General features: G+C 63.1%; 108 protein-coding genes, 4 tRNA genes and 1 pseudogene (2 of these 113 only partly in view). 82 read left to right on the top strand and 31 right to left on the bottom strand.

Features of this window, described 5'->3' with window-relative positions:
- Positions 1-1,061: the 3' portion of a di-heme-cytochrome C peroxidase gene (locus HBO11_RS19010; RefSeq protein WP_169957202.1), read on the top strand. 748 nt of this gene lie to the left of the window's left edge; only the last 1,061 of its 1,809 coding nucleotides appear in the window; its start codon lies beyond the left edge, outside the window; it ends in the stop codon at positions 1,059-1,061.
- Between the two features lie 29 nt (positions 1,062-1,090).
- Positions 1,091-2,224 carry a catalase family protein gene (locus HBO11_RS19005; RefSeq protein ID WP_169957203.1) on the top strand — a complete coding sequence of 378 codons (1,134 nt, stop codon included), beginning with the start codon at positions 1,091-1,093 and terminating at the stop codon, positions 2,222-2,224.
- 64 nt (positions 2,225-2,288) lie between these two features.
- Here HBO11_RS19005 and HBO11_RS19000 read toward each other — a convergent pair whose 3' ends face one another.
- Genes HBO11_RS19000 through HBO11_RS18990 form a run of 3 tightly spaced genes read right to left on the bottom strand, consistent with a single transcriptional unit; the run spans position 2,289 to position 6,928 of the window.
- Positions 2,289-3,257: a LysR substrate-binding domain-containing protein gene (locus tag HBO11_RS19000; protein ID WP_169957204.1), complete on the bottom strand. Its 969-nt coding sequence runs from the start codon at positions 3,255-3,257 to the stop codon at positions 2,289-2,291.
- A gap of 50 nt (positions 3,258-3,307) precedes the next feature.
- Positions 3,308-5,317, bottom strand: coding sequence for a CocE/NonD family hydrolase (locus tag HBO11_RS18995; RefSeq protein WP_169957206.1), 2,010 nt, complete (start codon positions 5,315-5,317; stop codon positions 3,308-3,310).
- 27 nt (positions 5,318-5,344) lie between these two features.
- A complete protein-coding gene (locus HBO11_RS18990; RefSeq protein WP_169957207.1) occupies positions 5,345-6,928 on the bottom strand; it encodes a BCCT family transporter in 1,584 nt (527 codons plus the stop codon).
- A gap of 638 nt (positions 6,929-7,566) precedes the next feature.
- On the opposite strand from HBO11_RS18990, the gene kdpF reads away from it, so the two are divergent.
- From kdpF to HBO11_RS18960, 6 genes are all read left to right on the top strand, one after another.
- Positions 7,567-7,665 (top strand): K(+)-transporting ATPase subunit F, encoded by a 99-nt coding sequence (gene kdpF, locus HBO11_RS18985; RefSeq protein WP_074851717.1) that lies wholly within the window; start codon positions 7,567-7,569, stop codon positions 7,663-7,665.
- A 107-nt stretch (positions 7,666-7,772) separates the two neighbouring features.
- Positions 7,773-9,479, top strand: a complete 1,707-nt coding sequence (gene kdpA, locus HBO11_RS18980; protein ID WP_169957209.1) for a potassium-transporting ATPase subunit KdpA — start codon at positions 7,773-7,775, stop codon at positions 9,477-9,479.
- Positions 9,480-9,489: 10 nt separating this feature from the next.
- A complete protein-coding gene (kdpC, locus tag HBO11_RS18975; RefSeq protein WP_169957211.1) occupies positions 9,490-10,143 on the top strand; it encodes a K(+)-transporting ATPase subunit C in 654 nt (217 codons plus the stop codon).
- A 12-nt stretch (positions 10,144-10,155) separates the two neighbouring features.
- Entirely contained in the window at positions 10,156-12,225 is a 2,070-nt protein-coding gene (gene kdpB, locus HBO11_RS18970; protein ID WP_169957213.1) for a potassium-transporting ATPase subunit KdpB, read from the top strand.
- Positions 12,226-12,486: 261 nt separating this feature from the next.
- Complete coding sequence (locus HBO11_RS18965) at positions 12,487-15,138, top strand: sensor histidine kinase KdpD (protein WP_169957392.1); 2,652 nt, start codon at positions 12,487-12,489, stop codon at positions 15,136-15,138.
- Complete coding sequence (locus HBO11_RS18960) at positions 15,135-15,827, top strand: response regulator (RefSeq protein ID WP_169957394.1); 693 nt, start codon at positions 15,135-15,137, stop codon at positions 15,825-15,827. The genes HBO11_RS18965 and HBO11_RS18960 overlap by 4 nt, the downstream gene beginning before the upstream one ends.
- A gap of 87 nt (positions 15,828-15,914) precedes the next feature.
- On the opposite strand, the gene HBO11_RS18955 is transcribed toward HBO11_RS18960, so the two are convergent.
- A tRNA-Asp gene (locus HBO11_RS18955) sits at positions 15,915-15,991 on the bottom strand.
- An 18-nt stretch (positions 15,992-16,009) separates the two neighbouring features.
- Positions 16,010-16,085: transfer RNA gene (locus HBO11_RS18950), tRNA-Val, on the bottom strand.
- A gap of 200 nt (positions 16,086-16,285) precedes the next feature.
- Between HBO11_RS18950 and HBO11_RS18945 the strand changes: the two genes are divergently transcribed.
- The 3 genes from HBO11_RS18945 to HBO11_RS18935 all read left to right on the top strand — a co-directional run bounded on the left by HBO11_RS18945 (position 16,286) and on the right by HBO11_RS18935 (position 20,312).
- On the top strand, positions 16,286-16,804 hold the full coding sequence (locus HBO11_RS18945; protein WP_170042669.1) for a sigma-70 family RNA polymerase sigma factor: 519 nt from the start codon (positions 16,286-16,288) through the stop codon (positions 16,802-16,804).
- A 7-nt stretch (positions 16,805-16,811) separates the two neighbouring features.
- Complete coding sequence (locus HBO11_RS18940; RefSeq protein ID WP_169956843.1) at positions 16,812-17,795, top strand: FecR family protein; 984 nt, start codon at positions 16,812-16,814, stop codon at positions 17,793-17,795.
- Between the two features lie 78 nt (positions 17,796-17,873).
- The gene (locus tag HBO11_RS18935) at positions 17,874-20,312 is read left to right on the top strand and encodes a TonB-dependent siderophore receptor (RefSeq protein ID WP_169956842.1); all 2,439 of its coding nucleotides are present in this window, start codon (positions 17,874-17,876) and stop codon (positions 20,310-20,312) included.
- Positions 20,313-20,462: 150 nt separating this feature from the next.
- Here the strand turns inward: HBO11_RS18935 and HBO11_RS18930 are convergent.
- Together HBO11_RS18930 and HBO11_RS18925 are read right to left on the bottom strand one after the other, a co-directional pair.
- Positions 20,463-20,539 (bottom strand) — tRNA-Asp (locus tag HBO11_RS18930).
- Between the two features lie 19 nt (positions 20,540-20,558).
- Positions 20,559-20,634 (bottom strand) — tRNA-Val (locus HBO11_RS18925).
- Positions 20,635-20,793: 159 nt separating this feature from the next.
- Between HBO11_RS18925 and rdgC the strand changes: the two genes are divergently transcribed.
- The 3 genes from rdgC (at position 20,794) to sugE (ending at position 23,242) form a co-directional block, all read left to right on the top strand.
- Positions 20,794-21,714: a recombination-associated protein RdgC gene (rdgC, locus tag HBO11_RS18920; RefSeq protein WP_169956841.1), complete on the top strand. Its 921-nt coding sequence runs from the start codon at positions 20,794-20,796 to the stop codon at positions 21,712-21,714.
- A gap of 151 nt (positions 21,715-21,865) precedes the next feature.
- Positions 21,866-22,822, top strand: coding sequence for a bile acid:sodium symporter family protein (locus HBO11_RS18915; RefSeq protein ID WP_169956840.1), 957 nt, complete (start codon positions 21,866-21,868; stop codon positions 22,820-22,822).
- 105 nt (positions 22,823-22,927) lie between these two features.
- Positions 22,928-23,242, top strand: a complete 315-nt coding sequence (gene sugE, locus HBO11_RS18910) for a quaternary ammonium compound efflux SMR transporter SugE (protein ID WP_057438900.1) — start codon at positions 22,928-22,930, stop codon at positions 23,240-23,242.
- Between the two features lie 72 nt (positions 23,243-23,314).
- Here the strand turns inward: sugE and HBO11_RS18905 are convergent, their stop codons facing one another.
- The 3 genes from HBO11_RS18905 to HBO11_RS18895 form a co-directional block, all read right to left on the bottom strand.
- Positions 23,315-25,189, bottom strand: coding sequence for an MFS transporter (locus HBO11_RS18905; RefSeq protein WP_169956839.1), 1,875 nt, complete (start codon positions 25,187-25,189; stop codon positions 23,315-23,317).
- Positions 25,190-25,256: 67 nt separating this feature from the next.
- On the bottom strand, positions 25,257-26,411 hold the full coding sequence (locus HBO11_RS18900; RefSeq protein WP_169956838.1) for a TDT family transporter: 1,155 nt from the start codon (positions 26,409-26,411) through the stop codon (positions 25,257-25,259).
- Between the two features lie 92 nt (positions 26,412-26,503).
- Positions 26,504-27,688 carry an MFS transporter gene (locus HBO11_RS18895; protein ID WP_169956837.1) on the bottom strand — a complete coding sequence of 395 codons (1,185 nt, stop codon included), beginning with the start codon at positions 27,686-27,688 and terminating at the stop codon, positions 26,504-26,506.
- Between the two features lie 90 nt (positions 27,689-27,778).
- Between HBO11_RS18895 and HBO11_RS18890 the strand changes: the two genes are divergently transcribed.
- A complete protein-coding gene (locus HBO11_RS18890; RefSeq protein ID WP_169956836.1) occupies positions 27,779-28,324 on the top strand; it encodes a TetR/AcrR family transcriptional regulator in 546 nt (181 codons plus the stop codon).
- 147 nt (positions 28,325-28,471) lie between these two features.
- Here HBO11_RS18890 and HBO11_RS18885 read toward each other — a convergent pair whose 3' ends face one another.
- The 4 genes from HBO11_RS18885 to HBO11_RS18870 all read right to left on the bottom strand — a co-directional run bounded on the left by HBO11_RS18885 (position 28,472) and on the right by HBO11_RS18870 (position 31,635).
- Positions 28,472-29,251 carry an ABC transporter permease gene (locus HBO11_RS18885; RefSeq protein WP_169956835.1) on the bottom strand — a complete coding sequence of 260 codons (780 nt, stop codon included), beginning with the start codon at positions 29,249-29,251 and terminating at the stop codon, positions 28,472-28,474.
- Positions 29,248-30,180, bottom strand: a complete 933-nt coding sequence (locus tag HBO11_RS18880; protein WP_169956834.1) for an ABC transporter ATP-binding protein — start codon at positions 30,178-30,180, stop codon at positions 29,248-29,250. Before HBO11_RS18880 ends, HBO11_RS18885 begins: the two co-directional genes overlap by 4 nt.
- 134 nt (positions 30,181-30,314) lie before the next feature.
- The gene (locus HBO11_RS18875) at positions 30,315-30,932 is read right to left on the bottom strand and encodes a glutathione S-transferase (RefSeq protein ID WP_169956833.1); all 618 of its coding nucleotides are present in this window, start codon (positions 30,930-30,932) and stop codon (positions 30,315-30,317) included.
- Positions 30,933-30,975: 43 nt separating this feature from the next.
- The gene (locus tag HBO11_RS18870) at positions 30,976-31,635 is read right to left on the bottom strand and encodes a transglutaminase family protein (RefSeq protein WP_169956832.1); all 660 of its coding nucleotides are present in this window, start codon (positions 31,633-31,635) and stop codon (positions 30,976-30,978) included.
- A gap of 202 nt (positions 31,636-31,837) precedes the next feature.
- Here HBO11_RS18870 and HBO11_RS18865 point away from each other — a divergent pair, with 202 nt between their 5' ends.
- A complete protein-coding gene (locus HBO11_RS18865; RefSeq protein ID WP_169956831.1) occupies positions 31,838-34,285 on the top strand; it encodes an acyl-CoA dehydrogenase in 2,448 nt (815 codons plus the stop codon).
- Positions 34,286-34,361: 76 nt separating this feature from the next.
- Entirely contained in the window at positions 34,362-34,769 is a 408-nt protein-coding gene (locus HBO11_RS18860) for a PA2817 family protein (protein ID WP_099168779.1), read from the top strand.
- A gap of 158 nt (positions 34,770-34,927) precedes the next feature.
- Here the strand turns inward: HBO11_RS18860 and HBO11_RS18855 are convergent, their stop codons facing one another.
- Positions 34,928-35,860, bottom strand: a complete 933-nt coding sequence (locus HBO11_RS18855; RefSeq protein ID WP_169956830.1) for a LysR family transcriptional regulator — start codon at positions 35,858-35,860, stop codon at positions 34,928-34,930.
- A 90-nt stretch (positions 35,861-35,950) separates the two neighbouring features.
- Here HBO11_RS18855 and HBO11_RS18850 point away from each other — a divergent pair, with 90 nt between their 5' ends.
- Positions 35,951-36,577 (top strand): alanyl-tRNA editing protein, encoded by a 627-nt coding sequence (locus HBO11_RS18850; protein ID WP_169956829.1) that lies wholly within the window; start codon positions 35,951-35,953, stop codon positions 36,575-36,577.
- A gap of 155 nt (positions 36,578-36,732) precedes the next feature.
- Complete coding sequence (locus HBO11_RS18845; RefSeq protein ID WP_169956828.1) at positions 36,733-38,472, top strand: dipeptidase; 1,740 nt, start codon at positions 36,733-36,735, stop codon at positions 38,470-38,472.
- A gap of 306 nt (positions 38,473-38,778) precedes the next feature.
- Here HBO11_RS18845 and HBO11_RS18840 read toward each other — a convergent pair whose 3' ends face one another.
- Positions 38,779-39,099 carry a transposase gene (locus HBO11_RS18840; protein ID WP_071577144.1) on the bottom strand — a complete coding sequence of 107 codons (321 nt, stop codon included), beginning with the start codon at positions 39,097-39,099 and terminating at the stop codon, positions 38,779-38,781.
- Between the two features lie 300 nt (positions 39,100-39,399).
- Entirely contained in the window at positions 39,400-39,540 is a 141-nt protein-coding gene (locus HBO11_RS18835; RefSeq protein ID WP_017640395.1) for a hypothetical protein, read from the bottom strand.
- Positions 39,541-39,567: 27 nt separating this feature from the next.
- On the opposite strand from HBO11_RS18835, the gene HBO11_RS18830 reads away from it, so the two are divergent.
- The 32 genes and pseudogenes from HBO11_RS18830 (at position 39,568) to HBO11_RS18675 (ending at position 66,671) form a co-directional block, all read left to right on the top strand.
- A complete protein-coding gene (locus HBO11_RS18830) occupies positions 39,568-40,314 on the top strand; it encodes a hypothetical protein (protein WP_003821040.1) in 747 nt (248 codons plus the stop codon).
- Positions 40,315-40,432: 118 nt separating this feature from the next.
- Positions 40,433-40,645, top strand: coding sequence for an AlpA family transcriptional regulator (locus HBO11_RS18825; protein WP_003821041.1), 213 nt, complete (start codon positions 40,433-40,435; stop codon positions 40,643-40,645).
- Positions 40,646-40,687: 42 nt separating this feature from the next.
- The gene (locus HBO11_RS18820; protein ID WP_017640396.1) at positions 40,688-41,563 is read left to right on the top strand and encodes a ParA family protein; all 876 of its coding nucleotides are present in this window, start codon (positions 40,688-40,690) and stop codon (positions 41,561-41,563) included.
- The gene (locus HBO11_RS18815) at positions 41,547-41,795 is read left to right on the top strand and encodes a hypothetical protein (protein ID WP_003821044.1); all 249 of its coding nucleotides are present in this window, start codon (positions 41,547-41,549) and stop codon (positions 41,793-41,795) included. The genes HBO11_RS18820 and HBO11_RS18815 overlap by 17 nt, the downstream gene beginning before the upstream one ends.
- The gene (locus HBO11_RS18810) at positions 41,788-43,425 is read left to right on the top strand and encodes a ParB family protein (RefSeq protein ID WP_017640397.1); all 1,638 of its coding nucleotides are present in this window, start codon (positions 41,788-41,790) and stop codon (positions 43,423-43,425) included. Before HBO11_RS18815 ends, HBO11_RS18810 begins: the two co-directional genes overlap by 8 nt.
- Before the next feature lie 15 nt (positions 43,426-43,440).
- Positions 43,441-44,001 carry a DUF2857 domain-containing protein gene (locus HBO11_RS18805; RefSeq protein ID WP_003821054.1) on the top strand — a complete coding sequence of 187 codons (561 nt, stop codon included), beginning with the start codon at positions 43,441-43,443 and terminating at the stop codon, positions 43,999-44,001.
- A 2-nt stretch (positions 44,002-44,003) separates the two neighbouring features.
- Entirely contained in the window at positions 44,004-45,266 is a 1,263-nt protein-coding gene (locus HBO11_RS18800) for an STY4528 family pathogenicity island replication protein (protein WP_017640398.1), read from the top strand.
- A gap of 315 nt (positions 45,267-45,581) precedes the next feature.
- Positions 45,582-46,364 carry a PFL_4669 family integrating conjugative element protein gene (locus HBO11_RS18795; protein WP_017640399.1) on the top strand — a complete coding sequence of 261 codons (783 nt, stop codon included), beginning with the start codon at positions 45,582-45,584 and terminating at the stop codon, positions 46,362-46,364.
- Positions 46,361-46,888, top strand: a complete 528-nt coding sequence (locus HBO11_RS18790) for a DUF3158 family protein (RefSeq protein ID WP_026083766.1) — start codon at positions 46,361-46,363, stop codon at positions 46,886-46,888. Before HBO11_RS18795 ends, HBO11_RS18790 begins: the two co-directional genes overlap by 4 nt.
- 73 nt (positions 46,889-46,961) lie before the next feature.
- Complete coding sequence (locus HBO11_RS18785) at positions 46,962-47,414, top strand: single-stranded DNA-binding protein (protein WP_017640401.1); 453 nt, start codon at positions 46,962-46,964, stop codon at positions 47,412-47,414.
- Positions 47,415-47,687: 273 nt separating this feature from the next.
- Complete coding sequence (locus HBO11_RS18780; RefSeq protein ID WP_058130698.1) at positions 47,688-49,700, top strand: DNA topoisomerase III; 2,013 nt, start codon at positions 47,688-47,690, stop codon at positions 49,698-49,700.
- A gap of 537 nt (positions 49,701-50,237) precedes the next feature.
- A complete protein-coding gene (locus HBO11_RS18775) occupies positions 50,238-51,848 on the top strand; it encodes a DNA cytosine methyltransferase (RefSeq protein WP_017640403.1) in 1,611 nt (536 codons plus the stop codon).
- A 245-nt stretch (positions 51,849-52,093) separates the two neighbouring features.
- On the top strand, positions 52,094-52,651 hold the full coding sequence (locus HBO11_RS18770) for a hypothetical protein (RefSeq protein ID WP_017640404.1): 558 nt from the start codon (positions 52,094-52,096) through the stop codon (positions 52,649-52,651).
- A gap of 332 nt (positions 52,652-52,983) precedes the next feature.
- Entirely contained in the window at positions 52,984-53,196 is a 213-nt protein-coding gene (locus HBO11_RS18765; RefSeq protein WP_017640405.1) for a hypothetical protein, read from the top strand.
- Between the two features lie 21 nt (positions 53,197-53,217).
- On the top strand, positions 53,218-53,610 hold the full coding sequence (locus HBO11_RS18760; protein WP_003290188.1) for a hypothetical protein: 393 nt from the start codon (positions 53,218-53,220) through the stop codon (positions 53,608-53,610).
- Between the two features lie 172 nt (positions 53,611-53,782).
- Positions 53,783-54,469 (top strand): hypothetical protein, encoded by a 687-nt coding sequence (locus HBO11_RS18755; protein ID WP_017640406.1) that lies wholly within the window; start codon positions 53,783-53,785, stop codon positions 54,467-54,469.
- Positions 54,470-54,548: 79 nt separating this feature from the next.
- Positions 54,549-55,286 (top strand): hypothetical protein, encoded by a 738-nt coding sequence (locus HBO11_RS18750; protein ID WP_011489289.1) that lies wholly within the window; start codon positions 54,549-54,551, stop codon positions 55,284-55,286.
- 97 nt (positions 55,287-55,383) lie between these two features.
- Positions 55,384-55,662 carry a hypothetical protein gene (locus HBO11_RS18745; RefSeq protein ID WP_003290191.1) on the top strand — a complete coding sequence of 93 codons (279 nt, stop codon included), beginning with the start codon at positions 55,384-55,386 and terminating at the stop codon, positions 55,660-55,662.
- Positions 55,663-55,948: 286 nt separating this feature from the next.
- Positions 55,949-56,761, top strand: coding sequence for a hypothetical protein (locus tag HBO11_RS18740; protein ID WP_017640407.1), 813 nt, complete (start codon positions 55,949-55,951; stop codon positions 56,759-56,761).
- On the top strand, positions 56,758-56,961 hold the full coding sequence (locus HBO11_RS18735) for a hypothetical protein (RefSeq protein ID WP_017640408.1): 204 nt from the start codon (positions 56,758-56,760) through the stop codon (positions 56,959-56,961). Before HBO11_RS18740 ends, HBO11_RS18735 begins: the two co-directional genes overlap by 4 nt.
- A 78-nt stretch (positions 56,962-57,039) precedes the next feature.
- Positions 57,040-57,393 (top strand): DUF3085 domain-containing protein, encoded by a 354-nt coding sequence (locus HBO11_RS18730; RefSeq protein WP_017640409.1) that lies wholly within the window; start codon positions 57,040-57,042, stop codon positions 57,391-57,393.
- A gap of 364 nt (positions 57,394-57,757) precedes the next feature.
- Positions 57,758-58,675: a DUF3577 domain-containing protein gene (locus HBO11_RS18725; RefSeq protein WP_100552109.1), complete on the top strand. Its 918-nt coding sequence runs from the start codon at positions 57,758-57,760 to the stop codon at positions 58,673-58,675.
- Between the two features lie 57 nt (positions 58,676-58,732).
- Positions 58,733-59,422 (top strand): DUF3275 family protein, encoded by a 690-nt coding sequence (locus HBO11_RS18720; protein ID WP_017640411.1) that lies wholly within the window; start codon positions 58,733-58,735, stop codon positions 59,420-59,422.
- Between the two features lie 95 nt (positions 59,423-59,517).
- Positions 59,518-59,850 carry a hypothetical protein gene (locus HBO11_RS18715; RefSeq protein WP_026083767.1) on the top strand — a complete coding sequence of 111 codons (333 nt, stop codon included), beginning with the start codon at positions 59,518-59,520 and terminating at the stop codon, positions 59,848-59,850.
- A gap of 96 nt (positions 59,851-59,946) precedes the next feature.
- A complete protein-coding gene (locus HBO11_RS18710; RefSeq protein WP_017640413.1) occupies positions 59,947-60,354 on the top strand; it encodes a hypothetical protein in 408 nt (135 codons plus the stop codon).
- A 16-nt stretch (positions 60,355-60,370) separates the two neighbouring features.
- Positions 60,371-60,631, top strand: coding sequence for a hypothetical protein (locus tag HBO11_RS18705; protein WP_003290203.1), 261 nt, complete (start codon positions 60,371-60,373; stop codon positions 60,629-60,631).
- Between the two features lie 76 nt (positions 60,632-60,707).
- A pseudogene (locus HBO11_RS18700) lies at positions 60,708-61,357 on the top strand (hypothetical protein).
- Positions 61,358-61,397: 40 nt separating this feature from the next.
- Entirely contained in the window at positions 61,398-62,531 is a 1,134-nt protein-coding gene (locus tag HBO11_RS18695) for a DUF6094 domain-containing protein (RefSeq protein ID WP_256204535.1), read from the top strand.
- A gap of 104 nt (positions 62,532-62,635) precedes the next feature.
- Positions 62,636-62,956: a hypothetical protein gene (locus tag HBO11_RS18690; RefSeq protein WP_017640415.1), complete on the top strand. Its 321-nt coding sequence runs from the start codon at positions 62,636-62,638 to the stop codon at positions 62,954-62,956.
- A 107-nt stretch (positions 62,957-63,063) separates the two neighbouring features.
- Complete coding sequence (locus tag HBO11_RS18685) at positions 63,064-63,375, top strand: hypothetical protein (RefSeq protein WP_017640416.1); 312 nt, start codon at positions 63,064-63,066, stop codon at positions 63,373-63,375.
- Between the two features lie 98 nt (positions 63,376-63,473).
- Complete coding sequence (locus tag HBO11_RS18680; RefSeq protein ID WP_017640417.1) at positions 63,474-65,753, top strand: helicase-related protein; 2,280 nt, start codon at positions 63,474-63,476, stop codon at positions 65,751-65,753.
- A gap of 138 nt (positions 65,754-65,891) precedes the next feature.
- Entirely contained in the window at positions 65,892-66,671 is a 780-nt protein-coding gene (locus HBO11_RS18675; protein WP_017640418.1) for a competence protein CoiA family protein, read from the top strand.
- Between the two features lie 66 nt (positions 66,672-66,737).
- Here HBO11_RS18675 and HBO11_RS18670 read toward each other — a convergent pair whose 3' ends face one another.
- Positions 66,738-68,552 carry an ATP-dependent helicase gene (locus tag HBO11_RS18670; RefSeq protein WP_026083768.1) on the bottom strand — a complete coding sequence of 605 codons (1,815 nt, stop codon included), beginning with the start codon at positions 68,550-68,552 and terminating at the stop codon, positions 66,738-66,740.
- Complete coding sequence (locus tag HBO11_RS18665; RefSeq protein WP_234029208.1) at positions 68,539-70,302, bottom strand: AAA family ATPase; 1,764 nt, start codon at positions 70,300-70,302, stop codon at positions 68,539-68,541. The genes HBO11_RS18670 and HBO11_RS18665 overlap by 14 nt, the downstream gene beginning before the upstream one ends.
- Positions 70,303-70,545: 243 nt before the next feature.
- Between HBO11_RS18665 and HBO11_RS18660 the strand changes: the two genes are divergently transcribed.
- From HBO11_RS18660 to HBO11_RS18550, 23 genes are all read left to right on the top strand, one after another.
- Positions 70,546-71,145: a PilL N-terminal domain-containing protein gene (locus HBO11_RS18660; protein ID WP_017640422.1), complete on the top strand. Its 600-nt coding sequence runs from the start codon at positions 70,546-70,548 to the stop codon at positions 71,143-71,145.
- The gene (locus HBO11_RS18655; protein ID WP_170058939.1) at positions 71,142-71,783 is read left to right on the top strand and encodes a hypothetical protein; all 642 of its coding nucleotides are present in this window, start codon (positions 71,142-71,144) and stop codon (positions 71,781-71,783) included. The genes HBO11_RS18660 and HBO11_RS18655 overlap by 4 nt, the downstream gene beginning before the upstream one ends.
- Positions 71,784-71,797: 14 nt before the next feature.
- Positions 71,798-72,523, top strand: coding sequence for a TIGR03759 family integrating conjugative element protein (locus tag HBO11_RS18650; protein WP_017640424.1), 726 nt, complete (start codon positions 71,798-71,800; stop codon positions 72,521-72,523).
- Positions 72,505-73,095: a transglycosylase SLT domain-containing protein gene (locus HBO11_RS18645; protein WP_017640425.1), complete on the top strand. Its 591-nt coding sequence runs from the start codon at positions 72,505-72,507 to the stop codon at positions 73,093-73,095. Before HBO11_RS18650 ends, HBO11_RS18645 begins: the two co-directional genes overlap by 19 nt.
- A complete protein-coding gene (locus HBO11_RS18640; RefSeq protein WP_017640426.1) occupies positions 73,092-73,640 on the top strand; it encodes an integrating conjugative element protein in 549 nt (182 codons plus the stop codon). Before HBO11_RS18645 ends, HBO11_RS18640 begins: the two co-directional genes overlap by 4 nt.
- Before the next feature lie 4 nt (positions 73,641-73,644).
- Entirely contained in the window at positions 73,645-75,831 is a 2,187-nt protein-coding gene (traD, locus tag HBO11_RS18635; protein ID WP_170058938.1) for a type IV conjugative transfer system coupling protein TraD, read from the top strand.
- Positions 75,828-76,577 (top strand): TIGR03747 family integrating conjugative element membrane protein, encoded by a 750-nt coding sequence (locus HBO11_RS18630; RefSeq protein ID WP_017640428.1) that lies wholly within the window; start codon positions 75,828-75,830, stop codon positions 76,575-76,577. The genes traD and HBO11_RS18630 overlap by 4 nt, the downstream gene beginning before the upstream one ends.
- A 98-nt stretch (positions 76,578-76,675) precedes the next feature.
- Positions 76,676-77,056 carry an RAQPRD family integrative conjugative element protein gene (locus HBO11_RS18625; protein WP_017640429.1) on the top strand — a complete coding sequence of 127 codons (381 nt, stop codon included), beginning with the start codon at positions 76,676-76,678 and terminating at the stop codon, positions 77,054-77,056.
- Entirely contained in the window at positions 77,053-77,286 is a 234-nt protein-coding gene (locus HBO11_RS18620) for a TIGR03758 family integrating conjugative element protein (protein ID WP_003050225.1), read from the top strand. Before HBO11_RS18625 ends, HBO11_RS18620 begins: the two co-directional genes overlap by 4 nt.
- A 16-nt stretch (positions 77,287-77,302) precedes the next feature.
- On the top strand, positions 77,303-77,662 hold the full coding sequence (locus HBO11_RS18615) for a TIGR03745 family integrating conjugative element membrane protein (protein WP_017640430.1): 360 nt from the start codon (positions 77,303-77,305) through the stop codon (positions 77,660-77,662).
- Positions 77,663-77,674: 12 nt separating this feature from the next.
- The gene (locus tag HBO11_RS18610) at positions 77,675-78,085 is read left to right on the top strand and encodes a TIGR03750 family conjugal transfer protein (protein WP_004566561.1); all 411 of its coding nucleotides are present in this window, start codon (positions 77,675-77,677) and stop codon (positions 78,083-78,085) included.
- Entirely contained in the window at positions 78,082-78,774 is a 693-nt protein-coding gene (locus tag HBO11_RS18605; RefSeq protein WP_017640431.1) for a PFL_4703 family integrating conjugative element protein, read from the top strand. Before HBO11_RS18610 ends, HBO11_RS18605 begins: the two co-directional genes overlap by 4 nt.
- The gene (locus HBO11_RS18600; protein ID WP_017640432.1) at positions 78,771-79,700 is read left to right on the top strand and encodes a TIGR03749 family integrating conjugative element protein; all 930 of its coding nucleotides are present in this window, start codon (positions 78,771-78,773) and stop codon (positions 79,698-79,700) included. Before HBO11_RS18605 ends, HBO11_RS18600 begins: the two co-directional genes overlap by 4 nt.
- Positions 79,690-81,108, top strand: coding sequence for a TIGR03752 family integrating conjugative element protein (locus HBO11_RS18595; protein ID WP_047219621.1), 1,419 nt, complete (start codon positions 79,690-79,692; stop codon positions 81,106-81,108). The genes HBO11_RS18600 and HBO11_RS18595 overlap by 11 nt, the downstream gene beginning before the upstream one ends.
- Positions 81,089-81,529: a TIGR03751 family conjugal transfer lipoprotein gene (locus HBO11_RS18590; protein WP_017640434.1), complete on the top strand. Its 441-nt coding sequence runs from the start codon at positions 81,089-81,091 to the stop codon at positions 81,527-81,529. The genes HBO11_RS18595 and HBO11_RS18590 overlap by 20 nt, the downstream gene beginning before the upstream one ends.
- Entirely contained in the window at positions 81,529-84,408 is a 2,880-nt protein-coding gene (locus HBO11_RS18585) for a conjugative transfer ATPase (RefSeq protein ID WP_017640435.1), read from the top strand. Before HBO11_RS18590 ends, HBO11_RS18585 begins: the two co-directional genes overlap by 1 nt.
- A 13-nt stretch (positions 84,409-84,421) precedes the next feature.
- Positions 84,422-85,207: a thioredoxin domain-containing protein gene (locus tag HBO11_RS18580; protein WP_017640436.1), complete on the top strand. Its 786-nt coding sequence runs from the start codon at positions 84,422-84,424 to the stop codon at positions 85,205-85,207.
- Positions 85,208-85,388: 181 nt separating this feature from the next.
- Positions 85,389-85,883, top strand: coding sequence for a DNA repair protein RadC (gene radC, locus HBO11_RS18575; protein ID WP_017640437.1), 495 nt, complete (start codon positions 85,389-85,391; stop codon positions 85,881-85,883).
- 154 nt (positions 85,884-86,037) lie between these two features.
- The gene (locus HBO11_RS18570; protein WP_026083770.1) at positions 86,038-86,484 is read left to right on the top strand and encodes a TIGR03757 family integrating conjugative element protein; all 447 of its coding nucleotides are present in this window, start codon (positions 86,038-86,040) and stop codon (positions 86,482-86,484) included.
- On the top strand, positions 86,481-87,428 hold the full coding sequence (locus HBO11_RS18565; RefSeq protein ID WP_017640439.1) for a TIGR03756 family integrating conjugative element protein: 948 nt from the start codon (positions 86,481-86,483) through the stop codon (positions 87,426-87,428). Before HBO11_RS18570 ends, HBO11_RS18565 begins: the two co-directional genes overlap by 4 nt.
- A 9-nt stretch (positions 87,429-87,437) precedes the next feature.
- Positions 87,438-88,835: an integrating conjugative element protein gene (locus tag HBO11_RS18560; protein WP_039016603.1), complete on the top strand. Its 1,398-nt coding sequence runs from the start codon at positions 87,438-87,440 to the stop codon at positions 88,833-88,835.
- A complete protein-coding gene (locus HBO11_RS18555) occupies positions 88,832-89,203 on the top strand; it encodes a hypothetical protein (protein ID WP_047219619.1) in 372 nt (123 codons plus the stop codon). The genes HBO11_RS18560 and HBO11_RS18555 overlap by 4 nt, the downstream gene beginning before the upstream one ends.
- 15 nt (positions 89,204-89,218) lie before the next feature.
- Positions 89,219-90,739, top strand: coding sequence for a conjugal transfer protein TraG N-terminal domain-containing protein (locus HBO11_RS18550; RefSeq protein WP_047219618.1), 1,521 nt, complete (start codon positions 89,219-89,221; stop codon positions 90,737-90,739).
- A gap of 17 nt (positions 90,740-90,756) precedes the next feature.
- On the opposite strand, the gene HBO11_RS18545 is transcribed toward HBO11_RS18550, so the two are convergent.
- The 3 genes from HBO11_RS18545 to HBO11_RS18535 form a co-directional block, all read right to left on the bottom strand.
- Entirely contained in the window at positions 90,757-91,128 is a 372-nt protein-coding gene (locus tag HBO11_RS18545; RefSeq protein WP_058130706.1) for a DUF3742 family protein, read from the bottom strand.
- Positions 91,129-91,212: 84 nt separating this feature from the next.
- Positions 91,213-91,845 (bottom strand): RES family NAD+ phosphorylase, encoded by a 633-nt coding sequence (locus HBO11_RS18540; RefSeq protein WP_058130708.1) that lies wholly within the window; start codon positions 91,843-91,845, stop codon positions 91,213-91,215.
- Between the two features lie 12 nt (positions 91,846-91,857).
- The gene (locus HBO11_RS18535) at positions 91,858-92,484 is read right to left on the bottom strand and encodes a hypothetical protein (protein WP_047219624.1); all 627 of its coding nucleotides are present in this window, start codon (positions 92,482-92,484) and stop codon (positions 91,858-91,860) included.
- A gap of 315 nt (positions 92,485-92,799) precedes the next feature.
- On the opposite strand from HBO11_RS18535, the gene mobH reads away from it, so the two are divergent.
- Positions 92,800-94,671 carry a MobH family relaxase gene (gene mobH / locus HBO11_RS18530; RefSeq protein ID WP_058143964.1) on the top strand — a complete coding sequence of 624 codons (1,872 nt, stop codon included), beginning with the start codon at positions 92,800-92,802 and terminating at the stop codon, positions 94,669-94,671.
- 49 nt (positions 94,672-94,720) lie between these two features.
- Here mobH and kdsA read toward each other — a convergent pair whose 3' ends face one another.
- From kdsA to HBO11_RS18515, 3 genes are all read right to left on the bottom strand, one after another.
- Entirely contained in the window at positions 94,721-95,593 is an 873-nt protein-coding gene (gene kdsA, locus HBO11_RS18525) for a 3-deoxy-8-phosphooctulonate synthase (protein WP_058143963.1), read from the bottom strand.
- Between the two features lie 170 nt (positions 95,594-95,763).
- Positions 95,764-96,021, bottom strand: a complete 258-nt coding sequence (locus HBO11_RS18520; RefSeq protein ID WP_058143962.1) for a glutaredoxin family protein — start codon at positions 96,019-96,021, stop codon at positions 95,764-95,766.
- 10 nt (positions 96,022-96,031) lie between these two features.
- Positions 96,032-96,730 (bottom strand): DUF305 domain-containing protein, encoded by a 699-nt coding sequence (locus HBO11_RS18515; RefSeq protein ID WP_058143961.1) that lies wholly within the window; start codon positions 96,728-96,730, stop codon positions 96,032-96,034.
- 182 nt (positions 96,731-96,912) lie between these two features.
- On the opposite strand from HBO11_RS18515, the gene HBO11_RS18510 reads away from it, so the two are divergent.
- Positions 96,913-97,329: a hypothetical protein gene (locus HBO11_RS18510; RefSeq protein ID WP_058143960.1), complete on the top strand. Its 417-nt coding sequence runs from the start codon at positions 96,913-96,915 to the stop codon at positions 97,327-97,329.
- A gap of 12 nt (positions 97,330-97,341) precedes the next feature.
- Positions 97,342-99,600, top strand: a complete 2,259-nt coding sequence (locus HBO11_RS18505; protein ID WP_323540057.1) for a TonB-dependent siderophore receptor — start codon at positions 97,342-97,344, stop codon at positions 99,598-99,600.
- Positions 99,601-99,811: 211 nt separating this feature from the next.
- On the opposite strand, the gene HBO11_RS18500 is transcribed toward HBO11_RS18505, so the two are convergent.
- Entirely contained in the window at positions 99,812-100,510 is a 699-nt protein-coding gene (locus HBO11_RS18500; protein ID WP_058201314.1) for a FadR/GntR family transcriptional regulator, read from the bottom strand.
- Positions 100,511-101,054: 544 nt separating this feature from the next.
- On the opposite strand from HBO11_RS18500, the gene HBO11_RS18495 reads away from it, so the two are divergent.
- The 5 genes from HBO11_RS18495 to HBO11_RS18470 all read left to right on the top strand — a co-directional run bounded on the left by HBO11_RS18495 (position 101,055) and on the right by HBO11_RS18470 (position 107,209).
- A complete protein-coding gene (locus HBO11_RS18495) occupies positions 101,055-103,118 on the top strand; it encodes an FUSC family protein (protein ID WP_058201273.1) in 2,064 nt (687 codons plus the stop codon).
- 201 nt (positions 103,119-103,319) lie between these two features.
- Positions 103,320-104,231, top strand: a complete 912-nt coding sequence (locus HBO11_RS18485) for an HlyD family secretion protein (RefSeq protein ID WP_058143957.1) — start codon at positions 103,320-103,322, stop codon at positions 104,229-104,231.
- 7 nt (positions 104,232-104,238) lie between these two features.
- On the top strand, positions 104,239-105,702 hold the full coding sequence (locus tag HBO11_RS18480) for an efflux transporter outer membrane subunit (protein ID WP_063893102.1): 1,464 nt from the start codon (positions 104,239-104,241) through the stop codon (positions 105,700-105,702).
- A gap of 215 nt (positions 105,703-105,917) precedes the next feature.
- Entirely contained in the window at positions 105,918-106,460 is a 543-nt protein-coding gene (locus tag HBO11_RS18475; protein WP_058143955.1) for an ester cyclase, read from the top strand.
- A gap of 245 nt (positions 106,461-106,705) precedes the next feature.
- Complete coding sequence (locus HBO11_RS18470; protein WP_058201274.1) at positions 106,706-107,209, top strand: ClbS/DfsB family four-helix bundle protein; 504 nt, start codon at positions 106,706-106,708, stop codon at positions 107,207-107,209.
- Between the two features lie 45 nt (positions 107,210-107,254).
- Here HBO11_RS18470 and HBO11_RS18465 read toward each other — a convergent pair whose 3' ends face one another.
- From HBO11_RS18465 to HBO11_RS18445, 5 genes are all read right to left on the bottom strand, one after another.
- A complete protein-coding gene (locus HBO11_RS18465; protein WP_058201275.1) occupies positions 107,255-108,451 on the bottom strand; it encodes an MFS transporter in 1,197 nt (398 codons plus the stop codon).
- Between the two features lie 91 nt (positions 108,452-108,542).
- Positions 108,543-108,935, bottom strand: coding sequence for a MerR family transcriptional regulator (locus tag HBO11_RS18460; RefSeq protein WP_019396549.1), 393 nt, complete (start codon positions 108,933-108,935; stop codon positions 108,543-108,545).
- Positions 108,936-108,985: 50 nt separating this feature from the next.
- Positions 108,986-110,491 (bottom strand): efflux transporter outer membrane subunit, encoded by a 1,506-nt coding sequence (locus HBO11_RS18455; protein WP_024069210.1) that lies wholly within the window; start codon positions 110,489-110,491, stop codon positions 108,986-108,988.
- 20 nt (positions 110,492-110,511) lie between these two features.
- Positions 110,512-113,688 carry an efflux RND transporter permease subunit gene (locus tag HBO11_RS18450; RefSeq protein WP_024069209.1) on the bottom strand — a complete coding sequence of 1,059 codons (3,177 nt, stop codon included), beginning with the start codon at positions 113,686-113,688 and terminating at the stop codon, positions 110,512-110,514.
- A protein-coding gene (locus HBO11_RS18445) for an efflux RND transporter periplasmic adaptor subunit (RefSeq protein ID WP_275941751.1) crosses the window boundary here: on the bottom strand, positions 113,685-114,158 show its final stretch. Its footprint extends 711 nt past the window's final position; only the last 474 of its 1,185 coding nucleotides appear in the window; the start codon falls outside the window, past its right edge — the gene reads right to left on this strand; its stop codon occupies positions 113,685-113,687. Before HBO11_RS18445 ends, HBO11_RS18450 begins: the two co-directional genes overlap by 4 nt.

Below are 114,158 nucleotides of genomic sequence, written 5' to 3'. Positions count from 1 at the left end.
TTGGCGACGCCATTTCGCCGAACAACTACCGTATCGCCAACGCGCCAGTGGACTACCCGCAGCTGTGGGACATGTGGACCTTCGACTGGGTGCAATGGAACGGCTCGGCCCAGCAACCCATGGCGCGCAACATCGGCGAGGCGTTGGGTGTAGGCGCGACCCTGGCGTTCTTCGACAGCGCCGGCCAGCCCCTCAAGGGCGATGCGCGCTACCCGTCCAGCGTGCGCGTGCGTGACCTGAACCGGATCGAAGAAACCCTGCAACGGCTCAAGCCACCGGTTTGGCCTGAAGCGCTGTTCGGCGCCATCGACAAACCCCTGGCCGCCCGAGGACGTGCGCTGTTCGCGGAAAACTGCGCGGCCTGCCATGTGCCCAGCGTGAGCGAAGTCAACGGGCGCCCGGTGCAGCAGTTGAAGATGCTGCCAGTGGACTACATCGGCACCGACCCGGGCACCGCCAGCAACATTGCCGACCAGCGCTACGACCTCAGCGCCCTGCAATGGGACCCGGCCGAACTGGCGCAGTTGAATGTCGAACTGCACCCCACGCCGACCGAACCGCTGGATCTGCGCAGCCTGTCCGTGGCCAAGGGCCTGGCCTATGTCACAGCGTTTGTCGAAGAGCACGCCTACCGCGCCGCCGGCATCACAGCGGCCGAACGCCCGCGCCTGGACGGCTACGGCCTGCCCATCGGCGTGCGCGAACTGCGCGCCTACAAGGCCCGCCCACTGGCGGGTGTGTGGGCCACGCCGCCGTTCCTGCACAACGGTTCGGTGCCGACGATCTACCAGTTGCTTTCGCCCCAGTACGAGCGCAGCCGCACCTTCTATAAAGGCACCTTCGACTACAACCCGCGTCACCTGGGTTATCGCACCGAGGCGTTTAAAAATGCATTCCTGTTCGACACCAACATCACTGGCAACCACAACAGTGGCCACGAGTTTCGCGCCGGCAAGCGTGGCAATGGGGTGATCGGCCGCGGCCTTGAGCCTGAGGAGCGTTGGGCGCTGCTGGAATACCTGAAAGTACTGGGCGGCCCCCTGGAGCAACAACTGCCATGACTTCCCCATTTCGATACAAGGACCGTTCCATGCTCGCTCGACTGTGGCTGCGCCTCGGCGCGTTTCTCGGCAAGACGCTGTTATGGCTGGTAGGCCTGGGCCTGCTCGGCTGGTTGTTGTCGACCCTGTGGTTCGCCTGGCACCACAGCGGCCCGGTGTCGGCCGAGGAACAGATTCCGCCCGGCGAAGCGGCCATGACCCAAGGCATCATTCAGACGGCGGTGCGCATTGTCGACCAGCATCGCGAAGGCACCCGTTACCTGCGCGATGCCCATGCCAAGGCCCACGGCTGCGTAAAAGCCGAAGTCAGCGTGCTGCCAAACCTTGACCCGGCGCTGCGCCAGGGCGTGTTCGCCGAGCCGGGCAAGACCTGGCAGGCGATGATGCGCCTGTCCAACGGCAACGCTTATCCACAGTTCGACAGCATCCGCGACGCCCGCGGCATGGCGATCAAGCTGCTGGACGTGCCGGGCAAGCAACTGCTGGCCGACCAGCAGGCACGCGGCGAGCAGGACTTCGTGATGTTCAGCCACCCCAACTTCTTTGTCAGCGATGTGGCGGAATATGCGCAGAACGTCGGGGCCCAGGCCGATGGCAAGAAAGTCATGGCGTTTTTCCCCAGCCTCGACCCGCGCAGTTGGCAGGTGCGCCATCTGTTTATTGCCCTGGCGACATTGGCGCCGGCACCGGCCAGCCCGACCGAGACCACGTACTTTTCGGTATCGCCCTACAAGTTCGGCAGCGCCAACGCCAAGTTTCGCGTCGCCCCAGACCCGCAAAGCTGCCCGCAATACCATCTGCCCAAGCAGAACCAGGACTTGCCGAACTTCCTGCGCAGCGCCTTGAGCCAGCAGTTGTCCACCGACCGCATCGACGCTTGTTTTGTGTTGCAGATCCAGCGCCAGAACCCGCAGAAATACATGCCCATCGAAGACACCAGCATCGAATGGAAGGAAAGCGACGCGCCCTACGAGAGCGTGGCGAAAATTCGCATTCCGGCGCAGGACTTCGATACACAGGCCTTGAACCTGGCCTGTGACAACCAGTCGTTCAACCCATGGTTTGGCGTGGAGGAACACCGGCCGATTGGAGGGATCAACCGGCTGCGCAAGGCGGTGTATGAGGCGGTGAGTGATTATCGGCATAGCCGCAACGCACCCTGAATAATGCCTGTGGGAGCGGGCTTGCTCGCGCTGACGTCAGCAAGAACGCCTCACCGCGTCATCGTTAACGATCATCGCGGGCAAGCCCGCTCCCACAGAAAAGCCCCTGCGGCGTTGTATCGGACGCCGTCAGCAACCATTGCTGAAAACTGCGCGCAGCCGAGGGTGGGTTGCGATGCTGCGGTTGCATCAGTTGCAGGCGGCCACGACTGTGCATGTGATGGGGCAAGGCCAATTGCAGGCGGCCGGCAGCCAGCTCGCCTTCGAGCAGGCACTTCCAGCCCAGGGCTACGCCATGCCCCATCACTGCCGACTGCATCAGCAACTGATAGCTGTTGGTGCGCAAGGCGTGACGAGGCGTGTGGTACTGCGCACCGATGTCGGCGAACCAGTCGGTCCAGGTCAACCAGTCGTGATAGTGGTCTTCTACGATCAACAAGGTATGGCTGCGCAGCAGGTGCTCGGCGTCGCGGATCGCGCCATGGCGCTCGATGTAGCCGGGGCTGCATACGGCGATGACCTGCTCACTGGCAAACACCGGGGTCAGTTCCAGGCCAAGGGGCGCTGGCAGTTCGTCGAGGTGATAGAACAGGCCCAGGTCATATTCGCTGACATCCAGGTGGCTCGGGCTTTCACTGCACAGGATGCGGATATCCAGCTCCGGGTGCTCATCCTGGAAGGCCGGCAGCAGCGCGGCGAGCCAGATGGAACTGATGGTCGGCGTGCTGGCCAGGGTCAGCTGGCGATCGGCACCGCGTCGACGCAGCTCCGCCGATTCGCGATCAAGCTCGCGCAGCAGGCGCTGGATGGTGCGAAAGTAACGCACGCCGGCCGGGGTCAGACTCAGCCCCAACGCCAACCGATAAAACAGCGGTCGCGCCAGGTCTTCCTCCAGGCGCTTGATCTGCCGGCTCACTGCGCTTTGGGTCAGGTTCAGTTCGTGGGCCGCCTGGGTAAAGCTCAAATGCCGGGCGGCGGCCTCAAACGTCTGCAAACAATTGAGCGGTGGAAGGTCGACGTTTCGGCGCGACATGCAGGGATCCGTGGCTGATCAGATGAGCAAGCATCCTGCCACTTGCCCGCTCACAACGCGACCCGCGCGACCCGTCTGCTCCAGCTTCGCTGATGCACCTGCACCCCGTTTTCCCACGCCTGCTGCTGCGCCTCGATGTAGAACCACTGGGCGTCGGCGTGCACCTGCAAGTGGCTGTCGACCGCCACCGACCACTGCGCGCGCTCGACACGGTACTGCCAGTGGATATCGGCCTGGGCCGACAATGGGTCCCAGGGCATGGTGCGATATTGCTCGGTGCACCGCTGGTCCACCGCCAGGCCATGCTCGGTGAAGCGCACGGCGCCCAGGTCGTCCTCGATGTTTACGCACACTTCGCCACTGCCTACGTCCTCGATCAAGGTACGTTTCGGCGCAGCCGCCCGCAGCACCTCCAGCGCCGCCGGAGTAGCCGCTTGCGGGGCCTCGAACGGGCATGGCACGGCCGCACCGCTGAAAATCGGCAATTGCACACGTTGCACGGCGGGCAGCACGGTCAGGGTGGTCAGTTCGCGGCTGGGCCACAGCAGCGGGAAGCTCGCGGTGCTCAGGGCCAGGCGCAGGCGGTAGCCGGCCGGCACCCGCGTGCCGACATGATCCAGGCTCAGTTGCACATCCAGCGGCTCGCCTGGCACAGGTGGCGTCAGACGGGAGAAGTCTTCACGTAAGGCAAGGTTGAGCACGCCGTAGGTAATCTGCGTGACTTGCCCGTCGGGCGCCACCGCATTCAGGCGCGCCACCAGTTGCCCGCAAGAGGTATCGCTGGCCAGGCGCAGTTGCAAGCGCACATCCCCCAGCAGCGCCAGGGGTTCGGCCAGTGGCTGAGAGTCGAAGCACAAAGACTGCGCATCGTCGCGGCGCTGATCGGTCGGGCCGTCGGGGCCAAACCAGATGGCGCAGTACTCGCCCTGGTGCAGGCCGGTGGTCAGTGGCGAACAGATACTGCGCGGGCCGCCCAGCGCCTGCTGGCCGGGGCGCAGGCCATGGTCGGTCAGGCTGTAGTCGGTCCATTGCACCTGGGGATCGGGCCAGCCCGAGGTCTGCACCCAGATGCCTGGGCGTTCGGCATAACTGCCCTTGGGCGCCAACACATCCTGTAGGTAAAAGGTGCAGGCCGCGTCGTCCATCACCCGATTGTCGATACCTTTAAGCCAGTGGTCCCACCAGCGCTTGGCCTCCTGCAGGAAGCCAATGGCCGGGTTGGGCACGGCGAAATGCGGGTACTTGTGAATCCACGGGCCGATCACGGCTTTTTTCGGCCCCGGCAGATGCTGCATCAGGCGCGGCACCGCATTCTTGTAGGCATCGCCCCAACCGCCGACGGCGTACACCGCCGCCTTGATCGCCGAGTAGTCCTCGCAGACCGAGCCGTGACGCCAGTAGGCATCGCGGGTCTGGTGTTGCAGCCAGGTCTCGGCCAGCAGCGGCATGGCGTCGAGGCGTTGCTGCCACAGGGTTTTCCAGGCATCGCCAACCAGCAGCGGGTCGGGCACTGCCGCGCTGAAGTTGAGCATGGTCGCGGCCCAGCCGAAGTTCTCCAGCAGCAGGTTGCCGCCCTTGTAATGGATGTCATCGGCAAAGCGGTCATCGGTGGAGCACAGGGTGATGATCGCCTTCAATGCTCCGGGCTGGCGCGCAGCGACTTGCAGGCTGTTGAAGCCGCCCCAGGAGATGCCCATCATCCCCAAGTTGCCGTCGCACCAGGGCTGCTGGCACAGCCAGTCGATCACTTCGAGGGCGTCGTCCTGCTCCTGCAACAGGTACTCATCGGCCATCAAGCCTTGGGATTCGCCATTGCCGCGCATATCGACCCGCACGCAGGCATAGCCCTGCCCCGCCATCCATGCGTGGGTCAGGGCATCGCGCACCGCCGTGCCATCGCGCTTGCGATAGGGCAGGTATTCGAGGATCGCCGGGAAGGCCTGCGCGCCGGCGGCGTCAGGCAGCCAGATACGCGCTGCCAGTTGTGTGCCATCGCTCATGGGGATCAGGCAGTGCTCGATCTCGCGAACCTTGTAGGCAAATTCGGTGACGATTTCCATGGGTAACTCCAACAACAAAGAGGCAAGTCAGCGGGCAAAATCCGTCACCGGGCTGGCACCACGCAGGCCAGGTTCGACATGGACCGCGGGGATCTTGACGTCCAGCAGCGCGGGGTTTTTCAACCAGTAGAGCAACGACGTGCTGGCCAGCAGCACCAGAATCATTCCCGGCAGGCCGCCGAGGTTGGAGAGCATCTTCACCCCGTCGATGCCGACAAAGGCCACCATGACCCAGGACACCGTGCCGATGATCACGCCCCAGACAATCTTCAGCAGCGGGTTGCCATCCAGGTCCGAATCGGCGGTGACGCCCTTGCTGCACAGGTTGGCGATCACGTCGGTACTGGAGTCGGCGGCGGTGACGAACGAGATAAACGCGACAAACAGCAAAAACGCGATCATCAGGCCGCTGGCCGGCAACTGCTGGAACATCTGGTACAGCACATGCTCCACGCCTTGCTCGTTGAGCACGCGGTTCAAGCTGCCATCGCCGAGGGCATCGAAATACAGGCTGCTGCCGGAGAAGATGCAAATCCACAGCGCGGTGAACAGCGCCGGGTACAGCATGTTGATCTGGATAAATTCGCGCACCCGGTAGCCCCGGCCGATCTTGCCGAGGAACAGCGCACTCACCGGCGCCCAGGCGAACCATACCGACCAGTAGAACACCGTCCAGCTCTGCGGCCAGCTGTCGCCACTGGCGGCGCCGGTGGACAGGCTGCGGCTGAAGAAGGTGTCGAGGTAGACCCCCAGGGACTCGACGCCCAGGCTGAAGATGTACAGGGTTGGTCCGCACAACCATACAAACGCGCCCAGGGCCAACATGATCCAGGTGTTGAACGACGACAGCATGACGATGCCGCGCTGCAAGCCACTGGCGGCCGAGGCGACAAAGGTGAACACGATCACCGCGATGATCAGGGCCAGGCGCAAGGGCGTGGTCTCGCCGCCAATGTACTGGCTCAGGCCGCCGGACAGGGTCAGTGCGCCGGTGCCCAGGGACGACGCCATGCCCGCCACCAGGGCGAACATCGCCAGGGTGTCGATCAACCCGGCATACCGCTTGACCCGCTGGGCGCCGAGCAAGGGTTGCAACATGGCGCCAATCGAGAAGTTGCTGCGCAGGTTGTAGAACACCAGGGCAAAGACCAGGGAGGGCACCAGGTAAATCGCGTAGGGCGTGAGGGTCCAGTGCAGGAACATCGTCGACAGGGCAAAGCTCTTGGCCGCCGCGCTGCCCGCCTCGATCGGCAGGCTGGAGGGTGGCGAGTACAGGTGGTAGAGCGGCTCGGCCGTGGTCCAGAACAGCACGCCCACCGCCAGGGTGGTACACAGCGCGACCATGAACCAGCGCCATTTGCTCAACAGCGGCGTAGCACCCTCCCCGCCGATACGCACGTTGCCCAGGGGCGAAAAATACACAATGGCCGTGAGCACCACCATGGCGAAAGAGCCGGCACTGAACAGCCAGGAGAAGTTTTGCAGGATCACGGTGTTGAGCTGTTTGCTCACGGCAAGGAATGCGGTGAGGTCGACGTAGCTCGCGATTACCGCCGCCAACAGAATCAGAAAAGTTGGCCAGAAGACCAAAGGACGCAATGGGTATTTCATCTCGTGCGCTTCCCCAGACAGACTATTTTTATTGCCTTTGCAGGCCATTGTTAGAAGCGGGCACTGTGCCGCCTTGAAGTCTTCGCGTGGCTATAGATAAGCGTGGGTGCCGGCTGCGGTGCAATCGACCAATGGGTATGAGGGTATTCCGCCAGGTCATGGCCAATCCGGGGGACAGCCGGGATCGTCGAGACCACCACCGCGTAAAGAGTTCATATAGTTCGCCCATTCGCCATAACGTTTACGTCGCCGCTATTGAGTAACCAAGTGCAAACGCCCTACCGTCACTTCCTACCCAAACACCCGTAGGAAGTCATCGTGGAAAGTTCAACTTTAGGCATGCTCGTCCTGTCAATGATTGCGCTCTTCGGCACTGCCGCGTTTTGCTTCGAACACCTCGCTACCCGCAGCGAGAAGAAAAACAAAACCAAATAAGCGGGTCGTTAGCATCAGCAGAACCCCAGTGTTTAAAGGGATACCCGGGCGGCGGGCGATCCCTTTTTTTCGTGCGCCCGGCCGAACTTTTTCTATATACCGTCTTAATACCGCTAACGCTAATCAGTGCCCGAACTTGATACCCCAAAGATTAACCTCCCCGCGTCCGCAGTTGCGGCTTATTCAATCAGGGGAGTTACACCGTGCTCACACTCACGTTCATTTATATCGCCAGCGGCTTATGTGCCGTGGGGCTGTTCGCTTACTTGGGCTACGCCCTTATTCGCGCAGAAAAATTCTAGGGAGCTGGCCATGTACGACCTGATGTTTATCAGCCTTTCCCTGGTGTTTTTTGTTGCGACTGCCATGGCCATTGTCGCCATGGGCAAGATTTGAACGGAGCCACGACATGTTAAGCACGCTGCTGGAATTTACGCTGGTCCTGGGGGTAATGACGGGGCTCGCCGTACTGATGGGTAAATGGCTGACCCGGGTCTTCACCGGGACCCACCATGCCTTGCCGGAACGCTATACCTATCGCCTGCTGGGCATCGACCCACAAGAAACCATGGGCTGGGCCCGCTTCGGTACGGCGCTGTTGTTGTCGAACGCGGCAATGATGCTGCTGGGCTACCTGGTCCTGCGCCTGCAGGCGGTCATGCCGATCAACCCGCTGGGGCTCACCGCGCAATCGCCGGACCTGGCGTTCAACACCGCCGCGTCCTTTATTACCAATACCAACTGGCAGGCGTACTCGGGCGAGACCAGCCTGTCGAACTTCAGCCAGATGGCGGTCATCACCTTTCTGATGTGCGTCGGCGCCACCTCCGGCGTGGTCGCGGCGGCCGGTTTCATTCGCGGCTTGAGCCGTTCCAGTTCGGGCGATCTCGGTAACTTCTGGGTCGACTTCACCCGCACGCTGTACCGCGTGATGCTGCCGCTGTGCGTGGGCATGGCGCTGGTGTACGTCTGGCAGGGCATGCCGCAGACCTTCGCCTCCCAGGCCCTGGTCACCACCCTGGAAGGGGCGCAGCAACAGTTGATTGTCGGTGCGGTGGCCAGCTTTGAATCGATCAAGCACATCGGCACCAACGGCGGCGGGTTCTTCAGCATGAACGCCGCGCACCCGTTCGAAAACCCGACGCCGCTGACCAACATCCTGCATATCCTCAGCATGTTGCTGATCCCCTCGGCACTGACCTACACCTTCGGCAGCATGCTGATGCAACGTCGCCAGGGCTGGGTGTTTTTCGGCACCTTCCTGGTGATGTTCATCGGCTTCCTCGCCCTGGTCTACGGCGCCGAGCAAAGCGGCAACCCGCTGCTGACCCAGGCCGGCGCCAACCAGACCCTGTCGCAGGAGCACAGCGGCGGCAACATGGAAGGCAAGGAGCTGCGCTTCGGCATCGCCGACAGCAGCCTGTTCATTGCCACCACCACGGCGGCGACCACCGGTTCAGTCAACACCATGCACGACTCGCTGACCCCCATGGGCGGCTTCGTGCCCCTGGCGCAGATGATGCTCAACTGCGTGTTCGGCGGCGACGGCGTGGGCTTTATCAACCTGATCCAGTACGCCCTGCTGACGGTGTTCCTGGTGGGCATGATGATCGGCCGCAGCCCGGAGTTCCTCGGCAAGAAAATCGAGGCGCGGGAGATCAAGCTGGTGATGCTCTCGGTGCTCGCGCACCCCATCAGCATCCTGGGTTTTACCGCCCTCGCCGCCCTGTGGCCCGACACCATGGCCAGCCTCAACAACATCGGCCCCCATGGGTTCAGCGAGGTGTTGTACGCCTACACCTCAGGCACCGCCAACAACGGCTCGGCCTTTGCGGGCTTGAACGCCAACACGCCGTTTTTCAACACCACCATTGGCCTGGCGATGTTGATCGGGCGCTTCTTCACCATGCTGCCGATGCTGGCCGTGGCCGGCTCCCTGGCGATGAAAAAAACCGTGCCGGCCGGTGCCGGGACCATTCCCACCGCGACCCCGCTGTTCATGCTGCTGGTGGTGTTCGTGGTGCTGGTGGTCGGCGGCCTGACCTTTTTGCCGGCGCTCGCGCTCGGCCCGCTGGTGGAGCAACTGCAGTTGCTGTCCGGCCAGACGTACAACTGAGGACACGTAGATGACAACCCAATCGATATTCAAGGGGCTGTTGCGCCCGGTGCTGGTTTCGGCGGTGTTTTTCATGCTGTTGACGGGGCTCGCCTACCCGGCGTTCACCACCGTGGCCGCACAGCTGATGTTCCCGTTCCAGGCCCGCGGCTCGCTGATTGAACGCGATGGCCTGGTCATGGGCTCGACCCTGATCGGCCAGCACTTCACCCGGGCGCAATACTTCCATGGCCGCCCGAGCATGACCCTGGGCGCCGACCCGCAAGACCCAGGCAAAAGCGTCTCGCAGCCGTATAACGCCGGTTCCAGCGGCGCCAGCAACCTGGGCCCAACCAGCCAGAAACTGGTGGACCAGGTGGCCGCCCGCGTGCAGGCCTATCGCCTGGCCAACGGCCTGGCCGCCGACGCCCAGGTGCCGGTGGACGCGGTCACCGCTTCCGCCTCGGGCCTCGACCCGCATATATCGGTGGCCAATGCGCGCCTGCAACTGCCACGGGTCGCGCGCCTGCGGCAGATCCCCGAAGCCGAACTGCTGCAACTGGTCAGCCAGCACACCAGCGCACGCACCCTCGGCCTGCTCGGCGAGCCACGGGTCAATGTGCTGCAACTCAACCTTGCGCTGGATGCCCGCCAGCCATCGCCGCCTATTGCGACCAGTGAGTAAGAGATTGCCCTCATGAAAAATGCTCGTTTACCTCTGTTTGATCGCGCCATCGTGCTCACCGCGTGTGGGGATGCGCTGAAGAAACTGCTCCCCCAGGCGCAATGGAAAAACCCGGTGATGTTCGTGGTCTACCTGGGCAGCATCCTCACCACCCTGCTGTGGTTCCAGTCCCTGGGCGGCCAGGGTGAAGCGCCCAGCGGTTTTATCCTCAGCATCACCTTGTGGCTGTGGTTCACCGTACTGTTCGCCAACTTCGCCGAAGCCCTGGCCGAGGGCCGCAGCCGCGCCCAGGCCGCCAGCCTGCGCGGGATGAAACGCCAGACATTGGCCAAGTTGCTGCAACAGCCCAAGCACGGCGCCGCGTGGCTGCCGACCGAAGCGTCGCTGCTGCGCAAGGACCAGGTGGTGCTGATCGAAGCCGGCGACCTGGTGCCGCTCGATGGCATCGTGATCGAGGGCGTGGCGTCGGTGGATGAAAGCGCGATCACCGGCGAATCGGCGCCGGTAATTCGCGAGTCCGGTGGCGATTTTTCCTCGGTCACCGGCGGCACGCGCGTGCTGTCGGACTGGTTGGTGGTGCGCATCAGCGTCAACCCCGGCGAGTCGTTCCTGGACCGCATGATCTCGATGGTCGAATCGGCCAAGCGCCAGAAAACCCCGAACGAAGTGGCCCTGACCATCCTGCTGGTGGGCCTGACGCTGTTGTTCCTGCTGGTGATCGCCACGCTGAGCCCTTACTCGATCTTCGCCGTGGCCATGAGCGGCAGCGGCAGCGTGGTCAGTGCCACGGTACTGGTGGCGTTGCTGGTGTGCCTGATCCCCACCACCATCGGCGGCCTGCTCTCGGCCATCGGCGTGGCGGGCATGAGCCGGATGATGTCAGCCAATGTCATCGCCACCTCCGGGCGGGCGGTCGAGGCGGCGGGTGACGTCGACGTATTGCTGCTGGACAAGACCGGCACCATCACCCTGGGCAATCGCCAGGCCAGCAGCTTTTTGCCGGCGCCGGGCATCCAGGAAGCGGACTTGGCGGATGCCGCGCAATTGGCCTCCCTGGCCGACGAAACTCCGGAAGGCCGCAGTATCGTGGTGCTGGCCAAGCAGAAGTTCGACATCCGCGCGCGGGACATCAACCAACTGGGCGCCAGCTTTGTGCACTTCACCGCGCAAACCCGCATGAGCGGCGTAGACCTGCCCGCAGGCCGGGCGATTCGCAAGGGCGCAGCCGACGCGATCCGCAGCCATATCGAAGCCTTGGGCGGCAGTTTTCCGTCAGCCTTGCAGGCCAGGGTCGATGAAGTCTCGCGGCGCGGCAGCACCCCGCTGGTGGTCAGCGACGGCGCCACGGCGCTAGGTGTGGTGGAGCTCAAGGACGTGGTCAAGAGCGGCATCAAGGAGCGCTTTGCCGAACTGCGGCGCATGGGCATCAAGACCGTGATGATCACCGGCGACAACCGCCTGACCGCCGCCGCCATTGCGGTGGAGGCCGGGGTGGATGACTTCCTCGCCGAAGCCCGCCCGGAAGACAAGCTGCAATTGATCCGCGACTACCAGGCCAAGGGCAAGCTGGTGGCCATGACCGGCGACGGCACCAACGACGCGCCGGCGCTGGCCCAGGCCGACGTGGCGGTGGCGATGAACAGCGGCACCCAGGCAGCCAAGGAGGCCGGCAACATGGTCGACCTCGACAGCAACCCGACCAAGCTGATCGAAGTGGTCGAGGTGGGCAAACAGATGCTGATGACCCGCGGCGCCCTCACCACCTTCAGCGTGGCGAATGACGTGGCGAAGTACTTTGCAATCATCCCGGCGGCGTTTGTCGCGACCTATCCCCAGCTCGGCGCGTTGAACGTGATGCAACTGAGCAGCCCCAACTCGGCGATTCTCAGCGCGGTGATTTTTAACGCGCTGATCATCGTCGCGCTGATTCCCCTGGCCCTGCGCGGCGTGACTTACCGCGCAATCGGTGCGGCGGCGCTGCTCAACCGCAACCTGCTGGTCTATGGCCTGGGCGGGGTGTTGGTGCCGTTTGCCGGGATCAAGCTGATCGACATGCTCTTGACCGCAGTGGGCTTGGTGTAACGACTAACCCCCATGTGGGAGCGGGCTTGCCCTAATGCCAATCAGTTAAGCGAACGCAATGCTCAAAGCAGTGAAGATCAAATGTGGGAGCGGGCTTGTCGGATCGCCGCATCGCCGCGAAGACGTCGGCCCAGCAGACATTGATGTTGACTGACCCACTGCTTTCGCGAGCAAGCCCGCTCCCACAGGGGATCTGCGCTTAACTGACTGCCATTAAGGCAAGCCCGCTCCCACACTTGAACCGCATTGACCAGGAATGACATGCCCGCCTTAAACAACGCACGCCCCGACCCCGACGCCCTGCTCGCTCGGGTCCAACAAGAAGAACAGGCCGCCTTGCGCGGCAAATTGCGTATCTACTTTGGCTCCAACGCCGGGGTCGGCAAGACCTGCGCGATGCTCGAAGCGGCGCGCCGCGAAACTGGCCGTGGCCGTGACGTACTGGCCGGCGTGGTGGAAACCCACGGCCGCCAGGACACCGCCGAGCTGCTCCACGGCCTCGAACAACTGCCCCGTGCCCAGCACCTGCACCGTGAATTCGCCCTCAGCGAATTTGACCTCGACGCCGCCCTCTTGCGCCACCCTGGCGTGTTACTGGTGGACGAACTGGCCCACAGCAACGTGCCCGGCTCACGCCACCCCAAACGCTGGCAAGACGTGGAAGAACTGCTCAGCGCCGGCATCGACGTGTGGACCACCCTCAACGTGCAGCACCTGGAAAGCCTGAATGACCTGGTCAGCGGGATCATCGGCATACGTGTGCGTGAAACGGTGCCCGACCATGTGTTCGATAACGCCCACGAAGTGGTGGTGATCGACCTGCCGCCCGACGATCTGCTGCAACGCCTCAAGGACGGCAAGGTGTACCTGGGCCCGGCGGCGGCGCGCGCGTCTGAGCATTTTTTCCGCAAGGGCAACCTGTTGGCGCTGCGCGAGCTGGCCCTACGGCGCACGGCCGACCGGGTCGACACGCAGATGCGCGTGTACCGCCGCGAACAGTCGATCAAGACCCTGTGGCCGGCCCGCGAACGGCTGTTGGTCGGCATAGCCGGGGACGCCGGCGATGAGCGCCTGGTGCGTGAAGCGGCGCGCCTGGCGCAAAAACTGGAGGCCGACTGGATTGTCGTGCACGTGGCCTCGGCCCAGGGGCGCGGCGCCAGGCGCTACTCGAGCGCGATGAAAACCCTGGCCCTGGCCGAAGAGTTCGGCGCGGACACTGCCACGCTGCCGGGCATGGACGTCGCCGAAGCGCTGGTGGCCTGTGCCCGTGAGCACAACGCCAATCGCCTGGTACTCGGCCATCATCCGCGCCGCCGGTGGCAGTTCTGGCATCAGTCGGTCAGCGATCGGATCAGCCGCCACCACCCGCAAATCGACCAGATCGTGATGGCCCACGGCCTGCTGCCGGGCACGCCTGCCGTGCCCGAAAAAACAGCAACATTGCCCGGTACGCGATTGGCCTATCTCTGGGCCAGCCTGGCCTGTTTCGCCGCCAGCGCCGTGGCCGCACTGCTGTTGCAAGTGTTCGACCTGGCCAACGTGGTCATGCTGTTTTTGCTCACGGTGGTGCTGGTAGCGCTGCGCTTTGGACGCGGCCCCGGCGTGTGGGCAGCGATGCTCGCGGTGCTGTGTTTTGACTTCTTTTTCGTCCAGCCACGCTACTCATTCACGGTCAACGACACCCAGTACTTCTTCACCTTTGCCTTGATGCTCGGCATCGCCCTGATCACCGGCCAACTCACCGCGCGCCTGCGCCACGAAGCACGCACCGCCGCCGCACGGGAACGCCGCGCGACCTCCCTGGCGCGCCTGGCCCGCGACCTGTCGGCGGCGCTGACGGTGGAGCAAATCAGTGAAGTCGCGCTGCGCACCTTCAGTGGCGTCTTCGAAGCACGGGTCGGCCTGGCCCTGCCCGACGCCGCCGATGGCGTCCACAGCGTGAGCGCCGCTGGGCTGCCGATCGACGACAGCATCGCGCAATGGGCATACGACCACGGCCACCCCGCTGGCCACGGCACCGACACCTTGTCGGCGGCCAAGGGCTGTTACTGGCCACTCAAGGCGCCGATGCGCGTGCGCGGCGTGCTGGTGCTGGAACTGGCCCAACGCGATCGCTTGAACGACCCGCAAGAACGCCGCCTGCTGGAAGCCTGCATGAGCCAACTGGCGATTGCCCTGGAGCGCGTGCATTTCGTTGAAGTGGCACAAAGCACCCTGGTGCAGATGGAAGGCGAGAAAATGCGCAACACCCTGCTCGCGGCAATCTCCCATGACCTGCGCACGCCGCTGACCACCCTGATCGGCGCCGCCGAGACCGCCCTGCCCCACGCCCCGCCGGGGCCACTGAACGAGCTGCTGCATGGCATCCACGAACAGGCCATATCCATGCAGCGCCTGATCGAAAACCTGTTGGACATGGCGCGCCTGCAAGAGCGCGGTGTGCGCCTGAACCGCCAATGGCACTCCCTGGAAGAAATCGTCGGCAGCGCCCTGCGCCAATTGCGCGAACCACTGGCGCACCACCGCGTACACACCACGCTCGACGCACAGTTGCCGCTGGTGGAAGTCGATGGGCTGCTGATCGAGCGGGTGCTGGTCAACCTGCTGGACAACGCCGCCAAGTACACCCCGCCGGGTACCACCATCAGCGTGGCCGCCAGCCAGGCCGGCGAGCAGATTGTGCTTGAGGTCAGCGACACCGGCCCCGGTCGCGCACCGGCCAATCTGTTCGAGCCCTTCACGCGCGGCCAGCAGGAATCGTCGGTGGCCGGCATCGGCCTGGGCCTGGCGCTGGTCAAGCGCATCGTCGAGGCCCACGGCGGGCGCATCCAGGCCAACCCCGGCCGCACGGGCGGCATGCATTTCACCATCACGCTACCCGCAGGCACCCCGCCTGCCATGGAACCCTTATGAGCACTGCACGCATCCTGATTGTTGAAGACGAGGCCAATATCCGCCGCTTTGTGCGCATTGCCCTGCAAGACGAAGGCTTTCAGGTGTTCGAGGCCGACAGCGTCAAACGTGGGCTGATTCATGCTGCCAGCCGTCAGCCGGACCTGGTGATTGTCGACCTTGGCTTGCCGGACAGCGATGGCAAGCAACTGATCAGCGAACTGCGCGGCTGGCTGGCGGTGCCGATCCTGGTGCTGTCGGCGCGTGACCGTGAAGAAGAAAAAGTTGCCGCCCTGGACGCGGGCGCCGATGACTACCTGACCAAGCCGTTTGGCGTGCCCGAGTTGCTCGCGCGTATCCGCGCCCAACTGCGCCGGCACGGGCACACCGGCACGGTGGTGGCCACCAGCAAGGTGGCGTTTGGCGAGATTGCAGTGGACCTGGCGACCCACCAAGTGTGGCGCTCAGGCCAACCGGTGCACTTGACGCCCATCGAGTACCGCCTGCTCTGCGCCATGGTTCGCGGCCAGAACCGCGTACTGACGCACCGGCAACTGCTGCTGGAAGTGTGGGGCCTGGATTACGTCGACCGCGCTCACTATCTGCGGGTGCATATGGCGCATCTGCGGCAAAAGCTGGAGGTGGATCCGGCGCAGCCGCAGTACTTCATTACCGAACTGCAGGTGGGCTACCGGTTGGTGGGGTTGTAGAACCGCAAATCCCGGGCACAAAAAAGCCCGCTCAATGAGCGGGCTTTGCGGGGTGACCTGGCGTTCAGCATTCCAGGTAACCGAATATGGCGCAGCGGACGGGACTCGAACCCGCGACCCCCGGCGTGACAGGCCGGTATTCTAACCGACTGAACTACCGCTGCGCGTAGCATTGGACGTAATGGTGGGTGATGACGGGATCGAACCGCCGACCCTCTGCTTGTAAGGCAGATGCTCTCCCAGCTGAGCTAATCACCCTTTACGTTCGGTGCGGGGCGCATCATATACGAAAAATCCGCAATGTGTTGATTTAAATGCAATTTATTTGAAATATCTTTTCGCCGGCAGCCAACAGCCCGCAAACCTGCGCTTTTAGCGGGTAAACGCGAGTCTATTGCGTTTACCCTGCCCCGGGGCCACAATTAGAAACCATTCTCAATAACACCTGAGCCACGCCTATGTCTGTGGGTGAACCGCCATTCCAACGGGAAATAACCCAGCTCTACAGCGAGCATCATGGCTGGCTGCTCACCTGGCTGCGGCGCAAGCTGGGCTGCCGGCAGAATGCCGCCGACCTGGCACAGGACACGTTCGCACGTATCCTCAATACCCGTGAATCGGTGGCGACGATCCGCGAACCCCGGGCCTACTTGAGCACTACCGCGCGGCGGCTGATTATCGACCAGGCCCGGCGCAAACAGATTGAGCAGGCCTATCTGCAAGAGTTGGCCCTGACGGTGGACGCGCTCGAAGGTTTCCAGTCACCGGAGCAGATCCACACCACCCTGGAAGCCCTGGAACAGATCGCGTTTATCCTTGAAGGCATGCATGAGTATTCGCGCCAGGCGTTTGTGCTGTATTACCTCGAAGAACTGACTCAGCAGCAGATCGCCCGGCAACTCAAGCTCTCGGAACGCACCGTGCGCAAATACCTGATCCTGGCCCTGGTGCATTGCGGCCACAGTATGGACACCTGAGCCACCCATGCCCGACGCCCGCCAACAGATCGAAGAACAAGCCGCCGAGTGGATGCTGCGCCTGCATGAAGGTGAGCTGAGCGAAGCGCAGCGCCTGGCGTTCGAGTGCTGGAAGCAACAAGGCCCGCACTACGCCGCCGCTGCCGCACGCATGGAGGCGGTGATTTCGCGGATGCAGGCCCTGCGCGGGAAAAAGGCACCGGCACGGGCGGCGCTGAATGCGGCGTTCGCCACCCAGCAATCGCGCCGCAGCAAACGCACCGTGCGCACCCTGTTGCTGCTGTGCAGCCTGGCAGTGCCTGCGGCGGCGCTGTTGGTCAGCCCGTATCCGCAGCGCTGGATGGCCGATGTGCGCAACGGCCCCGGCCAGTGGCAGACCCTGCGCCTGGCGGACGGCTCGGCACTGAGCCTCAATGGCATCAGCGCGGCCAACCTGCATTTCGACGCCACGCAGCGGCGCATCGAACTGCTGCAAGGCGAGATCCTGGTGGAGGTGGCCCACGATCAGGCGCGGCCGTTTATCGTGCAGACCGCCCAAGGCAGCATGCGCGCACTGGGCACGCGGTTTGTGGTCAAGCGCGAAGGCGACAGCACCGTGCTGAGCATGCTTGAATCCCGCGTGGCCGCCCACAGCGCCGATGCCCGGCAGACCCTGGAAGTCGCCGCCGGCTCCCAGGCCCTGATCAATGCCGACAGCGTACGCCTGACCGGCAGCATCGACCCGTCCAGCATCAACGAAGCCTGGCGCCGCCATCAACTGGTGGTGGAAAACCGGCCATTGCCCGAGGTGCTGGATGAAATCTCCCGGCATCGGTCCGGCCGCCTGCAGTTTGATCGCGCCGCCCTGCAAAGCCTGCGCGTGTCGGCCGTGATCCCCCTGGATGACAGCGACCACGCCCTGCAACTGCTGGCGCAAACCCTGCCGATAACCGTGCAAACCTATACCCCCTGGCTGGTCGTGGTGAACCCGGCCAACACCGCCAATAAATAATTATTCGCATTTGCTTCCGGTTTTTGTGCAGTTGCCCGTCAAGCAAGGTAATTCGACACCTAAAGGATTGCCTTCACCATGCACACCCCTTCCTACCCGCGTGGGCGCTTTGGCCTGCTGAGAAGTGCACCGTTTTCCCTGGCCGTGCTCGCCGCCACCGTTGGCGCCCTGCACATCAACCTGGCCCAGGCGGATACGGCCAGCACCGCCGCCCAGACGTACAACATTCCTGCCGGGCCCCTGGGCAGCTCGCTCAACCGCTTTGCCCAGCAGGCCGGCGTGGCGATTGTGTTCCAGTCCCGCGAGCTGCAAGGCCTCGATGGCCCGGGCCTGCAAGGCAACTACGGGATCCAGGACGGTTTCGACCGGCTGCTGCAGGGCAGCGGCTACGTCGCGGTAAAGGGCGACCAGGTGTATGCGCTGCAACCCGCGCCGACTGCCAGCAACGGCAGCATGGAACTGGGCCCGACCCAGGTCACCGGCAACCAGTTGGGTAACGTCACCGAAGACAGCGGGTCCTACACCCCCGGCAGCATCGCCACCGCCACGCGCCTGGTGCTGACGCCCAAGGAAACCCCGCAGTCCGTCAGCGTCGTTACGCGCCAGCACATGGACGACTTCGGCCTGAACAACGTCGACGATGTGATGCGCCATACCCCGGGCATCACCGTGTCGGCCTTCGACAGCGAGCGCAGCAACTACTACGCCCGTGGTTTTTCGATCAATAACTTCCAGTACGACGGCATTCCTTCGACGGCGCGCAACGTTGCCTATTCGGCGGGCAATACCCTGAGCGACATGGCGATCTACGACCGCGTCGAAGTGCTCAAGGGCGCCACCGGCCTGCTCACCGGCGCTGGTTCCCTGGGCGCGACGATCAACCTGGTGCGCAAGAAGCCCACCGCCGATTTCAAGGGGCATGCCACCCTCGGCGCCGGTTCCTGGGACAACTACCGCAGCGAACTGGACGTCAGCGGCCCGCTGACCGAGAGCGGTAATGTGCGTGGCCGGGCGGTCGCGGCCTACCAGGACAAGCAATCGTTCATGGATCACTACTCGCGCAAGAGCCCGACGTACTACGGCATCATGGAATTCGACCTGTCGCCGGACACCCTGCTGACCGTCGGCGGCGATTACCAGGATACGTTGCCCAAGGGCTCTTCCTGGTCAGGCAGCTTCCCGCTGATCAACTCCAAGGGCGAGCGCAACAAGGTCAAGCGCTCGTTCAACAACGCCGCCGACTGGAGCAGTTGGGAGCAATACACCCGCACCGTGTTCGCCATGCTCGAGCATGACCTGGGCAACGGCTGGGTGACCAAGTTGCAACTGGACCACAAGATCAACGGTTACCACGCGCTGATGGGTTCGATCCAGGGCGACCAGCCGCAGCCGGACGGCACCGCACAACTCACCTCAGGCAAATACACCGGAGAAACGGTCAGCGATTCCGCCGACCTGTACGTGAGTGGCCCGTTCAGCCTGGGCGGGCGCGAGCATGAACTGGTGCTGGGCGGTTCCATCAGCGCGTCCGAATGGAAAGGCAAAGGCTATTGGAACCTCAGCCCAAACATCGTCGACTTCAATAACTGGCACGGCCACGCCGCTATTCCGGACTGGGGCAATGCCCAATCCCTGACCGACGACACCGTGCGCCAGACTGGCGCCTATGTGACCACTCGTCTGAACCTGGCCGATGACCTCAAGCTGTTGCTGGGTGGGCGAGTGGTCAACTACCAGGTCACCGGCTATAACCCCAACTATCGCGAGTCCGGGCGATTCGTGCCGTATGTCGGCGCTGTGTATGACTTGAACGACACCTACTCGGTGTACGCCAGCTACACCGATATCTTCATGCCCCAGGAAAACTACAACCGCGACCGGGATAACAAGCTGCTTGAGCCGGATGAAGGCCAGAACTGGGAATTGGGCGTGAAAGCCGACTTCCTCGATGGCCGGGTGAACGCCAGCGCGGCGTACTTTGAAATCCATGAGTCCAATCGCGCGCTGTCGGATGACGCCTACAACAATCAGACGCCGATCCCATCCAACTATGCCTATAAGAGCAGCAAGGCGGTGACCAAGGGCTACGAAGTGGAGATGTCCGGCGAGATCGCCCCCGGCTGGCAGCTCCAGGCCGGCTACACCCACAAGATCGTGCGCGATGACAAGGACGTGAAGATCTCCACGTTCGAGCCTGAAGACCAGGTCAAGCTGTACACCACCTACAAGCTCAAGGGCGACCTCGACAAGTTGACCGTCGGCGGCGGCGTGCGCTGGCAGAGCGTGGGTTGGCAGGATATCTACAACACCCCGCATAACGGGTATGAGGAGTTTTCCCAGCAAGCCTACTGGCTGGTGGACCTGATGACCCGTTACCAGGTCACCAAAAATCTGTCGGCGACACTGAACGTCAACAACATCTTCGACAAGTCCTACTACACCAACATCGGCTTCTATAACTCGGCAGCCTACGGTGAACCACGTAACTTCATGGTCACTACGCGCTGGGATTTCTAAGCGCCCCATAAAAAACGCCCCCGGTCATCGGAAATGATCGGGGGCGTTTTTATGAGCGGGGATTTTCGCAAACCCCAGACAGCAAAAAGCCCGCTCGATGAGCGGGCTTTCTGTGGTGACCTGGCGTTCAGTGTTCCAGGTTACCGAATATGGCGCAGCGGACGGGACTCGAACCCGCGACCCCCGGCGTGACAGGCCGGTATTCTAACCGACTGAACTACCGCTGCGCGTAACACATGAAGCGAATGGTGGGTGATGACGGGATCGAACCGCCGACCCTCTGCTTGTAAGGCAGATGCTCTCCCAGCTGAGCTAATCACCCTTCGTTTCGGTGTGGCGCGCATTCTACGGAGCGACCATAAGTCTGGCAAGCACTTTCTTAAATCTTTTTTTTCAGCCCTTCCAATGGCTTAGGCAGGGTTGGCCTCAGGCCTTATCAAGAGAATAATGCCCCACTTTGTATAAAGGAGAGACTCACCCCATGTGGTTCAAGAACCTGCTTATCTATCGCCTGACCCAAGATCTGCCTGTTGATGCCGAGGCGTTGGAAGCTGCAATGGCCACCAAACCGGCGCGCCCTTGTGCAAGCCAGGAGTTGACCACTTACGGTTTCGTCGCGCCTTTTGGTAAAGGTGAAGACGCGCCCCTGGTGCACGTCAGCGGTGACTTCCTGCTGATCGCTGCGCGCAAGGAAGAACGTATCCTGCCCGGCAGCGTGGTGCGTGACGCGGTCAAGGAAAAGGTCGAAGAGATCGAAGCCGAGCAAATGCGCAAGGTCTATAAAAAGGAACGGGACCAGATCAAGGATGAAATCATCCAGGCCTTCCTGCCCCGCGCCTTTATCCGTCGTTCGTCGACCTTTGCTGCCATCGCACCGAAACAGGGCCTGATCCTGGTCAACTCGGCCAGCCCCAAGCGTGCCGAAGACCTGCTGTCGACCCTGCGTGAAGTGATCGGCACCCTGCCAGTACGCCCGCTGACCGTAAAAACCGCGCCAACCGCAATCATGACCGACTGGGTCACCACCCAGAAGCCGGCCGCTGACTTCTTCGTGCTCGACGAATGCGAACTGCGCGACACCCACGAAGACGGCGGCATCGTGCGCTGCAAGCGCCAGGACCTGACCGGTGAAGAAATCCAGCTGCACCTGACCACCGGCAAGGTCGTGACCCAACTGTCCCTGGCCTGGCAGGACAAACTGTCGTTCATGCTCGACGACAAAATGACCGTCAAGCGCCTGAAGTTCGAGGACCTGCTGCAAGACCAGGCCGAACAGGATGGCGGCGACGAGGCCCTGGGCCAACTGGATGCAAGCTTTACCCTGATGATGCTGACCTTCGGCGACTTCCTGCCGGCACTGGTGGAAGCATTGGGCGGCGAAGAGACCCCGCAAGGCATCTAAAACAGGCACGTTCAATGTAGGAGCTGGCTTGCCTGCGATGGCGGTGTATCAGTTACAGAGTCAATGACTGACATACCGCTATCGCTGGCAAGCCAGCTCCTACGGTTGATCGGGTTGCCAGTTCCAGCACTCTAATAATAAGGACATCACCATGCGCGCACTCGCCGCCTTGAGCCGCTTCGTCGGCAATACCTTCGCCTACTGGGTGCTGATTTTTGCCGTAGTCGCGTTCCTGCAGCCCAGCTGGTTTATCGGCCTGAAAAGCGCCATCGTGCCGCTGCTGGGCCTGGTGATGTTCGGCATGGGCCTGACCCTCAAACTTGAAGATTTCGCCGAGGTCGCACGCCATCCGTGGCGCGTGGCCCTGGGTGTGGTCGCGCACTTTGTGATCATGCCCGGGGTGGCCTGGTTGCTGTGCCAGGCCTTCCAACTGCCACCGGAGATCGCCGTCGGCGTGATCCTGGTCGGCTGCTGCCCAAGCGGTACCTCGTCCAACGTCATGACTTGGCTGGCCCGGGGTGACCTGGCGCTGTCGGTGGCCATCGCCGCCGTCACCACCCTCCTCGCCCCGCTGCTCACCCCGGCGCTGATCTGGCTGCTGGCTTCGGCGTGGCTACCGGTGTCGTTCATGGAGCTGTTCTGGTCGATCCTGCAAGTGGTACTGCTGCCCATCGTGCTTGGGGTATTGGCACAACGCCTGCTGGGTGATCGGGTGCGGCATGCCGTTGATGTGCTGCCACTGGTGTCGGTGGTCAGCATCGTGATTATCGTCGCGGCCGTGGTCGCAGCGAGCCAGGCGAAGATTGCCGAATCGGGTCTGCTGATCATGGCGGTGGTGATGCTGCACAACAGCTTCGGCTACTTGCTCGGTTACTTCACCGGCCGCGTGTTCAAGTTGCCACTGGCCCAGCGCAAGTCGTTGGCGCTGGAAGTGGGCATGCAGAACTCGGGGCTGGGCGCCGCACTGGCCAGTGCGCATTTTTCGCCACTGGCAGCGGTGCCCAGTGCGCTGTTCAGCGTCTGGCACAATATTTCGGGGGCGCTGTTGTCGACGTATTTCCGCCGGATGAGCGAGAAGAAAGATCGCAAGGCCCTTGCCGAAACTTGATCGGGTGCTGGCTTTTCGGCACTCTACCCATCTTCGCGGGGACGACCCCGCGACTCGTTCGAGCATTAATCCGGGGACGACCCCACTTCTAAAAGGAAGGTCAATATGTCCTGGGTCATTCTGTTTTTCGCCGGGTTGTTTGAAGTTGGCTGGGCCGTCGGCCTGAAATACACCGACGGCTTCAGCAAGCCAATGCCCACCGCCCTGACGATTGCCGCCATGGCCGTCAGCCTCGGCCTGCTGGGGCTGGCGATGAAGGAACTGCCGCTGGGCACCGCCTATGCGATCTGGACCGGGGTCGGTGCAGTGGGCACGGTGATTGCCGGGATTATCCTGTTTGGGGAGTCCATGGCGCTGTTTCGCTTGGCCAGTGTGGCGCTGATTATTGCCGGGTTGATCGGGCTCAAGATTAGCGCCTGATGCTTTTGCCGGCGATGAGGCCCTTGAATCCCGTGATGGATTTTCGGGCCTCATCGCCGGCGAGCCGGGCTCCTACCGGGTGGTGCCACGCAGTGCCAGCACTTGTTCCTGCAAAGCCTGTGGCGTCGCCTGCTCCACTGCCAACGGCGGCCCCGCCACCAACGTCACCCGCGACCAGATCCGGTGAAAGATCCCCTTGTTCGGATCGCGGCTGAAAAAGCTCCCCCACAACCCCTGCAACGCCATGGGAATCACCGGTACCGGCGTTTCCTCGAGAATCCGCGTCACGCCACTCTTGAATTCGTTGATCTCACCGTCGCCGGTCAACTTGCCTTCCGGGAAGATGCACACCAGCTCGCCGTCCTTCAGGTATTGGCTGATGCGCTGGAAGGCCTTTTCGTAGATCTCCAGGTCTTCATGGCGCCCGGCAATCGGAATGGTGCCGGCCGTGCGGAAGATAAAGTTGAGCACCGGCAGGCGGTAGATCTTGTAATACATCACAAAGCGAATCGGCCGACGCACCGCGCCGCCAATCAGCAGTGCATCGACAAACGACACATGGTTGCACACCAGCAACGCCGCGCCTTCGTCCGGGATGTGTTGCAGGTCGCGATGCTGCACGCGGTACATGGAGTGGCCGAGCAGCCAGATCATGAAGCGCATGGTGAACTCGGGAACAATCCTGAAGATGTAGGTGTTGACCGCGATATTAAGCAGCGACACCACCAGGAACAGCTCGGGGATCGACAGCTTGGCCACGCTCAGCAGCAGGATGGTGACAATCGCCGATACCACCATGAACAGCGCATTGAGAATATTGTTGGCAGCGATCACCCGCGCCCGCTCGTTTTCAGCGGTACGCGACTGGATCAAGGCATACAGCGGCACGATATAGAAACCGCCAAACACCCCCAGTCCAAGGATATCGATCAACACCCACCAGGCCTGGCCGTAACCCAACACCGCCAGCCAATCGTTGGCCTGGACGTTCTGCGGGAAGCCGCCAGAATGCCACCACAGCAACAGGCCAAACACCGTCAGGCCGAATGACCCGAAGGGCACCAGGCCGATTTCCACCTTACGCCCGGAGAGTTTTTCGCAGAGCATCGAGCCCAACGCGATACCGACCGAGAACACCGTGAGGATCAGGGTCACCACGGTTTCATCGCCATACAGCCACTCTTTGGCGTAGGCCGGGATTTGCGTGAGGTAGATCGCCCCGACAAACCAGAACCACGAGTTGCCGACAATCGAGCGCGACACCGCGGGTGTCTGCCCCAGGCCCAGGCGCAAGGTGGCCCAGGATTGGCTGAAGATATTCCAGTCCAGGCGCATCTGGGGGCTGGACGCCGCGGCGCGCGGGATCGCCCGGCTGGCCAGGTAGCCCAGCACGGCAATCGCGACAATCGCCGTGGACACCACCGGCGCGTAGTGCGCAGAGGACATCATCACCCCAGCGCCGATAGTCCCGGCGAGGATTGCCAGGAACGTGCCCATTTCCACCAGGCCGTTGCCGCCCACCAACTCCTCTTCATGCAGCGCTTGCGGCATGATCGAGTACTTCACCGGGCCAAACAGCGCCGAGTGGGTGCCCATGGCAAACAGCGCCAGCAACATCAGCTCCAGGTGGTTGGTCATAAAGCCCACGGCGCCGATGGCCATGATCACGATCTCGCCGATCTTGATCGCGCGGATCAGCGCATCCTTGTTGAATTTCTCGCCAAACTGCCCGGCCAGGGCCGAAAACAGGAAGAACGGCAGGATAAACAACAAGGCGCAGAGGTTGACCCAGATCGAGCGATCGCCCTCGATGGCCAGCTTGTAGAGAATGGCGAGGATCAACGACTGCTTGAAGATATTGTCGTTGAACGCCCCCAGGGACTGGGTGATGAAGAACGGCAGAAAGCGCCGTTTGCGCAGCAAGGTAAATTGCGAGGGGTGACTCATCGTCCGTGTTCCTGCGTGGCCTGAAGGCTTTATTGATTTTTCAGGCCACGACTTTACCTAATCCCGCTTACTTATTCCCCACCCCTGCAATACACGGTGAAACAAAAAGCTCACCTTTATAGGCGCCCTGCACCGTGCGCTTGCTGACCACCAGCCACATCAGGGCCAGGGCGGCGACCAGCACGCTGCCGGTCACGCTGAAAAATGCCAGGTGCAAGGTACTGCCCAGTTTCAAGGTGGTCAGGGCATACACCCCCAGCGGGAAGGTAAAGCCCCACCAGCCGAGGTTGAATGGAATACCTGCGCGCAGGTAACGCAGGGTGATCAGCACCGCAATCAACATCCACCACAGGCCCAGGCCCCACAGGGTGATGCCGGCGACCAGCCCCAGGCCGGCGGCAATCTCGCCGATGCCGGCAAAGCCATTGGCAGCGAAGATCGCCGGCGCGTCCTGGCCAAGCAGCAACATACCCAGGGCGCCGGTGCCGATCGGGCCAAGGGCCAGCCAGCTCGACGCGGCCATGTTGGCGTGGGGCAATTTGTGCAGGGCCATGCGCAGCATCAGGATTGTCAGAATGCTGAACGCAACCGGTAGGGAAAATGCCCAGAGTACGTAGCTGGTCACCAGCATCACCAGTTGCGAATGAGCGTCGGCCAGGTGCGGCGCCAACAGGCCACCACTGGCAGCGGCGACTTCGGCCGCCACCACCGGCAGCAGCCAGACGGCTGTCATCTGGTCGATGCTATGTTCCTGGCGGGTAAACATCATGAACGGAATCAACACCCCGCACGCCAGGGCCATGGCCACGTCCAGCCACCACAGGGCCTCAGCCAGTTGCACCACGCCCTCGCCCCAGCGCGGCAGGCCAAACAGCAGCAGGCCGTTGATGATGGTCGCCAGGCCCATGGGAATGGTGCCGAAGAACATCGAGACCGTGGAGTGTCCGAAAATTCGTCGCGCCTCGTGAAAAAACATCACCCAGCGCGCGGCGTATAGGCCGCTGAACAATACAAACAGAAAGATCGTCAGCAACCACAACCCTTCGGCGATGGCATAGACACCCGGCAGTTGCACCGGCACTTGCGCCAGGGCCAACGCCAGCACGCCGGTGCCCATGGTGGCGGCGAACCAGTTGGGGGTGAACTGGCGAATCACTTCCCTGGGAGCGGCGAGATGGCTGAACGGTTTATAGCTGGGGGTGATGCTATTGGGGCACGTCATGGCTTATTCCTCTTCCTCGTATGAGGTTGAGCCCATGATAGAAGCGCAACGAATATCTATATAACGGGTAATATCTCTAACTGTTATCTGTTTTACCTATATACAGCCTTGGCGGATGCTTGCTTCATCAAGCCAATCAAGGCCCCGAGCGCCAGGACGATCAGCACCGCACCGTAGCCGTCGGTGGTTGCGATCAGGCCAAAGCTGCGGGTCAGGTTGCCCGCCAGCAGGGACGGCAGGCAAAACGCCAGGTAACTGAGGACGTAGAACGCCGACATCAACCCGGCCCGCTCATGGGGCAAGGCCAAGGGCACCACACTGCGCACCGCGCCAAGGAACCCCGCGCCAAATCCGCTGCCCGCCACCAGTGTGGCGAGGAAAAACAGTGGCAGGCTGGCGCTGTGAACCGCACCGAGGATCAACGCGACGCCCACGGCCAACAGGCCTGCCCCCAGGCGCAGCACCTTGTCCGCCGGGCGATTGCGCAGGCTGAAAATCATCACCGCGCCGCTCAAGGTCAACACCGCGACCAGGCCGCCACCGATCAGGTTGGAAGTCGATCCGGTTGCCGCCCGCACCAGCGACGGCGCCAGCGACAAGTAGAAACCGCTCATGGCCCACACGGCAATATCCACCGGCAGCGACAGCCACAAGGCCCGGCGCGCCTGGGGCGGCACATGCAGGGTCGGCCATAGCGAGGCCAGCGCGCCCGGCATGCGGCTGACGCTTTCGGGCAGCCGCCACACATACAGGCTCTGCAACAGCAGCAGCGCGAACAAGGCCCAATAGATCAACTGGGTCGGCAGCGGCGCGAACTCCACCAGCAAACTGCTGCCCATGGCGCCGCAGGCCATGCCCAGCAACGGCGCGACACTGTTGACCAACGGGCCCTGCTGACGGTCGGTGTCGAGCAACGCAGCGCCAAGCACAGCGGTGGCCATGCCTGTGGCAAACCCCTGCAAGGTTCGGGCGGCGATCAGCCAGGCGACACTGTCGGCGTAGATAAACAGCAGCATCGCCAGCATATTCAGCACCAGCGCGGCAAAGATCACCGGCTTGCGCCCCAGGTAATCCGACAGTGAACCGACGGTCAACAACGCGGCCAGCAGGCTCAAGGCATAGACACCGAAGATCAGGGTTAGGGTGCCTGCGGAAAAGTGCAGGCCCTCCTGGTAAAGGTGATACAACGGCGTCGGCGCGCTGGAGGCGGCAAGAAACGTCAGCAAGGTGATCGCCAGGAACACCAGGCTGGAACGATGAGAAGTGACGCTGGACATGGGCACGCTCCGCTAAAGCTAATATTTTGCTTTTGTGCAGTGTGCTACTGGGTCGCGCTTAAAGCAAATTCTTTGTGTTAAGGTTTTGGCATGGCGATAAAAGAAGGCCTCCGCCCGGGGGGCCGTAGTGCCCGGGTACAAGAATCGGTTCATTCGGCGGTGCGCCAGCTACTACAGGAGCAAGAGCGCGCCAGCGTGACGGTGCCGCAGATCGCCGCACGCGCGGGAGTCACACCGTCGACCATCTACCGGCGCTGGGGCGACCTCGCCGCCCTGCTCGCCGACGTCGCCCTGGCCCGCATGCGTCCCGACAGTGAACCGGCCGACACCGGCAGCCTGCGCGGCGACCTGCAAGCCTGGGCCGAACAATACCTGGATGAGATGAGCTCGGAACCGGGGCGCAACATGATGCGCGACGTACAGTGCAGCCAGACGCCGGGGTACTGCGTGACGATTCTGGGTGGGCAACTGCAGGTAATCCTGGATCGTTACCAAGGTAGCGGCCAGGCATTGCCCAGCGTAGATCGGTTGATCAATCTGCTGGCGGCGCCGACGGTGTTTCGAATTTTGTTTGGCGCTGCGCCGATGCGGGTTGAGGAGCTGCATGAGCTGATCGAGATTGCGCTGCACACCTGACCAAACTGTGTGTGTGTGGGCTTGTGTGGGAGCGGGCTTGCCCGCGATAGCGGCGGGTCAGTTAAAGAGGTATTGACTGACACTCTGCTATCGCGGGCAAGCCCGCTCCCACACAAGCCCACACATCTTTAGACCTTTAGACCTGGCTCAGGTACGCATCCCACGCCCACTCACCAGCAACCGCGCGCACCCGATATACAACACCACCGTCGCCGCGATCATGAACGTAATCGCCACGCTGATCTTGATATCCGACACCCCAAGAATCCCGTAGCGGAACGCGTTGACCATATGCAGCACCGGGTTGGCCATCGACACGGTCTGCCAGAACGGCGGCAGCAAGGTAATCGAATAAAACACCCCGCCCAGGTAAGTCAGCGGCGTCAGCACAAAGGTCGGGATGATCGAGATGTCATCGAAGTTGCGCGCGAACACTGCGTTGATAAAGCCCAGCAGCGAGAAGATCGTCGCCGTCAGCACCACCACCAGGATGGTCACCCCCAGGTGATGCACCTGCAGGTCGGTAAAGAACATCGACAGCACCGTCACGATCGCCCCGACCATCAAGCCGCGCAGTACGCCGCCCAGGGTGTAGCCGATCAGGATGGTGTGCGGCGACACCGGCGACACCATCAGTTCCTCAATGGACCGCTGGAACTTGCTGCCAAAGAAGCTCGACACCACGTTGCCATAGGAGTTGGTGATCACCGACATCATGATCAACCCCGGCACGATGTATTCCATGTAGGTGAAGCCGCCCATATCGCCAATCTGCCGGCCGATCAGGTTCCCGAAGATCACGAAGTACAGGACCATGGTGATCGCTGGTGGCAGCAGGGTTTGCGGCCAGATGCGCATGAAGCGCTTCACTTCGCGGTAGACGATGGTGTTGAGCGCTACCAGGTTGGGTTGGAACTCGGAACTCATACCGCCACCTTCGCCAGATTTTTCTCCACCAGGGACACGAACAGCTCCTCAAGGCGATTGGTTTTGTTACGCAGGCTCAACACTTCAATGTTCTGCAATGCCAACTGGCTGAACAGCGCGGTGATGCCCACGGCTTTATCGACCTGGACTTCCAGCGTATGGCTGTCTACCAGGCGGGTTGGGTAGCCGATCAGTTGCGGAGGCACCGACAGGTTGTTCTTCAGGTCGAGCAGGAACGTCTCCACATGCAACTGGCCCAGCAGGTTGCGCATGCTGGTGTTCTCGACAATGGTGCCGTGGTCAATGATGCCGATGTTGCGGCACAACTGTTCAGCCTCTTCCAGGTAGTGGGTGGTGAGGATGATGGTGATGCCTTTCTGGTTCAGTTCGGTGAGGAAGGTCCACATCGAGCGCCGCAATTCGATGTCCACCCCTGCCGTCGGTTCGTCGAGGATCAGCAGGCGTGGCTCGTGCACCAAGGCACGGGCGATCATCAGGCGCCGCTTCATGCCGCCGGACAGCGAGCGTGATGGCACGTCGCGCTTGTCCCACAACCCCAGCTGGGTCAGGTATTGCTCGGCGCGCTCCTTGGCGATCTTCGGCGGGATGCCGTAGTAACCGGCCTGGGTCACCACGATATCGAAGGTCTTTTCAAACTGGTTGAAGTTGAACTCCTGGGGCACCACGCCAATGCTGCGCTTGAGCGCGGCCGGGGATTTATCCAGGTCATGGCCAAAGATATTCACCGTGCCACTGGTCTTGTTGACCAGGGTCGACAGAATGCCGATGGTGGTGGATTTGCCGGCACCGTTGGGGCCGAGCAACGCGAAAAAATCACCTTCGGCGACATCCAGATCGATACCACTCAGGGCCTGGAAACCGTTGCCGTAGGTTTTGGTTAGCTGCCGGATGGACAGAGCGGAACTCATATCGGATTACGCACCAAGGAAGGGAATAGAAAGAATAGATAAGGGCGCGCCCTACGTAATACAACTGCGGCGCACGGCGAGCATGGTGCTTGCCCGCGCCGCACAAGTACAGTCACCTGTATTAATAGTCAGTATTAAGTCAACGCGGTCATCACCGCTTTTTGATAGGCCGCACGTTGCTGCAAGCGCTGGTACCACGCCTCCAGGTGGGGCATTGCCGGGCGCTCGATAGGCATCTCGAACCAGGCATAGATAAAGCTGCCCAGGGGAATATCGCCCATGCCGATCTCGGTGCCGGACAGGTAGGGCTGGCCGGCCAGGGCCTGGTCCACGGTTTTCAACACCTCGATACAGGCATTGCGCCCGGCATGGATGCTGTCCCAGTTCTGCCGCTCGGCCGGCGTGCGCAGGATGCCCCAGAACACCGTCTTGAACGGTTCGGCAAAGGTCGAGGTGGTCCAGTCCATCCACTTCTCGGCATTAGCCCGCGCTTGCAGGTCCTTGGGGTACCAGCTCGAGGCCTGCTTGGCGCAGAGGTAGCGCACGATGGTGTTGGATTCCCATAACACGAACTCGCCGTCCTCGATCATCGGCACCCGGCCATTGGGGTTCAACGCCCGGTACTGCGGCGTATCGACCACACCAAAGGCCCCGCCCGCATCAATTGCCTCATAGTCCAGGCCGAGTTCCTCGGCGCACCACAGTGCCTTCCTGACATTTGACGAATTTTTACGACCCCAGATCCTCAGCATGACCGCCTCCCAGTGGATGAATGCCGGAGCAGCATACGCCGGTTCAGCCGCGACTCAAATCGCTCTGCATATCACCCAACAACTGCGGCGACTGCTCGCCAAACAGGTGCGGGTAACATTTCTTTATGTGGGCAAAGAAGAATGCCTCGGGCACCTCGGCAAACTGTCCATGGTCCACCACGTACTCCATGGAGCGCTGGCCCTGGCGGTTGAACGGGTGAAACACACTGTCGTTGATTCCGTCGAAATCCAGGGGCGGCACATCGAACAACTCGCACAATTGCTGGTTGAACGCCGGTGTGGCCTTGACCCATCGCCCATCCAGGTACAGCTCCGTGTAGCCATGCATGGCGAACACATCACTCTTGAGCAACTCGATCAGGCGCGGCGTCGATAAATGATTGCGCACATCCGCCAGGCCAATACGCGACGGTATGCCGCAATGCCGGGCGCAAGCCGCCAGCAGGGTGGCCTTGGGCACGCAATAGCTCTGGCCCGCTGCCAGGGCGTAGCTGCCACGCAGGGTTTGCGGATCGCGACTGAAGGTGTAAGGGTTGTAGCGCACCGCTTCACGCACGGCGTAATAGAGACTGACTGCCTGGTCACGGGGATCGAGGCTCGAACCTCGATGTTTTTCGGCGAACTCCACCACCGCAGGGTGGTCACTATCGATGAAGCGGCTGGGACTCAAGTACGCATTCATGGGGATTGTCTCCGAGGCGAGCCTGGAGTCTAACCACAGGCCCGACCGAGGGATAACGACGATTCGGCCAAATGTCGGCGCCTGCTGCCTGTGACTGGAGAGCACTTCCCGCCACACCACGTAACACCCTCAGGCACCGCTTTTTCGGATGCCGACTAAGCTCTGAGGGTGCTTCTGCCCCTGGTTTCACGGAGGATTGAATATGCTGTTGTTGTGGATACTGGTTCTGGTGCTCGGCATTGCCTACCTGGCACACCGTCGCACCGCGCCCCTGCCCGCCCTGGGCGTGGTCGCCGTCTATCTGTTGGCGATGGGCGCCTTTAGCCATGCACCGGGCTGGCTGCTGCTGGTGTTCTGGGTCCTGCTGGCGGTAGTCGCCGCACCGCTGCTGCTGCCCGACCTGCGTCGCCAGTACTTCACCGCACCGCTGTTCAACTGGTTCCAGAAAGTACTGCCGCCAATGTCCGAAACCGAGCGCGATGCCATCGACGCCGGTACCGTGTGGTGGGACGGCGAACTGTTCAGCGGCCGCCCCGACTGGGACAAACTGCTGGCCTACCCCAAGGTGCAGTTGACCGAAGAAGAACAGGCCTTTATCGACGGCCCCACCGAAGAGCTGTGCGCCATGGTCACCGACTGGGAAATCGGCCAGGCCATGGACCTGCCGCCAGCGGCCTGGGACCACATCAAGCAACATGGCTTCTTTGCCCTGATCATTCCCAAGGAGTTCGGCGGCAAGGGCTTTTCGGCCTACGCCCACTCCCAGGTGGCGATGAAATTGGCAACCCGCAGCGGCGACCTCGCCTCCACCGTGATGGTCCCCAACTCCCTGGGCCCGGCCGAACTGCTGCTGCACTACGGCACCGACGAGCAACGCAACCATTACCTGCCGCGCCTGGCCCGTGGCGATGACATCCCGTGCTTTGCCCTGACCGGCCCGCTGGCCGGCTCCGATGCCGGCGCAATGCCCGACACCGGGGTGATCTGCAAAGGCGAATGGGAAGGCAAGGAAACCCTTGGCCTGCGCCTGAACTGGGAAAAACGCTATATCACCCTGGGTCCGGTCGCGACCCTGCTCGGCCTGGCCTTCAAGGCCCATGACCCGGACCACCTGCTGGGGGAAGAAGAAGACTTGGGCATCAGCCTGGCGCTGATCCCCACCGATACTCCCGGCGTGGAAATTGGCCGTCGCCACCTGCCCCTGGGCGCTGCGTTCATGAACGGCCCCAACTCCGGCAAAGACGTATTCATTCCCCTGGACTTCCTGATCGGCGGCCAGGAGATGCTCGGCAAGGGCTGGATGATGCTGATGAACTGCCTGTCGGTCGGCCGTTCGATCTCCCTGCCAGCAGTGGGCACCGGCGCGGCCAAGTTCACCAGCCTGGTGACCGGCCAGTACGCCCAGGTGCGCGAACAGTTCAACGTGCCACTGTCGGCCTTCGAAGGTATCCAGGAAGCCCTGGCCCGTATCGGCGGCAACGCCTGGCTGATGGACAGCGCGCGGATGCTCACCGCCAATGCCGTCGACCTGGGGGAAAAACCCTCGGTGCTCTCGGCGATCCTCAAGTACCACCTGACCGAGCGCGGTCGCGAGTGCATCAGCCACGCCATGGACGTCCACGGCGGCAAGGGCATCATCATGGGCCCCAACAACTACCTGGGCCGCAGCTGGCAGGGGGCGCCGATCTTCATCACCGTGGAGGGGGCGAATATCCTCTCGCGCAACCTGATGATCTTCGGCCAGGGCGCGATCCGCTGCCACCCGTTCGTCCTCAAGGAAATGGCCCTGGCCGGCCGTGAAGACCGCGACCAGGCGCTCAAGGAGTTCGATGGGCTGCTGATGCAACATATCGGCTTTGCCGTGAGCAACGCCGCCAGCACCCTGGTGTTGAACCTGGGCCTGGGTCACTTCGAAAAAGCCCCGGGCAACCGCTTGAGCCAGGGCTACTTCCGTGCGCTCAACCGCCAGGCTGCCGCGTTCGCCCTGTTGGCGGACCTGAGCATGATGCTGCTGGGCGGCGAGTTGAAGCGTCGTGAACGCCTGTCGGCACGGCTCGGCGATGTGCTCAGCCATATGTACCTGGCCTCGGCAGCGCTCAAGCGCTACCACGACCTCGACTCCCCGGATCACCTGGAGCCGCTGTTTGCCTGGGCCATGGAGGAAAGCCTCGGCCAGTCGGAGCGCGCGCTGGATGAGTTGCTCAGCAACTTCCCCAACAAAGTGCTGGGCTGCCTGATGCGAGTCATCGTGTTCCCGTTCGGCCGCCGCCACAAAGGTCCGTCCGATGCATTGGACGCGGAAGTCGCCGCAGTAATTGGCCGGGCCAAGGGCGACCCGACCCTCGAAGAACTGCTGGCTGGCTGCTACCGCCCACAGTCGGCGCAAGATCCAGTCGGCGCCTTGCAACATGCCTACGACCTGCTGGGTGCCAGCCAGCCCCTGCAAAAGAAACTCCACAGCGCCCTCAAGAGTGGCCAGGTCAAGCCACGCGCGGGGGAACACGCCATCGAAGCCGCACTCGAGGCTGGCGTGCTGCAACCGGCAGAGGCGCAGACCCTGCGCGATGCGGAAGCGGCGCGGCGCAAGGTGATCGACGTGGATGACTTCAGCAAGGAGGAGTTGGCCCAGGCGCCTGGCAGAGTCCGCTAGTACCGGCGGTCATATAAAAGCGGGCGCGAGAGCTATATACTCTCGCGCCCGTTTTTGCTTTTGAGGACTTACTCTCGTGTCCAACGTCGTTGCCGATCATCTCGTCTTGCTCGACCACCTGCGCAGTATCCTGGTTGCCGTCGGCGAAGCCGAACAGGTTCCAGAGGAAAGCCACGCTTTGTTCCTGGAACGCTTTGATGAACTGCGGGCCATGCTGCCCATCGACCCGATCGAAAGCCAATACCTGGGCCAGGACATGATGAGCCAGGTCATCTTGCGCTACCCACAGATTGCCCATCTGGTACCGCGCGACTTGCTGTGGTTCTTTGGCGGTGACTGCCTGCACTTCATGCCCGATGATGAACTGGACTTGTACCAGGCCCTGGAAGAACGGCGCTTCGAAGCCGAACAGAACGACGAACCGTTCGACTGGAACCAGGAAAAGCAATTGCTGGCCATGTCCAACGACCAGCCCAAGCACTGATCTCAAAAGCACCAAAGATCCAAATGTGGAGCGGGCTTGTCGGATCGCCGCATCGCCGCGAAGACGTCGGCCCAGCAAACATTGATGTTGACTGACCCACTGCTTTCGCGAGCGAGCCCGCTCCCACACTAATTCGCTCAACATTCCCGATCGTGCTCCTACCGCCGACGCAATGTAGGTTCCTTAGCCATGCACTCCACCAGATAATCGATGAACACCCGCAGTTTCGGTGGCAGGTAGCGCGTGGGTGAATGCAGCAACCAGGCATCCCCATGGTACGAGGCAATAAAATCCCATTGCGCCAGGACCTGCACCAACCGCCCCTCCTCCAATGCATGCCGCGCAGTGAAATACGGCAAGCTGCCAATTCCCACATCCTGCAACACCGCATCCAACCGCACCCCCGTGTGATTGGCCGCATAACGACCACGCACACCCACCGTCACTGTTTTGCCAGCCTGGCGCAATTTCCAGCGTGCATCCCCAGGGGTTTCGCCCAGGTAAATGCAGCTGTGCTCCAGCAAGTCATGGGGATGCAGCGGCGTTCCGTGGGTGGCCAGATATTGCGGCGTAGCACACAGCAAATGCTCGATCGGCAGTAACCGGCGCCCTACCAACCCCGGCGGCGGGTTATCGGTGATGCGGATGCTCAGGTCGACATTGTCATCAATCAAATCCACCTGCCGATCTTCGAGGATCAACTGCACATCGACCTTGGGATAGCGCCGCAGGAATTGCGGCATATGCGGATGCACCACAAACCGCCCGACCGCCTTGGGCACGCTGACCCGTATCAGCCCTTCGGCCTCGTGGGTGTACTGGCCGCTGATTTCCATCACCGAGCGCGCCGCGTTGACCATCTCCTGACAGCGCTTGAAGACTTCTTCGCCACCTTCGCTCAAGCGCAGCTTGCGCGTGGTGCGCTGTAATAGTCGCGTGGCCAGGGCCTGTTCCAGGCGCGAGATGCTGCGGCTCACCGCCGATGGCGAGGTGCCCAGTTGGCGCGCCGCTGCAGAGAAGCTGCCGGCTTCCACCACCTTGACGAAAATCGCCATTTCACCCAGCAGTGGCAAAGGAAGATTGATGCTCATGACGCACAAGTCCATTGAGATTTCAGCGGATTATCACTCATTTGCGCACTACTTATACTGCTGCGTAGACCCCTGATGCGGATGTAGACGATGACCCAGCGCCTGTTTTTTACCCATGACCACCTGGTTGCCGATGTTGATGTGCTGGAGTGCACGCCCCATGAGCAGCAGTTTGCAGTAGTCCTGCAGTCCACTATTTTCCATCCCCAGGGTGGCGGCCAGCCCTTTGATACGGGGTGGCTGGGGGACAGCAACGTATTGAAAGTGGTGCAGGAGGCCGAGCGCATCGTGCACTACGTGGACCAGCCCGTGGCACTTGGCCTCCAGCCAGCTCGGGTCGACGGCCAGCGCCGCGCCCTGCATACACGCCTGCATTCGGCCGGGCATCTGATCGGCAACGCCGGTGAAACCCTGGGCTGGATGCCGATCAAGGCCCACCATTGGCCCGGTGAAGGCAAGATCAGTTTTATCCGTGGGGAATCGGCCCAAGACATGGAAGCCGATGCCTTGCAGGAACAGGTCAACCAGTGGATCGCCGCGGATTTACCGCGCCACATGACACTGGAAAGTGGCTCCCGCGAAGTCGGTTTTGGCGACCTGCCGCCCTACGCCTGCGGCGGCACTCATGTGCAAGCCCTGGCCCAAGTCGGCCAGGTCACGATCCTCGGCCTGTCGGAGAAAAAGGGCACGCTGTCGGTGCGCTATAGCCTGGACTGACAGGTGGATGGCAGGCGGCGTTTTCTTATCGAGATCGGACATCACCCCGCAAGGGGCTCCCCTCCTGCTTGTGGGTGATGCTAGTGTGTGAAAATGTTTCCGACAAAAAAATAGGAAACTTCCTACTCACCACCTGCAAAGGAATGCCCCCAGCAATGGACTTCTCCCTCAAGCACCTGGCCGCCGCCACCCTGATGGTCGCCAGCCTGTCCGCCTTTACCGCACCCGCCTTCGCCAACATCACCCCGCAACAGAGCGCGACCATCCTCAAGACGTTCAATGACGCGTCGATCAAGGACTTCCGCACTTTCCTGGGCAGCCTGGCCAAAAGTGAACTGGGCAAAACCGCCGATCTCGGCCCGGCGATCAGCGCATTTCTCGATAACAAGAGCCTCAGCGCCGAACAGCAAAACGAGATTCACCGTCTGCTGGGCATTTACGCCCGGGTGAAATACGGCGCAGCGGCTACCGAGACCCTGCGTGAGCTGGTGGCCATACCGACCTTCCAGGTAGAAGGCGTAGCCCAGCACGACAACCCTGAATTCATCAAGATCGCCGACAAGATCAAAAGCCTGGCCCAGGCGTTCAACCTGAATTTTCGCAATGTCGACAACCGCGTCTATGAAATTTCCCTGGAAGGCACGGGCGATGAAGTGGTCGGCATTCACGCCCACGCCGACGTGGTACCGGTGACCCCGGAAAACTGGGTCCTGGCCGACGGCACCCGCCTCGACCCATTCAAGGTCACGCTGATTGGCGACCGCATGTACGGCCGCGGCACCGAGGATGACAAGAACGGCATCGTGGTAACGCTGTATGCGATGAAAGTGATCAAGGAAGAAAACCTGCCCCTGGCACGCAACTTCAAGCTGCTGGTGGACACCACCGAAGAAACCACTGGCGACGCCATTCCTTACTACTTTGAACACAACCCGACGCCGAACTACAACCTGGCGCTGGACGGCGGCTACCCAGTGGTCATCGCCGAAAAAGGTTATGGCACGGTCATGGCGACCTTTGCCAAGCGCAAGGCAGATGGCAAAGGCGCCGAGATCATCGCCATGACCGGCGGCCTGGCGACCAACCAGATTCCTTCGGCCTCGGTAGCCACATTGCGCAGCGACAAACCCGCTGAACTGGCGGCCAGCCTGCAGCAGGCCGGCGCTGCGTTTGCCAAGGCCAATGGGGGTGATTTCACGGTAGATGCCAAGGTTGTCGGCAATGATGTCAAGCTGACCGTTACCGGGGTGTCGGCCCACTCTTCCGAGCCCGAATCCGGTATTAACCCGGTCGCGCGGATGCTGGTCTTCATTAATAGCCTGGATGGCAAGGTTGCGCTCAAGCACAACGAAATCACCGACGCTGCGCGTTACGCCACCGACAACTGGGGCCTGGATTATCTGGGCGGCAAATTGGGCGTGGGCTTTTCCGATGCGTTCATGGGGCCGCTGACCACTTCCCTGACCTTCGTCGGCATGGATGAAAAAGCCTTCAAGCTGGCAGTCAACCTGCGGGTACCGAAGGGCAAATCCCCGGAAACACTCAAGAAAGAAATCGCCGACAAGCTCAGCGCCTGGAGCAAAAACACCCATATTGCGCCGACCTTCGATTACTCGGTGGCCGCGCCGATGTATCGCAACCCCGAGGGCGAGTGGGTCAAGGCGTTGCTGGCCGTGTCCACCGAAAACCTGGGCATGAAGCCCGAGTTCGGTACTTCGGCCGGCGCAACGTCGGTGCATGAACTGCCAAACGGCGTGCAATTCGGCCTGGCCCGACCAGAAGCCAAGTACACCGGCCACACCGACAACGAGTTCAAGACCACCGAGCAGTTCCTGCTGGACCTACAGATCGTGACAGAAATGATGGGACGTATCGGGCAACTGCCAAAACTCTAAGCCAACCCTTGGACCTGCTCTTGCAGCGGGTCCATCCCGGACAAACAAAAACGCCGCTCATCACTGAGCGGCGTTTTTGTTGAATATGGAGCGGGAAACGAGACGTTTACTAAGACCGTAAGCCGTTGTTTCCCAATCACTTTCTTCGCTGGCTTGACTAGCGAAGACCTTAATTGTAGCCTCATTTTTCACCCTCGGCAACAAGTTCGTCCAGAAACTTCCAGTAAGGTCCAAGGACACCTCCTCAGCGCATCGTCCCCACACCTCGTTCATCGCCGGCTACGGTGGTCTCGAACTCACCAATGATCACCTTTCCATATGCTTGGCTAGCTGCGTCGAAAGGCATTCGAGCACGTCACGCAAGTCCGCATAGAGGTCATGCCCGTTGGGCCGAGCCGAGCGCACCAGGCTCATCACCGAAACAGCGCGCTGACCGGCACGCAAGCTACCGACGAACAACTGGTTCGCCCTTTGAAGTGCCACTGGACGAATTTGCCTCTCGACGCGGTTGTTGTCTGGCGGCAGACGCCTGTCGTCGTTAGCGCCTCCCGGCGACCAAGGTTGGACTGCATGGCTCTCGCCGTGCCTGGGCTGTTCGGCACACCGGCTCGCTGCAGAAGCGACCACCCATACCCGTCTGCGCGAGTTGCGCGGGAAGAACCCATACGCTAGTCACTGGGACTGGATGCGCGATTCTTTATCGGTATATCAGGATACCTGGGAACGCATGACAGGCTCGGGATCAGTACGCCTGCCTTGGCATCTAGAAGCCACTGCGCGCCTATTGCGCCCTGTGAAACCGCAGGGGTATCACACCATGACAAATTGCTCTTGATGAGATTGCGGTAACGCATGACGCTGCCAGTGTGAGCGCCATTCTTCGTGTTGATCAGCGACAGGACCGATCAACCTACCACTCACGGATTCTTACACATTGAGCACATGGCGGCTACCACTGACTTGAGCTACTGAAAAGTGCTCGCGGCTCATGGAGAAGCGAGACTCGGGACTCGCTTCATCCACAGACAACTGCCCGGCCATGAGGTTGGCGCCAAAGGAGTCGGCCATGTAGTTCTCCTGGAAGGAGATGGGAGCATGAACCACAATGCACCAGCATCGAAGGTGTTCTATCGTCCGATCGAAGCCTCCCTCCGGTGGGCTGGGCTTCTGCGGTTTGAGCATGTCATCCTCACTTCGGTCTCGTCGTCAAGGAACCTGCCACAGTCGTTGGATTGCCCACGTTGGGGTGAGCTGAGGCTGTATACCGAACGCATCTACGATGGCATCCTCAATGCGGAACTTCCTTTCGGGAGGAACGGCATCACGACGCACGACACCGCGCTGATCGACTCCCCTGATCTCACTGTCCGTCACGTCGATCTGAAGCGTTGGATGCGCCAGCACTACCCCGAACAGCGCCCCGGCTTTCTCTTCTCGCGCAGCGAGCGCATCGCCCATCCCTCCATCTCTCTGGAAACCGGGCAGGCCATGCTGGTCGAGCGCTTGGCCCTCAAATCTGCCCTGGAGCAGTCCAAGCGCCAACTCCGCGAGCTGCAAGACAAGCACGACGCACTGCTCAAACAGTCCAAAATCATCCCGGCCTGCGCGCAGTACCCAATCAGTGATCGGGCCGAAGCCACCTACCTGAACATCATCGGCGGCATATTGGAGCTGATGCTCGGCCAATCGCCCTCGGGCACACCGTACTCCAGCTTCAAAACGCAAGAGGCTGTCGTAAGCGCATTGGTCGCCCATCACCATGGCGTCATGGGGATCGCCGAGCGGACGTTGAACGGCAAGTTCGCCACGGCCAGACGCCGGCTGCATAGCGCCACCCTCTGAGGATTGCCAGCTTGTATGTGCAGTCGCGGAGATTGCATTTGCAATGTCTTTCCGTAGCCATGTCTATTGAATAGAGGTCACGCCAACAAACGCCACTGAGCGTTCAGGAGTGACCGCCATGTCGCAAACACCTGTTCTGCCGCCCAACGAGCGCCGCATCCTGCGCCTGGAAGAAGTCGAATCGAAGTCCGGCTTCAAGCGCGCCCACCTCTACAACCTGATGCGCGCGGGCAAGTTCCCCAAGGCGCTGCGCCTGGGTGTGCGCGCCGTCGGCTGGGATTCCATCGAAATCGATCAGTGGATCGCCGAGCGCGTCAACAACCGGGCCTGACCCATTCTCCCGCGGACCTTCCATCCTCACACGGAGAACGCCATGCAGGTTGTATCCATCATTTCAACGAAAGGTGGCGTCGGCAAGACCACCACTGCCGCGAACCTGGGCGGGCTCGTCGCCGACGCGGGGCTGCGCGTGCTGCTGCTCGATCTCGACGTGCAGCCCACCTTGTCGTCCTACTACGAACTGGGACACCGTGCGCCTGGTGGCATCTATGAGCTGCTGGCCTTCAACGAGCGCGACCTCGGCCAGCTCGTGTCCCGCACGATCATTACGGGCCTGGACCTGGTGCTGTCCAACGACCACCGGGGCGAGCTGAGCACCTTGTTGCTGCACGCGCCGGATGGGCGCCTGCGGCTGCGGCACCTGCTGCCCATGCTGGCTCCTCTCTACGACCTGGTGCTGATCGACACCCAGGGCGCGCGTTCGGTGACGCTGGAGATGGCGGTGCTCGCTTCCGATCTCGCGCTGTCACCCGTGACCCCGGAAATCCTCGCCGCCCGCGAACTGCGGCGCGGCACCATGCAGTTGCTGGAGGACATCGCTCCGTACCGGCACCTGGGCATCGAGCCGCCGCCGCTGCATCTGCTCATCAACCGGGTCCACCCGGTGTCGGCGAACGCCCGGCTGATCCAACAGGCCTTGCGCGAACTGTTCCAGGACCACGCCGGCATCCGCGTGCTGACCACCGACGTGCCGGCCATCGAAGCCTATCCGCGCGCCGCGACGCGCGGCCTGCCAGTGCATCGGGTCGAATACCGCCAGCCACCGGGCAGAGTCGCCCCCGCCGCACTCGACACCATCCGCGGCCTCGCCGGCGAACTGTTCCCGCAATGGCAGCACCGATTTGCCACGGTGTCCGGCCGCCCGCCATTTCCTCTGGATACCGGGAGGCCCCATGGCGAGCGCACATGAACTGGCCCGAGGCCATAAGCGGCTGCGCGCCCTGATCGAATTCGCCGTCGGCGAGGGCTGGCACGTCAAGCGCACGCCGGGCGGCCACCTCAAATTCACCAAGGCCGGCTGCGCCGCGATCTACACCAGTTCGACGGCCAGTGACCACCGGGCCGCCCTCAACGCCCGCGCGCAAATCCGCCGCGCCGAGCGCGAGGCCCGGTCCCCAGTGCAGGGAGGCCGCCATGGCTGAAATGACCTCCCAGCAGATGGCCGGCAAGCTGCTCGCGGCCGGGTTCGAGCGCAGCGGCCCGTCCACCTCGGCCTTGAGCGACCCGATCGCCGACACGCCCATGGTCGTGACCCTGGACCAGTTGCGCCCCTACGACCACGATCCCAGGAAGAAGCGCAACCCGGCCTACGAGGACATCAAGGCGTCCATCCGCGAGCGCGGCCTGGACGCAGCCCCGGCGATCACCCGGCGCCCGGGCGAGGACCACTACATCATTCGCAACGGCGGCAACACGCGCCTAGCGATCCTGCGCGAACTGTGGTCGGAGACCAAGGACGAGCGGTTCTTTCGCATATCGTGCCTGTTCCGGCCGTGGCCTAGCCGCGGCGAAGTCGTCATGCTGACCGGCCACCTGGCCGAGAACGAATTGCGTGGAGGCCTGACGTTCATCGAGCGCGCCCTCGGCGTCGAGAAGGCGCGCGAGTTCTACGAGCAGGAAAGCGGCGCCGCCCTGAGCCAGTCCGAACTGGCACGCCGCCTCGCCGCCGATGGTTTCCCGGTCCAGCAGTCGCACATCAGCCGGATGAACGACGCGGTGCGCTACCTCCTGCCGGCGATCCCGACCGTGCTCTATGGCGGGCTCGGCCGCCACCAGGTCGAACGCCTGTCGGTCATGCGCAAGGCCTGCATGCTCGCGTGGGAGCGCTACGCCAAAGGCCGCACACTACTGGTACAGGACTTCGATGACTTCTTTCAGGAGGTGCTGTCGCAGTTCGACACGCAGGCCGACGAGTTCGCCCCCCAGCGCGTGCAGGACGAGCTGATCGGCCAAATGTCCGAACTGCTCGGCATCGACTACGACGTACTGGCGCTCGACCTCACCGAATCCGAAAGCCGCCATCGCGCCCTGGTCAGCGATCCGACCCCACCAACGGCACCGCCCACGCTGCCTGAGCCTGACACCATGGCACGCCCGCCCGCGGCGCCGGCCCCATCGGCCCCGACGCCGGCAGCCACACCTGGGTCGCGCGAGCGCGAGGGCGGCTCAGGGTCGGACGGCTCACCCGCAGGAAGCCCCATGGCTGCTCCTGGTGATCGGCTGCAGGGGCACATCGTTTCGCCTGCACCGACGACGGAGCGGCTGCAATCCATTCAGCGGATGGTCGCCGACGAGCTGGGGGATGCGCTGCCCGATTTCTCGGCCAACGTCTTGCAGTCCATTCCCGTCCAAGCAGGCGGTCTCTACCCGATTTCCGACGTCTGGCACATCGACGCGAGCCTGGACACGCCCGAGCGCCTGCGCATCCACGTCGCGCAGTTCGCCCGCGAGATCGCGGGCGAGGCTCGCCTGGACGAGTGCATCGATGACCGTCCAGACGGCATCGGTTTCGCCTGCCGTGCCCACGCCCAAGACCTGGAGCCGCTGGGCCGTGCCGTCCTGGCGCTGCTGGCATGCATGGCCGGTCAGCAGCTCGCCGACGTCGGCTTGGATAACAGGCAATTCGTCATCGACCTGTCGGCGTTGCTGCACGGACAAGGCGACGCAACCCGGCGCCTGAGCGACACCGCACTGGTCAAGCTGTTCCGGCTGCTGCGGCTGGCCCGCCGTCTGCTCGACCTGGACGCCGGCGCTGCGGACCCTGGAACGTGACCGAGGGAGACCAGCATGTCCGCACCACACCCACTCAACCAGGCCGTCATCGCCCAGGCCCTCTATGACCTGCGCAATGGGCAACTGCGCCGCTGCAAGCTGATGGGGTTTGGCGAGGAAGAGCTGGACGCCCTCAAGCATCCCGCGCTGATCAGCGTGCTGGCCAACGCCAACGTCTCGTGGTGCTCGGTGACGGTCAACCGCGAAGTGCTCCGGCGTCTGCTCAGGCAGGCGCAGGATGTGGAGAAGGAGATCGCCACGGTCGATCGCATGCTGCGCCTCGGCGCGAGCACCGAAATGGTCAGCCGCTTCTACGGCCTGACCCACCAGGAAGTGGCGCTTCGCCGCGAAATCCTCGGCCTGCCCAAGCGCAAGGGTCGCCATCCCGTGCTGGACGAGAAGCAGGACACGGAGCTGTGGCGGCAATGGAAGGCCGTGACCAGCAGCAGGAACGTCGATCTCGAAGACGAAACCTCCATCCTCGATGCCGCCATGGACCTCGCCGAAGGCATGTCGCTGCCTCTGTCGGTGGTCTGGGCTTCGATCAAGAGCTGGGTCGATCAAGGATTGGGGTAACCATGGCCGTGGACGACACCGCACCACGTCGTGGCCCCATCGCACTCGCAGACCTGTTCGACGCTGCGCTGAAAGACCTTGTGCCCAAGCCCAACGCCGACGCGCCCCCGCCCACACCTACACCTGTCGCGATGCCCACTGGTCCGGCGTCTGGCGATGCCTTCCTGTTCAGCGGCAACCGGCACGAGACCGTACCGCGACGGCTGTTCCTCGACCGTCGCCTGACGCCGCTGGAGCGCAATGCCTGGCAGGTCTTCCGGCTGATGCTCAACGACGATGGCGTGACGGCGTTCCCGACGTATGAACAGCTTCGGCCCTGGCTGGCGTCGATGCCCTGCGCCGGGCAAGCCTCGCACGAAACCGTGGCGCGAGCACTGACGCTGCTGCGGCTGACTCGATGGCTGAGCCTGGTGCGGCGACGGCGCGACGCCAAGACCGGCCGCATCCTCGGCAACCTCTATGTCCTGCACGACGAGCCGCTGACCCCCTTTGAAGCGATGCAGCTCGACCCGGACTACCTGCAACTCGTCAGCCAGGCTCTCGGCCATTCGGCCAAAGCCGTGCAGATCGTAGGCCTGCACACCCTCAAGGAAATCGGCGAAGACCCGATGCTGGCCGGGCGCACCCTGCCATCGAGGCTGCAAGTCCTGGCCGAACGCCTCGCCAGCCAGGGCGTCGGGGCGCACGAAAGTTATCCACAGGAGGACGCCACGCACGAATCCGAAGAAGGGGCGACGAGCCTTCTTCGGAATCCTGACGATCCCACTTCGGAATACGAAGCAGGGTCGAAACCCGCGCCAGAGGCCTCTCTTCGGAATCCGAAGCAGGCCCGTACAGTACGTAGTAGTCGTATTAATGAAGTACGTACTACCGCGCAGGCACAAGCGCATGCGCGCGCGCTGGGCGACCTGCAATGGCCCAAACGCTTCGCGGAACTGAAGGCAGAGCAGCAGACAGGTGCGAGGGTGGCACTACAGCAGGTCGATGCTGCGCTGAGGCAGGCCGTGCTGGACGAATGGGCTGCACGATGCAGCAACCATGGCATCCGCAATCCTGCAGGGTATCTGTTCGGCATCATCCAGCGGGCCATCCATGGCGAGTTCAACGCCTGGGCCAAGAAGGACGCGCCATCGGCGCCCGTTGCGCCGAACGAGCGGCCGCTACCACCAGCACCGCCACCATCCCAGCCGCAGGGCAAGCCTGTGCCGCCAGAAGTCGCCAGGCAGCACATCGAGCGGCTGCGCAACCTGCTCGCCAGCAAGTGAGCGGGCCTGCAAGGTGGTGAAGTGGATGCCGGTGGCTTCCAGTAGAGCTATCCCCTGGGGATAGTTCCACTGACGGCTACACGTCGAACCGCTGCACGCCAGGCCTCGATCGCCTGCAGCGGGATCGGCCTTGTTCGCGCTGATCCGGGTGTGCAGCGTTCCTTGGCGCTCCATGGCGCTATCCCCAGGGGATAGCTCGCGACGCATGCACCCACCGCGCCGTGAACCGGGGACGGGCGGGTTTCGGTTTGTTGACTGACTGCCTTCCGCTACCTGCCGAAGCTGTCCGCTCTTTTCCAACAACGAGCGGACACCATGGCAACCACCAACGAACCCCTGCAACTGAATCTCGGCTCCTTGCGCAGCGCGATGTCGCTGACGCTGCACACGCACCACGCCTCGCGCATCTGGCACGGCCGCGCCGCCGCCGAAGGGCGACCGGGCATCGTCGGCCTGAACGGCTACATCGCCCAGATGAACAAGATGCGGCGCGGCTCGGAGCAGGACGACCCGTACAGCGACTTCTGGATGCTCCGCATCGAGGACAAGCTCGACCAGACCAAGGCCACGCTGCAATCGCTGCGCGAACAGGTGGACCAGGCCCTGGCGAGCGTGCCGCCGGCACTCACCCTGGGCGAAAATCTCAACGTCCAGCCGGTCAAGCTGCCGCTGTTCGTCAATGCGCAGCTCGGCTTTGCCGCCGTGTACCTGCTCGCCGACTACGACGATATCGCCCGCAAGCTGATCCTCGCGCACCACACCGCGCTGATCGATCGCTCGACGCTCGAACGCTGGCTCAACGAAGGCGCGCATGCACTGCGCAGCCTGTTCTCGTTGGCCCAGCAGTACCGCTATTCGGGCTGCACCCGCGACGACTTCGCGGAGAAGAACGCAGCAGCACGCGCGGCGCTGGAGAAGTTCGGCGAGCTGCCGCAGGACGTGCTGGAAGGCACGCGCCGCTCGAAGTTCGCGCCGCCCATCGTGCGCCGTGGCCTGCAGCAGCGCGGTGAGGCTCCTGCCGCAGCCGATGCCCCCACCGACGAGGCCACCACCACCGAGGCACCCGAGACCACTGCGGGCGAGGACGCGCAGGCATGAGCGACCCGAACTGCGACACCCGCTACTTCCGTCCGCTGCAACAGACCGCCTTCATGCGGCTGGAACACGCCGCCTCTCTAAAAGGCCTTTTAAAGCCCTTTAAAGGTAAAGGGGACTTGGAGGCCTGGGCCAGCCAGTGCTTCGCCATGCGCGACGAGTTGATTGGCTTGGCGCAGCGACAGGTGCTGCCACAGGCCGCCGGGCATCCCTTCCACCTGCTGCCCATCGAACTGGCCCTGCAGACCACTGGCGCAGGCACGGCGTTTTTGCGCTGGCGCAAGCACGACAGGTCGGCCATGGGCGTGGCCCTGTGGCAGGAGCTGATGGCCAGCACCAGCACGCCGGTCAACCTGCTGGCAGACCTGCACGCGATCGAGCTTCAGCGCATCACGCTGAACATGCAGATCAGCCTGTTGCACACCTTGGGCAGGCAGGCGCAGGAGTGCGCCAGCAAGGCGGCCGAGGCGGAAGGCGCCTACCTGCGCCGGCTCAAGTCCATTCCCGCCGCCATGCGCGATCGGTGATTGCGCCAGGTATCCCAGCACGCGCCCGACGCCGACCAGGTGCGGGTATTTCAACCACCACGGAGATCACACCATGAGCACGCATTTTTCTGGCGAGGGCAACATCGGCTCGCCACCGGAGTACCGCGAATTCCCCAACGGCAACGACGAGCCGCGGCGCTTATTGCGGCTGAACGTTTATTTCGACAACCCCGTCCCCACCAAGGGCGGCGACTTCGAGGACCGCGGCGGTTTCTGGGCGCCGGTGGAAATCTGGCACCGCGACGCCGCGCACTGGAAGGACCTGTACCAGAAAGGCATGCGCGTGCTGGTCGTCGGCCGCATGGAGCGCGAACCCTGGACGGACAACGAGGATCAGCCGCGCGAGACCTGGCAGATCAACGCGCGCAGCGTCGGCATCCTGCCGTTCCGCATCGAGTCCGTGACCCTCAGCCCCAGGCAGCAGGAGACCGCACAGGACGTGCAGCCGAAACCCCAGCCCGCCCAGGAACCGACCGCGCCGAAGGAGCCGAAGCGCAGGAAGTGACCCGACATGGGGCGGCGGCGGTTGTCCGTCGCCCCATGCCCTCGCGAGCTATCCCCAGGGGATAGCTCCATCAACGTCCACCAACTTCCACGCGCCCCCGAAAATCGCGACTCCCGGCCCACGTACCCCCGGCCGCACGCTACTCCCCTCCCAGCCATCCCACCCCGTGAAAGTGGTCGCCACCGCATGCGGCTTGTTTGCTGCTGCCCCTGGTGGCGCTCGGCATCCTCGATTCCAGCAACTCCATGAACCACGGAATTCGGATGGACGGACATGCGGCTGTTTTTGTGCGAGAAGCCCTCCCAGGGCAAGGACATAGGCCGGATTCTCGGCGCGACGCAGCGCGGTGAAGGCTGTCTCAGCGGCTCCGGCGTCACCGTCACCTGGTGCATCGGCCATCTCGTGGAAGCGGCAACCCCCGAGGTCTATGACGCGGCCCTCAAGCGCTGGTCGCTGGAGCAGTTGCCCATCATTCCCCAGCAATGGCGGGTCGAGGTCAAACCGAAGACTGCCACGCAATTCAAGGTCGTCAAGGCGCTTCTGGCAAAGGCGACCCATCTGGTCATCGCCACCGATGCCGACCGCGAGGGCGAGCTGATCGCCCGCGAGATCATCGACCTGTGCGGCTACCGCGGTTCCATTGAACGCCTGTGGCTGTCCGCGCTCAACGATGCGTCCATCCGCACCGCGCTCGGCAAGCTGCGGCCATCGTCCGACACGCTGCCGATGTACTACTCGGCGCTGGCGCGCTCACGCGCCGACTGGCTGGTGGGCATGAACCTCAGCCGGTTGTTCACCGTGCTCGGGCGGCAGGCGGGCTATGACGGCGTGCTCTCGGTCGGGCGCGTCCAGACGCCGACGCTCAAGCTCGTCGTGGACCGCGACCGCGAGATCGCGGCCTTCAAGTCGGTGCCGTTCTGGGCCATCGACGTGTCCCTGTCCGCGGGCGGTCAGGCTTTCAGCGCGCAGTGGGTTCCGCCCGATGGCTGCACCGACGACGCCGGCCGCTGCTTGCACCAGCCCATCGCCCAGCAGGCCGCGCAGCAGATCCGCGCCGCAGGTGCTGCCCAGGTGGTGTCGGTCGAAACCGAGCGCGTGCGCGAAGGCCCGCCGCTGCTGTTCGACCTGGGAACGCTCCAGGAGGTTTGTTCCAAGCAGCTTGGGCTGGATGTTCAAGAGACGCTGGAGATCGCCCAGGCCCTGTACGAGACCCACAAGGCCACGACGTACCCGCGTTCGGATTCCGGTTACCTGCCCGAAAGCATGTTCGCCGAGGTGCCCACGGTTCTCGACAGTCTGCTCAAGACCGATCCTTCGCTGCGCCCGATCATGGACCAGCTCGACCGCTCCCAGCGCTCGCGCGCCTGGAACGACGGCAAAGTGACGGCGCACCACGGCATCATTCCCACCTTGGAACCCGCGAACCTCTCGGCCATGAGCGAGAAGGAACTGGCGGTGTACCGGCTGATCCGCGCGCACTACCTGGCGCAGTTCCTCCCTCACCACGAGTTCGACCGCACGATCGCCGAGCTGTCCTGCGGCCAGCAGAAGCTGGTGGCCACCGGAAAGCAGGTGGCCGCCCAGGGTTGGCGCCTGGTGCTGGCCGAGCCGCAAGCGGACGAGGACAGGGAAACCACCGCGCGCAGCCAGGTACTCCCCGCGCTGCGCCAGGGCATGGCGTGCCAGGTGGCCGAGGCCGAGATCAAGGCGCTCAAGACGATGCCGCCCAAGCCCTACACGCAAGGCGAACTGGTCAAATCCATGAAGGGGGTCGCCAAGCTGGTGACAGACCCGCGCCTGAAGCAGAAGCTCAAGGATACGGTCGGCATCGGCACCGAGGCGACACGGGCCAACATCATCAGCGGGCTGATCACCCGCGGCTACATCGTGAAGAAGGGGCGCTCCATTCGCGCATCGGATGCGGCGTTCACCTTAATCGATGCCGTACCCGCGGCGATTGCCGACCCCGGAACCACCGCCGTGTGGGAACAGGCGCTCGACATGATCGAGGCCGGACAACTCACCCTGGACGTGTTCATCGGCAAGCAGGCCGCATGGATTTCGCAACTGATCGCGCAGTACGGCAGCACCTCGCTGTCCATCAAGGTTCCCCAGGGGCCTGCTTGTCCGCAGTGCGGCGCACCGACGCGCCAACGCACCGGCAAGACCGGCCCCTTCTGGTCGTGCAGTCGCTACCCCGACTGCAAAGGCACGCTGCCGGTCGAAACCGGCGCGTCCAAGCGCGGTGCCTCGCGCCCGCGCAGTAGCGGCCGCAAAGGCTCTTGACCGACCCCGTTTCCCGAGAGCCGTGCCCGCCATCGGCGGCGTGGCCAATGTCCCGCACGCCCTGCGGGATGCCCAGCGCGCAACGCCTTCTCTTGTCCGTGTGCGCGTCCCGCCCAGCCGTACCCGGCTGCGGGACCTGAAGGTAGCTTCTCCGCGAACCATGCTCGGGGTTTCCCGGCGCCTTCTGTTGATCTGCATTTTTCCGCCCCTGCGAAGGGTCCCCCGATGGCTTGCCAGGCTGCGAGCCACCCGGAGACCCTTCACGGTCAGCGGTATTCGATGCCGTGCCCAACGGCGAAAAACTGGGCTCCTTTTGTGCGCGGATGTGCGCCAGAAGATACCGGCGCCAACCACGACATGCGCCGGGTGCGATTGCTGACAGCAGACGGTTCTAGCGACGACCGGGCCTGCCAATCAGCCCACGGGTGGTTCTGTCCTCCCGAGCCGAAGGCCGCTGGGCCTTCGGCGCCTTTCTCCTGCCGATCAACGTCCCGGCCCGGCCAAACGGTCCAGGGCCACACGAACAGGAGACACGCCATGAACCCGCAACCTCGCACCCCACGCGGTGCGCCCCAGCCCGCGCCACTGCTGTACGGCAGCGTGTGCAGCGGCATCGAGGCCGTGAGCCTCGCCTGGCAACCCCTCGGCCTCGAAGCCGCATGGTTTGCCGAGATCGAGCCGTTCCCGAGCGCCGTGCTCGCCCACCGTTACCCCCGCGTGCCCAATTTGGGCGGCATGACCGCGATCGCCCGCCAGGTGCGTGCCGGCACCGTGCCGGCGCCCGACATCCTGGTCGGCGGCACGCCGTGCCAGTCGTTCAGCGTTGCAGGTAGCCGCCGCGGGCTGGATGACCCGCGCGGAGCCCTTTCCCTTGCCTATGTGGAGCTTGCAAATGCCATCGACCAAACCCGCCATCAAGACCGCCGCCCGGCGGCAACGCTCGTCTGGGAAAACGTCCCAGGCGTCCTCAACGACCGCAGCAATGCCTTCGGGCATTTCCTGGGCGCATTGGCCGGAGAAAGCCGTGCGCTCCAGCCGCCAGGGGAAAAATGGGCGCACGCTGGTTGTGTGTCTGGACCCCGCCGCCGCATCGCCTGGCGCGTGCTCGACGCTCAATATTTCGGCGTCGCCCAACGCCGCAAGCGCGTGTTTCTTGTGGCAAGTGGTGGAGATGACCTCGATCCCGCAGAAGTACTTTTTGAGCGCGCAGGCCTGCTCGGGGATTCTTGTGCGGGCCGCGCGCCGTGGCAAGAAGTTGCCAGCGCTGCTGGACCGGGTACTGAATCAGCAGGCGCAGGCCTCGCAGGATTCGCAGGACTGAAGCAGTTCTACGGCAAGGTCACGACGACGTTCGGATTCAGCGGCGGCATTGGCCCCGTCGATGTGGCGGCATGCCTCATAGCCGCTGGCCCTAAGCACGACATTCGCACCGAGACGTTCATGGTGCAGTCGGTCGCTGGCAGCATCGCCCACACCCTCGACACCGCCAACAACGGCAAGGGCAGCAGCGAGGATGGCACCGGCAAGGGAGTTCCGATCATCGCCTTCACCGCTCAGGGCAGCGGCGCCGATGCCACGCTCGACCTGACGCCGACGCTGCGCGCTGGCGGCCACCGCAACAGCCATGCGAACGCGGGTGTCGTGCCCGCGATTGCCTTCGCGCAGAACAATCGCGGTGAAGTGCGCTTCGAGTCAGGTCATGGCCAGGTCGCTTGCACCGTCCTGTCCAACGGCAAGCCGGGCTACGGGGTGCCGATGGTGGCCTGCGTGTCCCTGCGCGGCCGGGAGCAGGGTCTTGCCGCCGAGTTGGGCGGCAACGTATCGGCCGCCCTGCGCACCAGCGGCGGGGGCGCGGACAAGCCCCATGTGCTGACCCCCGACTTCGAGGCGCATTTCCGCTACGACTGGAACGACCCCGGCCCCGGCGACTGGTCGCATTGGCGCGTGCGGCGGCTGATGCCCGTGGAGTGCGAGCGGCTGCAAGGCATGCCCGACGACTACACGCTGATCCCGTACCGCGGCAAGCCCGCCGCGGATGCGCCGCGCTACAAGGCGATCGGCAACTCCATGGCCGTCCCGTGCATGGCATGGCTGGGCCAGCGGCTGGTGCAGTGCCTACACAAGACGGGCTCAACCGCTTCGGATTGATCGGCGACGCAGCCTGCGGCCCGCGCCATTCTTCCTCCTGCACTGCCGATGTACCGGCAGCCGCCCGCAGCCAGGGTGTCAAGGCTGCCGCGGGTTCCAACCGCGCCACCCGCCAGTTCGCCTCGGCATCTCACCGGCGAACGCTGCCCACCGGGGCATTGATGCCTCTTTTTTCTCCAACCCACGGGATGGCCGCCACGTCCCGTCAGGGGCATGTCGCCACCCGGTCGATTTCAGGACTTCCCATGGACAACATCACCAAGCAAGACCGCATCACGCTGAAGAACCTCAAGGTGGCCGACTTTGCCAGCGAGGAAACGATGTGCTTCAGCGCCACCGTCGTGTTCGACGGTACTCCCATCGCCGAGGCCCGCAACGACGGCCACGGCGGCTCGACGTTCCTGCGCGCGCTCAATGGCAAGGCGGCGCTGCTGGCTCAGGCCGAAACCTTCGCCAAGGGACTGCCGCCTGCGCCGCTCGACCTCGGCCAGGAGGGTGAAGACCCTCACTACATCGACATGACGCTCGACTTCCTGGTCGATGAACTGGCCGATGCCATGCACGCAGAACGCAAGGTGCGAGCCGCGTTCAACCGCGACATCGGCAACAAGGTGCTGTTCATCAAGGACGGCAAACTGCTGTTCATCAAAGGCATCAAGCTCAAGGCCATCGCCGACCGCAAGGCGTACTTCGCTTCGCTGCGCGCCAGGCAGGCCCAGCCCATCGTCATCCTCGCCGAGCTTTCGCCCGAGCAGGCATTTGACCTGTGGAAGCAGCATGTCCTGGGCGACAAGCCCGACTGACCCAGCGCCACCGCACCCTCCTGACAGCCCTGCACTCGTGCAGGGCTTTTTCTTTCTCCGAGCCCAGCAATCGGGGCTGGACCGGATGCCGTTTTCCAACTGACGCGGCACGGCCCGCGCACGAAGCTGCCCGCATGTTCGCTGATTCCGGTCAGCACATGCCAGCAGCCAGGGTTCCAGGCTGCCGCGGGTCTCTCCCGCGTTGCCCACCAGTCCGCATCGCATCAGGTCTGCGGACGCGCGTCCCCGTGACGTCGATGCTTTTTATCCACCGCGTGCGGGAGCTGCCATCCCGTGAGGGACAAGGCCCCGCTTTTCCAAGGAGCCCGTCCATGTCCCAGCAAGCCTCTTTTGGCGAATTAGCCTCGACCTACTGCGGCAAGTTCCTGCCGCTCGAAGTCCTGCAAAGCGCCGCCGGTCACTACATCGGCACGCGCGATACCGAAGGCCCTGTTTCGCGGGAATCCCGCGAGTACTTCCGCAGCTATGCCGCGGCTCAACGTGCCCTCGAAAGAGGCGGCTGGTCCCAGCTCGCCATTCCCTGATCCAACTGGAGGAATCACGTCATGAACCAGCTACTGCCCCGGGAAGTTGTCGATCAGATCATGCGGGAAGAACAGCATTTCGCTGCCGCGCCCCAAGCCTTCTTCGAGGCCTGGAAGCGCGGTGTCGAGATCGCTGGCCCCGAATGGTTCGGTGACGGCACCCGTGAAGGTCTGAACCAGGCCAAGAGCAAGTGGGATCTGCGTCCCAACATGCTGCAGCTCAACGATGCCCTCGGCGTCCTGAGCAGCGGCGAACGCATGTTCCTGTCCGCCATGGTCAGCTTCTACAACGCGCGCGAGGGCGGTGCCATGCTCAAGCGCTGCCACTTCAACGGACTGTCGGACTTCGACGGTCTCGATCTGCAACGCCGCAAGGTCATCGCCGACCTGCTGGTGAACTACAACGGCTGGTGAGCCGGTCCCCGGCGCACCACTGCTTTTCGTTCCCCCCGAGAGGGACATGCGCCCACAAAGCCATGTCCCTCAATTTCTTCGCCATCGCCCAGCGCCAACGGCCTCGGGCTATTACTTGCGGATGCCACCGTCCGCATGGGCTGGCTCCGCTCACTTCTCGAAAGGAGCCACCATGGCAAACAACTACTACGAGGGCACGGGCGTTCTCATGCTTGATCGTGTTACCCCCGTCATCCAGGCGCTGTTCGGCGTCTTCGCATTGGATGAAAGCTATCCCGGCAACGGGCATGCCTACATCGCCAGGATCGCCGAGACCAATGATCCGCAATGGTCAAATGTGCTGGGCGGTCTGGAAGACCTCGCAGCGCAACTCGGCATACCCATGCCCGACGACGAAGGCTTGTCGATTCCTCCACTGCTCGAACTGCTGGCCGTGCACTTCGGAGCCGACCAGGATCAGGAACTGCAGAACCTGATCGAACAACACCAGTTCGAGGACAGCGCCGATCTGGAGGCCTTACTTCTGATCGCAACCTGCTTCGACGACGGCCATGACCTGACCGCCATCCAGTTCGAGGGCTGCTGGTATTGCAGCAAGCCAAGGCTGTTCGAGTTCGGCGGCAGCGGCTGCTACCTGAGCCGCGAGGTCCAGGTCTTCAGAACGTCCTCGCAGGCACTCCAACTCGGCGACCAACTGCGCAAAGCCATTAAGGCCAGCGACATCGAAGAGGCCTCGGCGTTGATCGCACTGGAGGCCGCCAATCTGCTCGCGGGCATCAACGACGAGCATTTCCGCCTGAATGTGCGCCATCGCATCGCCGAACGGCTGGCCCAGACGCCAACGATCAGTGCCGACTGACGCATTTTCTCTTTTCAACCCACCGGGTCCAATTCCCGGTGGCGGGGATTGGCTCCATTATTCAATCTGGAGAAATCCCATGTCCCAAAATCCCAATCCCTTTGTCCGCGGCTACTGGAATCTGAAAATCGTCCGCACGCTGTCCATCAGCTACGAGGACGGAAGCCCGCATGTCTGGCGAGCCATCCACGTGAGCCAACAGCATCTCTCCGATGAGGAACTGGTTTCTTCCCCCTGCATCGTCACCAGCGAGTTCGCGGTGGTCAGGAATGGCACTGAACCTGTCAGCGCCGAACTGATGGCCGAATGCAATGCTGTTGAAGGCGTCAGCGGCGAAGGCGTAGTTGGTGCCGTGGTCTATGCCATTCACGGGGACGACTTCGACGGCCGCCCGATCCACGTCGGTGACACCTATTCGGCCGAAGCCGCGCGAGACGTGGTGCAGCGGTTGAGTTTCGAGACCGGCTATTACAGCCGATGCTGGGAAATCAGCAGCGCGCACATCAGCCGGAAAACCGGCCAGTACCTCGCCAACCTGGCAGACCTCGCCACGCCGGAGGCCTTTCTGTTCATCGCCTTCCGGGTTCCGTACAGCCCGGCGATCGGCGTCAAGCTGATTTCCACGCCCTGGACGGACCAGAACCTGGAGCATGCCGAGGGCATCGGCGCGGAGCAGCTTCGACAAGAGCACCGGAACAAGGGCATGCCGGACGACCTGGCGAACATCCTTGAACTGGCTGGCCAGGCCGATGTGCGCATTCTCATCCTCGACGCTGATGCGCCCGCGCTACTGGGCTTGCCGCTGGCCGAGTCCTAGCAGTCGCGCCACGCACCATTCTTCCTCTTTGTTCTTCCCCATGTCAGCCCGTCTCCCACCCGGAGCTGGGCTGATCCATTTTCATAGGAGCAACCTCATGTTCCCCGACCTCATCTCGCATGCACCCGACTTCGAGCACCAGCTCGGAGCCTGCGTCAACGCCATGAGCCAGGACGACGCCATCGGCCAGATCCTGGTATTCGAGCGCACGAGAGGCATGCTACACATGCGCCATATCGCCAGCGCCGACCTGGTGGACAGCGACATTGACGACTACGAAATGGTCGTCTTCGACGGTGGCAACACCAGCGGCGACACGTGGAAGCACGTGTTCTTTCCACGTCAGCGCGAACACTATTTCGTGTACGAAGCCTGATCCATCCAGCCCCTTTCGAGGGGCTTTTTCTTGCCCGTAGCGCAGGAAACTGGGCGCGGCGCAGTGCCGTTTCATGCGGGCGGGTAGCGCGGCCCAGGGCCATTCTTGCCCCATGTTCGTCGGCGTTGCCGACACATGCCCAGGCAGCCGAGACCTTCAAGGCTGCAAGTGCGGGAAACCGTGCTGGTCTTTTTTCTTATCGGACGTTCCGCGTCCATCCACGCCACCCACAAGGGATCTCTCCCTTGCGGGCGGGAATCCCTTGTTCTTCCTCAAGGAGATTCCCATGGATCGTACCCTCATCAAATCCATGATGCCTTCGCTTGTCGCAGGCCATGTGCCTCGCAACGTGCGGTCGTTCAAGTACCGCGTGTTCGATGATCAGCCGCAGTCCTCGACGCTTGGCTTCGCCATAGACCCCAAGCCCTTCGACGGCAAGGTTGTCTCGGCCAACGACGACGCCATTGTCGTCAAGCTCAAGCCCAGCGAGTTTGCGGTGCTCGATCCTGACCTGGTGACTACCGTTCCCAGCGAAGGCGCCAAGGTGCATGTCCAACCGTATGCCCGCCGCCGCTTCGACGGCCTGCGCGCGGACACCCCGGAGGTGATCACCGAGAAGACCGCGGACGGTGTTCCCTACACCATCACCAAGCACATCCTCGGCTCCGCGCCTGCCAAGCTGCCCATCCCCGAGCCGCAGTGCATGGAACTGGGCCAGCTCATCCAGCAGTTGGAGGAAATGCCGGCGCCAGACGGGTTCCGTCGCATCACCCACATGCTGGTCGATGCGGGCGCCCGCGACTTCACCTGGGTCGATCCCACGCCGTCCAAGATCATCGAAACGCCTCCGGCGATCAGCTTCACGGTTTCGACCGCGAAGTTCGAGGGCCAGGTGACGATCCTCTACGACCGCGGCGGCGACACCTACGTGGTGGAGCTGCGCCACGACGGTGAGCTGGTCGATCGGCACGACGAGGTGTATTTCGACATGCTCGGTGAAGTGCTGGAGCGGCTTATCGACGACGGGCGCTGGCGCCTGATCGACGTGAGTGTGATCGACACCAAGGCCACCAAGCGGCGCCAGGCGGTGCCGGCATGACGTCCAAGGCAAACGGCTGCTGGGTGGTGTATTCGCCCAAAGCGTCGGCCATCAGCGACCGCGCTGGCTTCTGGTCCAACGAGTTCGGCCCGGCGACGCGCTTCTCGACGGAAGAGACCGGGCGCTTGCAGCTTCCGATCTCCACTGGTCGCAACGCGCGCTTCGTTCCATCTCAGGAAGCCCAGCGGTATTACGGCTGAGTGAGCAGCCTACCCCACAGGCCTTCCATCCATTTGGATGGAGGGCCTTTTTTCTTATCCATACAGGAGATTTCAACTATGTCACTGCGATTCAAAGGTTCCGACCTTCGCCCCGTGCTGGCCGAGGCCGTCGCCAACCAATGCCGCGTCGTCCTCGCCAAGGATCAGGGCGTGTACTTCCTCGCCGAGCGCGGGGAGCGCTATCCCGATGGCCGAATGAAGCTTCTAGCATATGCCGTCGGCTGCAACCCGGATTCCGATCCATTCGAGGGTTGGTGGTACCTGGCCAAGCATATGCTAGGTGCCGACGACTTTGCCGAGTTCTTCGATCCGGCCGATAGCGTCTTTACTTGCATTCTGCACAGCACGGATGACCTGATGCTCTTCGCTTCTGACACGCATCTGTCCTTGGAAGTGGTACCTCCCGCCTGACGCGGCATTCACCGCTCGGCCCTCGCAGCCCCCGTTTGGGGGCTTTCTTTTTGGCAGCGCCGGGCGGCACGGGCAAAGGGAAACACCCGGATGCCGATTGATTGCTGTCGCGCGCGCGAGGCCCGGCCATGCTGACCCCATGCCTGCTGACGTTGTCAGCGACATGCCAGGCAACCATCGGTCTTCGAGGTTGCGGCGCAGTTTCCACTGTGTGACCGAGCCAGCTCGCACCGCATCCGTCCGCGAGCGGCCACCAGTCTCTGGTGGCGGATGCTTTCGCCTTATCAACCCACCGCGGGGTTACGCACCTTTCCCCGCATGTGTGGGCCTGGTGTGTCTCCGCTTCTTCCAATGGAGATTCACCATGAACACCACTTCCAACGAGAAATCATATTTCGACCTCCACACCTCGGGCATCGGCTATGTCCAACGTGCCCGCGAGGTTCCCGTCCGGGGCGGCCGCCGTGCGCAGCCCTTCCTGGCATGCACCATCGCCGCGTTGGTCGGCTCCGCTAAGGACCCCAGCTACCGCTACTTCGACGTCAAGGTCTCGGGTGCCGAGGCCAAGAAGCTCGTTCAGCGCTACATCGGCGTTGACGATCCCAAGCAGCGCCCGCTGGTGCGTTTCCGCCTCGGCGATCTGTGGGGCGATGCGTACATCCGCGACAAGGGTGAGCAGAAAGGCCAGGCCGCCGCGTCCCTCAAGGCGCGACTGCTCAAGGCCGAGCTGATCGACCGGGCCGAACTGGCCTCGATCGAGAAGCATGAACTGGTCACCCACGGCATCGGCTACCTCAACCGTCCGAAGGACGTCACCCCGAAGGATGGCGACCCCTTCCTGTCGTGCTCGATCGCCGCACTGGCCGGCCCCGTCGATGAGCCGGACTATCGGTACATCGACACCATCGTCTCCACCCCTGAAGCCGAGCATCTGGTTCGCCGATGCGTGCAGGCCATCGAAGGGGACCGCAAGGTGCTGATCGCCTTCCGTCTGAACGACATGAAGATCGATCCGTACATCCGCACCAAGGGCGAGCGCGCCGGGGAACCGGGAGCGAGCCTGGAATCGACGCTGGTCCACATCGGTCTCATCAAGATCGACGGCACCCAGGTCTATCCGACGAGCCAGGCGCAAGCCGAGGCGCCGCAGGCCGAGGACGCATCCGCGCCCGAAGCCGAGGTTGCTGCCGACACCGCTATCGACCAGCTTATCGAGTCCGCCGAGCGCGAGCCCGCAGGTGAAGCCGAAGAGCAGGAGCCGGCATTGGCTGCTTCGTTCTGATCCGGCATGGCCCCTCACGGGGCCCTGCCTTTTCCCTGCTCCCCAAGGAGAACCATCATGACAGCCACATCGGCATCCGCAAGGTCAGTCCCACCCATCGTCGTATCGGGCCAGCTTTCGATCCGCACAATCCACGGCCGCAATGGTCCGTTCTGCGTCGGCTACCTCGTCACCCCTATCGGAAACTTCGCGGTGAAGGACGCGGAACTGGAGCAATACCCTGAAGGCAAGTACGACGGGGAGTTCGTGATCCGCTACATCTTTCCGAATCCGATCCCCATGCGGGGCGGTATCAAGTTCGAGATTCGTTGCAACCTCGATGGCATGACGCTCTTCGGCGTTGACAAACTGAGCCGCGAGGATATTCGCGGCTTTTCAACCCAGGATATTGATCCGCTCGATGAAGAACTGGGGGCGCAGCCTGCGGCAACGCCGGCCAAGCCCACCAAGGCATCCAGGCCCGCCAAGCCCGCATCCGTGCAGGCGTCCGCGGACCCGCTGGTCGATACCACGCCTTTCGGCATGGATGCGCCGACGCCCGCTGTGGCTGCTGCCCCCGGCAGCACCGAAGATGGCGACGCCGCACTGTTCAGGCTGCTCTGGCCGCTGGGAGAGTCCGTGAAACTGGATTCGACCATCGACCGCCTCACCCTGCGCGCGCAGATCGTCCGCCTGGGCGAACTTGGCTACGCGCTGGACTTCAAGACGCAGGAGTGGGGCCGCCAGGCCGAACTGCAACCTGCGTGATCGCGGACGCCGCATCCGCGGTGTTCTTCATCCACCCGCCGGGGTTCTTTCCCCATGCGGGGGAGACCCCGGCCTTTTCTTTGGAGGTCTCCATCATGTCCAACATCGCTTCAGATACCCACCGTTCCGCACTGGATGAAACCGCGTGGCGGGCTGTCTGCGAGACGGCTGCCAAGCAAGCCATCCATGGCTGCGGACAGTCTCACGACTGGTACGTGGAACGGTTCAGTTCAGAAGTTGACGCGCAAGTACATCGGTTACCCGAGCATCAGCAGGCATATGCCCTGCAGATAGCAGAGGAATACGGGGACTACGCAACACCCGCCGAAAGGCATGAGACTCAGGACTGGAATGCCGAAAACGGCATTTGCATGCACGGCATCGATCGGGATTGCTGCCCGGCCGGTTGCGGTGATCTTGAGTACTGACACGCGACTTCATCGCTGCTAACGCGGCATTCCATCACCCGCTGGGGGTTCTCCCCCGCGGGGAGGCCTCCGGCTCCACTTTTCAGGAGGCCTTTCATGGGCAGGTATTTCTCCCCCCAATCGCGATCTGAACTGATCGCGGAACTGATCACACCGCAGGAGACCGAGCGCGCCAGCGTCAAGGTCATCGCCCACGCGCTGCGTGGCAACGTCCTCTGGTCCGTCGCGGAAGTGACGGCCAAGGTCGAAGGCGTGCATCGTGATCTCGCACCGGGTCAATCCCTGCGCTACATCCGCTGCGATCTGCTTGAACGCAGTGGAAGCCAGTGGGGTTACAAGCCGCTGGAAGAGTCCATGCACCCGTACTACTACTCGTGCCCGCTGTCCTATCTGGATCTCGCACCGGAGCAGTCCGCCGAATGGCGTGCAGGCGTTCGCGCCCACCACGCGCAGCGGCGCACACCGACGGCTTCCACGGCACCCGCCGCAGCGCTGTTGGTCTGAGCCAGGAGGAACCGACATGGACCCGATCCTGGCTGCGCTCCCGCCCGCGTTGTTGAAGCTCGTCGAAGGGAGTCTGTCCAACGACGAAGTTTCTTCCGACGAGGAAATGCTGGCGTACTTCATCAGCGACGGCCTCACCGAGGATCAGGCGCGGCGGGCACTGACCTACCGCGACCAGTACCTCAACAACATCTACCTGGACGGCTTCACGCCGATTACCGCGGTGGACGAGGCACTTCACTTCAACCCGCACACCCGGCAGTTCGAGCCGGACTGAGCGGTTTTCTTCCACCCCTTGGGGCAGTACTTGCCCCAGCGGGCGGTGCTGTTCCCGTTCATCCGAGGACACCACCATGCCCGCAGACACTTCTTCCACCACGCTTTACCGCATCGACGAATGCTCCGACGTGATGGCCGACGCTTGCGTCGGCGATGACCAAGGCAACCTCGTCTTCCTCTCGATCTGGGCGCGGGACACCGCCGTCCAGCAGTTCCTCGCTCGCCTGACCCTCGGGCGCGACGAGCAGGAACTGGACCAGTTCCACGTCATCACCGACCAGGGCGGCAGCGTCCCGGTGTTCATCGGCAACGTCGATCGTCTGGAAAAGCGCATGACTCGCGCCTACCGACGAACGCTGTTCGGATCGCTCTCCAACGTGTGGCTGTTCGATCGCCGCTGCGTGAAGCCCGACAAGGCCAACGCCAGCGCGCTCGCACTGCTGCCACGCGGCAACGCCCACCGGCTTGACCGCATGTGGACGCTGGTGCGGGACACCTGCCCGTTGCCGCTGCTCGATCACTGGCGCGAGACCGTGCTGGAACTGCTGCAAACCCGCGAGATGCTGGCCCGCCTTCCGTTCGCCCTCGGGCCACTGGAAGGTCATCGGCTCGCCATCGACGTGCCGGCGCTGACCCTGGCGCTGGGCTCCTTGATCCGCAGTGACGTACTCACCGCCTATCCTTTCCGGCCAAGATTTGGACGCCGGAAGCGGTAGCGGCTTGACCCACCCGCGGAAGCACGCCTCTGCGTGCTTCCGCCTTTCATCCCCGCCAACCAGGAGACTTCCATGGCCCTCATGTTCCCGCGGCTCGCCCGCAATTTCGTGAAAAACGGATACTTCCCCACGGATGAACCCACGCTCGAAAGAGCCCTCAACGCAATGATGCCCAGCGACGGGTCGATGTGCATCCTCGATCCCTGCGCAGGCGAAGGCGTGGCGATCGCCGAAGCTGCTCATGCCCTCGGGCGCGAGCAGGTAAAGGCGTTCGCGGTCGAGTTCGACGCCGAGCGGGCACGCCATGCCCGCGGCCTGGTCGATCATTGCCTGCATGCGGACCTCATGGACGCGATGATCTCCAAGCAGTCGTTCGGGCTGCTCTGGCTCAACCCACCGTATGGCGACCTGTCCAAGGACGTCAACGGCAATATCGGTTATCAGGGACAGGGCCGTGCCCGCCTCGAAAAACTGTTCTATCAGCGCAGCCTGTCGCTGTTGCAGTACGGCGGCGTGCTGGTCTTCATCGTCCCCGGCTACGTGCTCGACGCGGAGCTGGTCGGCTGGCTGACGCGCCACTACACCGACCTGCGGATCTACCGAGCGGTGGAAACGCAGTTCAAGCAGGTGGTGATCTTCGGTCGCAGGGTGCGTCAGCGCGAGCAGGCACCCGATGGCGTCAAGGCCGTGCGCAATCTGCTGCTGCAGGTTGGGCTTGGCGAAGTCGAAGCCGAGGAACTGCCGAGCGAATGGCCGTTCCTGCCGTACATCATCCCCGCCAGTCCGGCCGAGCCGGAGCATTTCTTCCGCGTGACGATGGAGCCGGAGCAGTTCGCCGATGAGGTTGGTCGGCTCCAAGGCCTCTGGCCGTCGCTGGATACGCACCTGGGAGCCGCGCAGCAGTCGCTGCGTCCGCCCGCGCGTGCCTTGTCCCACTGGCATCTCGCCCTGGCTCTGGCCGCGGGCGCGATCTCGGGGGTTGTGCGCTCCAAGACCGGGCGCGTGCTCATCGTCAAAGGTGACACCCACAAGGACAAGACGCTCCAGCGGGAATTCACCGAACGCGAAGACGGCTCCATCGCCGAGACCCGCATCCTCACCGACAAGTTCGTGCCTGTCATCCGCGCGTGGGACATGACGCCTGGCTCCGCAACGCGGGGCGAGGTGTTAACCATCCGCTGATCGCTGTTTATCGATGACGGTTCGCCGTCGTTCTCATCCACCCAACGGGGTCACGCTGCCCCGGTGGGCCCGTGGCCCGACTAACCTGCAAAGGAGTAGAACCCATGGCCCACGACGTTCCTGACCGCAACCGCCGCAATCTGTTGTTCCCGATCGGCGCACTGATCTTCAGCGAAAGCATCGACCGCCTGATGCGTGAAGGCCGGCTCGACCCGATACCGTACTTCCAGCGCCATGTCAGGGGCGACTGGGGCGACGTCACCGACGACAAGTGGCAACAGAACAATGCCGCCTTGCTGTCCGGCGATTGCCTCGACTCGCTCTTCATCGTCACCCGCGAGCTGACCATCCGCGTCGTCACCGAAGCGAATCGCAGCGCCACCCACATCGTGCTGCCGTCCGAGGACTGTCCTCCGGCCGCGTAGCCGTTTCCTTCAGGCAGGCCGCCAGCGCCTGTTCCTGCATTCATCCACCCAACCGGGGTCACGCGCCCCGTGGGGCCGTGGCCTTTCCATTTCTTTAGGAAAAACCCATGGCACAAGAAGTTGTTTTCGCCAGCGTCGTTCCTCGGCCTCTATTCCCGACCGGACATCTGGTCGCGACGGCCGGCGTCGATGCGCTTATCCGGCAAGGCCGGCTCAATCCGACCGAGTACTTGCGCCGCCACCTCAGCGGCGACTGGGGCGACCTTTTCGACAACGACCGGCGCCAGAACGACGTGGCATTGCAGTCCGGCGAGGATCGCCTGTTTTCGTCCTACCAGGTCGCGCCTGACCTGAAGCTCTGGATCATCACCGAATGGGATCGCAGCGTCACAACGTTGCTGCTTCCGAGCGAGTACTGATCCTCATCCAGCGGCCTCGCGTCGCATCTTTCTTCCCACCTCGGGGCATCCCATTGCCCGCTGGGGTGGTGATGCCCCATTTTCCTTGGAGCATCACCATGTCCCTCGATCTCGATACCACTGCCAAAGAAGCAACGCCCGTACAGGGCGAACTGCTCGATGCGGAATCTTCCCCTCTGACCCAGAGCCTTCAGGATTTCGTCGGTGAGTTCGGCGACGAACTGCTCGACTCCCTCAACCGTGCCAACCCGCCGGTTTATACCGGTCAGCCACAGGCGCACCGGCAACTCGTCGTCGCCAGCCTCAAGCGCAAGCTGTTTGAGGCCCAGACCGAAGTCGTCCATGCCGCTGCCGAGCTGCTGATTGATCATGGCGAACGCGCCGCGATCGTCAATGGCGAAATGGGCTGCGGCAAAACGACCGTCGGCATCGCCACGGCCGCCGTGCTCAACGCCGAAGGCTACCGCCGCACCCTGGTTCTTTCGCCCCCACACCTTGTTTACAAGTGGCGGCGCGAGATCCAGGAAACGGTGGCAGGCGCCAAGGTGTGGGTGCTCAACGGGCCGGATACGCTGGTCAAGCTCATCAAGCTGCGCGAGCAGCTAGGTGTGCAGCCCACGGGCCAGGAGTTCTTTGTCCTGGGGCGCGTCAGGATGCGGATGGGATTCCACTGGAAGCCCGTCTTCACCACGCGGCGCAACCGCCATGGCGACGTGGCAGCGTGCCCTGACTGCGGCACGGTCATCACCGACCTCGACGGCGAGCCGGTCAACCCGGTCGCGCTCGAAGCCGAGGAGTACCGCAGGAAGTGCAGCCATTGCGCCGCACCCCTGTGGACGTTGATCCGCCCGAGAAGTCTGCCCGGCAGCGATCAGTCTTCGGCCGTTCTCAAAGCCTTGAAGCGCATCCCGACGATCGGCGAAGTCACCGCGCAGAAGCTCATGAAACGCTTCGGTGATGGTTTCCTCGCCTCCATGTTGGGAGACAACGTACATGAGTTCATCAACCTCATGGACGGCAACGGCGAGCTGGTGTTTTCCGACCGCCAGGCCACACGCATGGAACGTGCGATGGCCAACATGGAGTTCGGCTTTGGCGAGGGCGGCTATCAGCCGTCCGAGTTCATCAAGCGCTACCTGCCGCAAGGCACGTTCGACCTGCTCATCGCCGACGAGGCGCACGAGTACAAGAACGGCGGCAGCGCCCAGGGCCAGGCCATGGGCGTGCTGGCAGCGAAGGCTCGCAAGACCTTGCTGCTGACCGGCACGTTGATGGGCGGCTACGGCGACGATCTGTTCTACCTGTTGTTCCGAGCCCTTCCCGGGCGGATGATCGAAGACGGCTACCGCCCGACCACGAGCGGCAGCATGACCTCGGCCGCGATGGCGTTCATGCGCGATCACGGAGTCCTCAAGGACATCTATTCCGAGAGCACCGGCACGGCGCACAAGACCGCGAAAGGCACGAAAGTCAGTGTCAGAACGGTCAAAGCTCCGGGCTTCGGCCCCAAGGGCGTGCTGCGCTGCATCCTGCCGTTCACGATCTTCCTCAAGCTCAGAGACATCGGCGGCAACGTTCTGCCACCGTATGACGAGGAGTTCCGTGAAGTCGCGATGGACACGGCGCAAGCCGCGGCCTACCGCGATTTGGCGGGTCGGCTGACCGCGGAGCTGAAACAGGCTCTGGCGCGACGCGATACGACCTTGCTGGGTGTGGTCCTCAACGTGCTGCTGGCCTGGCCGGACTGCTGCTTCCGGTCGGAGACCGTGGTGCATCCGCGTACACGCAATACCTTGGCGTTCGTCCCGGCTCAGTTCAACGAGTTCGAGATCAGCCCCAAGGAGCGTGAGCTGATCGACATCTGCAGGGAAGAGAAAGCACAGGGCCGCAAGGTTCTGGCCTACACGGTCTATACCGGCACGCGCGACACGACTAGCCGGTTGAAGGTATTGCTGGAGCAGGAAGGCTTCAAAGTGGCGGTACTGCGCGCAAGCGTGGATGCCAGCCGCCGCGAGGACTGGATCGCCGAGCAGTTGGACCGTGGCATCGACGTGCTCATCACCAATCCCGAGCTTGTCAAGACGGGATTGGACCTGTTGGAGTTTCCGACGATCGTGTTCATGCAGTCGGGCTACAACGTGTACTCGCTCCAGCAGGCGGCACGCCGCTCCTGGCGTATCGGGCAGAAGCTGTCCGTGCGCGTGATCTACCTGGGCTACGCCGGCTCCTCGCAGATGACCTGCCTGGAGCTGATGGCCAAGAAGATCATGGTCTCGCAGTCCACTTCGGGCGATGTACCCGAATCGGGGCTCGATGTCCTGAACCAGGATGGTGATTCCGTGGAGGTCGCATTGGCCCGGCAATTGGTAACTGCGTGATCTGCTGTCTGCCGGCATCCTTTCGGGGGTGCCGGCATTTTTCTAGGAAATTGCTGTTCGGAGGATTCGATCACCGCCCCGGTCCCAGCGCGGGGAAGGCTAAACTGATTAGACAATACCGAGACTCAAGGAGGCACTATGGCTATGGTGATCGAAGCAGCATATGCAGATGGTACTGGTGCAGCCAACGCACTGCATATGTCTCAGGCGCAGTGGGAAGAGTTGCAACGGGCGTACTGCATCGGTGATCTGCTGATGCCTTGCTGCAACGCTCCAGCGATTCCCAAGGTTAGTGCTAATGGGTACCCCTTCTTCGCGCATCTAGGAGGTGCGTGCAGTACTTCCGAAGAAAGCCAATGGCACCTGGCGGCCAAGATACTTGTGCGCAGCGTGCTTGAAGATCTTGGATTCCGTGCCTCGGTTGAAATGCCGGGTTCGGGTGATGCAGGTCGCTGGCAGGCTGATGTCTGGGGTGAGCGCAATGGGGTTAGGTTGGCTGTCGAGATCCAAAGATCGTATCAGTCGCTCCGTGACTACCGTAAACGCCAAGAGCGGTACCGCGAGGCGGGCATCAAGTCTCTTTGGTTGCTGCGGCAGGAGCGATATAGCACTCTCACCAAGAGCATGGGAAAGGAGCGTCTGCGCACCGAGTTTGGGGGCAAGTTCCCTTCGGCTGGCCACTTCGGCCCGTGCCTTTCTGACCTGCCGGTCGCGATGCTTGAGCTAGATCCGGCCCCAACGGTCAAGGGTGCCGGATTCTTCAACGCAACCCTTCCAAACATACTTGAAGCAGTGCTTAGTGAGCGCTTTCTTTGCATCAACGGTCTATGGTGTATCGATAACCTAGACTCGATGAATAACGCCGCCAGACTCTCGCGCGAGCGTTTCGCAGCCAATCGCTTGGCTGCAAAGATGTAGCTCGACTGTGGTGTTGCTCGACATGCGCCGACGCAGCACCGACACTCCAGATTCTCGGGTTCACACTCAAATGCCAGCGGCACGCATTCGCGCCTCCAGCTCATCAAGGAATGGCGAGCGCCCAAAGCGCATAGGGCCATAGCGGCCATCAACGAAGCCCGAATACAGCATGTGGACCTCGTCGCGAGCACGTGTGAGTCCCACATAGAAGAGCCGGCGACTTTCGCGCAACTTCTCTGGAGTTTCATTGCGCCACGGCAGATTTCCGAGGTCGAGTCCAACCATGATGACGACGTCGTACTCACAGCCCTTTGCGGAATGCAGTGTCAGCAGATTCAGGTGATCGGGCGAACCGTCCCGGCCGCCCAAACTCGTGATGTCTAGCGAAGCCAGTGCACCTCCTTCAGCGAGCGCTGCCGTCATGCGATCCAGTTGCTCCTTCTGATCAGCGAGCGCCAATTCAGCCGCCAGCAGATGATCCACTACACCGTTGCGCAGCGAAGCAACAAATTCTCGCGCAGGTTGCTGGTCAGCACGCAGCTCCCATAGCAAGGCGGTTAGCTCTTGCTCTTCGCGCTTGGCCTGTGAATCGTCCAAGCTCGCCCGATGAAATGCGCGATAGCGGTCGAGTAGTCCGCGCAATTGTGGGCGTCCAACACGCCAGCCACCCGCGCACCACGCCGCACAATCTTCTACCCAACTTGTTAGGGCAACCTTGCGGTAAGGTGCTGCGGTATCCACACGGATGTAATCGAGACCACCGGTTGCCACAGCTTCAGCCACGATATCGCCTGCGCGATAGTCTTTGTATAGGATCGCGATATCGCCCAGTGTTCGTCCCGGCTTGGAGGCTAAGGCCGCCGGAATGATCTGCGCGACGGCGTGCGCAGCCTGGTCCGCCATACCACCCGGGCGCAGGACAAATTCGATGGTCGTTTGTCGCGCAGGATCGCTCGCTTGATAGCCTCGGGCTTCTCCAAGCGCCATCTCTGACGCAGTCACGATCCCTGCACCAGAACGGTAATTTAACTGAAGCTGGACAGGCTCAATGTCTCTGCGAGCCGCCAATTCCATGAGCAACGCGCCATCAGCTCCCGTAAATCCATATATCGACTGATCCGCATCCCCGACAGCGAAAAGTCGGACACCCCCGTCGAAGGCAAGGCGTTTGACGATGCGATGCAGTGCCACGCCTAAATCCTGGTACTCATCCACCGCGAGCACGGGGAATTTTGCCTGAACCAGAGGTAGTACCCAGTCGTGCTCGGCGATCAAACGTTGGCCGAAGACAACCATGTCATCGTAGTCAATCAGCCCATCGTCGCGCAGAGCGGCCTCGTAGGCCTCGGCCCAGGCAGCGAGTTCCTCCTCGCTACGCCAAGCGACGCTATTTCGATTGAGCACGGAACGGCGATGCCGCCCGAGGTCAATAACTTTGTACGGATGGTTCTGGCCGAAAAGCGCATCTCCAGTTTGCTTCAACAACCGATCACTGACTCGTTGAGTGGCCACCGAGAGTGGGAAAGATATGGGCAGGCCGGCCAGGCGTCCATACGGCATCAAGAGATGACGCAGACAGAACCCATGGACCGTACCAATGAAAAGATTAGGTGCCTGCTGAAGTCCCAAGCTTTCAATTCGGCGAGCGAGTTCGCGAGCGCACTCCTGGCTATAAGTGATGCACGCAACGCCACGTGGGGCCTCGACGTCTTCGGCCAGGATGCGGGCGAGCTTTAGGACGAGTGTCTTGGTCTTACCGCTCCCGGGACCAGCGAGTACCACACAATGTCCTTGAGAGTTGTAAGCTGCCAACTGCCCTGGATTTCCAGCCAACTCGGCAGCCTGCGCCAGGTAGGCTGTACCGACGTTACGCGACGGCATCGCGGATATGCTCCAGCGCAGAGCGAATGTAGGCCGGGCAAACGTCCTCAGACACCGACGGCGCAAGTGCCTGTGCAAATCTCCCCTTGCCAATCCGTTCAATCAACTTCAGCAGCCGGTCTTCATCGACCTGATCCGGATCATCCACCCACTCTTGCAGTGCGTCCCGGGTGACTTGCCTCAGCGGCAACTCCTGCTCGATTACCGACTTCATCGCCTCGGTCATTCCGGCGGCAAATAGGTCGGATTCCAGCGTGCTCTCGTTGACGAAGTATCCAAACTCTGCGGCGTATTTGAGCACATCATCTATATCCAGGTCATCGTAACCATATTCGTCATCGACCTCGTTTAAGAGATTAATTAACCGCCTGTGGGCTAGTGGAGGTTTGCCATTGACCGGGTCGCGATCTGTCAAAATTACATGTGGAATATTTAGCCCTTTAGGGCCCAAAAGCTTCACATAAGGAGTGAAGTTCGTCCCCCCGACCGAGCACACAGTGATTCCAAGTATGTCGAAAGGAATCCCGAGGGCGTCGGCGAACGCGGGGATGATGAAGCGCTCGGCGTCCCCTTCAACCAGAATCACTCCCCGGGAAAATAATATTTCTCCGCGAGTGACGTCGATGTAGCGCTGGAGGTCGTCTTCATCCCTCTGTGTGAAAGGTGCGTTCGCGGTCGAAACCGCGACGGTTTTCCCGTCCGTTGCGTTATGACGCAGGAGAACGATGGACCTAATCGGTGTAACGCTTGCGATTTGCGGCGAGTGAGTAGTGAGAATTGTCGTCAGCGGAGGGGCTTCGTCCTCATCTTCCGCACTTGTGCCGAGAAAGTAGCGATAGACAAGACGCTGGACATGCGGATGCAGGTGCGCTTCGGGCTCCTCGACGACGAAGAATGTGTGGTCGCGCTCCCCCTCGGAGACGAGACGGTCGAGTTCGAGGCTCTTCAAGGCCAGGAAGATCAGATTCGCCGTTCCTAGGCTGGCATCGCCGACACCGCGAACACCGTTGTCGATGAGCAGCCGAAGGCTACGCAGCAATGCATCCACTCGTGTAGGTGCAAGTCCGAGCGATACCGGGACAGCATGTTGCCCCCCGGCGATTGCGATCAGCCGTTCGCTGATCCGTTCTGCTGTCGCTACCACTTCCTCGTGTCCAGCCAGCTCTCGCTGTGCTTGGTCGACCTGATTCTGAATCTCCTCACGGGCGTCATCATCCAACGACGCGGCAAGATCCTCAATGAGCGGCCTCAATGGCGAATTGCGCCAGCTCGCAAGGTCCTTCTCAGCGTCACGCAGGGCTACCTGAACATCTATTGGCAACATCCGGCGAAGTCCGCCGCCGATACGCATTTCGGGATCGTTGCCACCGAAGATCACATACTCATAGTCCTTCAACGATTCCGGGGCGCGCCCCAGGCCCGCCTTAGGCTGGAAGCGGTAGGTGAGTCGGGCCACCATGGGTGGGCCAGGATCAATCACGCAATCGTTGAGGTGAGCCATCAGCCGGGGATCGTTTGTGAAGTCCGTTAGATCCACAGAGACCTCAATGGTCGCACCAACCTTGTCTTCGCCAAGTCCGTCCCAGAAATGTTCAAGCCCCAGTTGTCGATCGCGTTCAGACAAGCCCGGATCAAGGATCAACTGCAGGCCGCGAATGAAATTGCTCTTGCCAACCTTGTTCTCTCCCACGATGACGATGCTTTCCCCCGTCTCGACATCAACATCCGAGAAATTGGCGAAATTGATCAACCTGACCCGAGAAACCCTCATTTACGCCCCCGTCCACTGGTGTTTTAACAAATAGTAGCAGTCAAGCAGCCGGCCTCCATCCGCCGACCGCGACTGAGCTTTTCCGTTACGGCCCCCTCAAGGCCGCTTTTGTTCGACTAGACCGCTGCCGGCAAATCGGACACAGCGTGGTTCGCATTGTTTGCTGCTGCCCCGGGGCGTTAGAGGCGATGGTGAGGGCTCGATGTTTCAGGACGCCGAGCTATGTGCCCCTCTCCACCCTGGTTTCACCACCCCGAACGCCGCCTGCTGGCGGGAATCCTCGGTCTGCTCTGGACGGTGCTGGCTAGCGGCTGCGCGACCACGACTTCGCCGCACGCACCCGATGCCTTCGAGGAAGTCTCGCCCGCGTCCGAGCCCGAGGCTCCCGAGTACATCCCCGTCGTGCGCTACGGCCGCTACACCCTGGTCGAGTTGGCGCCCACGGTGGCGCAGCGCGACCTGCTGTTGCAGACCATCGACGTGTCCATCCCCGAGGATGCGCGCGCCACCGTCGGCGATGGGCTGCGGCATGTGCTCAAGCGCAGCGGTTACGGCCTGTGCCAGACAGCGCATGCGGTGATCGAGCTGTACGCGCTGCCGCTGCCGGCGGCGCACCTGCACCTCGGCCCAATGACCTTGCGCGATGCGCTGCTCACGCTGGCTGGCCCGGCCTGGGAACTGCACGCGGATGACCTCACACGACAGATTTGCTTTGAGCGGCCCGGCGAGAGCATGACCGCCGACAACACACCCGCGCCGCCCCCCATCGAGGCGGTGCAGACGTTCCCGCTGGCACCCGCAGTTTCGGGAGGCCAGCCATGAACGCTCCGCAATCCGCCCAGCGTTCAACCGCCGCCGTGGTGGTGCAGAGCCTGATGTGGCTCTGGCTGCTTGGCCTCAGTGTCCTCTTGGCCCTGGGCTACCAGGCCATGAACGACCAAGCCGACCAGGATCGCCTCGATTCCCGGCTGCAACGCCTCGAAGCGCAGGCGACAGGCCTGGCCGAGACCGTCGAGGCCATCCAGCAGCGGCCGGCCGTTGCCACGGCGGCAGACCTCAAAGACACCCGCCAAATCCTGGACGCACGCGCGGCCCAGGTCGAGAAATCGCTGAGCGCCTATGCCGCTGCCGACGACCTTCAGGCACTGCGCGCCGAAGTCGAGCAGGTCAAGGCGCGCCAGACCACCGCACGCGCCGCAGTACCCGCCCAGCCGCGCGCACCGAGCAAGTCATCCGCCAAGCCCGAACCTCCGCCGCTGCCGTTCCGGGTCGTCGGTGCCGAACTGCGCGCCGGCGAGCGCAGCGTGTCTGTCGCGCCCAGCAGTGGCGACTTCACGCCCGACCAACTTCAGGTGCTGCTGCCAGGTGATGCGGTCGGCCCGTGGCGCTTGCAGGCGGTCGAGGGCAACACCGCGCTGTTCCAGACCGGCGACCAGACCCGTCGCATGGCGATTCCCTGACTGGAGTACAGCGCATGAAGCCGCCGATCATCCTTTCCGCGCTCCTGCTGGCGTCCGCCCAGTGGCCCGCCTTGGCGCAGCAGCCGCCTGCGGCTCCCGTCCGCAATGCGCAGAGCCAGGAGCGCTCGCTGGCCGCTCGCGTTCTGGACGACCGGGTGGCGAGCGACTGGGGCCTGCAACCGCAGGAGTGGGCGCGCTACCGCGAACTGATGGACGGGCCGCTGGGCATCTACTCGCCCAATCTGGACCCGTTGTCGGCCCTGGGCATCGAAGCCCGCACCGACGAGGAAAGGCGCCGCTACGCAGAGCTGCAGGTGCAGGTTGAGGCGCGCCGCGTCGAGAAGCTGCTCGCCTACCAGAGGGCCTACGACGAGGCCTGGCAGCGCCTGAACCCCGGCATGCAGCGGGTGAACTTGCCGGACGACAAGCCGGTCGCCGGAGCCACGCGCGGCAGCGGCCGCACGGCGGTATTCGTCAAGGACGGCTGCGCAGCCTGCGGACAGCTCGTGCAGCGCCTGCAATCCTCGGGGGCCGAGTTCGACCTGTACATGGTCGGCAGCCGCCAGGACGACGCGCGCATCCGCGACTGGGCCAAGCGCGCACAGATCGACCCCGCACGGGTGCGCAGCGGCAGCATCACTCTCAACCATGACGGCGGCCGCTGGCTGTCGCTGGGCCTGCCCGGCGATTTGCCTGCGGTCGTGCGCGAGGTGAATGGCCAATGGCAACGCCAACCCTGACGGCGCCGTTGCGCGCACTGGTACTCGTTGCTGGCCTTTGCGCCTTCGTTGCCCAGGCCCAGGAAGTTCCACCACCGGCCTATCAGCTTGCCGCCCAGCGCGCGGGCATTCCCTCGACGGTGCTCTATGCCGTAGCCCTGCAAGAGAGCGGCATCCGGCGCAACGGGCGCATCGTCCCGTGGCCGTGGTCCCTCAACGTCGCCGGCCAGTCGCGCCGCTACGCGACCCGATCCGACGCCTGTGCCGGTTTGCACCAGGCGATGCGCTCCACGCCGCACACGCGCATCGACGCGGGCCTGGGCCAGATCAACCTCGGCTACCACCAGCAGCGCTACAGCACCGCGTGCGACCTGCTTGACCCGTACCGCAACCTCGCCATCGCCGCCGAGATCCTGAAAGAGCAGCACAGCCCCGGGGAGGATTGGTTGGTGGCGATCGGCCGTTACCACCGCCCCGCGGGAGGCGAGCCCGCCGCCCGCTATCGACGCAGCGTGTCGCGCCACCTCGCGCGCGTGCAAGGCACGCGCTCAACCCCGGCGGTCCTCGCCGCGCGCCAGGAGACCTCACCATGACGAAATCCCATCTGGCTCATCTCGCGGCGAAAGGCCTGCTCGTGCTGTTGGCGGGTCTGCCGCTGGCCTCGCGTGCCGGCGAGCCGCTGATCGTGGTCGAAGACCGTGGCGGCACGTCGGCGCTGCCGTACTACGAAGCCCTGAACCTTCAGCCGCGCGCCAACGCGCCGGCCCGGTCGCCCATCCTGACGCCTCAGATCCCTGCCACACCGGCGGACGAGGCCGCGATGCTGCCGGTGCGCAGCGCCAAGCTCACGTCCGGCACCGTCGCGCGGCGGGTGATCGAGGCGCCGGGCCTGCGTCCCTTCGTGGTCGTGGGCGACGACGAGACTTCCCAGGCCTGGTTGCGCCGCCATGCAGCCTCATTGCGCGAGCGCGGCGCGGTCGGTCTGGTGGTCAACGTCGAGACCGTGCAAGGCCTGGCGCGGCTGCGCGCCCTGGTGCATGGCGTGCCCCTCGCGCCCGTGTCCGGCGACGACCTGGCCGAGCGCCTGGGCCTGCGGCACTACCCGGCGCTGATCACGGCCACCGGCATCGAGCAATGAAGCCATGTCGGGGAAACAGCCGGTCGAGGTTCTGCTTCGCCCAGCGGTGGAGCTATATACCGTCGCGGCGTGTGCAGGCGCCGCGTTTCTGTCCCTGGTGGCCTCGTGGTCGCTCGCGCTGAGCCCCGCCATGGGCGTCGGCAGCGCGCTGGCGTTCGGGGCCTATGGCGCGATCCGCTACCGCGATGCCCGCGTCATCCTGCGCTACCGGCGCAACATCCGCAGGTTGCCTCGGTACGTGATGACCAGCAAGCACGTGCCGGTCAGCCAGCAGCGTCTGTTCGTGGGGCGCGGGTTCCTGTGGGAGCAGAAACACACCCATAGGCTCATGCAGACGTACCGGCCGGAGTTTCGGCGCTACGTCGAGCCGACGCCGGCCTATCGGCTGGCGCGCAGGCTGGAGGAACGGCTGGAGTTCGCGCCGTTCCCGCTGTCCCGGCTGTCGAAACTCACCGGCTGGGACGTACCTTGCAACCCGGTGCGGCCGCTGCCGCCAGTGGGCGGCCTGCCGCGCCTGCACGGAATCGAACCGGAGGAGGTGGACGTCAGCCTGCCGCTGGGCGAGCGCGTCGGGCACTCGCTGGTACTGGGCACCACGCGCGTGGGCAAGACCCGGTTGGCCGAGTTGTTCGTCACGCAGGACATCCGGCGCACGAACTCTGCGGGCGAGCACGAGGTCGTGATCTTCATCGACCCCAAAGGAGATGCCGATCTCCTGAAGCGGATGTATGTCGAGGCCAAGCGCGCGGGCCGCGAAGGCGAGTTCTATGTCTTCCATTTGGGCTGGCCGGACATTTCCGCGCGCTACAACGCCGTAGGCCGCTTCGGTCGCATCTCGGAAGTCGCCACCCGCATCGCGGGCCAGCTCTCCGGCGAAGGCAACAGCGCAGCCTTCAGGGAGTTCGCGTGGCGCTTCGTCAACATCATCGCCCGCGCCCTGGTGGAACTGGGGCAGCGCCCGGACTACATGCTGATCCAGCGGCACGTCATCAACATCGACGCGCTGTTCATCGAGTACGCCCAGCACTACTTCGCCAAGACCGAGCCCAAGGCCTGGGAGGTGATCGTTCAGATCGAGGCCAAGCTCAATGAGAAGAACATCCCGCGCAACATGATCGGGCGCGAGAAGCGCGTGGTGGCGCTGGAGCAGTACCTCTCCCAGGCCCGCAACTACGACCCGGTGCTGGACGGCCTGCGCTCTGCCGTCCGCTACGACAAGACGTACTTCGACAAGATCGTCGCCAGCCTGCTGCCGCTGCTGGAGAAGCTCACCAGCGGGAAGATTTCCCAGCTTCTGGCCCCGAATTATTCCGACCTGGCCGACCCGCGCCCGATCTTCGATTGGATGCAGGTCATCCGAAAGCGCGCCGTCGTCTACGTGGGCCTGGACGCGCTGTCCGACGCCGAGGTCGCCGCAGCGGTCGGCAATTCCATGTTCTCCGACCTGGTTTCGGTCGCAGGCCACATCTACAAGCACGGGATTGACGATGGCTTGCCGGGCGCTTCAGCCGGTGCGCGCGTGCCGATCAATGTCCACGCCGACGAGTTCAACGAATTGATGGGCGATGAGTTCATCCCATTGATCAACAAGGGCGGTGGCGCAGGCCTCCAGGTCACCGCGTACACGCAGACCCTCTCGGACATCGAGGCCCGCATTGGCAACCGCGCCAAGGCCGGTCAGGTGATCGGCAACTTCAACAACCTGTTCATGCTGCGCGTGCGCGAGACCGCGACCGCTGAACTGCTGACCCGGCAACTACCGAAGGTCGAGGTCTATACGACCACCATCGTCAGCGGCGCGACCGACAGCTCGGACATTCGCGGGGCGACGGATTTCACGTCGAACACCCAGGACCGCATCAGCATGTCCAGCGTGCCGATGATCGAGCCGTCGCACGTCGTCGGCTTGCCCAAGGGCCAGTGCTTCGCGTTGTTGCAGGGTGGTCAGCTTTGGAAAGTGCGCATGCCGCTGCCGGCGCCGGACCCGGACGAGGTGATGCCGGCGGACTTGCAGCAACTGGCCGGGTACATGCGCCAGAGCTACAGCGAAGCCACGCAGTGGTGGGAGTTCACCAGTTCTCCGGCCCCGCAGGACGGGGCTTTGCCCAAGGACCTGCTGGATGAGGCTACGCCGACCGAAGCTGGCCCGGCAGCCACCGACGACAGCGCCGGCAACGAGGCCTCGTCATGAAGGACGCCGCCTCGACCGCGCAGCGGGAGCAGAACCAGCGCCAGGGCCTGATCGTCGGCACCATCACCTTGCCGTTCCGGCTGCTCGGGGTGCTGATCGGCTCGCTGCTGTTCTCGATCGTGGTCGAGTGCGTCGGCATGCACCTGTTCTGGAAGGACCAAGGCTGGCGCCACTCCCAGCAGATGTTGCAGTACGAGCTGGGGCATTTGTCCAACCATTTCACGCGCAGCGTCGTCGTGCAGGAGCCGGGCCGAACGGCGCACGAGCTGGTGGATACCGGCTACGAATGGGTGTTCGTGCGCTCGGGGCTGCTGGAGCGCATGAGCCAGACCGCCGAGCGCGCCCGCGCGCCCAGCCATGGGCAGACCCGCAACTTCCGGTACTACATCAGCCAGGTCTATGTCTGGACCGAGAGCTACCTGATCGCTGCGGCCTTCACGACGCTCACTTTCCTGGTGCGCCTGCTGGTCCTGGTGCTCACGCTGCCGCTGATCTTCACCGCGGCATTCGTCGGTCTGATCGACGGCCTGGTACGGCGGGACGTGCGCCGGTTCGGCGCGGGCCGGGAATCCGGTTTCATCTACCACCGGGCGAAGGCGAGCCTGATGCCGCTGGCCGTGTTGCCGTGGGTCACGTACCTGGCCTTGCCGATCTCGGTGCATCCACTCCTGATCCTGCTGCCGAGCGCCGCCTTGCTGGGACTGGCCGTGAGCCTGACCGCAGGCAGCTTCAAGAAGTACCTCTAGACCATCAATCCGGTCATCCGCAGGTTCCTATTGTTTGCGGCCTAAAAGCCCCTCGTTGCCCACGATCAACCCATTGCTGATCACACAGGAATGGCGCGATGTTGGCTCCGATCTGGCAGCGCGCCGCGCATCGCGGCGTGCCCACTTTTTTCGTGACGGCCCTCCTGCTGGGCCAGTCCCCGATGACATTGGCCGAGCCCCCCGCGCAGCGCCAGGAGCTGGTCGCCGCGCTGCGTCAACTCGACGCGCTGGAGCGCACCGTCACCAACAGCGCCGCGCATGCCCCCATCCAGCCGGGCGAGCGCTACCACTTCGATTACCCGCGGCTGCTGGCTGACTTGGCGCGCGTGCGCGCCGGCATCCAGGCCCACCTCACACCGTCGCGTGCCCAGCCGCGCGACCCCGCTGAACTGGCTGGCGACTACCGCACCGAGCGGACCGTCGCTCCATCGCCGACGACCGCGGAGGCCAAGCCATGAACGGCGCCCAGGTCTCGGCATTTCAAGCCAACAGCGGCATCGCGCCTTCGGCGATGGCGACCGTCCTGGTCGGCGTCGTGTTCGCGGTCCTGCTCGTCTGGGGCGTCTGGGCCATCCGAACGGCCTACGTGGGGTGGTCAGAGAGCCGCCTCAACCAGCGCCAGTTCCTCGGCGTCTGCATCCGCTTTGTCGCGATGTACCTCGTCCTGAGTTTCTTCCTCCTCTCCTGACCTGAAAGGCCTGACCATGCAAAACCGCATCCTCACGTCCCGTTTTTCCCAGCGTGCCGCCGTGGCCCTGGGCGCCGCCGCGCTGCCCGCGCTGTCGTTCGCGCAGGGGCTGCCGCAACTGGAGAACCCGACCCGCGGCACCGGCAACGGCATCATGGAAACGATCCGCAACTACGGCTACGACATCATCATGCTCGTGGCCCTGCTGGTCGTGGCGTCGATGTTTATCGGCGTCTGCTACCACGCCTACGGCACCTACGCGGAGATCCACACCGGCCGCAAGACGTGGGGCCAGTTCGGCCTCACGGTCGCCATCGGCGCCGTGCTGCTCGTGATCGGCATCTGGCTGCTCACCGAAGCCACCGGCATCCTGTAAGGCGAGGCTGGTATGTCCGAGCAGCAGCACGTCCGTGCGGACGGGACGGTCACGTTCCTTCCGCACCGGCTCAACCGCCATCCCGTTGTTGTGCGCGGCCTCACCGCCGACGAGCTGTGGATCTGCTGCGGCCTGTCCGGCGCCGCCGGCCTGCTGGTCGGTGCGCCGCTGTCCTGGGTGTTCCGCACGATCGCGCTCGCGCCCACGTTCGTCGTGCTGGGCGTGGCCTTCGGCGTCTTCATCGGGGGCGGCATCCTGCGTCGCCTCAAGCGCGGGCGCCCCGACACCTGGCTGTACCGGCAACTGCAATGGCGCATCGCCACGCGCCACCCGCTGGCGGCGGGCTGGGTGGGCGGCCATGTGCTGATCTCACGCTCCGGCTTCTGGACCACCCGAAGGTCTGTTGCAAGGGGGGCACGATGAGCCGCTTCAAGAACGAGATCACCCATCTGCAGGCGCACATCAAGACGCTCCGCCTGGGTGCCGGCGCGCTGGTCATCGTCGCTCTGGTCATGGGCGGCGGCTGGTGGAGCGCGCCGCGCGACCTAACCATCCACGTCCCGCCCGACCTGCGCTCCGGCAGTACCCGCAAGTGGTGGGAAGTTCCGCCCGAATCGGTCTATGCGTTCACGTTCTACGTGTTCCAGACCCTCAACCGCTGGCCGACGAACGGCGAAGAGGACTACGCGCGCAACCTCCACACGCTCTCGCCGTACCTCACCCCGTCCTGCCAGGCCTTCCTGCGGGCGGACTACGACTATCGCCGCAGCACGGGCGAGCTGCGCCAGCGCGTGCGCGGTATCTACGAAATCCCCGGCCGCGGCTACGGCGACGACCCCACGGCGCGCGTGCGCGTGGTCTCCGACCGCGACTGGGTGGTGAGGCTGGACATCACCGCCGACGAGTACTACGGCGCCGAGCAGGTCAAGCGGGCCTTGGTGCGCTACCCGGTGAAGGTCACGCGGGTGGACGTTGATCCCGCCCGCAACCCGTTCGGTCTGGCGCTTGACTGCTACGACGGTGCCCCCCAGCGCATCAGCGCCCCGGAGCCGTCGCGCCCGGCGCCTGGCGGCCTGTCTCCGCAAGCGCCCCAAGGAGGAAACACCCCATGAAGCATCCTGTATTCACGCTGCTTGGGCTGTTAGCCGTGGCTGCCTCGGCCACCATGCCCGCCGCTGTCCAGGCGGTCGAAATTCTGCGCTGGGAACGCATGCCGCTCGCGGTGCCGCTGAGGGTGGGCCAAGAGCGCATCGTGTTCATCGACCGGAACGTCCGCGTGGGCGTGCCTGCGGGCGCGGGCGAACGCCTGCGCGTGCAGAGCGCGGGCGGCGCGGTGTACCTGCGCGCCAGCGAACCGATCGAGCCCACGCGGCTGCAACTGCAGGACGCCGACACGGGCGCGCTGATCCTGCTCGACATCGCGGCCGAGCCGCCCAAGGACGGCGAGGCCGAGCTGGAGCCGGTGCGCATCGTCGAGGGCAGCAGCACCCCGGCGCGCTACGGCGATCAGGCAGGCGGTGCCGATGAGGCCCCGGCACGCGCCCAGGATCAGACAGGCGCTCAAGCGGCGCGGCGCGAAACCCCCGTGCCGGTCGTCCTGACGCGCTTCGCTGCGCAGAACCTCTATGCGCCGCTGCGCACCGTGGAGCCGCTGCCGGGTGTCATGCGGGTCAACCTGCGCCGTGACCTCGACCTCGGCACGCTGATGCCGACGCTGCCGGTGCGCGCGGTCGCGCTCGCGTCGTGGCGTCTGGAAGACCAGTGGGTCACTGCCGTGCGCTTGACCAACACCGGCGCGGGCAGGATCACGCTCGACCCGCGCGTGCTGCAAGGCGACTTCCTCACCGCCACCTTCCAGCACGAGGCGCTCGGCCCGCGCGGAACGCCCGAGGACACGACCGTCCTGTACCTGGTGACGCGAGGGCACGGCCTGGCGCAGTCGCTGCTGCCGGCGATCCACCGCTTCGACCCGGCCGTGCATCTGCCGCAACCGGAAGCTGAAGCCGGCGACGGCAAGGAGGCCCGCCATGCGCAGTAACGGCTTGCTCAAGTGGCTGATGATCCCGGTCGCCTTGCTAGTGCTGTTCGTCGCCATCCGGTTGTTTTCGGGTGGAAGCTCGTCGGCGCCGCTCGCCCCGGATGCCGGCGCCAAGCTCACACCCGAGGAAATGAAGGCGTTGGGCATCGAAGGCGATACCCCCCGCGATACAGTGGCAACGCTCGTCGCCCAGGTAAAGCAGTTGCGCACCGAGCTTCAGACCGCGCTGACCGACAACAAGTCGCAGCGCGAGGAAAACCAGCGGCTGCGCCAGCGCGAGAACTCCATCGATCAGCGCATCAATTCGGCCCTCGAATCCGAGCGCTCCAACCTGCGCCGCGACCAGGAACAGGCGGCCAGCGCGCGCCAGCAGACCGAAGGGCTGCTCGCCGACCTGCAGCGGCGTCTGGACAGCATCGGCGGGCGCGGCGGCGGCCATGCCGATCTGCCCGTGGGCCTGGGGCTGCGCGATGGCGACGAGGCCGACATGGAAGGCGGCATGCGCTGGGTCGAACCGGACGACGCGAAGAAGGCCGAGGGACGCAACGGCAGTCGTGGCACGGGCAGCGGCATGAGCTTCCCGACGAGCTTCGGCCCGGCGCAAAGCACGCTGGAAACGACCGCGGAAACCGTGGCGAACGCCGGCGCACGTGCGGCAGGCGTCAAGAGCGCCAAGCCGGTCTATACCGTGCCAACCAACTCAACGCTGATGGGGTCGGTCGCGATGACCGCGCTGATCGGTCGTGTGCCGATCGACGGGACGGTGAACGATCCGTACCCCTTCAAGGTGCTGGTCGGCCCGGACAACCTCACGGCCAACGGGATTGATATTCCCGACGTGGCCGGCGCCGTGTTCAGCGGAACCGCATCGGGTGACTGGACGCTCTCGTGCGTGCGCGGCCAGGTACGCAGCATCACCTTCGTCTTCAACGACGGCACGATCCGCACCATCCCCGAAGACCGCGAAGGCAACCAGCAGAACAACCAGCAGCGCGACGGCCTGGGCTGGATCAGCGATCCGCACGGCATCCCCTGCGTCAGTGGCGAACGGCGCAGCAACGCCCAGCAGTACCTCGGCTCGCAGGCCCTGATCACGGCGGCCGGTGCCGGCGTGGCCTCGCTCATCGAGAGCGACAGCGGCCGCATGTCCTACGTCGGCTCGGACGGCGCCATCGGCACCGTGGGCATCAGCGGCAAGGAAGCAGTCGGCCAGATCCTCGCGGGCGGCGTCCGGGACATGTCGGCCTGGGTCAACAAGCTCTACGGCCAGGCCTTCGCCTCCGTCTATGTCCAGCCTGGTGCCAAGGTTGCCGTCCACCTCGAAAAGCCGCTGGCCATCGATCACGACCCCGAAGGCCGGCGCGTCGATCACCGTGCAGGAGAAAGCCATGCGCTCGAACTCGATTAAGGGCCTCGCGCTGGCCGCGGCCGTCGCCGTGCTCGGCGGTTGCGCCACCAGCAAGGAAGAACTGCTGACCCATAGCGACCGCACCATGATGGACATCTGGCAGCAGGAAACGGGTGGCGGCGGCAGTGGCACCGGCCAGGTCGCGCGCCGGCAGTTGCTCGACGCGCGCCAGAGCCTGCGCCGGCCGCTGACCGACGCCGATGTGCAGGCTGCGCCCGTCGAGCAGATGCGCTACACGCGCTTGGCGCGCAACGAGGTTTATCGCCAGTTCCAGCGCCTGCCCAACCCCGATCTCGTCATGTATGTGTACCCGCACCTAGCGGGCACGGACCCCGTGCCGGTTCCGGGCTACACGACGGTCTTCCCGCTGTACCAGCGCGTGCAGTACGCCATGCCCGGTGAACGGCTGGAGGACTATTGATGCGCTGGAAACTTCCCTGGCCGAAGCTGGCCGCATCCGGCACCGGCGACGAAGAGAAGCCGGACGGCTGGCAGCGCCACGTCGAGGCCTTGCGCCAGGCCGGCGTCCCTGAACCCGGCGCAGCGGTCCAGGGCCGCAGGCCGGCGACGGTAGCCGACGAGCAGGCGCTGTACGACGTCGCGCCGTCGTTCGCGGAACTGCTGCCTTGGGTGGAGTTCTTGCCGCAGTCGAAGTCCATGCTGCTGGAGGATGGGCAGTCGGTCGCTGCCTTCTACGAGCTGGTGCCGCTGGGCACCGAGGGGCGGGAGCCCGGCTGGCTCGCGCATGCCCGCGATGCCTTGGAGAACGCGCTCCAGGACTCGTTCGATGAGCTGGACGAGAACCCCTGGGTGCTCCAGCTCTACGCCCAGGACGAGCCCAGCTTCGACCAGTACATGCAGACCCTGCGCGACTATGTGCAGCCGCGCGCCCGCGATACTGCGTTCACCGAGTTCTACCTGCGCTTCTTCGGCCACCATCTGCGCGCGGTCGCCAAGCCGGGCGGCCTGTTCGAGGACACGGTGGTCACGCGGCTGCGCTGGCGCGGCCAGACGCGGCGGGTGCGCATGGTGATCTATCGCCGTGCCACCGGGCAGGCAAGCCGCCGCGGCCAGACGCCCGAGCAGATGCTGAACATCGTCTGCGACCGCCTGTGCGGCGGCCTGGCGAACGCCGGCATCCAGGCACGGCGCATGGTCGCAGCCGACGTCCACGACTGGCTGCTGCGGTGGTTCAATCCGCGCCCCGCGATGCTCGGGCCTGGAGCCGAGGATCAGGAGCGCTTCTATGCACTGGCGCGCTACCCCGACAGCACCGAAGAAAGCGAGGCCGGCGAAATCGAGCTGGCGAGCGGGCGGGATTTCAGTCAGCGGCTGTTCTTCGGCCAGCCACGCTCCGACGTGGAGCACGGCACCTGGTATTTCGACGGCATGCCGCACCGCGTGCTGATCACCGACCGGCTGCGCATGCCGCCCGGCACCGGACACCTGACCGGCGAGACCCGCAAAGGGGATGCCATCAACACGCTGTTCGACCAGATGCCGGAAGACACCTTGCTGTGTCTCACGATGGTCGCCACGCCGCAGGATGTCCTGGAAGCGGATCTCAACCACCTGGCGAAGAAGGCCGTGGGCGAGACGCTGGCGTCGGAGCAGACGTTGAAGGACGTGCAGGAAGCCCGCTCCCTCATCGGCAGCGCGCACAAGCTCTACCGGGGGACGCTGGCATTCTACCTGCGCGGACGCGACGAAGCGGAACTGGACCGGCGCGGCCTGGACCTGGCGAACGTGATGCTCAATGCTGGCTTGCAGCCGGTGCGCGAGGACGACGAGGTGGCGCCGCTCAACAGCTACTTGCGGTGGCTGCCATGCTGCTACAACCCCGGCCAGGATCGGCGCAAGTGGTACACCCAACTGATGTTCGCTCAGCACGCGGCGAACCTGTCGCCGGTGTGGGGCCGCGCTCAAGGTACGGGGCACCCGGGCATCACGATGTTCAACCGCGGTGGCGGGCCGATCACCTTCGACCCGCTCAGCCGCCTGGATCGGCAGATGAACGCCCATCTGTTCCTGTTCGGCCCCACCGGCTCCGGCAAGAGCGCCACGCTCAACAACCTCTTGAATCAGGTCACGGCCATCTACCGACCGCGGCTGTTCATCGTGGAGGCTGGCAACAGCTTCGGCCTGTTCAGCGACTTCGCACGCAGGCTCGGGCTGACGGTAAACCGGGTCAAGCTGGCCCCAGGTTCGGGCATCAGCCTCGCGCCATTCGCAGACGCGCGTCGGCTGATCGAGACGCCCAGCGACGTGCAGACGCTCGACGCCGACGCGCTGGATGAAGACCCGCCACCAGATGCCTCGGCCATGGAGGCGGACGAGCAGCGCGACGTGCTCGGCGAACTGGAGATCACGGCGCGGCTGATGATCACGGGCGGAGAGGACAAGGAGGAAGCCCGGATGACACGGGCTGACCGCTCGCTGATCCGTCAGTGCATCCTCGACGCCGCCGAGCACTGCGTGGCCGACAAACGCACGGTGCTTACGCGCGACGTGCGCAACGCGTTGCGCGCCCGCGGCCAGGACCCGACGCTGCCCGAAATGCGCCGCGTGCGGCTGCTGGAGATGGCGGATGCGATGGACATGTTCTGTCAAGGCACGGACGGCGAAATGTTCGACCGCGACGGCACGCCGTGGCCCGAAGCCGACATCACCTTGGTTGACCTCGCGACATACGCCCGCGAGGGCTACAACGCGCAGCTCTCCATCGCTTACATCAGCCTGATCAGCACGGTGAACAACATCGCCGAGCGCGACCAATACCTTGGACGCCCGATCATCAACGTCACCGACGAAGGACACATCATCACGAAGAACCCACTGCTCGCGCCCTACGTGGTCAAGATCACGAAGATGTGGCGCAAGCTGGGCGCATGGTTCTGGTTGGCCACGCAGAACATCGACGATCTGCCGCGCGCAGCTGAGCCCATGCTCAACATGATCGAGTGGTGGATCTGCTTGTCGATGCCCCCGGATGAGGTGGAGAAGATCGCGCGGTTCCGCGAACTCAGCCCAGCACAGAAGGCGCTAATGTTGTCGGCGCGCAAAGAGGCGGGGAAATTCACCGAGGGCGTCATCCTCTCCAAGAGCATGGAAGTGCTGTTCCGTGCCGTGCCGCCGAGCCTGTACCTCGCGCTCGCGCAGACCGAACCCGAAGAGAAGGCCGAGCGCTACCAGCTCATGCAGCAATACGGCTGCTCCGAACTGGAGGCGGCCTTCAAGGTGGCCGAGAAGATCGACCAGGCACGCGGCATCGATTCGCCAGCCCTGGAACTGCCCTACTAAGCCGGAGAACGCCATGGAACCGAAACGTCCTTCCATTCCGATGCAGGTCCAGGTGTTCCGCCGTCGCAACGGGCGTCCCCGCTGGCCCTGGGCCTTGGCCGCTGCATTGGTCGCATTGCTGTTGATCTGGCTCGTCCCCCGGTCGCCCGATGAATCCTCAGCGCCGTCGCCCTCGCCGGTCAGCATGACGCAGACGCCGGGGTCACCCTGGCAGATGGGCAACCCAGAGGGCCGCTTCACGCTGACGCTCTATGCCGACCTGGAATGTCCGTTCTGCCGGGAGTATTTCCCGCAGCTCAAGCGCTGGGTCGGCAACAACACCGACGTGGCCCTGCAATGGCACCACCAGCCGCTGGCCGCACACGAGCCCGCCGCGTCGGCCGAGGCGCGTCTGGCCGAGTGCGCCGCCGAAGGTGGCGGGCATGCGGCGTTCTGGCAGGCGATCGAATGGGTCTATGCCCACACGCGCAGCGACGGCCAGGGCTTGCCCGATGGCCTGCGCTACCCCGCATCGACGCCGGCCGTCGAGCGGTGCCTGGCGAGCGAGCGGCCAGATGTGCTTATTCGCGCCCAGGCCGCTGAAGCCACCAAGAGCGGTGTGACCGCCACGCCGTCGCTGCGGCTGCTCGATCGCCAGACGGGTCAGACCATCCTGCTGCAGGGGCCGATCGAGGGCGATGCCTTGCTGTCGGCCATTGACATGCTGGCGACCGGGAACTCGGCCAGCGACACGGCGGCCGCACCCACCATCCCCACATCCGAAATGCCTGCCGACGTTGTCGGCGACATGCCCAGGTAGCCCTCGGTCTTGGAGGCTACGGCGCGGCTTGCCGCACTGACCGCTACCCGTTCGCTTCGCATCCTGGCTGCGAACAATCACCGCTGCGCGGTGGTGGATGCACCTTGTTCCGCTGTTTCCATCCCCAGGAGGGCTTGCCCTCCTGGGGTGGCGTCCTCCGTTCACATTCTGGAGGTCCGCCATGTCTCTCGTCGTAAATGACTCCTGCGTGGAGCCACGTTTTGCCCCAGCGTCCCAATCTGATGATTGGATCATCCGGCAGGCCATCGCGCTGCTGGAACAACGTGTTTTCAAGGCCGGGCCGCTTCTTGGCCAGCCACAGGCCGTGAAGGACTATCTGCGTCTGAAACTCGTCGCAGAACCGAACGAAGTGTTCGCCATCGTGTTCATGAACAGCCAGCACCGGGTGTTGGCCTATGAGCCGATGTTCAAGGGCACGCTCGATTCGACTGCAGTTTATCCGCGCGCTGTCGTGCAGCGTGCATTGGAGCTGAATGCCGGCGCGGTGATTTTTTCGCACCAGCATCCCTCGGGATGCACTGAGCCGTCGAGCTCGGATCGCGCTTTGACCGACCGACTGAAGGCTGCGTTGGCGCTCATCGATGTGCGAGTGTTGGACCACATCATCGTCGGCCAAGGCGCTCCATACTCGTTCGCGGAATCCGGTCTGCTGTAGCCCGCTCCTTGATCCACGCGGAGGCTTCGGCCTCCGCTTTTTCATGGGCGCGAGACAAGCAGGTATGCGGGCAGTGCGCGATGCGCATTGTTTGTTGGGGCCGCGTCGGCTTCGCGTTTGACTACTGCTCTGATCAACTTCAAGGGCACGCGACATGCCAGCATCTCTTTCCAGGTTCGCGCCGGGCTGGCGAACCCTCGGCCTGGCCGTGGCGCTGCCGGCAGCCCTGGCCGTTTTCAGCCCGGCCACCTTCGCCGCCGACGTGGTGGTCGTCACCGACAGCCGCCACCCGGTCAAGACCATGGGCGGCGAGCGGCTGATCGAACTGAACGAAGCCCACAGGATTGAAGCGGAGCTTTCCGCGGGACTGCCCACCGACCCCGAACAGGCGACGGCCATCGTCAAGCGCCGGCTGAATGGCGGCGGTGCCGATCTGCAGCGACGCATCGCTTCCGCATACCAAAGCGTTACCGACGCATGGAGTCTCGGCATCACCAGCCTCCCGGCCGTGGTGGTGGACAGGCGCTATGTGGTCTATGGCGAGTCGGATGTGGCTCGCGCTGTCGCGCGCATCGAGCAGCACCGGAGGACCCAGCCGTGACCCGACCATTCGACCTGATGCGCCGTCTGCATGCTGGCGTGGCTTCGTTGCTGCTGCTCAGCGCCACGGGCAGCTACGCCCTCAACACTGCCACCATCGTCGGCTCGGTAGCGTCACCCGACTGCCTCGAATACCGCGTCGTTGGCATCTGCTACTGGCTCTATTGCACCTGGACCGGCTGCACGGTGCGCACGTCCATCAAGGTGCGCCACTACATCCCCGATGCGGTGGTGTCGTCGTACTCGAATACCGGCGAAAACCCCTGGGTCGAGGTCCGGGCAATGAGCACGCCCAACCCGTCCGCCCAAGCGGGCGGCGATGGAACCACGAACGAGGATCACGAAAACAACCTCGCCAAGTTCAAAAACTCGGACGTTATCGGCCACCCCGGCGTCGAGGTGTTCAACCAGTTCGTCTCGTCGTCGGGTTACTTCTGCGAGGGCGCGGGCACGGCGTTCATGCCGTACTTGCTCAGCACCTTGGACACGCTGGCCTGGCGCTACAACGTGCCCGAGATGGCCTACCCGGAAGCGCTGATTCCGGGCCGGCGTGAGGTCGGCGCACGCACCACGATGAACCTGTGGGGCAACGTGTATCCCCGTGGCGGCTTCCTGCACCAGACCGACGACTTCAAGGCCGGCGCAGTGGTGGCCCAGCGTGCAGGCGATGTGGTCACGCGCCGGGGGCAGATCCACGTCTATCAGCCGTTGCTTGCCAACTCCCGCGACGGCTACTGGCCGGCAGGCGCGCTGATGGAGGGCGATGCCTCGACCGGAAAGTGGCAAGAACTCACGCCCGTCCTGTCGTCGTCCTGCACGGTCTTCCCGCGCAGCGGCTTTCTTACCCAGGCGCAGCAAGGCGACTACGCATGGGCGCTGTGGCGGCCGTATGCCTGCTGCGAACGCCGGGGCCAAGTGTTCCTGGGCAGCGTCGATTTTCTCTGAGGTGGTGCCATGAAGTTCCGTCCTGCATTCAATCCGTTCTCCCGCCGGGCACGTCGCACGGAGATCGTCCTGGCGCTGGCCGGCGCCCTCGCGCTGGGCAGCGGCGTGGCCTGGGGTCAACTGGGCTACCAGACCAGCGGCAGTGTCATCGGCGATGACGTCATGTACTCGATCGGTGGCGGCAACGCCGTGTCGATGGGCCGTGCGGCCGGCATGCGCTCTCTCGGTGTCGGCGTGGGTTGGAACAGCAACTTGATCTGCGGCGACATGAGCATCCAGACCACGTTGAAGAACCAACTTAACGGCATCACCAACGGCTTCCAGCAAATCATGTCGTCGGTGATCCAGAGTGCCACCAGTGCGGTGGCATCGTTGCCCGCGCTGATCATCCAGCGGGCCGATCCCGGTTTGTACAACCTGCTCACCAATGGCGTGCTGCAGGCGCGACTCGATTTCGACCGCAGCAAGCTGACGTGCCGTGCCATGGCCGAGAAGATGGCCGAAATGGCGGGCGGCCAGCTCGGCTGGAGCCAGATGGCCGAAGGGCTGGCGCTGCGCGATGCCGTGTCGAGCACGGATGCGGTCTCGGCCATCGAGCAAGCCGAGACGCGCCGCGGCAATGACGGCGTGCCGTGGGTCGGGGGCAGCAACGCGGGCGGCTCCGGCCAGCCCGCGATCAAGGTCGTCGGCGATGTCACCCGCGCCGGCTACAACCTGGTCAACGGCCGCGGCGTGACCGACACCTCATCCATCGCGCCGGCCAGTTGCAGCAGCCTCTCGTGCCAGACCTGGGCCTCTCCGCAGGCCGCCGTCGAGTGGGCCACGCGCGTGCTCGGCGAGAAGGAGCAGCGCACGTGCGATGCCTGCACCAAGACCGAGACGACGCCGGGCGTCGGGCTCACGCCGCTGATCCAGGAGGAGTACGACGCCAAGCTGCAGGCGCTCCAGGACCTGGTGACCAAGGCCAAGAACACGACGCCGGAGAACCTGCGCGAAGCTGGCAGCGCGTCGCTGCCGATCACGCGCGGCGTGATCGAGGCGCTGCGCGACGAGCCCGACCAGCACCTGCTGTCGCAGCGCTTGGCGTCCGAAGTCGCGCTGGCGTCCGTGCTGGAGAAAGCGCTGCTGCTGCAGCGCACGCTGCTCACGGGCAAGAAGGAGCCCAACGTCGCGGCCAACGAGCTTGCCGTTGAGGCGGTGAACCACGAGAGCGACACGCTCGACCGTGAGATTCGCAACCTCAAGACCGAACTGGAGCTGCGGCGCGAGCTGGCGAACAACTCACCCATGGCGATCATCCAGCGCCACGGCGCACGTGCGGCCGGCTCGCGCGGCATCTACGAGGGCGATCCTGTGCCGGACCGTCTCGACCAGCTCCAGAAGGGCAACCCGGGGAGTCGGCCATGAGCCCGGCGCGCATGGCCTGGCGGCCGCTGCGCTGGTTGTTCAGCCGGCGCGCGGCGAAGACGCTGCTGTGGCTGGTGCTGATCGTTGCCGCCGCCGTGGGGGCGAACGTCGCGGGCATCTACCTAGTCGGCAGCGTTGCAGGCTGGGAACGGTGGCTGACGGCCTCCGCAGGGTATTTCTTCATCTGGCGGCTGTGCGTGTACGCGGCAACGGCCTATGGATGGTTCTGGATGCGCCGCCGGGTGCTCGCCCGCGAAGACCAAAGCGGGACAGATGGGCAGGCGCGGCGCCGGCTGATCCGCACCGAGGTCGCCAGCGTCGTCGCCATCGTCGCGCTGGAAACCAGCCTGTTGATGGAGGCCGCTTGAGGGGAGATCGGGACCATGACGCTCTTCACGACCGACTATCTGGAGTACTACCTCACCCTCGTGTCCTGGATCGTCAACAACGGCATCTGGGCGGTGCTGGTGTCCAGCGGGGTATTCGCGCTGCCTTTCGTCGCCATCATCGTGCAGGAGTGGCTGAAGGCCCGTGCGGAAGGTGCCGACGAAGGCAACAAGGGCTTGCTCTCGGCCGTCCGCATCGAGAACCGGGTCTTCGTCGCCATCGTGGTGGTGATGTTCGCGGGCATTCCGTTCATCGACGTGGACCTCAACACCATCCAGTACGACAGCTCGCGCTCGGCCCAGTGCCAGGTCAGCGTGCCACAGCCCACGGATACCGGCTGGTCACAGTCCTTCAGCACCATCAACAACCAGTCCGCGAAGGTGCCGGTCTGGTGGGCCTTCATGCACGCGCTCTCGCGCGCTGTCACGAGCGCCTCGGTGGCGGCGATCCCATGTGGTACGGACCTGCGGCAAATGCGCATGGAGATCGACGCGACCCGCATTGACGACCCGGTGCTGGCCCAGGAAGTGGCGGACTTCTCGCGGGATTGCTATGGGCCTGCGCGGGCCAAACTGTTCATGCAGCGCCCTCAGCTCGATGAGCAGCAGATGCACGACGTGACCTGGATCGGATCGAGGTTCTTCACCGACACCAACGGCTACTACGACACGTACCGTTCCAGCACGCCGCGCGACGACTGGCCCTACGACAGCAACCGCGATGCCGGGCTTGCGCAGGTGGCCAGCGGCGGCGGCTATCCGAACTGTAGGCAGTGGTGGGCCGATGGCAGCAACGGCCTGCGGGCACGCCTGCTGGGACAGGTGGACCCGAGCCTGCTGAATCGCCTGGCGGGCTGGGCCGGGTTCCTGAGCCGGGCCGAGGTGGACGACTCGGTGATCCGCGCCATCGCCTCCCCGCGGCAGCAGAAGTTGAACCAGGGCAGCGTCTATACGGACTACGGCGGCCAGATCGACAAGACCCTGCCGAACATCGTGACGCGCGCCACGGGCGACGTCGGCATGGCAGTCGGCGCGATTGCCGCGTTTCCTGCCATGGACGTCGTGAGACAGGCTCTGCCCATGGTCCTCGCCTTGCTCAAGATGGCGCTGGTCATCTGCATCCCGCTCGTGCTGGTCATCGGCACCTATGACCTGAAAACGGTCGTCACCGTCAGCGTCGTGCAGTTCGCGCTGTTCTTCGTGGACTTCTGGTTCCAGCTCGCCCGCTGGATCGACAGCACCATCCTCGATGCGCTTTACGGCTGGGGCTTCGGGTGGAATCGGCCGCACACCAACTTCGACCCGCTGGTGGGATTGAACAATGCCTTTGGCGACATGCTTCTGATGTTCGTCATGGGCACCATGTTCATCGTCCTGCCTACGTTCTGGATTGGCGCACTCACCTGGGTCGGTGTACGTGCCGGTGCAATCGCCAACACCTTCGCCACTGCCACAAAGGATGCAGGAAGCGCTGGCGGCAAAGGAGCAGGTGCTGTCTCAGGCGGCAAGCTCAAATGATCGAATGACCTTCGGCGTCAGTCGTCTTGGTACATCTCGTGGGAGGTATCGTTGTACAGGTTGGGATCGTAGCCAGGCGTGGCCCGCAGTTCCTCAATGGTTGGGTACTGCAGTTCAAACCCTTCTTCATCGGGATGGTGCTGATTCATAGCCCATCCTGCCACCACCACGCCCAGCAGCACGAGTGCGAACCAGAAAGCAACGTAGAGCAGCACCCCGAGCACAGCCAGCTTGAAGACCCACACAAGTGCGGTAGCACCAGCTCGCGGCACACCCCTGAATACCAGCCAATTCGACGCCCGCCGTTCGCCGCGCGCATAGGCGCGCCATCCGCGGCCAAAGGCGCGGCCGAGGCGTTCTGCGGTGCTGGTGCGGGTCGTCGTGTTCATGGTCGTATCCTGCTGTTAAGGAATGCCTATTCCAGTTTGCTCCACTTCATTCGGTTTGCGGCTTCAATGTGTTTTCTTGCTGCTTCAGGACGCTTCGTCATCCGGCCCCACCGGGCCGGGGTCAGGTTCAACGCCGATGCGGTAGGTGGCAACAAAATGCGGCCAGTCCACGTGGTCCACCAGGTCGATGTCCTCGATGACGCCAACCTTCGCTCCCGCACGCTCGAACAGGGCGATGCTCTTAGCGGGATAGTTGTTGCGCGACGGATAGAGCACCCCGTCGAACAGCGCCTGGCCGTCATCTGCGAGCATCGCATGCACCTGGGCGGACACCTGCTGCGTGTGCGTGTAGTCGCGGCTGGCCAACTGCTCTAGGTTCAGGCCGAAGTAGCCCGCCATGACGCCCGGCGTCGTGATATCGGCCAGAAGCACGTCGTCCATCACGCCTACTGCGCGCACCATCCGGGCTTGGACTTCTTTCAGCGCGATCGAGCGTTGCGTGTCCGCAAGCCACTGGTGCTTGTGAAACACCGACTCCATCAGCGCCGTGGGCAGGTCGCGCCCCAGGTAGAGCACGCCGTAGGCCCCCGCCGGGTCATCGTAGCGATTCGTGCTGCTGCGGCCATAGTACAGCGGGCTGCCCCGATAGACGACGCGGCTCACATGCTGGAGCAGTTCACCGTCATCGATCAGGAACGAAGGCAGCTCGTGGCTCATGGCGATCTCGCTTCAATGCACCTGGACGCCCAGCACGTTGAACACGGCCTCGGCCACGTCATCGATCGTGCCATGCGTCACCGCATCCACCGGCGAGCGACCGCCCAAGCCTTCGAGCGGCTCGGACAGCGCGCTGTAGATCGTCCAGTGGTCGATGCCCTCGACCTCCTGGAGCACGGTTTGGGTCAACTGCTGCTTCACCGGGTCGAGCTGCCAGTCGGGCAGCTTCTGGCCGCGCGGCCCCACGTTCAGCGCCAGTAGCCGACGGGCGAGGATGTCCTTGTAGATTTGCTGGCGCGACTTGTCCGCCAGCTTGGCGAACTCGGCAGGCGGCAGGTTGTCCGGCTGATTGAAGGCTTCCAGCAGCACGGCGCGGCCTCTCTGGACGTCGGTTTCAGTCGGTGCCCAGCGCGTGTCGGAGCGCAACGCGGCCGCCTTGCGCTGCAAGGCCTGCGCCACCGTTTCACCTTCCAGGTTAGCGGGCAGCGTCACAGCCTCCACGCGCTCGTGGATGAACGCCTGCAACTCGGCCGCGAAAGCCGGGGCATCCCGGATTTCGACGGTATCGGCGAAGCGTCGCACATCCTCCACCGTGACGCGCGGCAGCCGGTCGGCAATGAATTCGATCGCAGTGGGCATGGTCAACTCCCAGGTAGGTTTGAGACAAGACTCACTCTAGTCGCCTTTGTCGCCTTTGTCAACTTGATCGCCTGAGTGGGAGCCCACCTGGCGGTGTAGCGTCCCGGCAGCATAGGCCGGGGCCAGCGCCAATTCGCCGTCCAATCCATTCGTGCGGGTTCCGCATTGACGCTGGAGCCGCAACTCAGGCCCAGCTATACCGAAACGGTGAAAGGCCAAAGGGTCGAAACGGCAAGGGAATGGGATGCAAGGGGAAAGGCCCTATCCCGAAAAGGCAAAAAGGCCTCCCGCCCGGCCCGCTATCAGGACATCGACATGCTCTCCCTGTTCCAGCGGAAACGGCCTCCGGTCGCTGCCGCGACGTCTCCAGCCCCCGCCATCGACCTCCCGAAAGGGTTGATGCGGCCGGAGTCGGCCGCATCGCTGCTGGCCACCCCGCGCCGGCAGAAGCTGCTGGAACACATCTGGCAGCGCACCTCGCTCTCGCGCCGGCAGTTCGCCACCCTGTACCGCGCGCCACTGGAGCGATACGCCGAGCTGGTCCAGGTCTTCCCGGCCTCCGAAGCGCACCACCACGCCTACCCGGGCGGTATGCTCGATCACGGCCTCGAAATCGTCGCCTACAGCCTGAAGCTGCGGCAGTCCCATTTGCTGCCCATCGGGGCCAGCCCCGAAGACCAAGCGGCGCAGGCCGAAGCCTGGACTGCGGCCGTCGCCTATGCCGCACTGCTTCATGACATCGGCAAGGTTGCCGTCGATCTGCACGTCGAGCTGGCCGACGGGAGCACCTGGCACCCATGGCACGGCCCGCTGCGCCAACCGTACCGCTTCCGCTACCGCGACGACCGCGAGTACCGGCTCCATAGCGCCGCGACAGGCTTGCTCTACCGGCAACTGCTCGACCGCGATCTGCTGGACTGGCTCAGTGGCTATCCTTCCCTGTGGGCGCCGCTACTCTACGTTCTGGCCGGGCAGTACGAGCACGCCGGGGTACTGGGCGAGCTGGTCGTGCAGGCTGACCGCGCCTCCGTCGCTCAGGAATTGGGCGGCGATCCCGCGCGTGCCATGGCCGCGCCCAAGCACTCGCTCCAACGCAAGCTGGTCAACGGGCTGCGCTACCTGCTCAAGGAAGAGCTGAAACTGAACCAGCCCGAAGCCTCCGATGGCTGGCTCACCGAGGACGCGCTGTGGCTGGTGAGCAAGACAGTCTCGGACAAGCTGCGCGCGCACCTGCTGTCCCAGGGGGTCGATGGCATCCCCGCGAACAACACGGCCGTGTTCAACGTGCTACAGGATCATGCCATGTTGCAGCCCACCGCCTCCGGCAAGGCCATCTGGCGCGCAACTATTACCAGTGAGAGTGGCTGGTCCCATGCCTTCACGCTCCTGCGCCTGGCCCCGGCGCTGATCTGGGAGCCCTCGGAGCGACCCAGCCCATTTGCGGGAACCGTGACCGTGGACAACGCCGGCGAGGCCGAGGACGGGCCGCGCCCGTCCGCGCACGACGCTGCACTGCGACCCGGAACAGCGGCGGCAACAGAGAAGGAGCCTGCAGCAAGCAGCCATCCAGATCAGTCGGGCGGGAGTCGCGCCATACCTCCCAGCCCGCAGCGCAATCCGGCCGACCCGCTGGAAAGCATGCTGGCGATGTTCGAGGCAACGCCTGAGCCGGAGCAGTCCGTCGAAGCCCCGCCAGAGGGTGCCGACGATGCAGCGGCGCCGCTCGACCATCCCGCATCGGCCCCTGGTCCTTCGGCGCCGACCGCCGCGCCTGCCGCGCACGATTCCGCCTCATTTACCGGGCGGCCATCGGGCGAGCATTTCATGGCCTGGCTGAAACAGGCCGTCCAGACCCGCAAGCTCATCATCAATGACGCCAAGGCCCTGGTACATACCGTGTCCGACACGGTTTACCTGATCAGCCCTGGTATTTTCCAGCGCTACGCACAAGAGCATCCAAACATTGGGCCGCTTGCAAAGGACGCGGCCCTGCAGAACTGGCAGTGGGTGCAGAAGCGCTTTGAAAAACTCGGACTCCACAGGAAACAGCCATCGGGTCTGAACATCAGGACGTGCGAGGTCATGGGGCCTCGCAAAACGCGCCAGGTGCATGGATATTTGCTCGAAGATCCATCGCACATATTCGATGCCGTTCCACCGAACAATCCTTATCTGTCGCTCAAATAGCCGACTAAGGGGGAAGTGCCACACGTTCTGTTTGAGCGGGTGGCAGGCTTCAGTCGATCCGAAGAGGCTCGAACGACTTGACGAGTTGGTCCACCACCTTGACCTGCCGCAGCAGCGGTTCGAGCGCGTCCAGTGGCAGAGCGCTGGGTCCGTCACAGCGTGCATGCGCCGGGTCGGCGTGTGCTTCGAGGAACAAACCGCCGATGCCGACCGCCATGCCGGCCCGCGCGAGTTCGGGCAACTGTTGGCGACGCCCACCCGAAGCCAACGCATCCGCTTCTCGCCGCTGCAGGCTATGGGTGACGTCGAACACCAGTGGCAGGCCACCGCTGGCAAGGCTCATTTCGCGGAAGCCCAGCATGTCCACGACGAGATTGTCGTAGCCGAACTGCGTGCCACGCTCGCACAACAGGACGCGCGGGTTGCCAGCCTCGTGCAGTTTGTGGACGACATGCCTGATCTGGCCCGGGCTCAGGAACTGCGGCTTCTTGACATTCACTACCCGACCGGTGCGAGCAATGGCGACCACCAGATCGGTCTGCCGGGCCAGGAAGGCCGGAACTTGCAGTACATCGGCAATGGCTGCGACCTGCACGGCCTGCTCAACCTCATGCACGTCGGTCAAGACTGGGCATCCGAACCGCGACTTGACCGCATCGAGGACCCGCAACCCTTCGTCCAGGCCGACACCTCGGAAAGAATGGATCGACGAGCGATTGGCCTTGTCGAATGACGCCTTGAAAACGAAGGGTATTTCCAGCTTGCGCGTCACCTCCACGAAGTGCTCGGCCGCAGCCAGGGTCGTATCGAGATCCTCGATGACGTTGATGCCGCCGAACAGCACGAACGGCAGGTCGTTGGCGACTGTGATGCCCTCCGAAATGGCGACGTGCAGGGAGGTGGCTGATGATATCGATCGCATAAAACTTCCTCTCGTGATGTCAACGACCGCAGGTGAAAGCTCCGAGCGTCGTCGGCGAAGAATGCCCCACGGTCTTGGACTTTGCGTGCAGACGCGTCCGCAACAGCGCTTACAGGGTCTGGGGTCCGCACCGGCGACTCCGCCTGTGACCACGGTCTTCCTTCAGCGGTTCACTGAAGACCGAGCGCCTTCATCAGCCTCGGCTTCTGGCTCGCGAAGGTGCCATAGAACACGTCGTCGCCGACGATCGTGATCGGGGCCACACGCACGCCGGTTCGTGACTTAGCCTCCGCGGAAATCTTCGGGTCGGTCAGGTCGCGCTCTTCAAACGCGATGCCCTGCTGGGACAGCCACGCCTTCAGCGCCCGGCAGTCCGGGCACGTCGGAGTGCTGTAGATGAGGATGTACGGGGTGTTGGCCTGGGGCATAGTCGCACCTTCACTTGCCCCGAGCGGCTAGCCAGCTCTTCATCATGGCAATCTCGCCTTCCTGCGCGGTTATGACTTCCTGGGCCAGCTTGCTGACCTCTGGATCTTTGCCGTATTGAAGCGCCACCTTGGCCATGTCGATCGCGCCCTGGTGGTGTGGGATCATGCCGCGCATGAAATCCACATCTGCGTCGCCGCTGAAGTCGATCATCATGTCCGCATGCATGCGGTCGTTGCCGGCACGATAGGCGGCCGTCGAGGCATCGCCCGAGCTGCCGGTCGTCGCCTGCTGGCCGTTGTCGCCCAGCCACTTTTTCATCATGGCGATCTCGTCTTCCTGCGCGGTGATGACGTCCTGGGCGAGCTTGCGAACCTCCGGGTCCTTGCCGTACTGCAGCGCCACCTTGGCCATGTCGATCGCGCCCTGGTGATGCGGGATCATGCCGCGCATGAAATCGCCGTCGGCGTTGCCAGTGAACTGCGCTCCCATTCCCGCGTGCATCTCATTGGTCACGGCACGATAGGCAATGGTGGAGGGGCTATTGATCGCGGACATGCTGGAAGGTATGTCATGCCCATGTCCGCCGCTGGCACTGGTCGGCGGTTCAATTTTGCCGGAGGACTCCAGGCCGCTTTGGACGACTGTCAAACCTCCAGCAACCAGCACGGCGCCAGCAATGAACATGAGACTGAGCTTGTTTAGATTCATGAAAATTCTCCTTGGACCTTGATGATGTGGTCACTGTATTGCTTCCAATGGTTGGAAGGTCAATATGGCGGACTCACATGTGCCCGGATGCAACACTAGGACAAGTAACCATTTTCCAATTGCGAATAGATCTCAATATAAGGTAGGATGTTAGGATGTAAATCAACTGAAAGGAATAGACCATGTCGCAACAGCAACAGCCAAAAGTTCACGACGCCAGCGACTTCCCTATAGTCCGATTCGAAGGCTCCAGCATCTACGAAGGCTACGGCGCCCCCTGGTGCGCGGAGATGGATGAGTTCCTCGCTCGCGGCAAGCCCTTTGTCCTCATCTACGTCGCAGGCGGGCCGGACGAGGCACACGACGATCGCGTCATGCGCGGTGCTTGGCTGAAAAGCCACAAGGAGATGCTGGACGGCATCTTGCTGGCGCTCATACATGTAGAACCCGAACCGACCAAGCGAGCGCAGTTGGAGGAAATGCTGCCGATGCTCGTAAAGGCCTTTGGCACGCCGCAAGCCGCGCGCGCCAGCCGTGACGAGGCAGAGAGTCTGGGCCGGCACGTTCTCGCCGGTGGTCGCATGAACGATTCGGTATGAGCGGCCCGCGCCATGAAAAAGTCAGAACATAAATCGCGTGCTACAAGCACGAATTACGTGGGTCGCAAGGTCATCGGCCCGTTCAGTCTCGCGCTGGTGCTGGCCGCGCCAGGGGCAGATGCACAAGGGCTGGGTGACCCGGGAAAGGGCGAGGTGCCTGAGGCTGTAACGCTCCCAGCGGTAACGGTCACCGGGGAAACCTCCTCGGAGACCACCGAAGGTTCAAATTCCTACACCACACCACGCACGTCTGCCGCCACGCGACTGCCACTTGCCATCAGGGACACGCCCCAGGCTGTAACTGTCATAACCCGGCAGCACATGGAGGATCAGCAGCTCAACACAATTCAGGATGCCTTAGCACAGTCAACAGGCGTCGGCTCTCGCACCTTGGGCAGCGAGCAAGTGACTTTCCATGCAAGGGGCTTTTCTATTGATAGCTTCCAATACGACGGTATCCCGACCGGCTTCGTCAATGGCGCAAGCTTTCTAGACACGGCCTTCTATGACCGCATCGAAATCGTGCGCGGCGCCACGGGCTTGCTCACGGGCGCAGGCAACCCGTCTGCATCGATCAACCTGGTGAGAAAGAGGCCGACGCGCGAGTTCCAAGCAAATGCCTCGGTGAGCGCAGGATCATGGGACAACTATCGCAGCATGCTAGATGTCTCCACTCCGATGACCGAGGATGGCCGTGTTCGCGCCAGAATCGTGGGCGTCACTCAAGATCGGCATTCATATCAAGATCGATACCAGCAGAAGAAGAACGCCTTCTTTGGTTTAGTCGAGGTCGATCTCACTCCCGATACCGTGCTGAGCATGGGCTATGACTATCAGGACATCAAGCCCAAAGGCGTCACCTGGGGCGGCGTGCCGCTTTGGTTTAGCGATGGATCAAACACAAATTGGTCGCGCTCGAAATCCATGGCGCCTGATTGGGCCCGCTGGGACAACCGGTTAGAAAACGCGTTCATTGGTATCGAACACGGATTCGAAAATGGCTGGAAACTGAACGCGACCATTACCAATCAGCGGTCGAAGTCCAATGCTCGACTCCTCTCGCCACTCGGTTATCCAGACCGAGACACTGGCTTGGGGATGATCCCGCTGGCGATCTCTGATTCAACTCCGTCCAGGCAGAACAGCTTCGATACAATGGTCAGTGGTCCATTCGAGTTACTTGGCCGCAAGCATGAACTGGTCCTAGGGGTTCTGGCGTCTCGTCGAACGGAGGATGAATACAACAGTGGATTTGTTTATCCTTTAACGCCTATGCCGAGTATTTTCGGCTATGACGGCCAGTATCCTGAACCAAATTTCGCAGCGAACGGTTTCACCAGCACGCATACCACTATCGAACAAAGCGGCGTCTATGGCGCCGTGCGCCTTTCCCTAACGGATTCCCTGAAAGCTATTCTAGGCGGGCGATTCAACAACTATAAACTCGACGAATTCGACGGCATCACATCTACGCATTACAAAAAGACTGCCAAGTTCACCCCATATGCAGGTGTCGTGTACGACATCAACGACACTTACTCAGCCTATGCGAGTTACACGGAAATTTTCAATCCGCAGTCGTCTTACCGGAATGTCAACAACCAGGTGCTCCCGCCAACCAATGGGAAAAACACCGAAGTCGGGTTGAAGGGTGAATATTTAGACGGGCGCCTGAATGCTTCGATCGCCTTGTTTGAAACGCGGCTCGATAACTTGGCGCAGGCGGAAAACTACGCACTACCAAATGGTACGTGGGCGTATCACACCGTGAATGGGACAAAGTCGAGAGGTGTCGAATTCGACCTCCAGGGGGAACTGGCCGATGACTGGAACATCTATGGGGGCGTTGCCCACTTCAATTCCACTGACGCTACGGGCGAGCGGCTAAGTGCGTACCTTCCGCGCACAACTGCGCGTCTATTCACCACCTATCGGCTTCCCGGCGATTGGTCTAAGTTGACCGTTGGCGGGGGGGTGACGTGGCAAAGCGGCACTTACCAGAGCGCAACAAACCCGCAAGGTGCCAGCGTCAATGTGGAACAGAAATCTTACGCACTAGCCATCCCTGATGGCCAAGTATCGGGCAACACGCAACATAGACCTGATGCTGACCGTCAACAACCTAACCGATCGGCGCTACACGCTTATGAGCGGGTTCTACAACCAAGTCGTCTATGGCGCGCCGCGCAACTTTATGCTGACGCTGAGCTACAAGCTCTGACTGCACGATCTATCCCTCGCTATCCATCGTCGGGCGACAAGATAGCCTGACGATGGAGCGAGAAATGTGCAAGCTGCAGTGAATCCTATCGCCCGATAGAAGTCTCGTGATGCTGCTTCCTGCCCCACGACAAGCTGGATGTGGTCTTCCGGATCGTTCTGAACAAAACTGCTTAAAGGCGCGACTAACCTGAGCACCCGGCGTGTCGACGGCGAAGGATCGGCAAGGCTCCGTATTGGGGTGAAACGGGGGCAGTTCGCCTTACGCCGAACGATGATTCAGCGCGGTGACCAGCGGTGCCATGACATTACGCACAGCCTCTGCGGCTCCGTCTGGGTCTTGGCATTCGATCGCATCGACGATCGCCTCATGGACATCCAGGCCAGGCTCAGGCAAGTCTTCATCCTCCAGTACGGCCAAAGTGTTCATTCGAACGGAGTTCGAAAAGTAGCGGTACAACTCGGACAGCGCATTATTGCCGCATACCCGCGCAATGGCACAGTGAAAGGCCGTGTCGGCGTCCACGAACAAGGCGCGCGATTCATGATCGCTTTGCTCCCCGCGCGCCTTCAGGAGACGGCGCAACATCGCCAAGTCCGCCTTGGAGCGGTTGATAGCTGCCAGCCGCGCGGATTCGATTTCGAGCATGCAGCGTAGCGCAAGGTGCTCGCGCAGGCTCGAACGGCCAATACGACGCATGACCTCGACAGGATCGACATTGGTGCGCACATAGGTGCCATCTCCTTGCCGAACTTCAAGCACCTGCCCATGCGACAGCACGCGAATAGCTTCCCGCACGGTGTTGCGAGCTACGTTCAACATGTCAGCCAGTTCCTGCTCTTTCGGAATCTTCTCACCCACCGGCCAGACGCCATTCTCGATCTGACGGCGGATCAGCTCAATCGTCGTGTCGACCAGGGAGCGCCTCGGCGCGTGCGGAAGTGTGGTGCCATCAGTCATCGCGATTCGGTAATACTCAAAAGATAGGATCATCCAACATGGATTCACCCAATAATAGCGCATTCGCATCTGGTGATGCATCTAACCGCATAGGTGGAGCTTCAACAGCGCAGAGGGGCGTTGGAGGGGGGCTGTATGCCGCTGAACTCCAAGGCCGCAACTCCAACTCGTTCATGAGCCGCCCAGGCACTCCGGCAGCAGCATGACCTGCTGCCTGTCTTGACTCTCGATGTATCTGGGCATGTTGACCTCTGCGTTCAATACGTCCGCAAACTTTACCGGACGTATCTTCAAGTTGACAAGGGGTTTCCACACGGCCTCCGGCGACCGCAAACATTCGAATGCCTCGGCTGTGAAAGCCGCCCCCAAACGCAGCGCTACACGTGTGGCGATCTCGCCATGCCCCCCTTCCTAGGCTGTCACTTCCCTTCCTATACATAGGATGTTAGTATGTTTAAATAGCAATAGTTGCAATCATTCATATTGCTCAACGACTCCTAACGATTGGCTTGCCTGAGCCTCGAGCCCACGGATCTAAATATCAATGAACATGTTGCTTCTGAAAGGTCGGAGCTATGCGCAACATGCGCTCACGGCGCTGACTTCTGTGAACGTGCTTACGCCGGGTTGGGCCTATGTATTCCGCTCCGCGGCTGCGGTCGCGCTGGCTTATGCCGTGGCCTATTCGCTCCAACTAGACCGCGCCTATTCAGCGGCGAACTCGGTCATGCTCGTCGCCAGCGCAAGTCAAGGTGCCACGCTCGGCAAGGGCGCGTCGCGCCTGGCCGGAACGATCATTGGCGGGATTGCCGCTATCGTTCTGCTGGGTCTGACCATTCAGGCGCCGGCACTCTTTCTGATCGGCTATGGCCTGTGGCTGGGCATGTGCAGCGCTGCGGCGACCGTATCGCGCCACTTCCGCTCGACCACCTTTGCGGTCCTTGGCTACACCGTTGGGTTCGCGGCTTATGAGGTACTGGAAAATCCCGCACATGCCTTCAACGGTGTGGCAGCCCGTATAGCGACTGTTGCAGTCGGTGTCGTCTGTCTTGGCGTGGTCAGCGCCCTGTTCTCACGCCGTGCAACACGTGAGAAGCTGGAGTCGGCCATCGCTTTGCAATTGGGGAAAGTGGGTCGGCTCATCCTTGCGCGGACTCGTAATGGCGGCGAACCTGCCTCCCAAGCCACACCCGAGCAGATCGCCGCACTGTTTGCCATTGACGACCTCCTCGAAGTCAGCCGCGCGGAGTCACCGGAGGTCGCCGTTCGTGCCGTTGCCGTCAGGGATGGCCTGGCCGCACTCTTTGGCGCACTCCTAGGAGCGACGGAGTCCTCCATACGACTGGATATGGAAGACCACACCCAGCGCGCGGCAGCGGGCCAAACTGTCGAGTTGCTAGCCCAAGCCATCGAGCTGGTCGAGAGTGGCGAAGAAAGCCAACTTAAAGAGGCCCTTAAAAAAGTGGCTCAGCTTCGTCGAAGGCTAAACCGGATGGTGGACGAGACCGAGTCGCAAGGAGGAAGTTCCACCGCACTCATCAAACTGGACCGTCTGATAGAAGTGATCAGCGACTGGGAGGCTGCACTCATCGGGTTGGTCCAACTGCACAGCCCGCGTGCGCACCGTACTGCCAGCTTTCGCTTTCATCGGGACTGGCATAGCGCGATCAAAAACGGAATCCGCGCACTGATCTTCATCACTCTCGTCGGCGAACTGGGTTTGCTGACGGGCTGGCGCAATTGGCAAACTGCGATCTTGCTGCTTGCTCCTTACGGCATTCTCATGGCGATGACAGGCAACCCGGTTGCAGGCGCAGTGTCCTTCGTCAAAGGTACGGCGGCAGCCATAGCGCCTGCCTTCTTATGCGGATTTTTCCTGCTACCACATGTGCAGGGCTTTCCGTTGATGATCGCTGTGATGCTGCCATTCTGGATCGCTGGCTTCTACGCAATCACGAAACCAAACTATGCGTTTGCCGGAATGGGATACCTGGTCGCCTTCAACACGCTGATTGGAGAGAAAAACCTGATGAGTTACGACATGTCAGCGTTCTTCAATTACGCGCTTGGCTGGATGATCGCAGTTATCGCAACCGTCTATGTCCTAAAACTGATCCTACCGCACGATCCGCGCAGAAATGCCGGCCGCTTAAGCAATGCGATTCGCAACGATGTCCGCCAGTTGATCAGTAGCGGATACAGCGGGCCGCGGCTAGTGTGGGAACACCTGCAGCACCATCGATTGGCCGGGATTGTGGCGAACCTAAAAGGAGATAAAGATTACGCCTCTACGCTGCTGAGCAAGTGTGTTGGTGTGCTGCATTTAGGTCGGTCCTCGGCGAGGCTGCACCTAACGCTGCAGGATACTGAGGTGCCCGCCTCGGTGCGACAACAAGCGTCCGAGGCGTTGAACGAGGCCGGGAATCCCACGCAAGGGACGGGCAAGCGTCTGGCCGTTATCAGTGAAGTCGTCCACGCTTCTGCAGATACCCACCAGACGAATCGAAGGGCTATCCATCGTATTTCCGCCTGCATCCGAGATATGGGTGGGTTAGTCGAACTTCACGGCGACTGGTTCGCCACCAACGATAGAAACTCGCAATGTTAAGTGAATTTTCAGTCGCGGGCATTTACATGCCTCCGCTGCTCTTCTACATCGTCGTAGCGTGGCTGCTATTTCTCGGAATCCGCCCGGTGCTGGCGAGGACAGGCGTGATACGGCTTTTTTGGCATCCGGCATTGTTTGAGTTCTCCCTACTCGTATCGATCATCACAGCCTTCGTCCTTTTATTCTGATTCCGAGTCTTCTATGAAAATGACATTAAAACCTCTATTCAGGATTTCTCTCACGCTTCTGGCAGTCGCTGGAATGGCATGGCTGATCTCGGTGCTATGGCGCGAGTATGTAGTTTCCCCTTGGACGCGCGACGGGCGCGTGAGTGCCGAAGTTGTACAGATTGCCCCGGAAGTTTCCGGCACCGTTGTCGAAGTCGCGATCAAGGACAACCAGCATGTGAACCGGGGAGACGTGCTCTACCGGCTTGACACTGAGGATCTCGAACTTGAAGTTATGGAGAAGAAGGCTGAGCTTGAGCAGCATGAAGCCGACCTCGCAATTAAGATGAATCTTGCTAAACGGCGCAATACGCTCGGTGGCGACATCATCGCCAACGAAAGAATCGATCAAGCCAACGGTGACGTGCGTGCAGTGCGGGCGGCAGTGGATCGTGTACGAGCTGAGCTGGCCAAAGCCGAGCTAGATGTCAGGCGAGCGACGGTCGTGGCACCCGTTGACGGCTATATCACAAATCTCCACCTACGCACTGGCGACTATGCGACCAAGGGTACCAGCAAGGTCGCGATCCTAGATCCGGACAGTTTCTGGATTACCGGATATTTCGAGGAAACCAAGCTCAGGCATATCGCTCCCGGAGACCAAGCGCAAATTCGTCTCATGGGCTTCGATTCACTGATCCAAGGTCACGTTTCCAGTATTGGTCGCGGCGTGGCGGACACCAACGACTACTCCGATCAGCATGGCCTGCCGAGCGTCAGTCCAGTCTTCACCTGGATTCGACTGGCCCAACGCATCCCGGTGCGTGTGCATATCGACAAGGTGCCTCCCGACGTGAGGCTTGCTGCCGGCATGACGTGCAGTGTTGCCGTGGGCACGTCAATCCCCAAGGGGCGTCTGCTCGCTTGGGCTCAACAGGTCCTGTGAGGTTGCCATGCGAATTCCAATTACAGCTGCCATCGTCCTCGCATTGTTATCCGGTTGTGCAGTTCCTCACGCCGTTCGCTACGAAAAGCCGGTACCACTCGTGCCGAACGCTTGGGCCGAGCAGGAGAAAATGCAGCATGCCTCCGACAATGTGGCCGAGCTTCAGACGTGGTGGAAAGCCTTCAACGACCCTCTACTCAATCGTCTCGTTGACCGCGCGCTTGCAAACAATCTTGACCTCAAAATCGCCTCGCAGCGCCTGCTGGCAGCGCGCGCCGAGCGCGATGCCATTTCTGCGGATCGTGGGCCGAAGTTAGGCATTGCAGCGAGTACCTTGGATCAACGCAGTAGTCCACTCGTTGATTGGCCTAGAGGAATTGGCGTGTCTAACGCCCAAACAGTCGAGTTTGAGGCAAGTTGGGAGCCTGATCTGTTCGGGCGAATCAAGCAGTCTATTGAGGCGGCTGATGCTACCGCAGGAAGCATTGAGGAGGATCGGCGGGCCATTCTCACGAGCCTGCTGGCCGAAATTGCGTCAAACTACATCGAGCTGCGTTCGGAGCAACAGCGCTTGGCGATCGCTGAACGCAATGTCGCACGTACTAAGGCCACCTACGACACGAATGTGCGTCTTCGCAGTGCAGGGATCGTTGACGCATCTAGTCTCACGCAGGCACACGCGGAATGGCAGGCCGCGGTCGCGCAGTTGCCGATCTGGCATGCCAGGGTGAGCAAACATTCTCACGCAATTGCCGTTCTCGTCGGCGGATTTCCCGGCGATTGGCAAGTCGAGTTGGCGCAATCCACCTCTCCGGTTCCCGCCCCCCCAGCGTTGCCTGTGTCCATTCCCTCCCAGGTTCTACGGGATCGACCCGACATTCGGGCAGCGGAACGAAAACTTGCCGCGGCAACAGCCAAAGCCAATGTCGCCGTTGCCGATCTCTTTCCCCGCTTCCGGATCCCACTGACACTGGGAACAGCGGCGAGCGGTTACGGTTCACTTTTTTCAGCCGGGAGCCTGATCTGGAGCGTGACGCTGGCAGGCTCGGAAACTTTGTTTGACTCAGGGCAACGCGAGGCGCGCATTCGTGCCGCGAAGGCAACCACGGAAGGCCAAAGGCTGGACTACCAGCGAAAGGTCCAGATCGCTTTCCGCGATGTCGAAGATGCGTTGACCCAAACCCATCAGGAAGGTGTTCGCGAGGAGTCCTTGATGAGGGCACAGGAAGACAGCCAACTGACCTACGATCGCGCCTTGAGAGAACGCAAGGTTGGAACGATTGATTACCTAACGTTGCTAACCGCCGAACGGTCGCTTTATTTGGCTGAAGACCAGTTGATCGAAAGTAAGGCCAAGAAAGCGCTCAACATGGTCAGCCTAGCCAAGGCATTAGGTGGGGGGTGGCAAACGGCTTATCCAGAAACCCCTTCCGAAACCGCGCAATCCACCAAGCAGAGCACAATCAATTAGCCCAAGTCTCGAGCCAATTACCGACACAGGGATACACCATCTCACCAACGCTATTAACCGACATTATTCACCGAAGTACATATAGAAATCCGTTGTCCCGTTACAGCAACTCGGAGTCAATCACAGCATAACCTTATTAGCTTAATGGCAGAGAAATTACCTACCGATTTTTTTGAATCGGGCTTCATTTCAACAGACTTTAGAAAATCTCGGCTATGAAACACATGCAGCACACTTGGGCATCCCATTCATTTCAATCGTCAAAGGGCCTGCGCCATCGCTCAGTGCAGGCGTTGGGAGCCATGTTTCTTATCCTGGCCCCGTTCGCCTATAGCGCCACCTCGCAGGAAGCACAAGAGCCAGAGAATGTGAAAGTGGTTCGACAATACCTTGAAGCTTGGAATAGCGGGAAAACCAATGATATGAAAAAAGTTCTCGACTCCAACGTCGTCTATTTCAATACTAGTAATGAAGTACCCCGCACCGGGCCGGAATCCATCACCGAAGTCTCGCAGTTTCTGAAGCAAATTTTGCCTGATCGAAAAATGAAAATCCGCTCGCAACCGATTTCATCCGACGATGGCGTAGCGATTGAATGGGAATTCACCGCCACCAAGAGAAACAGTGGCGAGACGTCACCCTCCAGCACGAATATCAGTTATTTCGGTGCGAGTTTTTTCCGCGTTTTGAACGGAAAAATTGTCTACGCAAGCGATTACTACAACCACAACACCATGCAGAAGCAGCTTCAGCCGTAGCACAAGTCGGACCCGTGCATTCGGCGTTCCATGAATAGCTGACCTCGCCGAGCAGTCGCGCATCACCCGCTTGACGTTACAACGATGGCAAGCCCCATAGTGCCATCAGTGGCTTATTAGTCGCAGGGAGCGCAACTAGCCACGTCGGAATACTCAGTGTTACGCATGCGTTATCTCAACACTCGAATAGGGGAGCGCATGCCGACCAACAAACACGCGCATTCTCAATGGATTAAGGATTCCGAATGAAGCTACCGACTACAAAACAAGAACTCCTAGATAAGGTTCGCACCAGCCACCGAAAGCTGGAGGTGGTAACCGCCACGGTCCCCGCGGACCACTACAGGCACATCGCCATGATCTGGCAAGAACAGCGCCGTCACACCAGCGCTGCAATGATCCTGGTGGACGTGATCCTCTGGAATACGATGATTCTGCAGCTCGCACACGTTCATACACCTGGACCTTCGGCTTCGTTCTTCTCAGCGGACACAATGATTAAGCGCGCCGAAGGTCTTTCAGGGATGTTCCAACGCCGTTTCGCAAACAGGGACCTTTGCGAGCTGGAAACCATGCTTGCAGAGGGCCAGAACCGGGTGCTCGACATCGTGGCGCACCATTCGGACGTTAGGCTTTTCGATCCCACGACGAGCCCGATGCAAACCCTCGGGCGCAGGATTCAGTTCTTCACCGCTACGGCCTACGACGACGCACTGTCGAAGATGCGGCAGTGGAAGCAGGTGATGTAGCGACTGGGGCGCCCGCTAGACGGTACGCCTCCCGCATCGGCTCGATCATCTTGGATCTGATCGCACCGGCTTTCGCGCTGCCTGCCACAGCAGCGGCACCAGGATCAGCGCCAAGGCCGGGAAGATCATCCAGTTGACCGCTTGCCAGCCCGAGCTATGCAGGATCGAGCCCGCGAGGAACGACACGGCCGCCGTGGCGGCGAAGACGAAGAAGTCGTTCATGCCCTGCGCCTTGCTGCGCTCGGCCGGGGTGTGGCAATCGGTGACCACCGCCGTCGCGCCGATGAAGCTGAAGTTCCAGCCGATGCCCAGCAGCGCCAGCGAGCCCCAGAAGTGGGACAGGCCGAGCCCGCCCAGGGCCACCACCCCGGAGGCGGCGAGCAGCACCATGCCCACGGCGGTCACGCGCTCCTTGCCGTAGCGCACCATCAGCCGCCCAGTGAAGAAGCTCGGCCCGAACATCGCCAGCAGGTGCCACTGGATGCCCAGGGCGGCGTTGTCCACCGAATGCCCGTGGTTGACCATCGCCACCGGCGCGGCGGTCATCACGAACGCCATCACCCCATAGGACACCACGCCCGCGGCCACGGCCAGCGCGTAGCGCGGCATCGCCAGGAGCTGCAGCACCGTGCGGCCGCTGTCGGCGGCGGCTTCGGCCGGGGTCTGGCGCGGCGTGCGCAGCATCAGCAAGATCGGCAGGGCGATCAGCGGCAGCAGCGCCTGGCTGAGGAAGCTGCCGACGTAGGGCGTGCCCGCTACCGCGTCGCGCGTGAAGATCACCAACTGCGGCCCGATGATGGCACCCGCGAGACCCCCCACCATCACCCAGGAAATCGCCTTGGCCTTGAGCGCGTCCTCGGCGGTGTCGGCGGCTGCGAAGCGGTAGCTCTGCACATACGCGCCGTAGAAGCCCGCCAGGAAGGTGCCGGCGCAGAAGATCCAGAACGAGGCCAGCATGATGCCCAGCGCGGCGATCAGGCCCGAGGCCACGCCGAAGCCGACCCCGACCACGTATCCGTTGCGGCGGCCATGGCGCCGCATGATGAACGCCGCAGGCAAGGTGCCGATGGCAAGACCCAGGCCGAACAGGCTCACGGGCAAGGTGATCCAGGCCGAGTCCTTGGCAAGCTGCTGGCCGACCAGCCCGCCCAGCGACATCACGATGGGCGCGCTGGCGCCACCGAGCGCCTGCGCGCCGGTGAGAACGCCGATGTTTCGGCGCGTGATGCTCTGGTCGGTCATGGGCGGTCTTTCTTGTTCGTTTGTCTGGCCGGAAATATTACACGCATGAATATATGTTCAGTTATCCGACCATGATTCGGCCATGCGATGCTCATGAACCGCCGCAACCTGGTCGCTCCTCGCAAATCTCCCGAGCGGCAGAAGGAACAGCCTGCCGTTCCAATGCGAGCAGGTGCTCTTTCACCCGGGTCAGTTGCGCCATGCGTTCCTCGACATAGGCGAGATGGTCCCGGACAGCCTGCGTCAGCAGCTCGGGTTCCGGGGACTCGCGATGCGTCCAGCCCAGCAAGTTGCGCATGTCATCCAGGCCGATGCCCGACGCGCGGTAGTTGCGAATCAGGTAAAGCCGCTCGACATGGGCCGGGCCATAGCGCCGGTAGTTGTTGCGGGACCGCTCGGGAGCGGGCAGCAGGCCCTCCCGTTCGTAGAACCTGATGTTCTCAGGGGGCGTGCCGGTCAAGCGCGCGAGTTCACCAATCCTCATCCAGCTCTCCGCGCGCAGCGATGGGGGACGCCACCGCTGCGCGCCGGCCCTCATCCCGGCGACCGGGCGGGCTGCTGCGCCGTGGCGCCCGATTGCACCGTGTGCTCAGTCCAGCCGCCGCCCAGCGCCTTGTACAGATGGATGAGGTTGTTCAGCCGCGTCAGGCGCGTGCGCACCAGGGTCTGCTGCGTGCCGTAATGCGTGCGCTGCGCGTCGAGTACAGTGAGGTTGTCGTCCACGCCCTCCTGGAAGCGCTGCTCGGCCAGCTCGTAGGCCTTCTGGCTGGCCGCCACCAGGAGCTGCTCCGCGCGGATCTGCTCATCGAGCGTGCGCTTGCCCGCCAGGCCGTCGGCCACCTCGGCGAAGGCCGCCTGGATGGACTTCTCGTAGTTGGCGATCTCGATGCGCTTCTGTACGTGCGCCACGTCCAGGTTGGCGCGCAGCGCGCCGCCGCGGAAGATGGGCAGCGTGATCTGCGGCAGGAAGCTCCAGGCCCGCGAGCCCGAATCGAACAGGCCGTCCAGCGAAGCGCTGGCCGTGCCCGCCGAGCCCGTAAGGCTGATCGTCGGGAAGAACGCGGCCCGCGCCGCGCCGATGTTGGCGTTGGCGCCGATCAGCATCTGCTCGGCGGCGCGGATGTCCGGCCGGCGCGCGAGCAGTTCGGACGGCAGGCCGCTCGGCAGGCCGGTCGGCACGATGTCGTCCGGCAGCGCCATGGCCTCGTCAAGCTGCCGGGACAGCTCCGGCGTCAGCGGCTGGCCCAACAGCAGCACCAGCGCGTTGCGGTCCTTGGCCGCCTGCCGTGTGTAGGCGGCATGGTTGGCCTCGGCGGTGCGCAACGCGATCTCTGCGCGGCGCAGGTCGAGCTGCGTGGAGTTGCCCGCTTCCACCAGTTGGGTGGTCAGCCCGTAGGAGCGCTTCTGCGTGGCGAGGGTGTCGCTCGTCAGGCGCAGCAGTTCCTGGTCGGCACGCAGCGTGAGGTAGGCGCTGGCCACCTCGGACACCAGGCTCATCTGCGTGGCGATGCGGGTCTCGTCGAGGGCCAGGTAGGACGCCAGCGCCCGGTCGCTGAGGCTGCGGATGCGGCCCCACAGGTCCAGTTCCCAGGCGGCCGTCACCCCGGCCACGTCGTAGCGCCGGAGCACGTCGCTTTGCCCCGTGGTGCTGAGGTCGGCCGGTACGCGCTCTGACGCGCCGCGGGCGGAAACGCCCAGGTTCGGCAGCATCTCGGCACGCTGGATACGGTACAGCGCCTGAGCCGCCTCCACGTTGAGCGCGGCCTTGCGCATGTCGCGGTTGTTCTCCAGTGAAATGCCGATCAACTGCTGCAGCAGCGGGTCGCGGAAGAAGTCCCGCCAGCCGATCTCGGCCGTGATCGCGTCGTCGGGCGTCGCGGCCGCCGGTTCCACATAGGCCGCGCCCAAGGGATAAGCCGTGTCGATCGGCGCTGCGGGCCGGTCATACTTCGGTGCCATGGAGCAGCCAGTCAACGCCGCCGCGAGGGCGAGCGGCGCCAGCGTCCTGGCGGGTCGTGTGAATGCGAAAGATGTTTTCATGTCGTATGTCCTCCTGGCCGTCATGCGTGCTGGTCGGTCATGCCGACACGGGCATGGCGCGCTTCGCGGCGCAGCGCCAGCTTGCGCACCACGACGTAGAACACCGGCGTCAGCACCAGGCCGAATACCGTCACGCCCAGCATGCCGGCGAACACCGCGATGCCCATGGCGTGGCGCATCTCGGCGCCCGCACTGCTGGCCAGCACCAGCGGCACCACGCCAGCGATGAAGGCGAACGACGTCATCAGGATCGGGCGCAGCCGCAAGCGCGCGGCTTCGAGCACGGCTGCCAGCGGATCGGCCCCTTCGCTTTCCTTCGCGCGGGCGAACTCCACGATCAGGATCGCGTTCTTGGCGGCCAGGCCGACCAGCACCACGAAACCGATCTGCGTGAAGATGTTGTTGTCCCCCCCAGAGAGCCAGACGCCGGCGATCGCCGAGAGCAGCGCCATGGGTGCAATCAGCAGCACAGCGAACGGCAGCGACCAACTGTTGTACTGGGCCGCCAGGAACAGGAAGGCGAGCAGCACCGCCAGCGCGAAGATATAGATAGCAGTATTGCCAACTCGCTTTTCCTGGAAAGTCAGGTCCGTCCATTCGTAGGTCATACCGTCCGGCAGCGATTCGCTCACGATCTTCTCAATCGCGGCGGTGGCCTGGCCGGATGAGTAGCCCGGCGCTGGCCCGCCGCTGATGTCGGCCGAGGGGAAGCCGTTGTAATGCATCACCCGGTCGGGGCCGGAACTGCGCTCGATGGTCGCGATCGCGCTCAGCGGGATCATGTCGCCCGCTGCATTGCGCACCTTGAGCATGCCTATGTCCTCAGCCTGCATGCGGAACTGCGCATCGGCTTGGGCCATTACCCGGTAGGTGCGACCGAAGCGGTTGAAGTCGTTGACGTAGAGAGAGCCAAGGTTGACCTGCAGGGTGTCGAACACCTCGGTCAGCGACACGCCCTGCGACTTGGCCTTCACCCGGTCGATGTCCACCTGCAACTGCGGCGCATTGGTCTGGAAGCTGGCGAGCATGTTCGCCAGCTCGGGCGCCTGCATGGCCTTGCCCATGATCTGGCCCTGTGCTTGTGCAAGCGCCTCGGGACCCAGGCCCGCCCGGTCCTCGATCTGCAGCTTAAAGCCGCCCATAGAACCCAGGCCCGGCACCGGCGGCGGCGGGAAGATGCCGACGAAGCCGTCCGGGATCTGGCTGAACTTGCCCATGAGCTTGCCCTGGATGGCGAAGGCCGACAGCGACGGGTCCTTGCGCTCATCGAAGGGCTTGAGCATGGCGAACATCAGCGCGGTGTTCGGCTGGTTCACCGGTCCATTGACCGACAGGCCCGGGAAGGCCACCACGCTCTCGACGCCCGGCTCAGCCAGTGCGATCTTGGTCATCTCCTTGACGACCGCCTCGGTGCGATCCAGCGAGGCGCCGGTCGGAAGCTGGGCGATGCCCACGAGGTAGTACTTGTCCTGGGCGGGCACGAAGCCCGCAGGCACCTTGTGGAAGCCCAGCCAGGTCAGGCCCAGGAAGCCGACGTAGAGCAGCAGCACGATGGCGCTGCCGCGCACCGCGCGGCGCACGCCCCCGACGTAGGAATTCGAGGCGCGGTCGAAGAAGCTGTTGAAGCGGCGGAAGAAGCCGCCGAACACGCCATCGATGATGCGCGTGACGCGATCGGGCTTGGCCGCGCCGTGGTGCGGCTTGAGCAGGATGGCGGCCAGCGCTGGCGACAGCGTAAGCGAGTTGATCGCCGACAGGATGGTCGAGAACGCGATGGTTAGCGCGAATTGGCGATAGAACTCGCCCTGCAGCCCCGACAGGAACGCCGAGGGGATGAAGACCGCTGCCAGCACCGAGGTGATGGCCAGGATCGGGCCAGTCACTTCATCCATCGCCTTGCGCGCCGCGTCCTTGGGTGATTCGCCCAGCGCTATGTGGCGCTCCACGTTCTCCACCACCACGATGGCGTCATCCACCACGATGCCGATGGACAGCACCAGTCCGAACAGCGACAGTGTGTTCAGCGAGAAACCGAACATGTGCATCACCGCGAACGTGCCGACCAGCGAGACCGGCACGGCGATCAGCGGGATGATCGACGCGCGCCAGGATTGCAGGAACAGCACCACCACGATCACCACCAGGAAGATGGCCTCCAGCAGCGTGACGGCGACGGACTGGAGCGAGGCGCGCACGAAGACCGTGGGGTCGTAGGCGACGCTATACTCAATGCCGTCGGGGAACTTGGCTTGAAGTCGGTCCATTGCCGCGCGCACCGCGCTAGACACATCCAGCGCGTTCGCGCCCGGGCTCTGGATGATCTGTATCCCCACCGCCGGCTCGCCATTGAGCAGGCTGCGCAAAGAGTAGGAATCGGCCCCCATCGAGATGCGGGCGACATCCCGCAGGCGAGTTACCTGGCCGTCGGCGCCCGTCTTCACGACGATCTCGCCGAATTGCTCCTCGCTCGACAGTCGGCCCAGAGTGTTGACCGTGACCTGGAACGCCGCCGAGGCATCCGGCTGCTGACCAACCGAACCAGCGGCAACCTGTATGTTCTGCTCGCGGATGGCGGCAACCACGTCGCTCGCGATCAGCCCACGAGCAGCGACCTTGGCGGGTTCGAGCCAGACCCGCATCGAATACTCCCCGGCGCCCCAGACTAGGACATCGCCGACGCCTGGCGTACGAGCCAGCTCATCCTTCACATGAAGTGTGGCGTAGTTGGAGACGTACAGCGGATCATATCGACCTCCAGGCGAAAGCAAATGCACCACCATGAGAACGTCCGGCGACGTTTTCTCGGTGACAACACCGATGCGCTGAACTTCAGGCGGTAGGCGCGGCAACGCCCGCGAGACCCGGTTTTGCACCTGGATCTGCGCAATGTCGGCGTTGATATGCTGCTCGAAGGAGACGGTGAGCACCATTTTCCCGTCGGTGGACATCTGAGACTGCATGTACATCATGCCTTCTACGCCGTTGATCGCCTGCTCCAGCGGTGATGCCACGGTATCGGCGATCACTTGCGGGTTGGCACCGGGATAGCTAGCGGTGACCTGCACCGTGGGAGGCGTGACCTGCGGGTATTCGCTCAGCGGCAGCTGGAAGTAGCTGATCGCGCCTGCGATCAGCATCAGCACCGACAGGACGATGGCGAAGATCGGCCGGTTGATGAAGAAGCGGGGGAAATTCATTTGCGGGCCTCCGCCGAGCCGGCCGCGCCGTCAGCCTTGGCGGGGTCCGCGCCACCGGCCTTGGCAGGCGCCGCAGCGGGAGCCGGAGCGTTTGCCGCAGCCTTGGTCGCGCCGGCCGCGCCGGCGGCCGGTGCCGCGGGCGCCTGCATGGGCACCATGCGCGGCGTGACCGCCATGCCGGGGCGCACGAGGCCCTTGATGATGATCTTCTCACCGGCCTGCAGGCCGCCGTTGATGACGCGCAGCCCGTCCACCACCGGCCCCAGTTCGATGGGCCGGTACTGGGCCTGGTTGTTCTCGCCCACAACCAGCACGTAGTTGCGCCCTTGGTCGGTGCCCACGGCCTGATCGTCGATCAGGACGGCCTCGCGCGCCGCGCCGGTGGACAGCTTGGCCCGGGCGAACATGCCGGGTGCCATGCGCCCATCCGGGTTGGGCACAACGGCGCGCGCGCGGATCGTGCCGGTGCT

The sequence above is a fragment of the Pseudomonas sp. WS 5010 genome (assembly GCF_012985565.1).
GTDB lineage: Bacteria > Pseudomonadota > Gammaproteobacteria > Pseudomonadales > Pseudomonadaceae > Aquipseudomonas.
The sequence above is the reverse complement of the archived record's forward strand: the minus strand, read 5'-3'. Positions and strand labels throughout refer to the sequence as shown.

Bases quoted from the DNA above. Each gene is read 5' to 3' on its own strand.
- HBO11_RS18780 (WP_058130698.1), top strand. From the start codon at position 47,688: ATGCGGCTGTTTTTGTGCGAGAAGCCCTCCCAGGGCAAGGACATAGGC.
- HBO11_RS18830 (WP_003821040.1), top strand. From the start codon at position 39,568: ATGAACCACAATGCACCAGCATCGAAGGTGTTCTATCGTCCGATCGAA.
- HBO11_RS18845 (WP_169956828.1), top strand. From the start codon at position 36,733: ATGGACTTCTCCCTCAAGCACCTGGCCGCCGCCACCCTGATGGTCGCC.
- HBO11_RS18715 (WP_026083767.1), top strand. From the start codon at position 59,518: ATGTCCAACATCGCTTCAGATACCCACCGTTCCGCACTGGATGAAACC.
- HBO11_RS18585 (WP_017640435.1), top strand. From the start codon at position 81,529: ATGCGCTGGAAACTTCCCTGGCCGAAGCTGGCCGCATCCGGCACCGGC.
- HBO11_RS18625 (WP_017640429.1), top strand. From the start codon at position 76,676: ATGTTGGCTCCGATCTGGCAGCGCGCCGCGCATCGCGGCGTGCCCACT.
- HBO11_RS18465 (WP_058201275.1), bottom strand. From the start codon at position 108,451: ATGACCGACCAGAGCATCACGCGCCGAAACATCGGCGTTCTCACCGGC.
- HBO11_RS18680 (WP_017640417.1), top strand. From the start codon at position 63,474: ATGTCCCTCGATCTCGATACCACTGCCAAAGAAGCAACGCCCGTACAG.
- HBO11_RS18675 (WP_017640418.1), top strand. From the start codon at position 65,892: ATGGCTATGGTGATCGAAGCAGCATATGCAGATGGTACTGGTGCAGCC.
- HBO11_RS18790 (WP_026083766.1), top strand. From the start codon at position 46,361: ATGAGCGACCCGAACTGCGACACCCGCTACTTCCGTCCGCTGCAACAG.
- HBO11_RS18515 (WP_058143961.1), bottom strand. From the start codon at position 96,730: ATGAATCTAAACAAGCTCAGTCTCATGTTCATTGCTGGCGCCGTGCTG.
- HBO11_RS18935 (WP_169956842.1), top strand. From the start codon at position 17,874: ATGCACACCCCTTCCTACCCGCGTGGGCGCTTTGGCCTGCTGAGAAGT.
- HBO11_RS18960 (WP_169957394.1), top strand. From the start codon at position 15,135: ATGAGCACTGCACGCATCCTGATTGTTGAAGACGAGGCCAATATCCGC.
- HBO11_RS18805 (WP_003821054.1), top strand. From the start codon at position 43,441: ATGTCCGCACCACACCCACTCAACCAGGCCGTCATCGCCCAGGCCCTC.
- HBO11_RS18750 (WP_011489289.1), top strand. From the start codon at position 54,549: ATGTCCCAAAATCCCAATCCCTTTGTCCGCGGCTACTGGAATCTGAAA.
- HBO11_RS18820 (WP_017640396.1), top strand. From the start codon at position 40,688: ATGCAGGTTGTATCCATCATTTCAACGAAAGGTGGCGTCGGCAAGACC.
- HBO11_RS18505 (WP_323540057.1), top strand. From the start codon at position 97,342: ATGAAAAAGTCAGAACATAAATCGCGTGCTACAAGCACGAATTACGTG.
- rdgC (WP_169956841.1), top strand. From the start codon at position 20,794: ATGTGGTTCAAGAACCTGCTTATCTATCGCCTGACCCAAGATCTGCCT.
- HBO11_RS18770 (WP_017640404.1), top strand. From the start codon at position 52,094: ATGGACAACATCACCAAGCAAGACCGCATCACGCTGAAGAACCTCAAG.
- HBO11_RS18965 (WP_169957392.1), top strand. From the start codon at position 12,487: ATGCCCGCCTTAAACAACGCACGCCCCGACCCCGACGCCCTGCTCGCT.
- HBO11_RS18495 (WP_058201273.1), top strand. From the start codon at position 101,055: ATGAACATGTTGCTTCTGAAAGGTCGGAGCTATGCGCAACATGCGCTC.
- HBO11_RS18795 (WP_017640399.1), top strand. From the start codon at position 45,582: ATGGCAACCACCAACGAACCCCTGCAACTGAATCTCGGCTCCTTGCGC.
- HBO11_RS18460 (WP_019396549.1), bottom strand. From the start codon at position 108,935: ATGAGGATTGGTGAACTCGCGCGCTTGACCGGCACGCCCCCTGAGAAC.
- HBO11_RS18605 (WP_017640431.1), top strand. From the start codon at position 78,082: ATGAGCCGCTTCAAGAACGAGATCACCCATCTGCAGGCGCACATCAAG.
- HBO11_RS18890 (WP_169956836.1), top strand. From the start codon at position 27,779: ATGGCGATAAAAGAAGGCCTCCGCCCGGGGGGCCGTAGTGCCCGGGTA.
- HBO11_RS18600 (WP_017640432.1), top strand. From the start codon at position 78,771: ATGAAGCATCCTGTATTCACGCTGCTTGGGCTGTTAGCCGTGGCTGCC.
- HBO11_RS18580 (WP_017640436.1), top strand. From the start codon at position 84,422: ATGGAACCGAAACGTCCTTCCATTCCGATGCAGGTCCAGGTGTTCCGC.
- HBO11_RS18570 (WP_026083770.1), top strand. From the start codon at position 86,038: ATGCCAGCATCTCTTTCCAGGTTCGCGCCGGGCTGGCGAACCCTCGGC.
- HBO11_RS18485 (WP_058143957.1), top strand. From the start codon at position 103,320: ATGAAAATGACATTAAAACCTCTATTCAGGATTTCTCTCACGCTTCTG.
- HBO11_RS18740 (WP_017640407.1), top strand. From the start codon at position 55,949: ATGGATCGTACCCTCATCAAATCCATGATGCCTTCGCTTGTCGCAGGC.
- HBO11_RS18880 (WP_169956834.1), bottom strand. From the start codon at position 30,180: ATGAGTTCCGCTCTGTCCATCCGGCAGCTAACCAAAACCTACGGCAAC.
- HBO11_RS18650 (WP_017640424.1), top strand. From the start codon at position 71,798: ATGAAGCCGCCGATCATCCTTTCCGCGCTCCTGCTGGCGTCCGCCCAG.
- sugE (WP_057438900.1), top strand. From the start codon at position 22,928: ATGTCCTGGGTCATTCTGTTTTTCGCCGGGTTGTTTGAAGTTGGCTGG.
- HBO11_RS18810 (WP_017640397.1), top strand. From the start codon at position 41,788: ATGGCTGAAATGACCTCCCAGCAGATGGCCGGCAAGCTGCTCGCGGCC.
- kdsA (WP_058143963.1), bottom strand. From the start codon at position 95,593: ATGCGATCGATATCATCAGCCACCTCCCTGCACGTCGCCATTTCGGAG.
- HBO11_RS18900 (WP_169956838.1), bottom strand. From the start codon at position 26,411: ATGACGTGCCCCAATAGCATCACCCCCAGCTATAAACCGTTCAGCCAT.
- HBO11_RS18940 (WP_169956843.1), top strand. From the start codon at position 16,812: ATGCCCGACGCCCGCCAACAGATCGAAGAACAAGCCGCCGAGTGGATG.
- HBO11_RS18745 (WP_003290191.1), top strand. From the start codon at position 55,384: ATGTTCCCCGACCTCATCTCGCATGCACCCGACTTCGAGCACCAGCTC.
- HBO11_RS18725 (WP_100552109.1), top strand. From the start codon at position 57,758: ATGAACACCACTTCCAACGAGAAATCATATTTCGACCTCCACACCTCG.
- HBO11_RS18555 (WP_047219619.1), top strand. From the start codon at position 88,832: ATGAGCCCGGCGCGCATGGCCTGGCGGCCGCTGCGCTGGTTGTTCAGC.
- HBO11_RS18875 (WP_169956833.1), bottom strand. From the start codon at position 30,932: ATGCTGAGGATCTGGGGTCGTAAAAATTCGTCAAATGTCAGGAAGGCA.
- HBO11_RS18995 (WP_169957206.1), bottom strand. From the start codon at position 5,317: ATGGAAATCGTCACCGAATTTGCCTACAAGGTTCGCGAGATCGAGCAC.
- HBO11_RS18500 (WP_058201314.1), bottom strand. From the start codon at position 100,510: ATGACTGATGGCACCACACTTCCGCACGCGCCGAGGCGCTCCCTGGTC.
- kdpA (WP_169957209.1), top strand. From the start codon at position 7,773: ATGTTAAGCACGCTGCTGGAATTTACGCTGGTCCTGGGGGTAATGACG.
- HBO11_RS18610 (WP_004566561.1), top strand. From the start codon at position 77,675: ATGTCCGAGCAGCAGCACGTCCGTGCGGACGGGACGGTCACGTTCCTT.
- HBO11_RS18800 (WP_017640398.1), top strand. From the start codon at position 44,004: ATGGCCGTGGACGACACCGCACCACGTCGTGGCCCCATCGCACTCGCA.
- HBO11_RS18545 (WP_058130706.1), bottom strand. From the start codon at position 91,128: ATGAACACGACGACCCGCACCAGCACCGCAGAACGCCTCGGCCGCGCC.
- HBO11_RS18730 (WP_017640409.1), top strand. From the start codon at position 57,040: ATGTCACTGCGATTCAAAGGTTCCGACCTTCGCCCCGTGCTGGCCGAG.
- traD (WP_170058938.1), top strand. From the start codon at position 73,645: ATGTCGGGGAAACAGCCGGTCGAGGTTCTGCTTCGCCCAGCGGTGGAG.
- HBO11_RS18640 (WP_017640426.1), top strand. From the start codon at position 73,092: ATGACGAAATCCCATCTGGCTCATCTCGCGGCGAAAGGCCTGCTCGTG.
- HBO11_RS18915 (WP_169956840.1), top strand. From the start codon at position 21,866: ATGCGCGCACTCGCCGCCTTGAGCCGCTTCGTCGGCAATACCTTCGCC.
- radC (WP_017640437.1), top strand. From the start codon at position 85,389: ATGTCTCTCGTCGTAAATGACTCCTGCGTGGAGCCACGTTTTGCCCCA.
- HBO11_RS18595 (WP_047219621.1), top strand. From the start codon at position 79,690: ATGCGCAGTAACGGCTTGCTCAAGTGGCTGATGATCCCGGTCGCCTTG.
- HBO11_RS18685 (WP_017640416.1), top strand. From the start codon at position 63,064: ATGGCACAAGAAGTTGTTTTCGCCAGCGTCGTTCCTCGGCCTCTATTC.
- HBO11_RS18510 (WP_058143960.1), top strand. From the start codon at position 96,913: ATGTCGCAACAGCAACAGCCAAAAGTTCACGACGCCAGCGACTTCCCT.
- HBO11_RS18475 (WP_058143955.1), top strand. From the start codon at position 105,918: ATGAAACACATGCAGCACACTTGGGCATCCCATTCATTTCAATCGTCA.
- kdpB (WP_169957213.1), top strand. From the start codon at position 10,156: ATGAAAAATGCTCGTTTACCTCTGTTTGATCGCGCCATCGTGCTCACC.
- HBO11_RS18865 (WP_169956831.1), top strand. From the start codon at position 31,838: ATGCTGTTGTTGTGGATACTGGTTCTGGTGCTCGGCATTGCCTACCTG.
- HBO11_RS18705 (WP_003290203.1), top strand. From the start codon at position 60,371: ATGGACCCGATCCTGGCTGCGCTCCCGCCCGCGTTGTTGAAGCTCGTC.
- HBO11_RS18765 (WP_017640405.1), top strand. From the start codon at position 52,984: ATGTCCCAGCAAGCCTCTTTTGGCGAATTAGCCTCGACCTACTGCGGC.
- HBO11_RS18660 (WP_017640422.1), top strand. From the start codon at position 70,546: ATGTGCCCCTCTCCACCCTGGTTTCACCACCCCGAACGCCGCCTGCTG.
- HBO11_RS18470 (WP_058201274.1), top strand. From the start codon at position 106,706: ATGAAGCTACCGACTACAAAACAAGAACTCCTAGATAAGGTTCGCACC.
- HBO11_RS18990 (WP_169957207.1), bottom strand. From the start codon at position 6,928: ATGAAATACCCATTGCGTCCTTTGGTCTTCTGGCCAACTTTTCTGATT.
- HBO11_RS18720 (WP_017640411.1), top strand. From the start codon at position 58,733: ATGACAGCCACATCGGCATCCGCAAGGTCAGTCCCACCCATCGTCGTA.
- HBO11_RS18755 (WP_017640406.1), top strand. From the start codon at position 53,783: ATGGCAAACAACTACTACGAGGGCACGGGCGTTCTCATGCTTGATCGT.
- HBO11_RS18760 (WP_003290188.1), top strand. From the start codon at position 53,218: ATGAACCAGCTACTGCCCCGGGAAGTTGTCGATCAGATCATGCGGGAA.
- HBO11_RS18620 (WP_003050225.1), top strand. From the start codon at position 77,053: ATGAACGGCGCCCAGGTCTCGGCATTTCAAGCCAACAGCGGCATCGCG.
- HBO11_RS18710 (WP_017640413.1), top strand. From the start codon at position 59,947: ATGGGCAGGTATTTCTCCCCCCAATCGCGATCTGAACTGATCGCGGAA.
- HBO11_RS18690 (WP_017640415.1), top strand. From the start codon at position 62,636: ATGGCCCACGACGTTCCTGACCGCAACCGCCGCAATCTGTTGTTCCCG.
- HBO11_RS18870 (WP_169956832.1), bottom strand. From the start codon at position 31,635: ATGAATGCGTACTTGAGTCCCAGCCGCTTCATCGATAGTGACCACCCT.
- HBO11_RS18885 (WP_169956835.1), bottom strand. From the start codon at position 29,251: ATGAGTTCCGAGTTCCAACCCAACCTGGTAGCGCTCAACACCATCGTC.
- HBO11_RS18560 (WP_039016603.1), top strand. From the start codon at position 87,438: ATGAAGTTCCGTCCTGCATTCAATCCGTTCTCCCGCCGGGCACGTCGC.
- HBO11_RS18520 (WP_058143962.1), bottom strand. From the start codon at position 96,021: ATGCCCCAGGCCAACACCCCGTACATCCTCATCTACAGCACTCCGACG.
- HBO11_RS18855 (WP_169956830.1), bottom strand. From the start codon at position 35,860: ATGAGCATCAATCTTCCTTTGCCACTGCTGGGTGAAATGGCGATTTTC.
- HBO11_RS18670 (WP_026083768.1), bottom strand. From the start codon at position 68,552: ATGCCGTCGCGTAACGTCGGTACAGCCTACCTGGCGCAGGCTGCCGAG.
- HBO11_RS18480 (WP_063893102.1), top strand. From the start codon at position 104,239: ATGCGAATTCCAATTACAGCTGCCATCGTCCTCGCATTGTTATCCGGT.
- HBO11_RS18630 (WP_017640428.1), top strand. From the start codon at position 75,828: ATGAAGGACGCCGCCTCGACCGCGCAGCGGGAGCAGAACCAGCGCCAG.
- HBO11_RS18455 (WP_024069210.1), bottom strand. From the start codon at position 110,491: ATGAAAACATCTTTCGCATTCACACGACCCGCCAGGACGCTGGCGCCG.
- HBO11_RS18815 (WP_003821044.1), top strand. From the start codon at position 41,547: ATGGCGAGCGCACATGAACTGGCCCGAGGCCATAAGCGGCTGCGCGCC.
- HBO11_RS18785 (WP_017640401.1), top strand. From the start codon at position 46,962: ATGAGCACGCATTTTTCTGGCGAGGGCAACATCGGCTCGCCACCGGAG.
- HBO11_RS18655 (WP_170058939.1), top strand. From the start codon at position 71,142: ATGAACGCTCCGCAATCCGCCCAGCGTTCAACCGCCGCCGTGGTGGTG.
- HBO11_RS18615 (WP_017640430.1), top strand. From the start codon at position 77,303: ATGCAAAACCGCATCCTCACGTCCCGTTTTTCCCAGCGTGCCGCCGTG.
- HBO11_RS18945 (WP_170042669.1), top strand. From the start codon at position 16,286: ATGTCTGTGGGTGAACCGCCATTCCAACGGGAAATAACCCAGCTCTAC.
- HBO11_RS18775 (WP_017640403.1), top strand. From the start codon at position 50,238: ATGAACCCGCAACCTCGCACCCCACGCGGTGCGCCCCAGCCCGCGCCA.
- HBO11_RS18590 (WP_017640434.1), top strand. From the start codon at position 81,089: ATGCGCTCGAACTCGATTAAGGGCCTCGCGCTGGCCGCGGCCGTCGCC.
- HBO11_RS19000 (WP_169957204.1), bottom strand. From the start codon at position 3,257: ATGTCGCGCCGAAACGTCGACCTTCCACCGCTCAATTGTTTGCAGACG.
- kdpC (WP_169957211.1), top strand. From the start codon at position 9,490: ATGACAACCCAATCGATATTCAAGGGGCTGTTGCGCCCGGTGCTGGTT.
- HBO11_RS18835 (WP_017640395.1), bottom strand. From the start codon at position 39,540: ATGGCCGACTCCTTTGGCGCCAACCTCATGGCCGGGCAGTTGTCTGTG.
- HBO11_RS18450 (WP_024069209.1), bottom strand. From the start codon at position 113,688: ATGAATTTCCCCCGCTTCTTCATCAACCGGCCGATCTTCGCCATCGTC.
- HBO11_RS18895 (WP_169956837.1), bottom strand. From the start codon at position 27,688: ATGTCCAGCGTCACTTCTCATCGTTCCAGCCTGGTGTTCCTGGCGATC.
- HBO11_RS18535 (WP_047219624.1), bottom strand. From the start codon at position 92,484: ATGCCCACTGCGATCGAATTCATTGCCGACCGGCTGCCGCGCGTCACG.
- HBO11_RS18850 (WP_169956829.1), top strand. From the start codon at position 35,951: ATGACCCAGCGCCTGTTTTTTACCCATGACCACCTGGTTGCCGATGTT.
- HBO11_RS18550 (WP_047219618.1), top strand. From the start codon at position 89,219: ATGACGCTCTTCACGACCGACTATCTGGAGTACTACCTCACCCTCGTG.
- HBO11_RS18540 (WP_058130708.1), bottom strand. From the start codon at position 91,845: ATGAGCCACGAGCTGCCTTCGTTCCTGATCGATGACGGTGAACTGCTC.
- HBO11_RS18905 (WP_169956839.1), bottom strand. From the start codon at position 25,189: ATGAGTCACCCCTCGCAATTTACCTTGCTGCGCAAACGGCGCTTTCTG.
- HBO11_RS18645 (WP_017640425.1), top strand. From the start codon at position 72,505: ATGGCAACGCCAACCCTGACGGCGCCGTTGCGCGCACTGGTACTCGTT.
- HBO11_RS18735 (WP_017640408.1), top strand. From the start codon at position 56,758: ATGACGTCCAAGGCAAACGGCTGCTGGGTGGTGTATTCGCCCAAAGCG.
- HBO11_RS18825 (WP_003821041.1), top strand. From the start codon at position 40,433: ATGTCGCAAACACCTGTTCTGCCGCCCAACGAGCGCCGCATCCTGCGC.
- HBO11_RS19005 (WP_169957203.1), top strand. From the start codon at position 1,091: ATGCTCGCTCGACTGTGGCTGCGCCTCGGCGCGTTTCTCGGCAAGACG.
- mobH (WP_058143964.1), top strand. From the start codon at position 92,800: ATGCTCTCCCTGTTCCAGCGGAAACGGCCTCCGGTCGCTGCCGCGACG.